This is a genomic window from Parendozoicomonas callyspongiae (genome assembly GCF_023502345.1).
In the GTDB taxonomy this organism is placed as follows: domain Bacteria; phylum Pseudomonadota; class Gammaproteobacteria; order Pseudomonadales; family Endozoicomonadaceae; genus Sansalvadorimonas; species Sansalvadorimonas callyspongiae.
On record NZ_JAMFLX010000018.1, the window covers coordinates 1 to 104,441 of the forward strand.

Consider the following 104,441-nt stretch of genomic DNA (forward strand, 5'->3'; position numbering starts at 1 on the left):
AGCAACGAAGCAATGCGGTGGGCAAACGATATTAGAAGCAACAGGTAAAGGCTGCTCATTAAAACATCGTATCCATAAACAAGAAGAAACAGGTCGTTGTTAACCTCAAGAGCCGTTTTTACGGCTGCACCATTAAGAAGAGAGCCTGTAAAAACACCAACAGCCATGCTGGCGATTTCAGGAAGATGAAGAATCAGACTGTTCATTACTTTTCAAAATATCAAGGAAAAGATCTTTAACATAGCTGTGTCATATAATAATTGAATGAATGTTGTTTTATTTTGTGCGGTCAATATAAGAAAATGAAGTTGAAATTATTAATTTCCCTTCTGTGCTTATCGTTTAGGATTAATTCCTCTGGAGGTGATTTTAATCTCTTTGGGTTGAATTCCCCGCTTTCGCGTAAGCGAGAAGGGCTTGTCCCGGGTTTTTTTATTAAGATAATGTTTAGGAGTTGAGGGTGAGTTTGTTTTTTGATTTGAGGGGGAAAATAAAATGCCGAATGACATATGTCATTCGGCTAAGCAGGGATTTACCTGAAAACATCCAAAGATGTTGGAGTGGGAGGCATCTTCAGATAGCCAGATCAGTCTATGTTTTGAACCCTGTTTAATACAGGGCATATCAAAAACAAAACGATGTTCTATTTTGCCTACTTATAATCTAAAGCGTTTAATAATTTTAATTATTAAACACTTGTTTTAGATGTCTGTTTCGGCTTCTTCATCATTAGACATTAACTCGAATAGCATTTCTGGTTTCCCCTTAAATGCACGTGATAATGCTTCTTTATTACGGGCCATTAATAAACCAATTTCTTCAGCAGCATTATCAGAAATTGTCATTTGGCTTTGAAGGAATGATGTCAGGTTGTCGGCCAGCTCCAGCATACGGTCATGTTCTTCAGCGGCTTTCTTATCTGCAAACATGCTTCCGTCCCGGTCACACTGCCACATGGGTATAACAGCCATTGGCGTTCCTCAGATTATTTGAATGTTGGTGCAATGAGCTCCATAGGAATATTATTCCATATATGCTGTATGAAAATACAGTATTTCTGTTTCTCTTGTTTTTTGACATAAGTCACGTGTTTATTGTTTTTTACCAAAAAATGATTTCTGCGTATTGTTACCACTTTCCGGCCTAGACTGGATTTTGTTGATTGGGGACAGTGAATTACCGAAGGGGAATCGTATGATGGCGCTGTTTTTTGAGGTGGTGTCAGTAAGCGATGTCTGATACGGATGAATCTGCCCAGAAGCAGAGTAAGTTTCCGATAAAACTGGAAGTTGTCCAAAGCGGTTTGCTCGGGCTTCGCCAGTCTCTGGGTAAAGTTAGGTTACTGCGAGCTCTCGGGTTTAATATCGATTTTTCCAGTTTTAAAGTTCTTGAAACCGGCCAGCGCCTGCGGTTTATCTTTCATGTTGGAACAAGCAGAATCAAGGAGTTCTGCGGTTATATTGTGTCCCGAAAATCTCGCGGCCATGAGCATGAATACTCCGTAGCTCTGGAAGTCGATGGTGAGGAGCTGGAAGAGGCGAAAACGCTTGCCGAGGCTGGAATTGAAGAGCAGCAGGAGACAGCTCTTCTTCAGAAAACGCCTCTTTAGAAGATGGTAGCCGGAACGTATGATAATCCTGAAGAATACTGAGATTCGGGTAAATCATGTCGTTACCGGAAATTATTGAGCTTACGCCGGGGCAGTTAAGTTATTGGCCTGAGTGGCTGGCGGAACATCAGGCAAACAGGCTTTTTGACCTGTTACTGGATAAGGTCAAATGGCGGCAGGATGTTATAACCATCTTTGGCAAAACCCACTCCATTCCCCGCCTGCAGGCCTGGTTTGGTGATCCCGGAACCCAATATCAATACAGTGGTATGGTGCTGGAGCCTTCCCCCTGGCCTGACATTCTGAAACCTCTACGTGACCGGGTTTCCAGTGAAGCTGGTGAGCCCTTCAACTCTGTTCTGGTAAATCTCTATCGAACCGGCAGCGACAGCAACGGCTGGCATGCCGACAATGAGCCTGAGCTGGGTAAGTCACCTGTTATCGCTTCTCTGAGTCTTGGAGCTGTGCGTAGGTTTCGTCTGCGCAATATCAGCGATAAAACACGAACAATGACGTTGGATCTGCCTTCTGGCTCACTCCTGGTTATGGGAAAGGGAGTACAGGAGAATTGGCATCACCAGCTGGCAAAGACCAGCAGAGATGTTGGCCCAAGGATTAATCTGACTTTTCGAAGAATTATTAAGCAACCCCCAGGAGCCTGACCGAGAATAGAGACCCTACTGCGAGCACGCTGAATTTTGCCATTTTGTGTGCTATTTATCGTTAAATAGCACTACTATTCGCCTCAAACAGCCATGAGCGGGAAATGCCCACCCCGAAAAATGAAAATGCAGTGGGCATTTTCATGGTAAGAAACTGGCAAACTGACCCAAATCAGCGTCCTCTCGCTACGGACGCTATTCTCGATTAGGCTTCTGGAAATCAGGCATCGTTAATGCGCGGGTATAGTAGATATGCAAGTCAACCAGAATGGCTGTTCGAACTAACCAGGATATGGGGCCATGAGAGTCCATCCATCTTGTTTTTTCTACCCCTTGTTTTTCCTCAGCATCCTGGCAACGTGGAGCGCGAGGGCTTCAGGATGGAAAGGTGAGCCACAACTAGAGATGACATATGAAGAGCACGAGTTTCTTGCGGCTTGCCGGGAGGGAAATGTGCCAGCTGTTGAGTACTATCTTGGCCAGGATGGATTTGATCCGAACGCAAACTTTAAAAGTGGTGCGTCAGGAAACATGATGTTTGGGCTCTTTCTTGCGGCTGAAAACGGCCACGACAAGGTGGTGCGAATTTTTGCCCAAACCGAAGGTATCGATCTCAACCAAACCAAGGATGGCGTAACGCCTCTATTCATGGCCTGCCAGGAAGGCCACGACAAGGTGGTGAAAATTCTTGCTCAAACAGATGGTATACATCTCAACCAAGCCTGGAATGGCGTAACGCCTCTATTCATGGCCAGTCAGCAAGGCCATGACAAGGTGGTGAAAATTCTTGCCCAGACCGAAGGTATCGATCTCAACCAAACTTGGAATGGTGCAACGTCTCTATACCAGGCCAGCAAGAATGGCCACGACAAGGTGGTGAAAATTCTTGCCCAGACCGACGGTATCGATCTTAACCAAACCAAGGACGGCGCAACACCTCTGTTTATTGCCAGCCAGGAAGGGCACGACAAGGTGGTGCAAATTCTTGCCCAAACCGAAGGTATCGATCTCAACCAAGCCTGGAATGGCGTAACGCCTCTGTATCGAACCAGCTACGACGGCCACGTCAAGGTGGTCGAGATTCTTGCTCAAACCGCAGGTATCGATCTCAACCAAACCTGTGATGGCGTAACAGCTCTGTTTATTGCCAGCGAGGAAGGCCATGAACAAGTGGTGAAGATTCTTTTGGAGGCTGGAGCTGACCCTGCTATTGAATGGCGATATAGCTTCGTCTTTTCAAAGAAGCCACGCACTCAAGCCCGCATTATGCGCCCTCTTTTTAGAAGAATGAACCCCGAAAAATATGATATCCAGACTCGTATAATTAACGATTTGAAGACGGCTGAAAATAATTGGGGGAGAAAACATATCTTGCCACTCAACTATCATAACCAGACACATTACGATTCGGTTTCTGAAAGGATTCCACTTTTAAACGAGATGCAGAGGCTTTACATTTCGGCTCCTTCCAAATTGTAAGTCAGGCGAAACGGTTGCAATACCAATAGCCACTTTAGACAAACGGTCGCCAGAAGGGGGTGCCAGGGAATAGGGTCTTACGCTGGCAGTTTTTCATCATATGAGTGAAGAACAAGGCAATGAGCTGACTTTCTCTCGACTAACCACGAACACATGCCCCATAACAACACAAGGTCTGGCGACGCTGGTTGAGCAATTGGAAAAATCTGTTTACTGGCTGTAAGAACATCCCTACTGCATTATGTTATTTCCTTGGTTGGGTCTTCTCCATAATAAGCACGACGAAGAATTTCCTTGATTTCGGTGATCAGCGGATAGCGTGGGTTGGCTGGTGTGCACTGATCATCGAAAGCCGATGTTGAGAGTTCATCAAGCTTGGCCAGGAAAGGCTCTTCAGGAACACCTGCTTCCTGAATGGAGCCTGGAATACCGATATCTTTTTTCAGTTTCTCGATAGCCTTGATCAGGTTAACCACCTTCGCTTCATTATCCCTTCCTCCCAGTCCTAGATGGTTGGCAACCTGGGCATAGCGACATTTTGCCACCGGCCGGTCGTACTGCGGGAAGGCTGTCATCTTGGTAGGTACATCCGTCGCGTTATACCGGATGACATAACTGATCAACAGCGCATTGGCGAGACCGTGGGCGATCTTGAACTCACTGCCGATCTTGTGGGCAATGGAGTGGCAGACACCAAGAAAAGCATTGGCAAATGCCATCCCTGCGATAGTGGCAGCGTTGTGCATCTGCTCGCGAGCTTTGGGATTACTGGCACCTTCATCATAAGCCGGGCGCAGCCATTCGAAGATTATACTGATGGCCTGCAGACAGTGCCCGTCGGTATAGGAGGTCGCCAGTACTGAGACATACGCCTCAAGGGCATGGGTCAGTGCATCAATGCCACCCCAGGCTGTCAGTGATGCAGGCATATGCAACACCAGGTCAGCATCAATAATGGCGATATCTGGTGTCAGCTCATAATCAGCAAGCGGATACTTAATGCCGGATTTCTCATCAGTCACCACGGCAAAGGGGGTCACTTCTGAACCGGTGCCGGAGGTTGTCGGGATGGCGACAAATTTGGCTTTTTCTCCCAGCTTGGGGAAGCGGTAGATACGTTTACGGATATCCATAAATCGCAGAGCCACTTCTTCGAACTTGGCATCAGGGTGCTCATACATGACCCACATGATTTTGGCCGCATCCATGGGAGAACCGCCACCAAAGGCAACAATGGCATCCGGTTTGAACTCATGCATCATTTCTGCGCCTTTGCGAACAATGGCCAGAGTTGGGTCGGCTTCCACTTCCGGAAATACTCTGACTGCCACGCCATGCTGGCGCAGACATGATGTTACCTGGCTGGCCATACCGCTGCTGGCAAGGAAGGCATCGGTAATGATGGCTGCCCGTTTACATCCAGACAGGTCTTCAAGGGCAACCGGAAGACAGCCTCGATTGAAGTAGATGGACTCCGGCAGTTTATGCCACAGCATGTTTTCTCGTTTCATGGCCACGGTCTTGACATTGATCAGGTGCTTGACGCCGACGTTTTCACTGATGGAGTTGCCTCCCCAGGAACCGCAGCCAAGGGTAAGAGAGGGAGCCAGTTTGAAATTATACAGGTCACCAATAGCTCCCTGAGACGCAGGCATATTGACCAGTATGCGTGCAGTTTTCAGGACTTTGCCATAATCTTCAATACGCTGATGCTGGCTGTCCTGATTGGTATAAAGCACTGATGTATGACCGATGCCACCGAGGGCAACAAGCTCTGTTGCAATGGTTACGGCCTTATCAAAGTTTCTGGCTTTGTACAGTGCCAGAGTCGGGGACAGCTTTTCATGGGCGAAGGGTTCTGCTTCTGAGGTGTCGGAGACCTCGGCAATAAGGATCTTGGTATCGGCAGGAACCTTGACCCCTGCCAGCTCAGCAATTTTAACAGCAGGCTGGCCAACAATTTCCGGGTTGAGATTGCCATTCTTCAGAAGGATTTGGCCCACTTTCTGGGCATCGGCTTTCTTCATCACCAGGCCACCGTGGCTCAGGAAACGATCTTTTACCTTCTTGTAGGCGCTATCAACGACGATGACAGACTGTTCTGACGCACAGACAACACCATTATCAAAAGTTTTACTCATTAGGATGGAGTTGACGGCCTGCTTGATATCGGCAGTTTCATCAATTACCACCGGCGTGTTGCCTGCGCCAACACCAATAGCGGGCTTTCCAGAAGAGTAGGCCGCGCGCACCATACCTGGGCCGCCGGTTGCGAGAATTAGGTTGATATCCGGATGCTGCATTAACTGGCTGGACAAATTGACGGAAGGATTTTCAATACAGCCGATTATATTCTTCGGGGCCCCTGCGGCAATCGCAGCATCCAGTACAAGCTGTGAGGCAGTAGTCGTGCATTTTTTAGCCCGGGGATGAGGTGAGAATATAATGCCGTTGCGTGTCTTTAGTGCCAACAGGGCTTTGAATATGGCGGTACTGGTCGGGTTTGTCGTTGGAATAACCCCGGCAATCAATCCTATGGGTTCGGCCACTTTTATAATGCCAAAAGTGGGGTCTTCCTCAAGAATTCCGCAAGTTCGGTCGTCACGATATTTGTTATAAATATACTCTGAAGAAAAGTGATTCTTGATCACTTTATCTTCAATGATACCCATCCCTGTCTCTTCAACAGCTTGCCTGGCAAGGCTGACCCTGGCGTCTGCGGCCGCAAGGGCGGCTTTGCGAAAAATTCTGTCGACCTGTTCCTGAGTAAAGTGGGCATATTGTCGCTGGGCATCACGGACACGCTCAATCATTAAATCAAGCTGCCGGTTGTCGTCTGGTCTCATTGTGTGTTCTCCCTGTGGCAGGCAGAAAAACCGGTAGTAGCGGGAAGAATAGACAGTTCTGGAGTGGAACATGTATATCTGAAGTGAACCGGCAGGTTTTTCATTCCCTTCTATACTGAGCAGCTGTCTTGATCTGCCAGGAAGGAATAAAAATGCGCTCACCGCTTGTGATATTGCTCATTTTTTTCTGTCCGCAAACTCTGGCTGTCTGGCTGGTGGGAGTGGGAAAAAGCGATATCACCGGGCCAGCAGCAGATGTAGGTATGATTGGCTATGCCGACAGCAATCAGATTTCTGCAGGCATCCATGACCGCCTCTGGGCGCGGGCATTTATTGTGGCCGATCAGGGTGAAGGCAAAAAAGTTATCATTGTCAGCATCAGCGCCGGGATGACATTTGGCAATGTCAAACGGGAGGTTCTGGCGCGCCTGCAAGAAAAGTACGGTGAGAGTTTTGAGGCCGGTAACCTGCTGATTGTGGCTGATCACACGCACAGCTCTCCTGGTGGCCAGAGCTTTCACTTTCTTTTTGTCATGGGATCACATGGCTTTGAGCGGGATGCCTGGGAAGCTCAGGTTGAGGGTATTGTTGAAGCGATCTCCATTGCCTATGACAGCTTGAAGCCTGGGCGGGTTCTGATTAACCGGGGGGAGCTTTTTAATGCCAATGCCAACCGTTCTATCAAGGCATGGCTGAGAAATCCGGAAGCGGCCCATATGCCATCCATTGACCCTGAAATGGTGGTTATGCGCTTTGAACAGGGTGACAAACCGGTAGGAATGCTCGGATGGTTTGCCACTCACGGTGTCTCTTTTCCCATGACCAATCGCCTGGTCAGTGGAGATAATAAAAGTTATGCCGCATGGTTGATGGAGGGTGAGCAGGGAGAAGGATTTGTTGCCGCTTTTCCCCAGACCAACTCGGGTGATATGACGCCAAATCTGTACGCTGATGGTACCGGGCCAGGTAAAAATCCTGAGGAAAATGCCCGAATCATCGGTGGGCGGCAATACAGAAAGGGTAGCCAGCTGTTTCACTCAGCGACGGAAGAGTTATCAGGTTCTTTGGACTGGCAGCATGAGTATGTAGATTTTGGACAGATCAGTATTTCGCGACAGTGGACCGGACTGGCTGAATCTATATCAACATGCCCGCCTGCGACAGGTTATGCCTTTGCAGCGGGGTGCCCGGATGGTCGGCCGCGCCCCTATAACTGGTTTTTCAAAGAAGGGCAGAAAAGCACCTATTGGCCAATAAGTTCAGTCAGCCGTTATTTGACCGGGGTGACGCCAGAGGTTGAGTACTGTCATGCTCCCAAGCCCTTAGTTATGTTGCTGGAGGGGCGGCAGAAGTTTGATTACATCAATCACATGCTCAGTGGACTGCTTGGCGGCAGTATCCCTTCACAGGTTATGAATCATGAATGGATTCCCCAAATACTGCCGGTGGCGATCGTTAAAATCGGATCTCTGGGTCTTCTGGGGGTACCCGCTGAGTTTACCTATATTGCCGGTCATCGCCTGAAGAGTGCTGTAAAAGAAGTAGAAGGAACAGGGCTTGAGAAGCTTGTTGTGGCAGGTTATGCCAATGATTACAGTCTTTATGTCACAACACCCGATGAGTACCTTGAACAGTTATATGAAGGTGGAGCGACACTGTTTGGCCGTTGGACTCTTGGTGCCTATCAGCAGACCTTTGAAAAAATGGCTCTTAACCTGGCTTATCCCGGAACGACACCTCCTTCCGAATTTGAACCTGAAGATCTCAGTATGTATTACCGGGATATTCAGGCACCTGATATCCAGTGCCGTGGAGAGCAGAGAAACCATGGAAAGCTGCTGTCCTATATTCCTGATATGTTATGGAATGGCCAGGTTGTGAAAGCCTGTTTTACCGCTTCCAATCCACGCCTTGCTGTTCGTAAGCTTGATACCTTTCTGACTGTTGAAAGATATGACCATGAGCGCAAGCACTGGTATGTGGTGGCAAATGACGACAGCTGGGATACACGGTTTTTCTGGCATCCCCAGTGGTATGGAAAAACACAGGGATATGTCTGTGTTGAATGGACACCTCCAGCCCGGCTGGAAGCCGGTACCTACCGTCTGGGTCACCATGGGTTATGGCGGGAGAACAGTCAGTCCGACCTGGTTCCCTACCATGGTTATACCCGCCGTTTTGCTGTTGTCAGGGAGGCGAAAGTCTCGGTGATGCTGATGAAGGCGAAGCAGAGTCTTGCCCATATGAATGCTCATGTGGGTGCTCATATGGAAAGACAGGCAGAAGCAGCTCAGGAATTTGTTGAGCAAAGAGCCAGCCCCTGAAAGTACAATTTCTCCGGAAAAGGTATACTGCACTTTTTGAAGATATCTCTTATCCATGGCTCGGGAAGTTTGTGGGCGCTGTGAGCGCCCAATATCTGTCTGTATCTGTAATGGACTGCGCTCGTATTCAGCACCTGTTCAGATTGTGATTCTGCAGACAGCCCGCGAAAGAAAGCACGCTGTTAACACCGGTCGTATTGTGAATTTAGGGATCAGCAACTCTCTTATATTGACAGATGAGGACTTCTCCGAGCAGGCAGAGCTGGCAGCTCTTCTCGATAAGTGGAAGGGAAAAACATGGCTTTTATATCCTGGAGATGATGCTGTTACCCCGAAAGAGATGGTCAGGCATTCGGGAAACTATGGTGAAGGCTTGCTGGTTGTGCTCGATGCAACCTGGCGGAAATCCAAGCGGATGCTGTATCTCTCTCCCCGACTTACTGAGCTTCCAAGGGTTGCGCTTCCTGAGTCATCACTGTCCTCATACCGTATTCGTAAAGCCCCCGGGCCAGGATACCTTTCGACTGTTGAGGCTGTGGCAGCATGTCTGGGACAGGCCGGGCACCCCGCTGAGGGGTGCCGTCAAATGATTCAGTCCTTTGAACGGATGATTGAGTTTCAGGTCAAAGCTATGGGCGAAGAGACCTACCAAAGAAACTACACCTCTTAATCAAACCTCCCTAGCCCTTGGGGTTAGCAAAATCAGGAAGGCTGCTAAGGAAAGTTTCATCTGTCTGTCTCTGTGTCCAGCTGTCTTTATCCAGGCATATGAAATCGGTCTTGTAGTGGGCGCAGACTTTCAGTTCATTACCCTCCAGGCGCAGTCTGACCCTCGGTTCCCATCCTCTCTCCGGGTCCAGGCCATTACCGTACCAGCCATTTTTCTTGGGGTTCCACTGCAGGTCTGTAATGACTTTCATGGTAAGAATGGGCTGGTTGTGGCGCTCACCACTGCAGGCGGTGCAGATGGCTCCCTGGTCCTGGGGGCGGTGCAGTTTCACAACCCGACCTTCCAGTACCCCGACAAAACCTGATTCATAGATTTCAATGGTGGTATCCAGGTTGCCACTCTTATCCAGAATATCCCAGTAACCAGTAATGTTCTGGGCTGAGTCAGCACAGGCGCTACTGACTCCAGCAGCAAGAAAACAGCTAAGCACGATATTGCGCAGGGAAGCAGCTGACATAATTATCTCCAGGTTTTTTATCTCTTCTTTGGTTTTTCTGTGCTTTTACGCGTACAGAGGAACCCGTGAATATTTATTGTTATAGGCGCTGCATGATCAAATCTGTATCGACAGTGCCTGGCTAGAAATCAATGCTGGTCAGCCAGTGTAGTACAGCTCCGGGAAATCCAGCCGTACAGGGCATCGACTTGAGAAACTCTCTCACCCTGCCTATACCCATTGCCGAATTAAAAAACATCAATGGTCAGGAAGGGGGACTTCATGCAGTTGAAGCATTTGCTGTCGGTCGTGACGGGTGTGGTTTGTGGTTTGCTGTCAGGCATTGTTTTCGCTGCAGGCATTTCTGTTGATGAGATGTCTGTTCGTCGCCTTGGAGATGCTTTTTCCGGAGGGACTGCTGATGCCACCGATGCCAGTGTTGTCTGGTATAACCCGGCTGGTTTAACTCAGCTGGAGAAACAGCAACTGACAGGCGGGTTGATTGCCATTCCTCACTCTTTGAAATTTGCAGGTACTGTTCATCTGGAAAGTGGTCCGGAAGTGAATGGACATAACAAAACCTGGAAAGGCGTTGAATATATTCCTGATCTTTATTATTCCCGGCCTTTAACAGATCAGCTCTGGTTTGGCGCTGGTGTTAATTCTCCCTGGGGAACGGGTACAGATTTTGATAGAACCTGGCTGGGACGTTATCAATCAGTTAAAAGTAATTTACTAACTGTCAATTTTATTACTGCACTTGCCTGGAAATTTGATTCACATGTTTCTGCAGGATTTGGTCTGGTAACTGAATATGCCGATGGAATTATCGAAAAGGCCGTTGTATTCAGTGATGAGATTGAAGATGACGGTTTCTTCAGGGGAACTGGTGATAATATTTCATTTGGAATAATTGCAGGTTTATATTATCGGCTCTCTGAGCTGTGGCAATTTGGTTTTGAGTACCGGAGTCCAATTAAGCATGAGCTTGAAGGGAAAATGAAACTGAATCTTTCAAGTGATATGGCATCTGCACTTAACTCCCCCCACCATGACAATGTGAAAGCCAAACTTAAGCTCAAGATTCCTGAAACCTGGTCATTCAGCACTATCTACCAGTTAAGTCCTCACTGGTCAGTGAAAGCCGACGCAACCAGAACCAACTGGAGTAGTTTTGATAAACTGGTGTTTGACCCCAGGGTCAAGGGAACGATCATTGATATGCCTGAAGTGCAGATTATGGACTGGCATGACTCATGGCGTTTTGCTTTGGGAGCAGAGTACCAGTTATCAAAGCAGTGGAGTTTGAGGGCAGGTGTCGCCTTTGATGACTCTCCGGTACCTAACCATACGGCAACAATTGACTTTGCTGTTGATGACTACCGCGCTCTTTCTGTTGGGGCAACTTACAGATACAGCCCCAGTCTGGAAGTTGATATAGCAGCACAGCACACCTGGACCAGCCACCGTAATATCCACGAAACTGTACTGTTTAACGGGGTTCCGGTTGTGCAGGGTGTTGGGGAAGTTACGAATCGTATTAATAGTCTGGGTATTGGTATCCTTTGGAGGTTTTAAAGGGAGAAAGTGTTAGCATTGTCTCCAGAGAGTTTGACTGTTGAGGTCTGTCCCAGAGTGGAAATGCAAAACAGGATTGAGGAAAAACTTCACAGCGCTTTTGATCTGGAATATCTGAAGCTTGAGAATGAAAGCTATCGGCATAATGTTCCACCGGGCTCGGAGTCCCATTTCAAGGCGGTCCTGGTCAGCCTGGCATTTACCGGGCTGATGCCGGTGAAGCGTCACCAGATGGTGTATGGAGTCCTGTCGGAAGAGCTGCAGGCGGGTGTTCATGCTCTGGCTCTTCACACTTATACACCAGCTGAGTGGGAAGAAGTTCAGAGGCGTTACCCTAACAGTCCTGATTGCCTTGGCGGGAATGGTAAATAGGTTAATTAATAACCTGATTCAATAAAGGGTCAGGTTTTTTAACAATGAATGGGAATCAATTTCATTAGGGTTTTATATTTAATTTATTAGTTTGTTTGTTTTGTTTGGTAACTGCTCTTTTCCTTAGTTTGTTCATATTTAAATAATCCTTTTGCGCATTTTTATTATGAAAATGGAGAAATTATTCGAATTTCTGCTCTTTTGATGTGCGTCAGCAAATTGTCAATTTTGTTCCTCTCTTTTATTGCGTGCCCTTATTCGTTTTGACCTTACGTGGTAGTTTTATGCTGACGTATGGGTAACTGCTTCATTTAATGGATTATTTGGGATAGCTGCCTTTATTTCTCATTGACGACATCAAGCTTGTTATGAGGGGGGGAATTTATGGCTTCGGATAGTGCACTGGAAAGATATTTCCAGCTGAAAGCCCACCGGACCGATGTTAAAACCGAAGTGATAGCCGGTGTCACGACATTCATGACCATGGCCTACATCCTGATAGTTAACCCGTTAATCCTTAAGGATGCGGGAATGGATATGGGGGCCGTCTTCACCGCAACAACCATCTCTGCAATTATTGGTACCCTGGTAATGGCGCTCTGGGCAAAACTGCCTTTTGCACTTGCTCCTGGTATGGGTCTCAATGCGTTCTTTGCTTACGGCGTAGTTCTCGGCATGGGCTACTCCTGGCAGATGGCTCTCACCGCGATTCTGCTGGAAGGTGTGATCTTCCTTCTTCTGACCGCATTCAATATCCGTGAAGCGATTGTTAACAGTATTCCACTCAGCCTGAAGAAGGCAGTCTCCTGTGGTATAGGTCTTTTCATCGCATTTATCGGCCTGCAGAACGCTGGCATTGTTGTAGATAATCCTGCAACTCTGGTAGGCGTAGGTTCTCTGACTGATCCCATGCCTGTTCTGGCTATGTTCGGCGTGCTGTTCTCCGGCTTCCTGCTGGCCAAGGGTATGCGCGGAGCTCTGCTGGTTGGTATCGTGGTCACCACTCTGGCAGGTATCCCTTTAGGTGTAACACCCATGCCTGATTTCAGCCAGGGTTTCATGCCCCCTGATATCTCTCCCATCATGTTCCAGTTCGAGTGGGATAAGGTATTCAGTGCAGACATGGCGATCATCCTGTTCACCTTCCTGTTCGTGGATATGTTCGATACTGTTGGCACTCTGGTTGGTGTATCCACCAAGGCTGATATGCTGGATGAGAACGGTGAAGTGCCTAACTGTAAGCAGGCTCTGTTTGCCGATGCGATTGCTACAACCACCGGTGCCTGCCTGGGTACCAGTACTGTAACAACTTACGTTGAAAGTGCTGCAGGTGTATCTGCTGGTGGACGTACCGGTCTGACTGCACTGACAGTTGCTGGCCTGTTCTTTGTTGCCCTGTTCCTGTCACCACTGTTCCTGATGGTTCCCGGTGCTGCAACGGCTCCTGCCCTGATCCTGGTAGGTCTGTTCATGCTGTCGCCGATTCAGCAGATTGATCTGGAAGATTACACCGAATCCATTCCGGCCTTCTTGACCATTCTGTTCATGCCTCTGACCTACAGTATTGCTGAAGGTATTATCATTGGTATGTTGTCTTACATTATCCTGAAGGTGCTCACTGGTAACACCAAGCAGGTTTCCGTTGTCTCTTACATCGTTGGCGCGCTCTGCCTTGCCAAGATTGTGATGTAAAAGACCAGACAGATACTCTGTCTGAACAAAAAAAGCCCTGACTGGTCATCAGGGCTTTTTTCGTTGGTAACGACATTACAGGCTGTTTTTATCTATGGGCATTACCCACTTTGAATCTGTTTCACCATCCCCGGTTGTTGCGATTAGCTTGACAGGCTCACTTAGTTTCAATTGGGTAAAATTAGCATAGCCATATTTGGATGTAACAGACTCGCTTTTGAGCTTTCCTTCACGTGTAAATAGTTGCACGCGCGCGCCTTCAGCTATTTTGCCATCCAAGAATACTTGTGTTTTCACTGACGCATGCCCTGGATGTGCATAAAGAACAGTATCAGCGATGGTGTCGACAGAAAATATGCCGGAAGTGGCGATTAGAGTGGTCAACGCGATGGTTTTAATTTTAACAGTTTTCATTTCTGCATCCTCTTTTGTTTTTTTCGTGTTTCCATGGGCGTGCAGTTTATGCAGCATTAGTATGACAGAAATGCCAACAATTTATAAGTTGGTATGAAACTGTCGCAGGGTGTATCAAAGGGAAGAGCGTGTTGCATTTAACGCTGTATCACGCTCTCTTAATTATTAATCAGGAAGAAATTAACGTGTGGTGTGAAGACCACATTCGCGGTGGCCAATAACCTTTGTGGGGTCGAAGTAATCCTCTTCAATCGGCAGATCGTTATTAACCAGGTACTCTTCAAGATCCAGTTCTGTCCAGTGGAAGAGTGGGGCGACCCTGAGCAAACCGTCCTGTGTCTGGGTAAGGATATCCAGATTTTGCCGAAATGCTGTTTGTTCTTTGCGAATGGCAGTCAGCCATATATCAGGAAAATGTACCTGCATGGCCCGGTTGAAGGGCTCCAGCTTCACTTCTTCGGTAAAGGTATCATGTTCAGGTGTATCAACTTCGGGGATTCCACCTTTAACCGCATCACGAAATGCACGGCTGAACTTTGGGTGGTAGATATGGATATTGAGATTCAGTTCCCGAATCAGCTTGTCGGCAAACTGATAGGTGGCCTGGGTTCCATAGCCGGAATCAATCCAGATAACCGGAATATCCGGGCAACATCTGGTAGCCATATGAATGATTGCGGCTTCATGGGGGCCAAAGTTAGTGGTTAATACAGGCTGGGTGGCCGTGGACAACACGTCGTTAATTATTTGCTGCGGCGGCTGTTGTTTTAACTGCCGGTTGCGCTCTTGTAGATCCTGATACATATCATTTTTATCTGGAATGCAGGAGAGCAAACTATAAGGGCTTCGCGAATCCGGTATCAATAGCTGACGGGTGACGGAGTTAGAATTGATAGATATGATGAAATAAGCAGAAAGAATAATAACGACAAAGGATATTGAATTGAGCGACAGTTCCCCTCCAGTTCAGGTGTTCAGCTGGAGACGTATTCGTCACACTATCCTTGGATTTCGCAAGGAACTGGTAACAGCCAATATTGTTGCAGTTCTGGCAACACTGACCAGTGTGCCCACGCCTCTTCTTCTTCCCCTGCTGGTTGATGAGGTATTGCTCGGGCAGCCTGGCGTGATCGTCAATACTCTTTCATCGTTTTTGCCTGAGAACCTGCACATGCCACAGATGTATGTTGGCGTTGTTCTGGTTGTTACGCTGTTGCTCAGGGCTTTGACTTTGTTTTTCAACATCTGGCAAACACGCCAGTTCACCATTATTTCCAAAAATATCGTTTATAAAATTCGCCAGAGCTTGCTGAAAAAGCTCGGTCGTGTCTCCATGACAGAGTATGAAATTCTGGGTTCAGGCTCTGTTGCTTCCCGGTTTGTGACCGATCTCAATACCATTGATGTTTTTATTGCCTCTACGGTCAGTCGTCTTTTGGTCGCTTCTCTGACACTGATAGGCACGGCTGTTGTTTTGCTCTGGCTGCACTGGCAGCTGGCCCTGCTGATTCTGATATTGAACCCGGTGGTGATCTATCTGACATCCAACCTGGGTAAACGCATCAAAGAGCTGAAAAAATATGAAAACAGAGCTTTTGATATTTTTCAGGAAGCACTGACGGAAACTCTGGATGGCATTCTGCAGATAAGAGCGGCAAATCGTGAAAAACACTATCTGGCCCGCCTTCTGGACAAAGCCCGAAATGTGAGGGATGCCGGCAGTGACTTTGCCTGGCGTAATGATGCTGCCACCCGATCCAGTTTTATGTTGTTTGTTGTCTGCGTTGATCTCTTCCGGGCAGCTGCCATGTTAACTGTTGTGTTCTCCGACCTGACCATTGGCCAGATGTTCGCGGTATTCGGTTATCTCTGGTTTATGATGACACCGGTGAATGAACTGGTGTCCATGCAGTACGGTCTTTATGCAGCCAATGCTGCCCTGGGTAGAATTAACGGTCTGCTGCAGCTTGGAGAGGAAGCTCAATATTCCCTGAAGCAGGATCCGTTTTACCGGCATGGGACTGTCGGGCTGGATATTAACGATGTGCACTTTTCTTATGGGGACAAATCAGTTCTTAACGGTGTCAGTCTATCTATCGCCCCGGGTGAAAAGGTGGCTCTTGTTGGTGCCAGCGGTGGAGGTAAATCAACCCTGGTCAAGGTTCTTCTTGGACTGTACCCACTGTTACAGGGGCGGATTTCTATTGGCGGCGTGGAATTGTCTGGTGCGGGGATAGACAATATTAGGGAACATATCGCTATAGTGCTTCAGCACCCTGCATTGTTTAATACAACTGTTCGTGAAAACCTGACACTTGGCAGAGAGGTCGGCGATGATGAGTTATGGCAGGCCCTGAAAGTCGCGCAGTTAAAAGAACGGATTCAAGAGCTGGAACTCGGCCTGGACTCTCTGGTAGGCAATCAGGGAATCCGTCTCTCGGGAGGCCAGCGACAGCGGCTGGCTATTGCCCGGATGATAGTCAGTAACCCCAAGGTCGTAATTCTGGATGAGGCGACATCTGCCCTTGATGCAGAAACAGAACTACGCCTGCATCAGGCTCTGGCAGACTTTCTAAGCAGACGTACCACCCTGATCATTGCCCACCGTTTGAGTGCAATTAAACAAGCTGACAGGGTTTACGTCTTTGAGAATGGCGTTGTCTGTGAAGAAGGCGGGCATCAGCAACTGTTGCAGCAGAATGGGCTTTACGCCCGCCTTTATGGAAATATTCAGGAGCAAAGGCATACAGCCTAGTTTGTTAGTTTATTAACGGAACGGTAAAAGCATAGCTCCTGCTGAACCCGAAGCGGAGTCACTATCAAGGTAATAGTTATCACCCTTGGTTTCCGTTTCGTTGTAATCCGGGCGCTGTCGTCCGTGTTCCACTTTTGGATAGCTGTCCCGGGGCAGTCCTTTCTTATTCAGGAAGTTATTAACGTATCGTTTTTTCAACGTCTGGTGTGTTTGCACCCAGAGTGCCCGAAAAACATCCCTATCAGCGCCGTACTCCTGGATTTCAGAAGTCTTGTCAGTCAGAACATCATCAAAATCAACCAGAGCCTGGGGTAACAGTCCGATGGTATCGGCATTTTTCAGCAGGCTGTTATTTATATTCTTAAGGTGTGTCAGCACCCTTGTTAACTGAAGAGAGTGCTGGTGCCAGTGAACGTTATAAAGAAGCAACTTGCTGACCTGATGCAGGATATAGAACATCTCTTCGGCATAGGCATAAACGGCAGTGGCTGAAACAGGCAGCACCATTGAGTTCTTGAGGGAGTAGTCCATACCTTCCATGTATGAAGCAAATGTTCTGGTGAGTTTGTTAAGAAAGATAAATGGCTGATCGGGGCCTATGGCTCCGGCCGCACGGATGAATGTCAGGTCATTATGGATCTGGTTGAGAGCCATGATTTTCGCTTCAATGACCTTGTGACCTTCCAGCTTCAATGCGGTTCTGATGGTTTGAACCTTGCCCATGCGCTGGTAAATGATTTCAGTAAGCTGCTGAACCGAATTTGCCAATGACACTGTGTCATAGTGGGTGCGCGCGTAGAAATCAGCGCTTTCATCCCGAAAAGGCTTTTCGGTGCCAAATCGAAGGGTATCATCCCCGAAGACCATGGGCTCAGCAAAAGTCGGAACGGATATGCCGGCTATAAGGAATCCGGTAATAATAAAAGCACTGAATTTTATTCCGCTGGACATGATTTTTCCCAACAAGACTGGACAGCATCATGGACTCTCAGGATAAGCCAGGGTTCCGCAATAAGTATCCAGATTACACAAAGACATAGAAGAGTTAAGATGGAGCTGCTGTTCGTAACTGTAAGTGGGGGAGAGTGTCTGTGATAGGAGAAGACACAGGGCGAGGTCCGGTAATATCAATAACCTACTGTACAGGGTGTAACTGGTTGTTACGGTCTGGCTGGATGGCTCAGGAACTGCTTCAGACTTTCACTACTGACTTGGGGGAGGTCAGGCTGGTTCCTGGTTCGGGAGGTGTTTTTCGGATCACCGTTAATGGGGATGAAATCTGGGAAAGAAAAGCCGATGGCGGTTTTCCGGATATTCGGGAGCTGAAGCGCAGGGTTCGTGACCGGATTGACCCTGAGCGCTCGTTAGGACATATAGATCGGGACTCATAAATAGAAATGCCGCTCATTGAAGCGGCATTTTTGTGGGTGCTTCGATTTTTACTCAATATCCTGCTCGGCCCTGAGGACAACCTGGGGTTCGGTCTTGCCAATGATTTCCATGTTTCGGCCTTCATATTTCAACTGGCTTAAAACGTGGCGCATGGCATTCAGGCGGGCCCGTTTTTTGTCATCGGACCGAACGACCGTCCAGGGAGCATCACGGGTATCGGTGTAGTGGAACATCTGGATTTTAGCTTCGGTGTATTCGTCCCATTTGTTCATGGAGGCTTTATCAACAGGGGAAAGTTTCCACTGTTTCAGCGGGTCAGTGCGACGTTTTTCAAAACGGCGATGCTGCTCGTCACGGGTGACTGAGAACCAGAGTTTAACCAGATGAATGCCGCTGTGAACCAGCATGCGCTCATAGTCAGCGACTTCCCGGATAAAACTCATATATTGCTTACGGGAGCAGTAACCCATGACCAGTTCCACACCTGCACGGTTATACCAGGAGCGGTCAAACAGAACGATTTCACCTTTGCTGGGCAGGTGTTTGGTATAACGCTGGAAATACCATTGCCCCTGTTCGTGATCTGTCGGTTTTTCCAGTGCAACAACCCTGGCACCGCGGGGGTTCATATGTTCGGTCATGCGCTTGATGGTGCCGCCCTTGCCGGCTGCGTCACGCCCTTCAAACACAATCAGGATTTTTTCGCCAGTCTCCTTGACCCAGTTCTGCATCTTGACCAGTTCAATCTGCAGGAGGCGTTTTTCTTCTTCATACTCACGCCGTCCCATTTTGGGCAGACCTGTCGTCTGAATAATTTCCCCTTTGGATCGTTTATCTGGTGAGCTTTTTGAATCAGTGACATCGGCAACCTTGGTTGCTGTATCCATATAGCGCTTCCCCGCGTGTGTTGTAGTTATTATCGGCCTTACCGTCTCTCCGGCAGGACTTCTTTTTTCGACTGGAGTCAAATCCTGAGGGGATGTATATGATCGCTTTTTTCGGTTTGTACGTAAAGGGCAGGAGGGGGAATCAATATATCGAAAGAGGTATGTCTGGCTGAAATTTAAACGATGCTGCCAAAAGCAGCATCGTTAGTGATATTACGCCCAACCAGTGTTCTTTTTGCGTGGCTTTATCATTGGCAGGATAACACCAAGAAGCAGTCCGGCAATCAGGGTACCTGCACCGTAAAGGTACCAGCGTTGGTCAGTGCTGTCAGTCAGTTGCTGATTAGTGCTTTGCAGGGTCTGCAGTTCACTCATCAGTTGTTCGTTGGCAAGAACCAGCTCCTTGTTGCGGCGGTCAATCTCGAGGCTTTTGGCAGAGACTGTCTTGATACGCATCAGTTCTTCTTTCACGCTGGCCAGCTCGTTTTCCCGGTTTTGCAGAGTGCGGGAGGTGGAGTTGGAAGAGTTCTGGATATTGCCCAGCTGAGATTTCAGGCTGGTCACTTCCTGCTTCAGCTGATCCCTTTCCGCGTAAGCAGACTTCAGAAGGTTGGTCGCTGGTGGATTAAAGATCATATATTGGGAAGGAATATATCCTTCCTGGCCACTTTTGGATTTCACCTTGTAGTAGCCGTTGTTAATTTCTTTCTCCAGCAGGGTCAGTTCCGTACCGGTTTTCAGGGCACGGATAATAATCCTGTAGTCGCTTCCAGGGCCGGAGCGCATGGGAACATAAACAGTATCGCCGATGTAAACAGATTGAGCGGCGGCAAAAAGAGGCATGGTACACAGTGCCAGCAGCATGGCCAGGCGTTTCAAGGTCGGTGCTCCGTTAATTTCTTCACGAAATTCATATCATATCTTTGCATGTTCCACAAAGATACATAAAGAAAGGCGCCCGTTGGCGCCCTTCAAAAAAACTTTCCCTCAGGGCGATTTCTCGGCTTCATCTTCTTTGATGTAACGGCCAAGAAACAGCATTTGGATTATAACGAAAGCAAACGTCAGCCCAAGGTTTCCGAACACTTTAAAGTCGACCCAGAAGTCACCGGGAATCATAAATGCGGCAAACCAGTTGGCTCCACCCAGCAGGGCAAAGAAAATAACCCAGCTCATATTCAGCTTGGACCAGACCGGTGGCGGCAGAGTCATGGCGTGATCCATCATCCGCTCGATCAGAGTCTTTTGGCCGATAAACCGGCTGGCCAGAAATGCCGTTGCAAACAGCCAGTTAACAATCGGAGCTTTCCATTTCAGGAAGGTTTCGTCTTGGAAGAGAACTGTCATCCCCCCTAATAGAAGGACGGCAACCACAGTAATCATCTGGCTTTTCTCGAGGGATTTCTGCTTGTACCACAGAAGGCCGTAGACAATGATTGAAGTTGCGATAAGGACAGCCGTAGCTGAAATAATGCCACCCAGTTCAAAGGTCTGACCGAAGGCAGAAACCTCTCTGGGGTCCATTTTGGCCACGATAAAAAAGATAATCAGCGGCAGAAAGTCAATAAATTGCTTCATATTGTTTCCGGGTTTCGGCCACAATATTGCCAAAACCCTAAACCCTGCTTTGGTTAGATTCTGTTGAGTCTGGCTGTACAGTGTAATTCCAGTCGGGGTCAGGATAAAGGACAAGCATGCCACAGATCGTAGATTTTCATTGTCACAGCACCGCTTCTGATGGGGCACTCTCTCCCCGGGAGCTGCTTGAACGTGCTATTGAACAAGGTGTCGAGAGTCTGGCCCTGACCGACCATGACACCGTAGCCGGTGTTCGCTGGCTGCAAAATTACGGAATACCGGAGTCAATCCGCCTGATTCCCGGCTGTGAGTTCTCAACATTATGGGGAAACCAGGAAATTCATATTGTGGCTCTGAATATTGATCTGGAAAACCCTGATGCCCTGGCTTTTCTGGACAATCAGAAAAAAGCCCGCCGTCAGCGCAGTGAGCGCATTGCAGAAAAGCTGGCACAACGTTTAACGGATTTTACAGCAGAAGAGTGTTTTGAAGGAGCTCTTGGTCAGGCCAAAGAAGCTCAGAAGAAGGCCGGGGAAGAATTTGTTCTTGATGATGAAGATATCCAGGTTGGTAGTCCGCATTTTGCTGAATGGCTGATTACGAAGGGGATTGTGTCCAGCTTTGATATGGCATTTAAAAAGTACCTGGGAGCCAAACGTATTGGTAATGCCAAACAGTTCTGGCCTCATTTGAAAGAGGCTGTTCCTGCCATACTCTCCTGGGGAGCTGTTCCTGTTCTTGCTCATCCCGGGCGCTACAGAATGAGCGGAATGAAAATGAAAGCCCTTATCAAGGATTTTTCTGAAGCTGGTGGACTGGCTATGGAAGTCCTTGGCTGTCAGCAGCCCTGGGGGGAAAGAGAGAAGCTGGCAGCTCTGTGTAATGAGTATGGACTCTGTGCTTCTCAGGGAAGTGACTTCCATGGCCCCTGGTCGCCCTATGTCGAGCTGGGGCGTTTAGGAGAGTTGCCCGCCGGGTGTCGTTCAGTATTGGCGCTGCTGTAGTTCTTGTTTGACACAGGTTAAAGTGTTAAACAAGAACTATGCCTGAAAAAATAAATAGGCATTGATGCCACCCTGATATATTCAGCTAGATTGACTTCTTAACGGTCTGTAACTCTTTTATACTTCCGCCGCCTCCGGGGGCATCCCGGTGCTGAATAATCGGAACCACCAGTGAGCCAGTTTTTTCAGATTCATCCAGATAACCCACAGGTGCGCCTGATTCGCCAGGCTGTTGCCATTCTCGATAAAGGCGGAGTGATCGTTTATCCTACCGACTCCGCCTATGCACTGGGCTGCAGGCTGGGTGACAAAAAAGCGGTTAACCGTATTCGAAGGATTCGTCACCTTGATGAAAGGCACAATCTGACTCTGGTGTGCCGGGATCTTTCTGAGCTGGCAACCTACGCCAAGGTGGGCAACAGCACTTACCGTTCCCTCAAGGCCGCCACTCCTGGTGCTTACACCTTTATCCTGAATGCTACATCTCAGGTACCCCGTCTGGTCATGCATCCCAAGCGGCGCACGATTGGAATCAGAGTGCCTGATAATAAAATCGTCAGTGCTCTTCTGGAAGAACTCGGCGAACCCCTTCTCAGCTCGACCCTGCATATGCCGGGAGACGAGTTTCCCCTGACTGATCCCTACGATATTCGAGCAACCCTGGAAAATCAGCTGGATTTGATCATTGATGGTGGTTTCTGCGGAATGGAGCCGACTACTGTTGTCAGCCTGGTTGATGATTCTGCAGAAGTCTGGCGTGAAGGGAAGGGTGATCCAAATCTATTCCAATAATCAGTCAACGTCTGTTTGATTCTCCAGTTGCGTCAGCTGGTAAGAAATAATTTTGGATATATCTGCGTTGTCTCTGTGGCTGGTGTTGATCAGTAATTGACTCAACGCTCTCAGTTCATCAAACCCTTCAATGGACAGGATGCCCTGGCAAATCTGTAGTGGTTCCATATTTGACAGAGCTGTGAGGTTTGATTGATCTGTCAGACTCAGGCCCACCGGTGAAGTGATTGAACTGGCGTGGCGCTGATTGAGTGGCATGCTCTTTTGCCCTGCACCCAGAAGTCCTGTTGTTAGTTGAGAGGGATTGAGCTGGCTAACTTCTCTTCTTCCCATTTTGCCGATGGTGCCAACGACCGTGATTTCGGGGTTGCTTGCTTTATCGCTGGAAATTCCGGCAGTGATTGCTGATGTGGGACTGGTTGATGCGGGTGCAGGCATAAATCACTCAATCCAAAAGTATCTTTCTCAGTATAGAGTCATCAAATGACGTAAGAGTCCTGCTATTCAATAGAGCTGGAATCGGTATAATTTCCTGAACGATTTTTTTCTTATGGGAGACCATCATTGAACGCAGCAGACCCTGATTCGCGGGTTCTGTCCGGCATGCGTCCGACCGGGCGACTGCATCTGGGCCACTACCACGGTGTTTTGAAGAACTGGCTGACCCTCCAGCATGAGTATGAATGCTTCTTCTTTGTGGCTGACTGGCACGCACTCACCACCCATTATGACGAACCGGAGCTGGTTAATGAGTACGCTCTGGATATGGTGATTGACTGGCTGGCTGCGGGAATTAATCCCGGCCAATCAACCCTGTTTGTTCAGTCACGGGTGCCTGAGCATGCTGAGTTGCATCTGCTGTTGTCGATGATGACTCCATTATCCTGGCTGGAGCGTGTGCCCAGTTACAAGGATCAGCAGGAATCGCTGAAAGAACGCGATCTGGCTACTTATGGTTTTCTCGGGTATCCGCTGCTGCAGAGTGCCGATATTCTTGCCTACCGAGCCGGTCAGGTTCCTGTTGGGGCTGATCAGGAAGCCCATATCGAGATAACCCGGGAAGTGGCGCGGCGCTTCAATCACATCTATGGTCGTGAGCCGAATTTTGAAAAGAAGGCTGAGCAGGGTATCGCCAAGATGGGGCGCAAGCAGGGAAATCTCTATAAGAAACTGCGCAAGAGCTATCTCGAAACCGGAGATCTTGATGCGCTGGAAACAGCCAGGGCATTGCTCCAGGAGCAACAAAATATTACCTTGGGGGATCAGGAGCGTCTGCTGGGTTATCTGGAAGGAACCGGTCGGGTTATCCTGCCGGAGCCAAATGCCCTGCTGACACCGGTGGCAAAAATGCCCGGGCTCGATGGTCAGAAGATGTCCAAGTCCCTGAACAATACCATTGCCCTCAGGGATGAGACCGATGTGATTGCTGATAAGATCCGGCGCATGCCGACGGATCCGGCCCGTATTCGCCGAACCGACCCGGGTGAACCGGATCGCTGCCCGGTATGGAATTTCCATCAGGTCTACTCGGACAAGAGAACCCGGGAGTGGGTTTGCGAAGGCTGTACAACAGCCGGAATAGGGTGTCTGGAATGTAAGGCACCGGTGATTGATGCCGTGGAAGCCGAGGTGGCTCCCATCAGGCTGCGGGCCAATGAGCTGGCCGCCAACCCCGATGAAGTGAGCAATATTATTGCGGAAGGTTGTGAAAAGGCCGGTGATGAAGCCGCAGAAACTCTCAGGGATGTGAGAGACGCTATGGGGCTTGGATGGCGTTGACCAGTAGGTTCTGTTGACGTAAGTTTGTGCATTCAGCGCCAGTGAGGCTTTTCAGATCTAGACGCAGACGTGAAGGAATACTGGTTGTCTTTCGAACGGCTGCAACGACGAGCTGGAAAGCCTCACTGACGCCCTGCGGGTGGCCCAGAAAGCCGCCACTCGCTGCGTCAGACTTGCTCGATGTAGAGCCACTACACCTTCACAAGCCTTTCTTGCGATTAGCGGCTTTCTGAGCCACTGGATCGCACAAACTTACGTCAACAGAACCTAATAGAACGGATCGAAGCAAAATGGATACAGACAACCAGGATGATGTTGCTGTAGTACCAGAGCCACAGGAAGGTGAGGAACAGCTTCAGGTTGATACTGAATCTCAGGTGACAGAAACAGCGGCAGATAAAAAAGCATCTGCAGACCTGCCACCAGAGCAGCTTCCACTGGCCATGGTTCTTGGCGAACCACTGCAGAAGCTGCCGGATGACCTTTATATTCCACCGGATGCACTGGAAATCTTTCTGGAGGCGTTTGAAGGCCCGCTCGATCTACTGCTCTATCTGATCAAACGCAACAATATGAATATTCTCGATATTAAGGTTGCCGAGATCACCCGCCAGTATATGGATTATGTGGAGCTGATGGAGGCTTCCCAGTTTGAGCTGGCGGCTGAGTATCTGGTGATGGCGGCAACCCTTGCCGAAATCAAATCCCGAATGCTGCTGCCCCGCCAGACGGAAGCGGAAGATGAGGAAGAAGATCCTCGCGCCGAGCTGATTCGCCGTCTGCAGGAATATGAGCGTTTCAAAAAGGCTGCAGAAGACATTGATACCATGCCCCGAACAGGGCGTGAAATATTTCCGATCAAGGTTGAGCCGCCCGTGCTGGAACGGGGTGTGGTGCATCCTGATATTGATCTTCGGGAAGTGTTGGTGGCGCTGTCGGAAGTGATTAAACGCGCTGAAATGTTTGAAGAACACCATATTCAGGCAGAACAGCTGTCCACCCGTGAGCGAATGGCTCAGGTGCTGGGTAAGTTGAAGTCTGACACATTTGTGCCCTTCGTGACGCTGTTCACCCTGGAAGAGGGGCGGTTAGGTGTTGTGGTGACTTTTCTGGCAGTAATGGAGCTGATCAAAGAGTCCCTGGTTGAGCTGGTACAGACGGAATCCTATGGACCCATACATGTAAAGGCGCGTGCGGAATGAGTGCAGATACAGATAACATGGAGTTGGAAGATATGCCGGAATCCGCCAGCACTGAACTGGAAGAAGGCCTTGAATCCGTTGAAGAGAATGATTCCGACCTGGAAGCTGTGACAGAAGAGCAGGATGAAGAACTCAGTGTCGAGCCTTTAACAGAAGCTCCACTGATCCCGGTTATTGAAGCGGCCCTGATGGCAGCGGGAAAACCGTTGACTTTGGAGCATCTGGCCGGATTATTTGACGAGAATGCCCGTCCCAGCAAACCTGTGCTTAAACAGGCAATGGCCGATCTTGCGGAGATGTGTGCAGACCGTGGCTTTGAGCTGAAGGAAATAGCCAGTGGCTGGCGCTTCCAGGTTCGTCAGGAGCTGGCCCCCTGGGTTGGGCGTTTGTGGGATGAAAAGCCGCAGCGCTATACCAGGGCGTTATTGGAGACTCTGGCCTTGATTGCTTATCGCCAGCCAATTACTCGAGGTGAAATCGAAGATATTCGCGGAGTAAGCGTCAGTACTAATATCATGCGAACCTTACAGGAGCGAGAGTGGGTAAGAGTCGTTGGACATAGGGAAGTTCCCGGCAGACCTGCGATGTATGCGACTACACGACAGTTCCTGGACTATTTTAATCTTCGTAACCTTGATGAACTGCCTCCGCTTTCTGAACTGCGCGATCTTGATGAGATGGCCAAGAAACTGGAAAGCGGCTTGGAAGGTGGTACTGAACAACCGGAACTGGCGCTCGATGAAGATGGTAACCCAATCGTCCCTGCCGCTGGTGAAGAAGCCTCTCAGTTTGATAGTGAGGGCAGCAGTACCGAAGAAGGTGCTGAAGATAACGAATGGAATGCCAGTCGGCTGGTTTCTGTTGAAGAAGCCCAGGTATTCCAGGAAGAAGGTGATGAGAATATCGAAAAGCTGTTCTCTGAACTGGATGATATGGAAAGCGGCCTGACGCTGACCTACACCGACTACAACCCTCATACTGACGAGGGTAATCAGGACAGTTCATCTGATGGGTCTTCTGAAATTGTTGCGACAGTCAATGTGGAAATTGAAACAATGACTGATGCAGGGGAAGATGCAGATGAGCAGAATGACAATAGCCCGTCTGACGACGAGCTGGATTCTGATATCTGACCATTATTAAATGATTGAATGATCAGATGTCTTAACCGTGAGTTATTCGCGGGTTATCACCGTTTGGGAAAACCGTGAGCACTCCTCAAGTGAAGTATGAAGTATGACAGATAGCAGTATCACCACACCTGAAGCACCACAGGCACAGGCACAGGCAGGTGAACGTTTGCAGAAGGTTCTGGCCCGTCAGGGTTTGGGATCTCGCCGCCAGATTGAAGCCTGGATTACGGAAGGTCGTGTCCATGTTAATGGTGAAAAAGCGACCCTGGGGATGCGCATTGTGTCCACTGACCAGGTTGCCCTGGATGGACGTCCTGTTCACCTGAAAGAACAGGTAACCCGTCGTGTTATCGCGTATAACAAACCTGAAGGTGAAGTCTGCACCCGCACTGATCCGGAAGGCCGCCCTACCGTATTTCAGCGACTGCCTCGTATTCCAGGCGAGCGCTGGATTGCCGTTGGCCGTCTGGATATCAACACATCCGGACTGTTGCTGTTCACCACTGATGGTGAGCTGGCCAACCGTTTGATGCATCCTTCTCACCAGATTGAGCGTGAGTATGCTGTACGTGTCTTTGGTGACGTGACAGAAGAAAAGGTTAAGAACCTGTTTGATGGCGTAGAGCTGGAAGATGGTTTTGCCCGTTTTACCGATATCGTTGATACCGGTAATGAAGGCATTAACCGCTGGTTCCATGTCTGCATTATGGAAGGTCGTAACCGTGAAGTTCGCCGGTTGTGGGAATCCCAAGAGCTGGCTGTCAGCCGTTTGAAGCGTGTTCGTTATGGCAGCACTATTATTCCTGATCATCTACGCCAGGGACGCTGGGTGGAGCTGGAACAGGCTGAAGTGGATGCACTGGCAGACCTGGTAGATCTTCCCCGTGTTAAGGCTGGTCCGCAGACCAAGGAAGCCAAAATTAAAATGGATCGCCAGCAGCGTAAGCGTCCTGGTGTTAAGACTGGCAAGCGCCCGTTTGCACGTCGTAAGTCACGCTGATCTCATCAGACTGAATAAAACCCCATCTCCTGCATCCCTGGTCATAGTCTGACCAGGGATAGTTCTGTTCTTGATTATCTCGATTATTCAATTTTAGTGGCTGGGTAAATATTGCAAACCAGAAAAAACAACTACTGCCTTGTCGTGGTCTAACATTGGCCACTTATCTTGTAGCTGGGTTGTATCATGCCTTCTCGCAAGTGCTTTACAGGCTGGCAGTTCTTGCTGGCAATAGTCTGCTTTTTCGGGTTGATATATTTTCCTGTTAAATCTCACGCCTTGGGTTGGAAAAGGCAGTATTTTGTCAATGTGCCCGGTGGAAGGTTGGGGCAAAGTGAGGATCTGGATGTAAGGTTGAGCGTAAGGGTACTAAGGCAAGCACTTTCTCCAGCACTTCATGCACCTGAAAGTGAAAGCAATCCTGTTGTGCTTACATTGGAATACCAGGAAGGAACTGTTGAGAGTGAAACAAGCGATGATACATATGTTGGAGCCCTGACGGGATCATTACCTGAGAGATCATTTCTTGCTGAAGCAACTCAACAGGAAGATTTTAGGTTGGTAGCCTTAGTAAAATCTCTCTCAAATAGTGCTGTTTTTGAAGTATTTGCCAGGCATGCGGCTCAGTTGGCTAGGACAAAACCGCAGAATTTATTGGAAGCCACAGTTCTAAATGAATCTGACGTCAAAATCGAAAGAAAGGAAGCCTGTGTAGAAATCAGTCTTCCTGAGAGAGAAGCTGTTTCACTCAGAGAGAAGAGAGAAAATGAATTTGGGGTTCAATTGAAGCCTCTAAATGATCGAAGTGATCCAGCGCCGCCATCCGGAATAAATATTGTAGATACGAGCCGCTGGCCTGCTCCATTGGCAAATTATCCGTATGGCAAAGGAACATCTTTAGTCACTACAACTTTTACCTTTGTCTCAAAGGTAGATATTTCTGACACAGAAGAACAAGAATTAAGTGAGCTGTCTGTGGAGACGACGCTATGGATGCTGGTTGATTCAAGCAGTATTCCTCAGGTTATGATACTGACCACAGTTGAAAATGACTTTGAGTTCTTTTCTGCCATTTCATACGGAGCTTCAACGAATACAGACCCCGTAACAATCAGGCCACAAGCTGCAACTGGGTTGGCGACAGAAGCTCCGTCTCCTCAGCTAGTTCCTGTGTCTTATGGATCCAATAGTGGTATCGAGTAGCCTGAAATGGTTTTGGATAATGACATTACTACACCATCTGAAGATCTTTCCAGTCGTGTATCTGATCTAAATCTTGGTGCAACCAAAAACTAGTAATTAGTATTCATGGATTACTGCCTTCTCTATTGTGAAGGCAGTAATACAATTGACTTCATCTGAGTTTGGCAGCACGCATATCAAAAATCAGTTTCTCAGCCGCGCAGCTAAAAACAAAATTCATCTGCATAGCTTCACCCTGCTCATCAGTAACTGGTTGCTCTGAAATGTCACATGGCTCATTTTCAATGCTGCGAGCCAATTCAATAAGTTTTTGCTTCAGGCTATCTGTGCTGTCACCACGCAGATAAAAAATCGCAGTACAGTCATCTTCACGGATCACTGTGCCGATATCCATAACATTACAGGCGGTACAGGTAATGTCGTCGCTCATATTGAATACTCCAATTCGTTATTATCCTCAGGATTATAGGAACTGGTGTAGAGGTGAAAGAATAGGTAGATAGCGTTGATTGGAAGGTTGGAGCTGGTTTTATTACTGGTTTCGGGCAATAGCATCCGGCTCAATATAATCCACTTGTGGTAACTCACTTACCGTATCAATAAAACGATTATCTTCGGTTTCCACAACAAGGCCGAAGCGGCCAAATATTTTCAGCGGGTTGAAGTGGGTATTCGGCATGTATTCATAAAGAAACGCAGACAGATCTTCTCTGGAACAGTTCACCATTTCATCAGGATAGAATGCAACCAAAAGGCGCTGGCCGAAGCATTTGCTGAGCCAGCACACAATAGAATCAGTGGCACAGCAACTGCAAGTATGGTTTTCCGTCTTGTTGCAGGTTGTGTCAGTGAATTTTTCATTTAAAACTGATGCTCCACTGATTGAGAGTTCCGGCATCTCCCTGGTAATAGCTGACGATGGAGCTGGTAACGCCACGGGAGCGATTGTCCGGAATATCCATGGGTGTGCTGCTAAAGCTTTTTTGGCCAATGAGAACCGCCGTTTTCAGCTCATAGTCAGCTTCCAGAGTCAGACCTGTAAACGGTTTGTAGGCATCCAGCATAATGTACCAGGTACCGGCTGCTGGTGAAGAAACATCAACACTTTCCTCGTTACCGCTCTGGTAGGGGGCATAGTCATACTTTTCGATAGTTGGACGGCGGCTCCGGTGCACATACAGGTCGGCATCACCCGTTCCACCGGTGATTGAACGGTTCAGATCAGACGCACCGGGAGGAACTTCCAGTCTGAAGAACAGCTGCTGCCCTTCATCCGTGGTTGAGAGATCAGTGACAGCTACCCCTTTCTTGATAATGCCGTGGTCAACATCCGGAGCCGGTGTTGAAGAAACAGCCATGACTGCGGCCTTGGCATCCAGAATACCGGTGCCACAGATATCACTGTTGCACTGGCGGCGGGAAACTCTCGGGAAAGGTCGGGCGGTATCCATCAGGATGTTTTTTACTTCTGCAGGCTTCAGGGCCGGGTTAACGCTGTACATCAAACCGGCGACACCGGTCACATGTGAAGCCGCCATACTGGTGCCCTGGTACCAGTCATAATCATCACTTTCCGGTTCGCGGGCACCGGAGTCAATGGTTGAAAGAATACCATTGCCGGAGTGCATGGTTTCCCCTCCTGGAGCAGTTATATCAACAGCATTACCGTAGTTGGAGTAATAAGCACGTCCACCATCCCGCTTATTGGCTGCAACAGTAATCACACCATCACAACTGGCTGGTGAGAAGTTACGAGCATTGCGGTTATCGTTACCAGCAGCCACAACGATGGTTGCTCCGGCATCAAGAATATCGTTGATAGTGTCCTGATAAGTTCTTGAACAGTGCCCGGGGCCACCAAGGCTGAGGTTAAGAACTTTGGCTGGGTTAACGTTGTTAGGCACTCCTGGAACGGGCAGGCCCGCAGCCCAGCGCATGCCATCGGTGATATCCGAAGTATAACCGCCACAGCGGCCCAATACCCTGACAGGAAGTATCCTGGTACTTTTTCCTATACCGGAAACACCTCTGCCATTGTTATTGACTGCTGCGATGGTCCCGGCCACATGAGTACCATGCCAGCTGCTGGACTCTTCATGGAGAGGCACTGGCCGTCCACGCCCATTAGTACCACAGGAACCGACAGGGGAATAATCTCCCGGGTCATTGACATTTTTGTCCCGTCCGTTGTTGTCCTGTGCCGTATCAATATCGGCAATAAAGTCATAACCCGGCAGCATGTTCTCAACCAGATCAGCATGAGGCCGGACTCCGGTATCAATAACAGCCACAACAACAGGGTTGACTGTGGTCACCATATCCCAGGCTTCCGGCAGGTTGATTCCACCTGCCGGTTCAAAGTAATGCCACTGCTCGTTATAGCGATCATCATTCGGTACTTCCTGATGCACCATGATTAGGTCGGGTTCCGCATAAAGTACGCCTGGCTGCTTTTCTACTTCATCAGCAAGAGCGCGCATCTCATCAACTGATTTATGGAGCCCCAGATCAACGACATTGGCACCGCTCGAGGCAATACGGATGCTGAGAATTCTTCCACCAGCAGCTTGTGCTATCAGGGGGTCATTAACTGATTTGACGGGATCAACCGGAATGGCGTATTTCACTATCAGGCGGTTGGTCTTATCGGCGGGAGTCGTCTTCTCGGCGGCCTGCAGGCTCACAGCTGTTAAAGCTCCCAACAGGCAGGCACCGCATTGCAGTATGAAGGACTTCATGGCTAACCACAGAAATAGCTGCAAGGGAGCTTTGAGGCTAGATCAAAACCCTATGTCTACAAGTTAGGTTCTGTTGGCGCTATAAACGACACATGCTGTTATGGGATAAATAATTAAGGTAAAAGGCTTTAGTCGTTTGATTGAAATTGCTCATAAGATCTTCTCGTCACCATATCTATATCTGTTCCTTCGATACGAACAAGCTTTGTTCCTGGTGATCGGTGGGGGGAGTGAATATCCCCCACCTTATAAAGATAAACATCACCCCGCTTCAGGTGATAGGTACGGAGTTTTTTCAAAATGGGGATGTTGTACTAATTGCAGCCCGGAGGTTCAATATGAAGCCACTCGGACATTTCCGTTTCACCCGCAGCCTGACCATAGATGGCCCAGGTTGGCCCATGATCATGGGGGGGATGGTTCAGCTGCTCACAGTTTATATGTGCCCTGATGCAAAAACCCATCTCAGGATCCCTGTATATAATACGCTTTCCCGTCCAGTTACTATCTCCAAAAAACTCCCCAATAAAACTATCTTCCATCAGGGCATGCTGAAGGTGGGAGAGTATGTGAGTATGTCCTTCATATTCCTCACTGGTTGTTAGAGCTGACTGACAAACCTGTATCAGTTGCCTGAGAGTGTGTGGAGTGGGATTCATGGGTTGTTCTTTATTGACTAGAGATAATAAAAACAAAGCTCCACAGGATAGCCTTCACCCGCGATATACAAAGAAAACTCCTCATCGGGCTTTTCAACAAGCAAGGGGTGAAAAAATGGCGAACCTCTGTGGTTCGCTAACTATAGAACCTGGTCCGCCAGCTGCACTCAGGAGAAGCTGTGCAAGCAGATAATTAGTCACCGTGTTCTGGGGTTGGGTTCATAGCAGGGAAGTTAATGTCTGGATAACCCCGATGTCATGGGAAAACAGTCAACGCCGTCAGGAATATCCCTCGTCCTGAGGCGCTTTTTGTCAGTAATTTTGGGCTTCGGTGTATTTTTGGTAAAAAATGTCGTACTTTGCATCCCAGCACAATAGAAATGAGTTAAAGAAACAATTCTTGTAGCCGTTGGAGTGGTCGCGAAATTTCACGGCAAAAGAATGAAATGGGAGAAAAAAGGTATGACGGATGAACATGCAGCATTAAGGCATGATATCCATTTGATGGGGGAACTTCTCGGACAGGCGATGCAGGATCATCTGGGAGCACCTTTCCTTGAGAAAATTGAAAGGATCCGTCAGCTATCCAAATCCGCCAGAAATGGTAATACTAACGATCATAAAGAGCTGCTTGCCCTTCTGCATGGGCTGTCTGACCATGAACTGCTTCCTGTTACACGCGCTTTTACCCAGTTTCTGAATCTGGCCAATATTGCCGAGCAGTATCACACTGTTTCCCGCCATAGTGAGCAGGAAGGGCATTTTACTGACTCAGTCGATGAATTGTTCCGGCGTCTGGTCGATCAGGGCTTTGATGCGAATGAGCTTCACCGCCAGGTGGCCAACCTGGATATTGAACTGGTTTTGACAGCACACCCGACGGAAGTAACCCGCCGCACAGTTATTCAGAAATTCAACGGCATTACCCGTTGCCTGACCAAGCTAGACCACACCGATCTGATGCCCCGTGAACGGGAAGACATTATTGATCGTATGCATCAGCTGATCAGCCAGATCTGGCACACCAAGGAAATTCGTGATCACCGGCCAACGCCGGAAGATGAGGCTCGTTGGGGTTTTGCCACAGTTGAACATTCGCTGTGGGAAGCTTTGCCCCAGTTCCTGCGCCAGCTTGATCGGCATTTAGTGCAGCATACGGGTTCGGGTTTGCCAGTTTCTGTGATGCCGGTTCGTTTCTCCTCCTGGATGGGGGGAGACCGTGATGGTAATCCAAATGTGACGGCAAAAGTCACTGAGCGGGTATTGATGACCGCTCGCTGGATGGCAGCTGACCTGTTCCTGCGGGAACTGAAGAGTCTGGTTGGCGAACTGTCCATGCCGGAATGCTCCGAAGAACTGTTGCATCTGGCCGGGGGTAATGACAAAGAGCCATACCGTGTGGTGCTGAAAGAGCTGCGCAAAAAGCTCAACAAAACCCGCAAGTGGTGTGATGCCCAGCTGGCAGGTAAGCCATCGAACGAGAACAGTATTCTTCATCGAGATGAAGAGCTGATTAATCCGCTGCAGATATGCTATGACTCTCTGTGCGCCAACGGCATGTCCTTGATTGCCAACGGCAGGTTGCGCGACCTGCTGTGGCGGGCCCGTTGCTTCGGTCTGGGTCTGGTTCGAATGGATATTCGCCAGGAAGCAGATCGCCATACTGAAGTGCTGTCTGAGCTGACCTGTTACCTGGGGCTGCCAGATTATGGCAAGGTTTCTGAAGAAGAACGTCAGGAGTTTCTGCTGAATGAACTGGCTAACCTGCGGCCACTGATTCCTTCCTGCTGGAAGCCATCAGCGAATGTTCAGGAGGTTCTGGACACCTGCCGGGTGATTGCGGCACAGAAGCCGGAAAGACTTGGCCCTTATATTATTTCCATGGCCAGCACACCTTCTGATGTTCTGGCGGTTATCCTGATTCTGCGTGAGTGCGGCTGTCCGTTTGATATGCCGATTGCTCCGCTGTTTGAAACACTCTCTGACCTTGATATTGCCCGCAGCAGTATTGAAAAACTGCTGAGTGTTCCCTGGTACCGTGACTATGCAGCCGGCAAGCAGATGGTTATGGTGGGATATTCCGATTCCGCCAAGGATGCCGGGCAGATGGCTGCAGCCTGGGCTCAGTACCGGGCAATGGAAGGTTTGACTGAGCTGTGCCGGGAGAAGGGCGTCAGTCTAACTCTGTTCCACGGTCGCGGCGGAACCGTTGGCCGGGGCGGTGGCCCTGCTCACCAGGCCATTCTCTCCCAGCCTCCCGGTTCTGTGAATGGGCATCTGCGTGTGACCGAGCAGGGGGAGATGATTCGCTTCAAATACGGCTTCCCCCAGATTGCTGCCGAAAGTCTCTCTCTTTACGCCAGTGCAACTCTGGAAGCCACTCTGCTGCCTCCACCTCAGCCTGAGCCTGAATGGCGGGAGATGATGGATGTTCTGGCTCAGGATTCCCTGAAAGTTTACCGAGGCATGGTGCGGGAAGAGCCAGAGTTTGTTCCTTACTTCCGGGCCGCCACTCCAGAACAGGAGCTTGGCCTTTTGCCCTTGGGAAGCCGTCCCACCAAGCGTCGTCCTGATGGTGGTGTGGAAAGCCTGCGTGCAATTCCGTGGATTTTCGCATGGAGTCAGAACCGTTTGATGCTGCCAGCCTGGCTGGGCAGTGGTGCGGCTCTCAAACGTGTTGTTGAGCGGGGCAAGGAGCATCAGCTGCAGGAAATGCTGGCTTATTGGCCGTTCTTCCGGGCTCGTCTGGAGCTGCTTGAGATGGTTTATCTGAAGACTGATCACGGTATCTCCAGCTACTACGACCAGCGTCTGGTGCCGCAGGAATATCGTCACCTGGGTGACCGGCTGCGCCAGCTGCTGAAAGAGGCGATGGAGGTCACTCTCAAGCTGAAAGGTGGTACTCTGCTGAAAGGGCAGCCTTGGGTACGCCAGGCCATTGCCCTTCGCAATCCTTATTCTGATCCCTTGCACTTTCTGCAGGCAGAACTGCTGTACCGTTCCCGTAAGGTTCCGGAAAGCGTGTGTGAGGATTTGGCCAGAGCCATGATGGTGACAATTACCGGTATCGCCGCAGGTATGCGCAACACAGGTTAAAAGCTGTAGTTCCTGAATGTAAGGTACTGTGAGGTAAATCTCTTGCAGCATCTTCTGCCCTTGAGTTGCGAGGGCGGGGTGTGTATTGTTGCCTGTTTTGGTTCTGCCGGTCGCTATGCTGGTAGTCAGAAACAACATTCAGGAGTGTATGTCCATGCGCGTCATACTGCTGGGCGCCCCGGGCGCAGGTAAGGGAACTCAGGCCCGTTTTATCACCGAGAAATATGATATTCCCCAGATTTCCACTGGTGATATGCTGCGTGCTGCTATCAAGAATGAAACCCCTCTGGGCCTGAAGGTTAAGGCGGTTATGGATGCAGGCCAGCTGGTATCTGATGACATCATTATCGATCTGGTAAAAGAGCGTATTGCTCAGGATGACTGCGCCAAGGGCTTCCTGTTTGACGGTTTTCCCCGCACCATTCCTCAGGCTGAAGCCATGGTGGATGCTGGTGTTGATATTGACCACGTTCTGGAAATCGCTGTTGAAGACGAAGAGATCGTCAAGCGTATGAGCGGTCGTCGTGTACACATGGCTTCCGGCCGTACATACCATGTGATTTACAACCCTCCCAAGCAGGAAGGTATCGACGACGATTCCGGTGAACCTTTGGTTCAGCGTGATGACGATCAGGAAGAGACTGTTCGCAAGCGTCTGGCTGTTTATCACGAACAGACCAAGCCTCTGGTAGAGTTCTACACTGCTATGGCTGAAGCCAAGAGCAGTGTAAAATGCCACACCGTTGCCGGTGTTGGTTCCGTTGAAGATATCACCAAGGCGGTACTGGCTTCTCTGGAAGAGTAAGCTGGCATTCAAAATTCGCAGAAAACCGCCCAGTGGGCGGTTTTTTGTATCATTTCCCAATAGGCCCTGTAAGTCTTTCCTATGGCACTGATTCTTTCTATTGATACGGCCACTGAAGCCTGTTCCGCCGCCATTAATAACAATGGTGAGGTGCAGGAGATATTTGAAGTTATTCCCCGCCAGCACAGTAAACGACTGTTGCCGATGATTGATCAGTTGCTGGCTGAGCAGGGTGTTTCCCGCAGTCAGATCGATGCCGTTGCCTTTGGACGGGGTCCTGGCGCTTTTACGGGAGTACGTATCGCTACAGGAATCGCGCAGGGACTGGGCTGGGCACTGAACTGCCCTGTTGTGCCTGTTTCCACTCTGGCAGCACTGGCCCAGCAGGGTTTACGGGAATATGGCGCTGAGCAGGTTCTGGCCGCAATTGACGCTCGTATGGATGAAGTTTACTGGGGTATCTATTCCGCCAGCAATGGCATTATGGAAGCTGTAAGAGATGAACAGGTCTGTGCTCCGGAGCTGACCCGTGAATCAATCCCTGAAGGCTGGCTTGAGTCTGCCCTCGGTATAGGAACCGGCTGGGGTTACAGTGAACGAATGGGCTTTTCTCCGGCCCGGACTGTGATCGGGGCATTCCCTCATGCCGGTGATATTGCGACACTGGCCGCACCCATGCTGGAACAGGGGCAGGGTGTGGATGCCGACAAGGCTCTGCCGGTTTATCTGCGTGATAATGTTGCACTGAAAAAGAGTGAACGTTAATGGATTCGCTACAGCTCTTTATTCTGGCCCTGGTTCAGGGCCTTACTGAGTTTCTGCCAATATCAAGTTCTGCGCACTTGGTGCTCCCTTCCCAGATTCTTGGCTGGGCAGACCAGGGGCTGGCTTTTGATGTGGCGGTACACCTGGGGACGCTGTCTGCAGTACTGCTGTATTTCCGCAATGACCTGATGCAGATTATCCGAGACTGGACTCTGAATACTGTTGGGCGTGGTCCAAAAACGCTGCACAGTCGTCAGGGATGGTTCCTGATCTGGGCCACTATTCCGGCCGTTGTTTTTGGTGGCCTGGTTAGTGTGACTGGCTTTGATGAAATGATGCGTACTACGGCTGTGATCGCGGCTACCACGCTTATTTTCGGGACTCTGCTTGGTTTTGCAGATAAGCGCAAAAATCTCACGCAACCGCTTGAAGAACTGACACTGAAACAGGTCATTATTATTGGTCTGGCACAGGCTATTGCCATTATTCCCGGTACTTCTCGTTCCGGTATTACTATTACTGCGGGGTTATTCCTGGGGCTGACCCGGGAAGCGGCTGCCCGTTTCTCATTCCTAATGTCGATACCGGTTATCTGTGCTGCCTGCCTGCTGGTTCTGCTTAAACTGGTGACAGGAACTGACCCGGTACACTGGGGTGAGCTGGGTATGGGTATTGTTGTATCCGGTATCAGCGCCTATCTCTGCATTCACTACTTCCTGGCCTTTATCAACCGTATTGGCATGATGCCGTTTGTGATTTACCGCCTGCTGCTGGGGCTGGTTCTTGTAGGTATGTTGTGTCTGTAAATTCTGATCTTTCCCCTTTGGTTATTCTTGCGACTCCAGAGACAGACGGTGAACAGCTGGCACAACTGGTTGAAGTGACAGGGTTGCCGGTTATTGAAGGTGAAAGCCCCAAGGCCATTCGCGATCAGCGTCTGGTTTTGTGGTATAGCCCTGCAGGTCTGGCTCTTCAACAAACCGGCAAAGGTGCTCCCGGCCCTGTTGTGGTGGACTTTGTTGGCGGAGCTGTTGGCCACCGTCGTAAATTCGGTGGTGGCAAGAGCCAGTCAATCGTCAAGGCTGTTGGCGTTGCAGATACCAGCAGGCAGCTCTCCGTGCTTGATGCCACGGCCGGTCTTGGTCGTGATGCTTTTGTACTGGCGACAATGGGATGCCGGGTTACCATGATTGAGCGTTCCGTCGTTGTGCGGGCACTTCTGGCTGATGGGTTACGCAGAGCATCTGAAGATTCCGAGGCTGCCCCCATTATTGCGCGTATGACTCTGGCTGCAGGTAATGCGCCGGAGTTAATGGAACAGTTTCTGCAAAAAGATCAGTCTTTTGATGTCGTTTATCTGGACCCAATGTTCCCCCATCGCGACAAATCTGCAGCGGTAAAAAAGGAGATGAAGCTTTTTCAAACACTCCTTGGACCGGATATGGACGCCGATGCTTTACTGCAACCAGCCCTGTCTCTGGCTGAACATCGTGTTGTTGTAAAACGGCCAAAGAAAGCACCGGAGCTGGCAGAAACAGAACCCGGTTATCGCCTTGAAGGAAAATCAGGGCGTTTTGATATATACCCCTTAAAACGCCTCGCATAAACAGATCAAATTTCTGGAGAGTGCTGGCAGTTTGTCTAAGCTGTTGGCTCATCTCCAGATATGAGCCCGATATGGTCTGCCGTTGCTTCCAATATTTCTCTCAGAGAGTGAAAGTCCTTTCCTGCCTTATTCTGACAACATTCTTCTGTGGTTATTGCCAGGGAACCTATGTTAGCAAGAGAGGTGTTGTGATGGAGGGAATGCAGCACCCGCCAGAACTTTTCTCTGTGGTTACTGAGCTTGAGGAAATGGCTGTTGATCCAGCCTATTTATCAAAGAAACTGGCCATCGCATCTAAGCCTTTGGCTCTCTATACCCTCCACAAGGCTGTTCATGGTCGCCTGTCTCTTTTCCTTGAAACTCTCAAAAATATTCAGGTTGTGGAAAGAGGAGGGCAGTATGCTCCTTCACCATTTCAAAGAATTGTAGAGGCAAGACCCGCTCAAGAAAAAAAGCTGAAGGCTTCACATGGAAAAAGAAAACTCCACAAGGTTCAAACCAGAAAGTCGGAAGTAAAGCTGTTACCTGCAGCACAGTTTGAAGAAAAAGGCGTCTCAATCAGTAATGATGGACAGTGGATAGTGATTGCCTGGAAGAGCCATCGTATTGTCAGTATTCATAGTCTGGCTCGTCCTGGAGAATCCTATGGTGTTGATTACTCATCTGCTTTTGGAACTCCTGTTGACTATATCGCCCGAGTGGAAATGGCTCCGGATAATAAGGCTATGACGATGGTTCTTGGGCTTGATAAAGGCCACTGTCTGGCTGTCGTTGATTTTGAAAATGCGACGGTGCAGATACCACGATCGGTCAGGGGATTGAGTACTCACAGCGATTCAGGAAAATTCTCTCCAGATGGAAAGCTGATTACCGCTCATATTCCCAGAACGGGCGATCTTCAGGTAATAGACTGGAGAAATCACAAGGTTGTATTTCATACTCATACGACAGGCAGCCAATTTCACTCTGCTGTATTTGAGGATAATGACACCATTCTGTTTACCTCGGAAAACAATGTGCACAGGGTTGATCTTAAAAGCCACAAGCACAAGAGACATTATTTTCCCGAACAGAACAAAACACTTGGTGACAATCTCAGGCATGCAGAAGTTTCTTCCGGAGGGCGGTGGATTGTAGCCTCCAAGTACTTTGCTACCCGAGTCTATTCTCGTCAGACAGGGGGGCAGCAAATGGAGTTTGAATTTGGCGGACCTCCTGAGATAGTCACCAGTATGGATGATGAAATTATTTATATTGCTGAAGGGGGAGATGTTGTTGGCTATTCACTGGATACCGGTGAATTGATTGCTGAATATGTTTTTGATAATGACGGAATCAATGTCCTTAAAATTTCTCCTGATGGGCGAACCTTGATAGTTGGTTACAGGGATGGTGTTATTCGGCTTTGGGATATAAATACCGGTCAGGTCTCTTTACAGCTTGAGCGGAAGGATGGCAAAGCCATGGCTAATGTCTGGCTGACACCTGATCATAAGCACTTGGTCAGCTCAGCATATAGTGGTGGAGAAATAGAAGTCTGGCGTCTTCATGTTAATGAAAGCAAGCTATCTGCCATGGCCAGCAGTTTAAAATCCATGGCCATAAATTCCTGTATTGATGGAGACGCTGATGCAGAGGAAGAGGTGCTTGATAAGTTGCTGCATTTACATCTTGGTAGAGTTATTGAACTCTCAGTCGAAGCTGAAACTCTCTATTGATTCTTAAGCACGCATTAACACACTCAACCGCTTGCGGCAAAAGGGCCGAAGAGTAGGCAATCAGTGACCGTCAGATTTTTTATTTAGCTTTTTCTTTACGCTTTTCCGTCATCATTTTCCTTAAATCACGGTTTGATGTCGCTTTTGCAAGAATGCTGTTGTAGGCCTGTCTTATGCTTCCTTCTTTCTCTTTGTAGCTGGCGCTATTTAAAACAGGGGAGAGGAATGAAAATGCTGTTTCCGGATCACTTTCGACAAAGCAGTAAACCAGTGGAAGGCAGTGTTCTTCGGTGAAATCGCCTTTGCAAAAAGATTGATAGTGTCCTATCAGGTTATTATCACTCTGGAAAGTCTTTTCAATACACTTATTCTTAGCCTGCAGTGCGGCTGTATAATTTTGATTATCTTCTTGTGACCACTGATCAGAAGGTTTTGACCCATTTCTACTTTCAATATCCTCCATGATCTGGGCATAGTGATCTATTAACAAAAGACCCGCAGTAAAGAATCCCTGGTTAAGTGCTTCATCAAGAATCGGAGCCAGTTTTGCGCGCTGGCTTTCACCTACACCTTTCACAAGCTTTAATACTGCACTGTTATCACCGTCCAGAAAGTGCCGGTAATGAGTACCCAGTTTATGTTCCTGCTCTTCTCGCTGAAAAGCTTGAATGTAAAAAATTTTAGCGTCCTCAGGGCTACTGGTTTTAGCGGCTTTATCTAACCAGCTGGATAATGAACCCAGGGATGCCTCCCGTTGATACAGGCTTTTTTCAGGAGGCCGGGATGAAAGAGATGATTCTTGGTTAACTATTGGCAGAGGAGGCGTGGTTAGTTTTAAAACCAGCCATCCACGGAAGGGAACGACTTTGGCCAGCTTATTGTTCAGAAGGAAGTCTACAAACCGCTGCTTTACACTCGGTTTTTCTATAGGTCCTGATTGCATAATGAAGTTCCTTTTCAGGTTAATTTAAATAATTCGTTGTCCTTGGATAGCAGTACACACTGCACCACATAGGTTGATCTCCACTGACCAGCTGCTGATGTTTGTAATGGCCGGGCTTAAAATCCTTTGGCCAAATTCTGGCAGCTGCTTCATGGGCTAATGACTCCAGCTTGTTGTCACTGTCACCAAGAAAAATATTGAGTGCTTCCGCATCTTCAAAGGTGATTTTTCCTTCCCTGTTGAGATCCCCGGCACGCTCTCGCAAGCCAGCATTTAAAGATTGCAGGTTGGTTATTTTGACCAGCATGACATGATCCGGGTTATCGGAGTCATACTCAGTTACCTGAGAGGTTGAGTCATAGGTAATCCCAACTCCCTTCATGCTTGTGGTCATGGTATGGGTGTCATCAAATGTTGGTGAAAGCAAGGTTTCACGATTGAGCATGGCACTGTTTGTTGCCTGGTGATCAAAAACAGGTACCGGGCTTTTTGGTCTGGTTTTCAGAAACTCTTTAGGGAGCAGATCCTGATTCATACTCAGCCATGCTGTACTGATGGCCTTTGGAACGCCTTCACCTGCTGAGAATACCCCTCCCAGAAAGCGGCTGGCTTCGGGAATCGGGGATATCTGGGGAGGATAGATAGCCAGATCACTTCTCCAGCAGACCTTATCATCCTGGACCAAATGAATATTGCCGAGATATTTCTCGTTAAAGTAGTGAGGCCACTGCTGCTTCATTAAATGGGAACGAAAAGCTTTGAACTGCTCTAAAGCCGGCCCAATTTTGGCTTTCTGGGTTTTGTCCTGAGCCTGGATCGTTTCCAGAATATCTATGCACTGCTCTATCGAAAGCAGAGCCTGGTGGTTCATATTTTCTGGATCAAAAGGAATCGTCCCCGGAGTTTCTTCGTAAATAACTCCTTTGTCCTCAAGAAGTGCTTTTACATTTGGGTTTAAAGCGACTTTGGGATCTGTTCGAGCTTGCTGTCTGGCAATAACCGCTTCTCGAGTGGCCTTGTTGGTACCACTGAAGTCAAGGCTTTGCAGGTTATGAAGGAAACTGAGATGGCTGGACTCCATTCCAGCCAGCAGGGTCTCATCCTTCAAAATCGGCATCAAACAATCTTCTAGCTTCTCCTTTAAAACCTTGCTCTCACTTTCAAAGTATCCAACCTTTCTTTCTGAAAGAGGTTTGGCCGGTGCCTGACCGTAAGTGGAATCTTTCCGATAGTGACCGAGAAGGTAGCTCTTTAACTCCGGCTGGCTGCTTTTCTGGTGAGGTCCATAAGTTCCTGAAGGCTGTACAGGGTTGGTAGAGGGAGGCGGTGTGGTCCCTTCAAAACCTGGCATAACTAATCATCCATATTATGTTTAACCATCCATGGTTTTGAGTATAGAGACCTATGTCTGTGGAGCCTGTGCTATTTCAACAGGCTATGAAACAGAGAGAGGAAACTATCGACATCTTCAGGTTTGGTATCATGTGAGGTAATCAGGCGAACCAGATTGAGTTCCTCATCGAAGGTGTAAAAAGGAAATTTCTCCTGCAGAGGGGAAATCATCTCCTGGGGCAGAGTGATAAACATCTGGTTGCTCTCAACCGGGTAAGCGGCTGACACCCCATCACAGTCCTTAATGCCGTTCCAGAGACGTGTGGTCATCTCATTAGCATGACGGGCTAATTTCAGGCCAAGGTCTTCAGTAAACAATGCCTTGAACTGCGCTGAGACATAACGCATTTTGGACATTAACTGCAGGCCAAGTTTACGGCGGTGGCCAAAGTTTTCTGCCAGTTCCTGATTGATAAATACCATAGCCTCGCCAAACATCAGTCCTGCCTTGGTGCCACCCAGGCAGAGGATATCAGCATATCTGGCCATCTCTCCCAGTGAACAATCCAGGGTTGCAGCAGCGTTATATAGGCGGCAACCATCCATATGAATCAATAGGTTAAGTTCATCGCAGGTGGAGCGAATAGCGGCCAGTTCTTCCAGACTGTACACGGTTCCAAATTCTGTTGGCTGGGTAATGCTGACGACTTTGGGGCTGGTGGCATGAATACCCCATTTGCTCTCACCATGGTGTAGCCTGCGAATCTGGTCAGGAGTGATTTTCCCTGAATCACCGCCTGAACAGGTCAGAATCTTGGTTCCACAGATATGAAAAGGTGCACCGGTTTCATGGGTGACGATATGGGCATTGTCAGGAGCGATCACACTTTCAAAGTCTTTCAGCATCACCTTAAGAGCCAGCACATTGGCTGCTGTTCCGGTACCAACAAAAAAAACGGGGGCATCTGTTGAAAGGCTGTTCTGAATCAGGCTCACTGCCTGTTCTGTTACCGGGTCACTTCCATAAGCGGGCATATGGCCCTGATTGGCTTCCATAAGAGCCTGCATGACTTCCGGAGCGGCTGTTGCGTAGTTGTCACTGGCAAATGAGATCATACAGCGTCAATGCCTGATTATTGTTAAAACAACATTCTAACCAAAATCATAGGGTTATTTTTAACTGCTTTCGCCCAAAGAGAAGGTTAAATATCCAAAAAAACGGGTTTGGCTAAGGTGTGCAATGTTTTGAAAGAATTCCAGCAGCTGACTGGAATTTGAGAACTTCAGAAAATCAATCCTGTCTTCCTTTCTATCCTGCTGGTGCTGAAGTTGAGTTAATCCAAGGTAGTAATCTGACTCTCTGCGAATCAGGCGGTATTCATTTTCGGGCCTGTTTTCATCAGGCTTGTCAGCCAGAGTCAGAACCAGCATCTGGCGGTCATCCAGATCGACAAGTGTTTCGTCCAGTCGCTCTTGCAGCTTGGTGATATTAATGATGGTGTTATTTCTGGCGGAAAAGCGTTGAAGATCAAAGAACTGTTTATATGTTGCTGGATGAATGGAGTTTGCCGTTTCCAGGAAAGCTCCGCACTGAAAGCCGGTGTTTTGTAACACCATAAGTCGGCCCTGAGCCGTTTCCCGGTTAATAGTCTGCAGGCGCTGATATTGGTTCTGGAGCTGCTGGGTAGTATGAGCCATGGACTGCTGCAGATTATGCATCAACAGTCTGTCGCTTTCCCGTAGCTGGCTGTTAAAAATCCGGGCGAGAGTATAAATTCCTGCACCGGCTCCAAGGTAAGCAGTCATACGAAAAACATGAAAGGGAATGGATTGCCATACACCATACGCGACAGCTGCCAGAGCCAGATATAACCCGGCGGTCTCAACGGGCTGTACCGGGCTGAAATATCGCTCAGATGCCTGATCAAACTGTTCGACCAGGCTTGAAACCTCCTTCTGTAACTGATCGGGTGTAGTTTTCAGAAGGTTGTTATATCCCATCAGCTTCCTGAGTTGTTCACCGTTGCGTTGGAACCTGGCGTGGGAAACCTCATCAGTTACCGGATTTGTGCCAGAGAAGTCTTTTACCCACCTGGAAATAAAGCTGATATCCCGAAGGGTTGGCTCCATAAAGGTGTTGATAGTGTTTATTTGTTGCTCTGCCTCTGTGGCAGCACCATGCAAATCATTTGATGCATAAGAAAGCATTGAGCCCATACAGAGCGTAAGCGCGATAATGCAGCTGAATAAGTGGCTATACAGGTATCGCTTAGAACGAGTGATAAGCATGTAAACCTCTGGACTGGCAATCAAAATGGTAACTTGCTGCCATGGACAGTAACCATCAGGGCTAGTTCCGGAGTTTTTTGTTACAGGCTGAATAGTGGCTGATAAAAAAACGGCCTGTCACACTTAGGACAGACCGTTTTCGATAGGAGTGAAAACTAAAGCTGCTAAAGAGGCTTACGTCAACAGAAGCTAGTGCTCAACTTCCACTTCGCTTTTCTTTTCAGTGGCAGACTCAGATTGATCCTGCTTTTGAGCCGTTTCATTTTCGCTTTTCTCTGGTTTTGATGCGCTGCTGTTTGCAACCGGCTCCGGAGCCTGGTTGGTGGTCACCTGGCGAATACTGTGACGCATTTCGCTGGGTAGCAGACGGCGGGAATCGTTCGCCATCAGCACAATCTGATCACCAAAGGTCAGCTTGCCGTGCTCATCAATCTCAACCAGTTCACGGGCCTGCAGTTCCCCGATAAAGTGGCGGAACAGAGTCTTGTCAAAGAACTCCGGTGCATTGAGGCCATGCAGAATGGACAGGCGCTGGGCCATATCCTTGCTCTGCTTCTCCAGTTCTTCCGGATCAATATTGCCTGAGCCATTACGCAGCAACAGACTGACCACAACAAAGAAGCGCTCCAGAGGCTGCTGCATGGCTCGGGACAGAACCATCAGAGTAATAAACTCGGTGCTGCTGGAGTCAGGACGGATAAAGGTGTCACCATCACGGTTCAGCAGACCGGCTTCTTCCAGAGCAACCAGCCACTGGTTCACCACCCCTTCCAGCTCTTCGACAGACCAGCGGATAAACAGCTCAGCCTTCAGATAGGGATAGAAGTTATTGCAGTAAGACATAATCTCGCTGCGGGTGTACTTGTGGCTGTGGGCGAACAGACGGCAGATAAAGGCCGGAATCGCCAGCAGGTGCAGGATATTGTTGCGGTAGTAAGTCATCAGTACCGCATTGCGCTCGTTCAGACAGATCAGGTCACCCAGACTGTCGGACTTGCGCTCAACCATCTTCAGCTGCTCAACCTGCTGAAGCATGGCGCGGCCATCAAGGTCGGGATGGGTAATATTGTCACTGTAGGGAACCTTGGCGATCAGGGTGTTAATGCCGTTGATCAGCTGAACAAGCTCCTCTTCACCCAGGGCCTGACGCGGAGTGCTGAGCAGTACTGCGGACACAATGTTTACGGAGTTGATAGCGGCGGCATTGTTGATACGGCACGCAATCTCTTCACCCAGGCTGTTGGTAGCCTGTTTCAACCACTTCGGACGGTAATCCTGGTCGTACTCCTGTTCACGCCAGCCAGGCTGCTCCTGATCCATAAAATCATTCAGCAACAGAGGCTCGCCAAAGTTAACAAAGGCCTCGCCAAAGCTGTCTTTCAGGGCACCCAGGGTACGGACGATATCCAGAGGTGACTCTTTCTTCTTCTTTTTGCCCCGCAGTTCACTCATATAGGTGCCTGCTTCCAGAACCTTCTCATAACCGATATAAACCGGTATCAGCGCGAGGGGTTTCTGGTTGCTGCGAAGGTAGCTGCGCAGCATGATCGAAAGCATGCCGGTTTTCAGCTTCAGGGTTCGGCCGGTACGGGAGCGGCCACCTTCGGCAAAGAACTCTGTTGGAAAACCTCGGGTGAACAGAGTATGCAGGTACTCATGGAATACGTTGCTGTAAAGCTGGTTACCCTTGAACGTACGGCGGATAAAGAAGGCACCGCCACGGCGAAGCAGGGAGCCCACAACCGGCATATTCAGGTTGATACCTGCTGCGATATGAGGAATCTGCAGACCATGGTGATGCAGAACATAAGACAGCAGCAGGTAGTCAATATGACTGCGGTGACAGGGCAGGTAAACGATCTCATGGCTCTTGGCCAGCTCACGCACCGGCTCAACATGATTGACCTTTACGCCACTGTAGATCTTGTTCCAGAACCAGGTCAGCAGCATCTCCATAAAGCGCACGGCAGAATAGGAGTAGTCGGAAGCAATCTCATTGGCATACATGCGCGCCTTGAGAGTTGCCTGCTCTTCACTGATGCCTTTTTCCTTAACCTCAGTCTCAATAGCGCGCTGAATAACTTCAGACTGAACCAGGCTGTTTACCAGGGTTCGGCGGTGAGACAGATCCGGGCCGTTAACAGAGGTGTGCAGCTGACGGAAATGAACCCGCAGGATACGATTAATCTTGCGCAGGGTACGGGCTTCGTCCTGACCCTCATCAACAATCTCCCGTAAAGACATGGGGGCGTTGAAGTGAATCATGGTCTGGCGACCGTGGAACAGAATGGCCAGGAACTTCTTGAAACGGCTGCCGACGTTGTAGTTCCAGGCAAACAGCAGTTTCAGGGCTGACTCTTCTTTCTGTGGCGCGCGCCCCCAGAAGACCTGTACCGGTACCACCTGGACATCGGTGTTCGGGTTCTTGGTCACGGACTGAACCATACGGATCAGGCGGGGCGAGTTATACATCCGCTCCCGCTGCAGGATCAGACCTTCGGGTTTGGTCAGGAAGAAATAGCTGTGCTGTTCATTCAGATCTGTTCCCTTAAAAGTTTCATAGGGACGGGGCAGACCAGCTTTAATACACTCCTGCTCCAGTACCAACAGATCCGACTGTGAGCGGCTGCGAAGCACGTAAATAATCGGTTTTTTCGGATCTACAGCATCGCCGAACTGCAGAGGCATCTGTCCCTGGACTGTCGTTCTGACCCAGAGAAACATTAACCGGCGTAATAGATTGAATAGGTATCTACTGATACTGGGAGTATTGTCCATTATCTGTCTTTTCAGGTGTGACGCTAATCGGGGAATTCTATCACTCTGAGCTGCGTTCGGCTTGATGCAGAGCGCAGATCAGAGGAGATTTAGAGGGAAAAGTGTAAGAAAAGTGCAATAAAAATGTAAGAACTTCGTCGATTTCGGCCAGAAGGTAAAATTATGAGGGCCAGTCGATCAGTATTTCACTGCCGTCTTCACTGATCTCCATCCATTCATCCATATTGTCAGCCCCGTTCTTCCAGAAGGCCGCATTACAGCGAACTTTACACTTGAGCTGGCTGTTTATCTCTCTGCCACTTTCGACATCATTGCCCCACGGCGTAGCCGAGGAATCAAACCAGAGGCTGGTCCAGGCCTTGCCCGCAGCGTTTTCCACGATGGTCACAGGAATGACAGTGCTGTCCAGAGTGACCTCCAGGCTGTGGCTGCGGCCTTTTGTCTGAACTTCTGTGCTGCTGTCGAAGCGGTCATCCAACCAATCGATGATCAGGTCAACGGGCTGCTGCCGAATATACACTTCAATGTCGGGCTGAGTCATTGGTGCTGTTTCCATTTCGGGCCTCATTGACTGACGGTGTTGTTAGAAGGGTTGCTGGAAGATGCAGAATCGCAGGGCTGATACTTGACCACATACAGGCGCATATCAATGCGACAGGTCAACTGTTCCAGCTGTTGCAGCTGTTCTCGCTGAGCAGGCTTGATATGCCAGTAGTGTGGAGTCATGGCCAGCAGATCCTGAATCGTCTGTGACCCTTCCAGCTGAATGGTGTCGGATACCGGCTCCCGCCTGACCAGTTCAAACTCATCTGGCAGCTGGGTCAGCAGTTTATCTTCCTGGTAAGGGCGAACTTCGTCATAGATCTGCTGGCGGAGTTCCAGAAGATGGTCAGGACCCGGTCCGAGAATCAGGGCATGCCCTCCGGGGCTGAGAACCCGGCCGAACTCAGCCCAGTCGATACGGGAAAAGACACTGACAATAATATCTGCAGAATTATCCGCCAGAGGAATATCAGCAACACTGGCAACCAGCCATTGGATAGATTTGATTCTTCGGCAACAGGCCTGTACCGCAGATTTAGATATATCAAAGCCGGTCATATCCGCCAGGGGGAAAGCCTTGGCCAGTTGTTCCGTGTAATACCCTTCTCCGCACCCAGCATCTATGAAGACAGCCTTTTCGGACGGGTGAGCCAGTTCCCGTGCTGCCTGCTTTAATGCATTTGCAGGCTCTTGATAGCAGCCGGTATCCAGGAAACGGTTACGGGCCTGAACCATCTCCGGATTATCTCCTGGGTTGGCACTGCGTTTCTTCTGGACCGGCAGCAGGTTCAGGTATCCCTGGCGGGCACGGTCAAAACTGTGCCCACTTTCACAGCGGGCACCTTTGTCATGAGGTTGAAGAGGCCGCCGGCAGACCGGGCAGCGAAGAGGAGATGACATTTATGATTATTCAACAGCTTTCAGAAGAATCGGATTGTACCTTGTCTTCAGTTGAAAATCAGACGATGGGCTTGCAGTGTTTCATTTCATCACTCAGGGCCTTGAGGACATCCTGACGGTAGATAATGCCAACCAGTTTGCCTTCATCCAGAATGGGATAAATCTTCGGTTTTTTGTTGGCCATCATCTCGGCGACATTGATCAGAGAGGCATCGGGAGTCAGTGACAATGGTTCTCTCTGGATCAGATCTTTGACCAGTGTCCGGTCATCGCAGTGATAGGTACCCGAGATCATTGGCAGGATGCAGTCATGCTCAGAGACAAAACCTATAAGCTCTTTATTGTCGTTCACAACAGGAAGGCCGGGGAGATCTGCCTGGATGATCTTTTTCACGGCATCAGTCAGTAATAAATCCTCAGTGAGATAATCAATATTGGTACGGATAATATCCCTGATAGTGGTTTGCATGGTGGTTCTCCTGAGTAGTGCCTCATCTATTTATAGCATCGAGAGCCCGACTCAATGACTTTGCCAGTGAGAACAACAGGCTTGTTACGGTTATTTATTGGCCTGTTGACTCCAATAGTACTCTTTTTTATTTGAGATGGGAGTATTAGCGGTGAAGAGTCCAAAAGTCGGCAGAACCCGAGGTGATCAAATAAAATTTGGATCATATGTAAAGGGCGGCAAAAAAAGAGGGACGGGTAAAACAAATAAACCGAGTAAGACCAAAATGGCTGGCCATACTGTAGATCTGCAGCCTCCCGATCATAATCTTTGTATAAAACTTATGCTGGTAAGAAAGAAGCATTGAGCCCGGTATACAGGCTATTTTCAGCACAATTACATAGCTTTTGCTTTATATTCATTGCTTTTTCAGGCTGGGACCCGATACAGAGATAGTGCATCTTGGGTGGTGCAATTGTGGGCTGAATTTCTACATCTGAGGCTCATCTGGCCGCTCAAATAACAACATATAAGGTTGAAGATCCAGACTGGCCAGTATCTGAGCAACATCTTTGCCTGATGGTGATTCTTTGTCATAGTATTTCATATACTCTTCCAGCTCCAGAACCTTTAAGTCATCTTCTACCGTTATCGTTCTATCGTCGTTAAATTTCAGACTGATGTAATGGCCACTTTCAGCCGTCTTTCCCTGATGGCATACCAGATGTTTCAGCCGTCCCTCCACTATTTGTTGCTGACCCTGCTCATTGACCACTGGCAGGTGAATACCCTGCTGTATACTGTTGAATACTTCTGCCGCCTGTTTGCCTTTTTTCGTTACCCTCCCCAGATCATAATCCATTCCAAACATATTCAATCCCACAGAAAACTGGCGGCAGGTTTTCGTGTTCATTTGAATAGAGTTGGATCGCGTGCCCTTCAGTCTCAGAACAGGAGGCTTTGTCAAATGATTACGATGATACTCATACGATTGCTTTTTGGTCTGTCCTTTCACCAATACGGTTTTAGGGTTCACCCCCTGCTGTTTCAGGTAGTGCGGATACCAGTGTTCAATATCAAGCCCTGCTTCTTTCAACTCCTCCTCACTCCAGTCATATTCTCCTTCCACGTCTCCATAGGCTTCCTGGAGGCAGTCATTAAAGGTAACGGGGCACTGTGACTGATTCAGCTTTCCTTCATTAAGGTAGCGCTTGACCCTCATAACACCTGCTATATCCTGTGCAAACCCTTCAACATCTTGGGGAGAAAACGTTGGCTTTGATGTGACCTTGAGGTGTTCTATCCACAATGATGGCAACACCTTGCTCTCTCTGTCGACGTAGAGCCCTCCTGATTTATCCCTCTTTAAAAGACAGCCATTCTGGTTATAAACAGGCTTGCCTTTTGCCGACATTCCAGGCATTTTCTCTGAGGGGCGAGGTTTATAGTCTTCGTTACAGAGTAATGGTCTTGCCAGGCAACCATGGCTGTCCAGTACCGCTACGCCTTTTAGCTTCCGCCGTTTACCCGAGTCGGAATACTCAAGAACGATCCCACCATTGTCCAGCAACCTTAAATCAGCGCCTGAATTATATTTACCCAGATCTCCCAAATACTCTGTCTCTGCCTCCCCCTCACGGAGTAAGGGGAGGTAGTCACCCCGCCTCTTAGTGTTCCCTTCCATAAACGTGCAGTCACGTAACAGCTGCATATTTTCATCCACTACCAGAACATCCTCGTCGAGACACCGGTCTGCCATATCCTTTATATGCCCCAAAGCGGCTCCGGCACAGCGTTTCAACGCAACCTCACTGGGGTCAGCAGTATTTTCCAGATTATGATAATCAGCCAGTTTCTTCTGCAACACCTGTTGATCGGCCATGTAATAGTGGGAGGAGGCCATAGCCTGAAACCCTTCCGGTGTCAGTGCCTGCGTTAATGCCTGAATCGGTCCCGGCCTGTCAACCACAGGCACCTGCAGCATAGGTTCAAACAGCGTATTTTTGCTGTATCGGGTCAACTGTTTTCCACCGAGTTCACACGTTGTTTTATTGGGTGTGGCTATTTGTACTTCAGATTGCGCCTGCAATTCCAGCACATCCATAATGGCCAGCAGATACTGATTGGCGTCATGCTGCTCAATCGGTCGTGGACAATTAAAGAGCTGCTGAACCATTAAATGATCCTGCCGCCCGAGCGCATGCATTGCCTGCATTAATCGCAGCTGATGTCCGGCAACTGAGTGGGGCTCTACCTTACCTGAGCGAATCGCATCACAGGCCTCCCATAAATCGACAACAGCGTCCCGAACAGCGGATTGAGCCTCGGCATACTGCCCTTCATATGTCTTCTGCTTGAGTTTCTCCAGAACCCTCGGTTCCAGTATCGACATCAGCATATTGGTAGAGGCATTAAACCAGCAGTTATGGGCCCAGTTAGCCATGGCTGGTCCGGCAAGTCGGACATTAACCTTCTGGCGTTCATTAAAAAAGGATTTACAGGCAGGAAACACCCTCTCGCTATACTCCCTGTCCACGTCGTTATAGATCAGCGAAAGACTCTCTTTTTTATCACAGGCTGTTTTGATGTCCGGCAAGAACGCATCAAGCAGGCCCGATTTGTGAATGAGTGCGAGCTGTACATAACTGAAGGGGCGCTTATCTTTTTCAGCCTCTTCTTGAAGCAGCTTAAGGTATTGCAACTTTTCGGGGAAATCCGCTCTCTGCAACAGGGGACAGTCTTTGCCCCAGGCTTCTGAAAGAATAAGATATTCTTGTTCATCAGCAATCAGCTTCATACCAATCAACTGCTCTTTCAGGGATGTGTAGACCGGAGTAGAAGCTTGGGCAGCAACAAAATCTTTAACCGCAAGAGACCGCGGGGCGTCATCACCTTGATCAACCTCTCTTTTCTGAAACACCTCCCCGATGGTCAGTTTCATGTAGATATCGGTATTCGCCAATTTTGCTACCCTGCTACCATCTTTATCAAACCTCTGGATGTCAGTGTTTGCGTCTGTCTGGATTTCACACTCAACAGTCACACCCAATGCGCTGGCGATCACGGGAATAAAAACCTTGTCAATAGTCGGCCCATTATTACCCTGTACAAATGAACGAAGCTGCTCTGCGGTTGGCCATCCTTTTCTCGGCTGTAAAGGATAACCATCAGAAGCGGGAGTATCTCCTGTACGGTTCAATAAATTCTGGCAGTGGGTTTGCAATTGCTGCTCTATTACCGGCACTGGTTTATTGAGACAGTAACCAAGGTCAAGGTACAGCTCGCTCACCTTAGCCGAGGCCCGGGGAGAAACATATAAACTGCCGGCCTCATCAACAGGTATTTCAATATCATGCTGTGAAGAGGACCGCTCATTTGCGTCTTCTCTTGCTTTCCGGGCTTTTTCAATCATCTTCTGCATTCTTTGTATTATTGATTGCCCGCCAGGCATTACAGCAGGAGTCCCACCTTGCTCTTCAGCTTTTTTTTCTGGCAGCTGCTGCTTATATTCAGCCTTTTTTTGTGATATTGAGCACTGTATTGCTTTGACCGTGGCTGCCTCAAGCTCCGGCGCGTCAATCATCAAGCTCTCAAGCATTTGCAATTTGGTTTCAGTTGGCAGGGAAAGCTGGTCCAAATTCTGGATCAAACGCTTCATCTTATGCTTAGCCTGAACATTTTTAATTGTCGATTTGGATATAGTGTTGATACTTTCAAAGTTGCGACATTGTTCCGCCAGCCAGACCAGCGGCCTTACTGTCAGGTCATTTGGGGTCTCCACTTTGGTAACTTTTGCGTAGCCGGCTTTTCCTTCCAGACTCTGTACCGTCTCTGTAAGCTTTTGAAGATGCAACTCCGGATCAACACTGGTAACACCGTACCTATCAAATTCTCCTTTATTAGCGCTGCAGTCATAGGCCACATCCTTAAGAGAACTCAGTTCTTGCGCTGTCAGTTTTTTTAAAGAAAGCATCTGGCTACCTGCCTGAATATATGTCCATTGACAAAAAGGCTAGTACATCATTTCAATGAGAGTGGCAGTTGATAGCTCTGTTGACAGTATGACTCCCGAGAAAGTGCATGCTGTTGTGTTGGCCGCGCCGCAAGATCCTTAGTTTGGAGCCTAAATGAACGGGTGCTCTTCCAGATGTCTTCTTCTATCGTTTCTCGCACTGATCATTCTTTTACTCTGCAAATTGAAGCATCCGTGTCTCACGAAAACATGCTGGTCATTGAAGACAATTTGCAACAGGCTCTCAACGAAGGTAGCCGTCTGCTGAAAGAGCTGGATGCTGCAGAGTTGCCCCGTAAAACCACAGCTTTAATTGAAAAACGCCATAGAGCAGTCACATATCTGAAAAATAATCTGTCCTGATGCGATATTCCATGGCCGCGAAAAATGACTGGCCAATCGGTTCTGGTGTCACAGAAGCTGCATCAGTGTATTAATTATTCATAGAGCATCTCTGCAAGAAAGGTCCCGGTGGTGGAAGTTGTATTAAACGTGGTCCGGCGTCTGTTTGAACAACGACACAGGAAGCCGTTAGATTACTCATCATTTGGGACTGAAATCGGGCACTCGCAAGTGCAGGAGGATTAAAACAAACTGGTGCTGCAATATATTGGGGAGCAGGGGGCTGGGCTGTCATTAATTGAGTTAGTAGGGGCTGTGAGTTATGTGCTTGCTGTCTGCTGCCTCTGTGGTGGTGAGAGTGAGATGAAGATGGCGGTGTTACAAAGGCTGGAGGGTTTACGATTACACTGTTGGCACTTATTATTGGTGAAGGAGTTTCGGTGGGCTGATTTTTAGAAGGCTCTCTTATCGGTTTCTTAAGGTTTGTAACAGTCCGGGCAAGATTGGTAAGCTGTCTATTATACTCTTGTTTCCAATGTTCATTTGCAGCCTTTTCTTCATTTAAACTAGTTGATAGACTGGACACTTCAGTTTTTAAAGAGTCATGATTTTCTTTTAGTTCTCTATTTTCTTCTGTTTTGGAATGTAACTGACTTTTTAAATCATCATGAAGACGTTCGTGAGATTTTATTTTTTCTTCTAATTCTGCAATTCGGTCATTCTGATCACTAAGAGATTGAAATAGCTCCCTATTTTTGTCCCCAAGTTTTTGTACTACTGCACCTAATGTTGTTGTTTGGATAATATCATTAAGTGCTGGGGGGCTACTGTCAAAATTATATGCAGTTTCTTCAGAGTCATCGCTGTCAAGTAAAATATACTCCCTCCAGTCAATTGCTGGTGTACTGATGTAATCGATATTTCTATAGTTAAAAGATGACACGTCGAGCCAAAGTATTCGAAGAATTTGAAACCAAAGATCTAAAAACGCTTTTTTATTTTTAGTCGTCATTTTACTGATGCTGCTGATAATATCCTTGGCAAACACTTTTTTATATGTGTATTTTGTTTTGATTTTTTTTTCTACATCTTTTGGGGTTTGAAAAGGTGCGCCACCACGTAAAAACCAGTATGAGTGATCCATTATGGCTTTAAGTTTCCCGAATTTTCTTACTGCTGTCTTTCTTTGCTCATGGCCAGCTTCAACAACTTCTTGGGGAAAAATGTCTTCAAATGAGGTTGGTTGTAAACTGTGGTATTCGCCTGCTTGATCCCAGAAATAAGCTATGGCATTCCAGTCTGATGTTGGAACCCATGACGGTTGATCAGTGATTGTGTAGTACTTTTTCAGCTTTCTAAATCCCAATCTCTCCAGTGAGCGTACGCGTTTTTTTATGTCAGCTCTTGAGGCAGGTGTTTCCAAAAGAATGGCTATTGCTTGAGTCGAAAGTTCAGCGAGTAAAACTTCAGGGGACAATGGCGTGCTTTCTTGATCCGGTTTGTCAATATATTGCCAAATCCCACTGGGTGATTCGGTCGGATCGTCATCTCCCGATTTACTACCACTGGCAAGTAGTTGTTGAACCATAAGAGTAGAAAGAAGAAGAGGGAAGAAAAAAAAGGTTTTCCAGAAAGCTTTTGGCAAACGACATTCCCTCTAGGTGTGTGCGAGAGGAATTTTAGCACAGGGAAATGTTTTGACGGGGTTCATTGCTGGTGAGGACTGTACCAAATATTTGATGGGCTAGTAACCGTAGGATTTCTCTACCTTCGTGATTTCTACCGAATACGATTTATACCACTTCTCCTTACCAAGCCTCTGGGCCATTAGGTGGTCTGACTCTTTTTTCCACTTATGAATGCTTTCAAGATCAGGCCACCAAGAGAGTGCTACCTCTTGGTCCCCATCCATCATGGAAACAAAATCAAGGCAGCCAAAACGGTTAAGGGCCATTTCCCTTAACCATTCGGTCATTTGTGAATATTCATGGTCAATGGTATCAACCGTGGCCCTGAATATCACAACGTACATCAATCTGTTACCAGCAGATTAACCATGATCTGCTCATAAATATCAGACAGGGTGTTCAGGTCTTCTGCGGTGATCCGCTCGTTCACCTTGTGAATTGTTGCATTACAGGGGCCAAGCTCCAGAACCTGCGCACCGGTGGGGGCAATAAAGCGGCCGTCGGAAGTTCCACCCGCCGTTGACAGTTCTGTCTCATAACCACAAACGGTTCGAATAGCTTCAACAGAGGCATCAACCAGGTCCCCTTTAGCGTTCAGAAAAGGCTGGCCGCTTAAATGCCATTGCAAATCATATTTGAGGTTATGACGATCCAGCAGTTGCTCAAAGCGGGTGCGTAAACCGGTGTCAGTCTGTTCCGTTGAGAAGCGGAAGTTGCAGACAATATCGACACTTCCCGGAATCACATTGGTAGCGCTGGTACCAGCATTGAAATTTGAAATCTGGAAACTGGTAGGTGGGAAAAACTCATTGCCCTGATCCCATTCGGTGACAGCCAGTTCGGCAATTGCTGGGGCACAGGTATGTATTGGGTTCTCCGCCAGATGCGGGTAGGCCACATGACCCTGAATACCTTTAATTGTCAGTTTTGCACCGAGAGACCCCCTACGACCATTTTTGATCACATCGCCCACTTTCTCAGTGCTAGATGGCTCTCCCACGAGGCACCAGTCAATCTTCTCGTTGCGTGTTTCCAGTGTCTCAACCACCTTGACGGTACCATTGGTAGCGTCACCCTCTTCATCGCTGGTGATCAGCAGAGCGATGGAGCCTTTGTGGCTGGGGTGTTTGGCTATAAAGCGCTCAATAGCTGTGACGACAGAGGCAATACTGCCTTTCATATCCGCCGCACCACGTCCACACAACATGCCGTTATGAATGGTTGGCTCAAAAGGAGGAAACTCCCACTCTTCTTCCGGACCAGACGGGACAACATCGGTATGACCGGCAAAAGTAAAGAGTGGGCCGGAATCTCCACGGCGCAGCCACAGGTTGTCGGTATCATAAAAACGCAGATGTTCGGCTTTGAAGCCAAGCGGAGCGAGTCTGTCAGCCAGGAGCTGCTGGCAGCCTTTATCTTCCGGGGTAACGGAAGGTCTGGAAATCAGGTCAAAAGCCAGTTCGAGGGTAGGGGAAAGCTGAGTCATAACATATTTTTCTAGTTTCTATACGCCAATCATAACAGAAGGTGTTTGCGTCTTAACCAGCTTCTAATCCATACTGAGGAAATTGCCGTTACCAAAATCAACAAAAAGAGATCGTATAAAGGACATAATGATGAGCAGCTCTCAGGTACTGCTGGCACACTTTCCAGAGAAGTTTCACTCATTATCCTGTAGCCATGCCCGAATTTATGTCGGGGTGGTGGAGAAAGAGCAGGAAGGTATGTATCAAATTGGCTGGGCCATGTACTTCTACGAAGATGAAGAACATACAAAGCCTGGCGAGCCTGCTGTGGAAACCGATGAGGCTGACCTCTCCTTGAGCCCAGATGAGCTTAATGCAGTGCTTGATGCTTATCAGCAGCTGCCATCGATATATGGTGACGATGATATATCCTGCAACTACAAGCTGATTGTCGCTCACTGATCAGAATATCCTGATGTTTTCCATAGCCTGGCTTGGTGTGCTTTGATGTTAAGCACACCGTCTATCTAGGCTTTGCCAGTCCCCTGTAGTTAAAGGCTGCAAATCGCGGGGCGGCGGGGCAGGTAGCAGTTGTCTCTGGTTGCGAACCTGGGGCGAGCTGCAGGCCATATGAACCAGCTTTGGCAGAATAAAACGATCATAAAAACTCATTGGAAGTTCACTCCATATGCTTTTCCCAGAACATGGTTTTACCAATTTCAGGGTTCAGCCAGCTATTGCCTTTTCTCGGGACTGGCCGGTCAGTGGCTGCTTGGCCAGCTGGCTTATTCGACTTCCCGGAAATCACTTCATGAGTGAAGGCTTCTATTCCATATGACGAAGCTCTACATCCAGCGCAGCTGTTGATATGTGAATCTCAATGGCACAGATAAGAAGCGAAGCGAGAAGGAAGAACAGACAACCTCCAAATACCAGAAGCGCCTCATGTTCCATGCCCAGGTACAGGAGAAACATGTCCAGTACGCAGAAGATAAAGCTCAGAATACCCAACCCCTGCATATGTTTGATCAGCATCAGACGGCGGTGAATAATCCCAATCTGATCAGTCAGGCTGCGGCAGTTTGGGTTGGTTTCGAACTCCTGGTGCAGGCTGCGAACCAGTGCTGCCAAAGCCAGAAACTTGTTGGTATAAGATAGAAACAGCAGTGATATGGCAGGGAAAAACAAGGCTGGTGTAGTCAGTGTCAGTTGCATTGATAACACATGTTGATAAAAGGTGGGAGCTGGCGAGTTTATCCCTAGTTGAAGTCAGTTGTATAGATGAAACGCTCTTTATTTCCCACTCATGGTTGCTTGTTCATAAGCAGAGAGGCATCAATGGGGAAATAGCGGTTGGCTGCATGGATCAGTGAGGTCGCCGTTAGCTGGGGAACACCGTATACCTCAGTTGAAGTGCCGTGTTTGGATGAAGCACGGTCAAGAAGCATATCAAAGTCACCATCGCCGGAGGCCAGAACAATAACATCCACCTGGCTGGCATAGTCCATCACATCCAGAGTAATGCCGACATCCCAGTCACCTTTGGCAGACCCATCGCTTCTCTGAATAAAGGGCTTGAGTTTTACCTCAAACCCTATGCGTTTCAAAATATTCTGGAACTGGCGCTGTTTTTCATCACCACGGTCAATGGCATAGGCAAAGGCTCCAACAACTTCACGACCTTTGGTCGCTTCAGCCCAGAAGGCGCTGTAGTTGAAGTTGCAATTGTAGGTATTGCGAGTGGTGTAATAGATGTTCTGAACATCAACAAAAACAGCGACTTTTTCCATCCAGTATTATTCTGCTTTCTCGTAATTCTTTTTCATCTCTTCAGAAGCAATACCGTATTCATAGTTGGCCAGGTAGCCATCTTTGTATACGGTCATGCCATTTGGATCCCAGCTTACATGGATCACAGCGGTTTCACCATCGGTAGAACCCAGCAGACGCAGAACCTCATCATCGATCAGGAACGCTTTGAAAGTAGCTGTGCGCTTGTAGGATTGGAATTTATTGGTCAGTGGCTTGTTCTCATAGGTTTTCAGCCATTTCACCTTAGGCACCAGCCATTCATTGTAATAACCCTCGGCAATGGGTTCTGGCATACGGGCAATAACAACGCTATCGGTCACGGTATTAGTGGTTTCTTTAGTGACACCACCTTCGCCATCGGACACCCAGGTAATAAATTCCTGACCAATTTCACTGGCGTTGGGCAAACGGCCCAGAGTTGGGGAACTTTTGCGGTAATTATCAGCATTATCGAAACGCTGCATGATTTCCGGAATATCCTGCATAACGACAGGAGCCGCCTGAGCCAGACCAAACAATAGACTTAGGCCAAAAGTAAGAATAGCTTTTTTAAACATAACCGCTTCTCAGGGAGAACAGTGGGAGTGGAATGTTAGAGCCTGCGATAAGATTATGAACAGGCTCTAAGAAGCTGAATAGAATAACGCTTTACAGCGGTTCGTGAAAAGACAGTAGACGCTCGTCTTATAGAAATAAGCCTGCTCATATCGATTTATTAGCGATCATGTCAGTTGAATGTTATAAAACGTAAACAACGGGCATGGAGCCCACATTGAATAATAATGATAAAAACTGGCTGGTGTTGTTCAAGGGGGAACTTCGTGGCTAATGCACTCTTTTCTGGTATTGCCCGTTTTCTGGTTAAACTCAGTTCGCCTCATCCTGCGTGGCTGGCTATGGATCGCGATCTTCGCAAACTGATGACACTGTTTCAGAGTCTGCCTCCTCCTGAAAAGCAAGCTCCCCATAAACTTCGCAGGTCTTACAGGATGTCAACATCCCTGTGGGATGAACCCGCTGACCCCTCAGTCACCAGCCATGATGAAACCATTGAAGATAATCTGACCATTCGCTGGTACAGCTCCGCAGGAAGCAATGAACGGGGGCTGGTGTTTTTTCATGGTGGCGGAATGATGCTGGGTGATTTGCAGAGCCATGACCAGTTCTGCAGAAGACTGGCAGCCCGAAGAAGTATGGCGGTGGTTGCTGTTAATTACCGGCTGGCTCCTGAAAACCCATTTCCAGCAGGCGTTGAGGATGCGATTCGGGCCTGGAATCATATTGTTGAGATCTGGAAAAGCCGCAACAAGGATATGCGACAGCTGGGCATTGGTGGTGACAGTGCCGGTGGTTATCTGGCCACCCTGGTCTGCCAGCAGGCGATTAAGTCAGGCCTGTCAGTCAAACCTGTTGCTATGCCGGCCTGGCAATGGCTGCTTTACCCGGTTACAGACTTGACGGATAACATCAGTGAATCCTGGCGTGTCTACAGCCATGATCTGCCTCTGACCAATAGAATGATGCACCGGTTTATCGAGAGCTACGCTGAGCGTGAGCAGCTCGCATTACCTGAGGTTTCACCGGCTCTGGCCGATTCAGAGGTTCTGGCACAAATGCCTGCAACAGCTGTTATAACCGCTGAATTTGATCCGTTAAAGGATCAGGGGATTCGTTATGCAAGGTTGTTGAAGTCAGCCGGGGTTTCTGTGGTGCAACGCCATGAAGCCAAACTTCCCCATGCCTTTATTCATTTTTCACGGATATCATCGGGTGCAAAACTGGGTATTGAAAAAGCAATCAGTATTATTGATCAGATCTGCCTGCAGGCTCGAAGAACACTGCCTGGGCAGATAGAGAAGGTTGAAGAAGAAACGACTTAGGGCAGCTTTGTCAAAGCTGTCTAGCAGGATGTTTTCAGGTTTTTCATCAGTTCCAGCTTGAGAGCAGTAGGCGCTGCAAATGAAGAACCTTTTAACACTTTCCAGAAGGTTTTGGGGTAGTCGGTTGTTTTTCTAAAACCGCTTAGCTGGTTGAGTGGGATATCAATGCAACGATCACTGTTCAGGTCGTATCCCAGTGGTTTTCCATAAGCATCGTCAATCCGCACCAGCTGGTAGGCAGCCTGGGCATAGGTATCAACAAAGGCGTTGTTGGCGATATAGCTGTCGAGTTCTGACTCCACGGCACCAACAGTGACAACACCCTCTGCGAAGGAGAAGGTGTTTACCATATTTCGTCCACCGTTACCGGCAATGGTGTAAATCATTACGTTTTTACTGGTTAGCTTTTCCAGTTCCGTAATGATCAGGTAGGTGTCCCGCCATACTTCTGAAGATTTCCCCATCTCTTTGACTTTGTTCTTGTAAGCCTCAGCCTGAGTGGTCTCCAGTAATGAATCAAAGTTACTGATTAGGGTTGATGACTCCCAGGAGAGAACCAGTGCATCGATGGGCTGACTGGCAAAGCGGGCATTAATTTTCCTCAGGTTGTTAAGAATCTCTGAAATCGGAGAACGGTTATCCTGAATCGGGTAAGTAATAAAAGTGAATTGGTTATTGCTGGCCAGTAAGCGAACCAGGTCACCGTGATAGAGAGGTTCTTTCTGATCATCGTCATCAACATCAACCAGACCATAAAGGGCAAGATGCTGATCTCGCTGCTCTGCGGAAGAGAACCCCTCAACAGGAGGAAAAAAACGGTCAAGAATGGCAACCCGGTAATAGGGTTTTTGAGTATCAGCCAGCGAAAACTGTGAAAATAAGGCAAAGAAAAGGAAAGCTCTGGAAAACCAGTGCATACAAGCCCCCAGAGGAGAAGTTACGCGTTGGGTATTCCATGGCTATCGGCCTGGGTAACTTTTTTTTTACCATGGAAATACCTGTTTCATCCCCGGAGGTGACGAAACAGGTATTTCTCGCTCATGGCTGCTTGAGGGGGTATGCGTAAGGTTTTAAGGGTTATGGCTTTTGGTTTAAATTCCAGTCGTACCTGTAAGAAATGTCTCCGTTAAAGCCTTTCAGTTTCTTTGCCTGTTCTGGAGTTGAGAAACTGGCCAGATGATTCAGCAACTGCTGGCGGTTGCCAAAATCTACGCCATACCAGTTATAAATACTGGAGAGTTTCAGTTCATTGCCCGCAAACTCCACACCTTTGTTCTGGGCAATATAGCGTTTCGCTGCTGCATTGAGCATGTCTTCAACGTTTGCACCATTCCAGGCTTGGGGAAACAGGTCGGGGCAGCCGATACTGGCACAGTTCACTGCGTAATGAATACGGCTGTCTTTCCAGATAGGTCGCAGAATACGGTGCTCAATATCATTCAGGGTCAGCTTCTGACCTGCAACTGAGGCAATTTCATTGTCCCATGGCCCAAGGCCAAACCAGCTGCCGATACTTTTAATGGTATCCACTGGATAATTTTCCAGCACCAGATTTACGGTGAGGGCATTATAAAGATTGACCCAATAGGCGAACTGCTCGTTCTTGCTATAGTTTCGTGGATCAATGCTTTGGAGCGTGTTCAGGTAACTTTTCAGTTGCTGCTTGTCTGCGCTTGAGACACTCCGGTAATCCAGAACAAACATATTGAGATTATGATTTTCTGAAACATACTGCTCCAGAAAAGAGTTCCAGGCTGAATGATTAATTTTATTCTGGCTGGCAGGGTTACTTTTATCCCAGAAGGCCCAGTATTCAGCTTTGGGAGCAGCCTGTAAGCTGAAAGAGCACAATATCAACACAAACGCAGATAAAAATGAATATATTTTGGGGATGGCTGGATGTCTGTTTTTCTTGTTCATATCTGTGATTGACCGGCTGTTTGATTGTCATCTTCTTTCTTTTCATACTCTTTCGCCAGCTGTTTGGATTCACTTTTGTGTGATCCTGATAAACTCTGGTTGATAGAGCATATTCCGGCAGGATTTTTCTCAAAATCAGGCCTTTAACTCATATTACATTATTCCTGTACTATCGCCGCGCTTTTCGTATTTAGCGAAATATCTTTACCTCGTGTCGGGTGATATGTTCCCTCACGAGGGCTTTTATTCCTTTTATTGACCAGCTTTTCTTTTTCCGGATTGTGTCGATGAGACGTGCTGAACAGACCAGGCGCGAAAACCCCGTTCACGTAAAAAAACGTGTGGACTATCGCCGGAGACGTGATTTTATTATTGAGTTGGGCAAGGCCCTGCACAAGTTTGGGACTCCGGCTTTTCGACTGGAAGCCCATCTCTACAATGTCACCCGCTCTCTGGGGCTGGATGGCTATTTTATGGCGACACCTACGCTGATCACAATTGTGCTGTGGGAGCCGGATCGTCGTAACAAACGTAATTACCATATTCGTGTAAAGCCGGGTGATCTCGACCTGGGTTCTTTGGCCGTGGCTGACCAGCTGGTGGATGATGTTATCTCCGGCGAGTGCAGCATGACCGAAGCGCTGCAAAAAATTGAAGAGATTTATATACGCTCCTCATCCTACAGCACCTTGACCACGATGCTGTCGTTTGGAGTGACCAGTGGTGCCTTTGCCATGCTGGTGGGTGTCAGTATGGCGGATGTTATTATCTCCTCGGTCATAGGTCTGGTTGTTTTCGGAATCCTGCACCTGGTGGAAAGAACGGACAACTATGGCGAGGCTCTGGAGCCACTGGCTGCAGCGGTAGCCGCACTGATCGCCAGTGCCTTTTCGCATTTTGTTTCGGGAGTCAATGTTCCTCTGGTGGTCTTGTCTGGCATTATTGTTTTTATTCCCGGTCTTTCTATCACTATGGCCTTGAAAGATCTGGCTGCCAGGCAGTTGATGTCTGGAACGGCCAGGTTGATGGATAGCCTGATGTGCCTGTGCAAACTCTATTTTGGCTCAGTTCTGGGTAGCTCTTTGGTGGGTTTGTTATGGGCTGCACGGCCGATAGCAGATACAGCCGTTATTCCAGGCTGGTCACCGTTGATCGCTGTGCCACTGCTTTCCCTCTCTTTGGTAGCTGTATTCAAGAATCGGCTGCGAGATATTCCGTGGGCTGTTCTTGCAGCTATCGTGGCCTATGCAGGAAGTTTGTTTGGAGCGGCCTATCTTGGTGATTCTATCGGGCCGTTTGTTGGGGCTCTGGCAGTGGGGGTTTACAGCAATATCTTCTCAAGAGTGACCAACTCTCCATCTATGCTTGTGTTGCTTCATGGTACGGTTCTGCTGGTGCCGGGGAGCAAGGCCTATATAGGCCTGAACCAGATTGCCGATAGTGGTGCCTTTACCAACCTGCCGGAGGTGGGTGGCCAGGCATTTATGATCTTTATGTCCATTCTGGCAGGACTAACTTTCTCTAATGTTATCGTGCCTTCACGGAAAACATTGTAAATGTGGTACAAGATACTGCATTTACTCGACAAACAGGCCCTGGGCTGTGACATTAACGCCATCTACAAATAATTGGTCTCCAGCTCGCATCTCTGCCTGGCGGCATTCTTTGGGCAGGAAATCCTGGGGAATCTCTCCAGAAAAATGGGTTGCGCAGTACCAGGTCAGGCTGACACCGTTTAGAATCGGAAAATAGACCAGCCGGGCATTTGCGGGAAAATCATCAGGCATGACATCCAGGTCGAAGATAGCGGTAAAGCGAAAAGGTACAGAAGTGCTTGTTTTTGGAGAGCAATGAAGACTTGTTAAGTATTTGGTTTCTACGCTTAGGCTGCCGCTCTCTGAACCACCTGGGATAGTGCTACAGTAGCGGTTAATCTTTCCATCCGTGGCATAGAATTCGAATAAATTAATGGAGTGTTCTTTGAATAAAGGAATGATCTCATCAGCAACAATAGTCCGACTCGTTTGAAGAATTATGAGTTTTACAGCGAAAAATGACAAAACGCCTACAATAGCTACACCTATCAACAACTCAATAGTTGAAAATCCTTTTTTATTATTGGTGCATTTATTCATAGTGTGCCTGTTCCAGTATTTAACAACTTAGCCAGTGTGTTCTTTTTTTAAAGAGTAGCCATAATTTTTGCTGAAATTAAAAACCCGAACACAGAAAGTATGTGTTCGGGTTTTTGGGCTAAACGGAAAATTCAGGGCTGACAGATGTTAGCGCTTCAGGCCAACCATATCGTTAAACTGCTCGATCAGATCGTCCATCTGGTCAGCCATGGCGAAGGTATCCTGCCAGTAGGCTTCTTTATCAGTCCACTGGGCGTTCAGTTCCTTCACATCACGGCCCTGCTGCTCGATCCAGGTGTAGTACTTCAGGTTGTGAACCGCCTTGCGATCCCAGTAACCCATTTCCTTCACATGCAGCATATCCAGGTTGGCTAGCAGTTCAGCGTCGCGGTGTGCCTGGAACTCAGTGTACTCACCACGTTCGGCAGTCATTTCTGTCAGGCGGGAGCCGTACATTTCCAGGGAGTCGGTGGCGATGGTGACCAGAACATCATTCTCAGTCAGTTCCTGATGCTTGGCGTACTTGATAGAAGCGATCACGTTGGCAATACCGGAGATACCCAGCAGGTCCAGCTTCTCGATCAGCTCAGGATCGATACCCTGCTGCTTCAACAGTTCGCGGCCCTTAGGCTCGTTGAACAGACGGAGCAAACGTACAGGTTGCTCATCATCCACGGCAACACCGGAATCCATGTTGCGGCAGTCATGTACCCATGGGATATGCTTGTCGCCGATACCTTCGATACGGTGGTCACCAAAGCCGTTCATCAGAATGGTTGGGCACTGCAGAGCTTCAGAAACAATCAGCTTGGATTTAGGGAACTTGTCCTTCAGGTAGTAGCCACCACCCAGGGTACCGCCGGAACCAGAGCTGGAAACATAACCGGCCAGCTGCATGCCCTTGGCCAGCAGAGGCTGGATAGCGGCTTCAGCAGTAGGGCCAGTGACGTTGTAGTGCCAGGTTGGGTTACCCAGTTCGTCGAACTGGTTGAAAATCATCAGATCCTGACCGGAGTTACGCAGTTCCCAGCACTTGTCGAAGATTTCCTTAACGTTGGATTCGCAGCCTGGAGTTGCGATGGTTTCATCGGCAACCTTTTCCAGCCACTCGAAACGCTCACGGGACATATCTTCTGGCAGGATAGCGATAGAGTGGCAGGCCATCAGGTTGGAAATGTAAGCACCACCACGGCAGTAGTTACCGGTGGAAGGCCATACCGCCTTGGTATTTTCCGGGTTGAACTGACCAGTCACCAGGCGTGGAGCCAAACAGGCAAAACTTGCACCTACTTTGTGGGCACCGGTTGGGAAGAACTTGCCACACAGAGCCACGATGGTGGCTTTACAGCCGGTCAGCTCGGGCGGGAGAACAATGTGGTTTACATCACCGTACAGGCCACCCATCCGTTTCTGTTCGTTGCGCCAGGTGATTCGGTACAGGTTCAGTGGGTTCAGCTCGTCGCGATCAACATCTTTCAGCCCTGCCTTGATGCTGTCAGGAACATACTGCTCCGGATCACGCATCATTTTGAAGGTTGGCAGAGTGATACCACGTTCACGGCAGTGTTTCGCGGTTGCTTCCAGCTGTTCTTGCTGAATTGTCAGGTCGATGTAGGACATTGTTTCCCCTCCCAGGGCAAAGCTATTCGATTTATTACGTTCTCAATCGTCGAGGGTTGAGAACGCCTTTCGCTCATGGCTGTTATCGAGGCAGGGCTGTCGGTGGCGGACTTACACCTGCCTGGTTTTTGTAATACAGGAAGAGCTTCTGAGGCTGAGTTTAAGCTCAGGCAAGCTCGTCCAGCGAGGCTATTGGCGCTGGCAGATCCGGACAGCCTGTTGCGGCTGTTTTTGGATCTTTCAGGCCATGACCGGTGGTGAGCACAACAATCTGTTCATCACGGCCAATTTCATTCCGGGCAGCCAGCAGACCGGCAAAAGCAGTGGCGCCAGCGGGTTCGGAGAACAGACCAGCTTTTTCAGACATCTTCTTCTGAGCTTTCAGAATATCTTCGTCAGCAACCGTGATGCAGCGACCCCCAAACTCTTTCAGCTGACGCAGGGCGTGATAGCCACTGGCTGGCATATCAACTGAGATGGAATCAGCAATGGTGGTAGCAGGCTTGGCTTCAAATTTTCCTTCCGGATGGTTGAAGGCGCGGGTCAGGGTGTCACTGTTTTCGGACTGAACGGCCCAGATGGTGGGCACCTTGTCGATAAGACCGAACTGGTACAAATCTTTGAAACCTTTATAGACACCACTCAGGATGCAGCCATCGCCACAGGAGACAAAGACATGATCTGGGGCTTTGCCCATTTGCCTGGTCACTTCCAGAGAAACTGTCTTCTTACCTTCGATAGTCATGGGGTTGTAGGCGGTGTTGCGGTTCATGCCGCCAAAACGCTTGCAGTACTCCATGGCAAGGGCGAAAGCCTTGTCATAGTTGCCATCAACCAGAATCAGGTTGGCACCATACTGCTGGCCCTGAATCAGCTTGGCCACAGGAGCGGAAGCAGGCAGGAACAGGGTGATCTTTTGGCCTGCAGCGGCACCGATGCCAGCCATGGACGAACCGGCATTGCCAGTGGAAGCCAGCACAATATTTTCTACACCATGCTGCTTGGCAAACGCGGAAACCAGCCAGGAAGCACGATCCTTAAAGGAGGCTGTTGGGTTGGCACCGTCGTCTTTAATAAACAGGTTGGGAAGGTCAAGCTCTTCACGCAGGTTGCGAGGCTCCCAGAGAGGAGTGTTACCGACCGGCATTGGTGCAAAGAACTCTTCCGGCATCGGCAACATATCGAACAGCCATGAGCGTGTGGTAGATAGCCACCAGTGTTCTTTATCGATAGATGGATTCTCGTAGGAAACTTCGAGAACCCCTCTGAGAGGCTCTTCGCTGGTCTGCTGGCTGGCGCAATTGGGGCAGACCATAAGGTCGGGAGTGATAGGGTAGTGAGTTGCGCACTCACTGCAGATATAGCTGACAGTCACAGAGTGTAACCTCCTCATCAGGTTCTGCAGTTTTTGGCACACACGGGCTTCTACAGAACCCAAGAATTCATGTTTTTTTTCTTTGGATGTGATCAGTCTATTTCCTGCTCCACGGGTTTTATTGACATGTGTCGTGTCTGCTTGGAATTCAGGCATGCGCGAGAGGAAATAATGCGTTCAATGCCATGTTTTGGTGGAAAGGCAGGTTAATCGTGCAAATGGCTACAGAAAGAAAGCACAATGTATAGCAAACATGGTGCTTTCCACCCGAAGATTTATTCTGTCTTTTGTTTGAACTCACATAAATCTTCAATTCTGCAGGAGCCACATTGAGGCTTTCGCGCCTTGCATACATAACGTCCATGCAGAATAAGCCAGTGGTGGGCGTCCAGCAGGAACTCTTTGGGAACAAGTCTCAACAGTCTCTGCTCAACCTCAAGGACGTTTTTTCCTGGCGCAATTCCTGTGCGATTTGAAACCCGGAATATATGGGTATCAACAGCCATAGCCGGTTGACGAAACGCTGTATTCAGTACGACATTGGCTGTTTTTCTTCCAACGCCGGGAAGTTTTTCCAGGTCTTCCCGGTTGTTCGGAACCTCGCCGTCATGCTTCTCAATCAGCATGGCGCAGGTTTTCATGACATTTTCGGCTTTGGTATTAAACAGCCCAATGGTTTTGATGTAGAACTTCAGTTTGTCCAGACCCAGATCGAGAATAGCCTGAGGAGTATTGGCAACAGGATAAAGTTTACGGGTCGCCTTATTAACCCCGACATCAGTTGCCTGGGCTGATAAAAGAACTGCAATCAGCAGCTCAAAAGGAGAGCTGTATTCCAGTTCGGTTTGAGGATTGGGGTTGTCTTCTCTCAGACGCTCAAAAATCTGCTGGCGTTTGTCCCTGTTCATAAACGGTTTGATTACTCTTAAGTCTTAAGTCTCGCATTATCATTTTGCTGGCGAGTATACAGGAATCATGTTTCAGGGGCAGGTGATTTAAACAGCTGCGGGATAAGTGGGGAATGATAAAGGCGACTGATATAAATATGCCAGCAACAAGCGCTGGCATACTTCGAGGCAGTTGAGTGTGATCAAGTATAACTGATATCACTGAAGATCTTGCTATAGGCAAGGTCAACTGCATATTCTACGTCATTTAGAACACTTGCAGAGTGATGTGCCTTAGTATTGCTATTAGAAAGAACATTATTAATAAGTTGTTTATAATTGTCTGCGGTAATTTTTTCGCCATTGTCGGAAACATATTGAAAAGCTTCTTCGAGTAAAGCCAGAACTTTTTCGGGGTGTTCTTTTTCCATCTGTCGAATGACTTCTGTCATAACGTGATTGGTATTATAAGCGTCATGATTACCTTTAGGGAATTTTTTTATGGATGCCTTGGCCCAGTTTCGAGCTTGAGTCAGTTGCTCATCTTCGAGACTAAATTGCGGCTTAGCAGCGTCAGCTTCTTCTGTAGCATCGGCTTCAACTTTAATGCTCTGTTCAAATTCAGTATCAGTGTTTTCAAATTGCGTTGAATTTATTGTATGCGGGTGAACATTATTTGTTTCTGGAATGGCAATTGCTTTTCTATTGAAGATGTTAACGTCAGTAGGCTTACTATCATTTGTGCCTGTTGCATGAAAGTAGGTTTGCCTGGGGCTGAGTTTCTCAGCTACCCAGTTTAAAAAATGCCCTGGTTTGCTGGCCGCTTGGAAGTTTGCCCTTAAAAAGTGGGCTACTTTTTGGGCTGCTCCAATTGTATTGTTCATGATCCTTCCTTCCCTGGAGTCTGTATTCGGACTTTGACTGCCATAAACTCTAGATCAAACTCCGAAGAGAGCGTGTGCTCTGCTTGGGAAGTAGTCACATCCGTAGAAGCAGGCATATTAAGGAAGAAGGGCTGCCATTAGTTCGACACCCCTTAAGGGTGTCGATTGGCAATTTCTATCGGGAAAGAAACTTTGAACTGATGAAGCTTCTACTAACCGGTAACACGAACCCGCTTGCTGCCTGAAGTACTTTCCTGATGTGCTTTTCGAGCTTTCTCAAGGCGGTTGTCAGCAATATTTTTCAGGGCGATCAGAAGTCCCATAAAGACAAAGGCACCGGGCGGCAAAATGGCAAAAAGGAACTTTTTGTAATCTGCAATCACAGTGATCTGCCAGTTTTCCGCAACAGGCCCCAGCAGGAAGTGCATATTGGCAAACAGAGTTCCCTGTCCGATCAGCTCCCTCAATGCCCCCAGAAGCAGGAGAACAGCTGCAAACCCTGCACCCATCATCAATCCATCAAGCACAGCCGGGAGGGGGGCATTGCGGGAAGCAAAGGCATCTGCCCGCCCAAGGATGATGCAGTTGGTCACGATCAGGGGAATAAATATGCCGAGAATTTTGTAAAGCTCGTAGGTATAAGCCTGCATAATAAGCTCTACACAGCTGGTCAGGGCCGCGATGATCATCACAAACACCGGCAGGCGGATGGTATCCGGTACCTGATGGCGAAATAGAGATACCAGGAGGTTGGAACTGGTCAAAACCGCAATGGTGGCCAGACCCAGGCCCAGAGCATTAACAACACTGCTGGAGACACCAAGCAACGGGCACAGGCCCAGAAGCTGTACCAGAGCCGGGTTGTTTTTCCACAGACCCTGGAAGGCAATATCGCGGGTGCTGGTATTAGTCGTGCTGGCCATTAGCGTTCTCCTCGATATCGGCAGGCTCCAGTGTCAGTTTGCCGCGGGTAAACAGATCGGTTTTATACAGATCGTAATATTTCAAAACACGGTAAACAGCATTCACAACCGCCCGGGGAGTGATTGTTGCCCCGGTAAACTGGTCAAAATCGCCACCATCTTTCTTGACGGCCCAGCCGGTGGCATCTGGAATTGTCAGGGACTTGCCGGAAAAACCAAGAATCCAGCCCGAAACACGGGTTTCAATCCCATCTCCGAGACCTGGGGTTTCCTTGTGAACGATTGCCCGAACACCGGTCAGCTTGCCCTGATAATCAATACCAGCCAGTAACTGGATACGCCCATTGTAACCATCCGGGGCGACAACAGGCAGAATCACTGCAGAAGGCTGACCTTCCTTGAAAGCTATCCATCCCCGTGGATCTTCTATCGGGCCAAGCAGCGTGGTGTCCGGCAGATAGACGGTTGTATCAATAAGGGAGTTATCAAACATCTCCTGAGGAAGAACCTCATAGAGAGCCCGTTGCTCGCTGGCTCTGATCTGTTCCTGAATACGGTCTTTAGTGGCCAGCCAGGTCAGGGCAACCAGTCCTACTGTCAGGAAAGCAAAGATGCCCAGACGCAGGCTGTTGCTGGTGACGGCACGGGATGTGCTCGAAGAGTTAAGGGAATCTGAGTTGCTCATTTTGTTTTCGCCATCCCCCGTTTTGGCTTGCGGTGGCCATAGGTTCTTGGCTGAGTCCAGTAATCGATAGCCGGTGCGGCCATATTCATCAGCAGGGTGGCAAAGGCCACGCCATCGGGGTAACCGCCCCAGGCACGAATAACGTAGGTGAGAGTGCCGACTCCCAGTCCAAACAGCAGGCGGCCTTTATTAGATGTGGCACCGCTGACCGGGTCAGTCACAATAAAGAAGGCGCCCATCATAGTGGCCCCGGAGAACAGGTGGAATATCGGCGAGCCGTGTGATTCAGAGCCGGTACCATTCCAGAACAACAGAGACAGTACAGCAAGGGCAAGCAGCATACCTGCCGGGGCATGCCAACTGATGGCTTTCTCTTTCAGCAGGTAAAGGCCACCTGCCAGAAAGGCCAGGTTGGTCCAGAACCAGCCGAGGCCTGTCATACCGGAGAGCTGTGGGCTGTTTTGCCACAGTTCATTCATAGTCAGGCTTTTATTTTCCCGCAAAATATCCAGAGGTGTGGCCATGGTCCAGCCATCAACCGCAGAACCGGCAAAGATCATTGAGAAACTGTCGCCAATACCGGGCGCTGAAATACCGGAACCCAGAGGAGCTACCCAGCTGGTCATTTCCTGTGGGAAGGAAATCAGTAGCAGCACATATCCGACCATGGCCGGATTGAACGGGTTATTCCCCATTCCACCATAAAGCTGCTTGCCAAAGATAATGGCAAAGCCGACACCAATAAGGGACAACCACCAGGGAGCTGCAGCCGGTAGTGCCATAGCCAGCAGCCAGGCAGTAACCAAAGCACTGTTATCTCTTAGATAAAACGAAAGTGGTCGCTTACGCAGTGCCAGAATCCAGGCTTCTGCCCCCAGGGCAATAACCGAGCACCAGATCACATTGATGATAATGCCCCAGCCAAAGAACCAGGTCTGGGCTGCAAGGGCTGGAACCAGTGCAATCAGAACCAGACGCATAATATGGCTGGTTTTATTCTGACCCAAGGTATGGGGTGAAGTTTGTCGTATTAATGCCATTTTTTACACGGCCTCTTCGCATCGGGCCAGTTCACGACGCTTGTCTTCAAGTTGCTGTTGCAGGGTTTGCAGCTGGTCACTGTCGGATTCCTTGGCAGTGGTCACAGCCCGTTCTGCTTTCTTGACCGCAGCCCGCGCCATGGCCAATTCGATCTTGTGCTTTTTCTCATCGGCACTGAGTTCGGCTTTGGCTGGTTTGGCAGGAGCTTCAGTCGGAGCGGAAGCCGCTTCGAACTCGGCTTTAAGCTGAGTCTGTTGCTGTTTCAGTTTATCGATATCAGCTTGAAGCTTTTCAGCTTCAGGAGAGGAGTTCTCTCCAGCCTGGCTGGCAGCCCGTTCACATTTCTTGATCTGGGCATTAACAACTGACAACTGAATTTTCAGCTCTTTTTGTTTAGGAGAGAGCTGTGGCCGTGCCGGTTTGCCTGATGAAGCGGTAGCGACATCTGTGCCAGCTGCCCTGGTAGCTTTCTTGGCTTTGGCTCGTTCCATGGCAGCTTTGATCATATCTGCCTTGGCGTCAGCAGCGGATGTATCTGCACTATTTTGACCAGCACTTTGTCCGGCAGCCGCTTTAGCCTCTTTTGCTCGGCGGGCCTTTTCGGCATTGGCCTTGCGGCGGGCTTCTTTCTCGGCGGCAACGGCTTCCAGACGCTTCTGTCTCTGTTCAAAACGCTGGCGTGAACGTTCGGCCTTCTCGCTTTTGGCTTTCTGGAAACGAATTTCGTCTTTGCCTGCACGGAAGTATTGCACCAGCGGAATAGAGCTGGGGCAGACATAGGAACAGGCACCACACTCGATGCAATCAAACAGGTTGTGGTGATGCAGCTGCTCATGGTTTTGCGACTTGGCATGCCAGTACAGTTGTTGGGGCAGCAGTGACAGCGGGCAGGCATCTGCACACATACCACAGCGGATACAGGCTTGTTCAGGCGGAGGCGGTGGAAACTCTTCCCTTGAAGCGGCAATAAAACAGTTGCTGGTTTTGATCACAGGAACAGCGGTGGTATCAAGGGTATGCCCCATCATCGGGCCGCCCATAACCAGAGCATCAAACTGCTCATCCTGAATGCCTGCAAATTCCAGAAGATGTTCTGCCGGAGTACCTATCAATGCTTCAACATTTCCTGGCTGGTGCAAAGCGGCACCGGTCAAAGTGGTAACACGGGAGATCAGCGGTTTGCCTTCGGTAATGGCATCGTAAATCGCGACCAGTGTGCCGACGTTATAACAGAGCATACCGATATCAACGGAGCGGGCATCGCTGGGAACTTCCTTGCCAGTTAGAAGCCAGATCAGACGCTGGGCATCGCCGGAAGGGTATTTGGTTGGAACAGGAACAACTTCAATAGCATCTTTGCCTGCGCAGACTTTGCGCATGGCTTCAATCGCTTCCGGTTTGTTGTCTTCAATACCGATCAGCACTTCCTGCGGATTGAGCATATGCTGCAGAATTTCAATACCACCCAGAAGGCGGTCGGCCCGTTCCCGCATCAGCATATCGTCAGCGGTGATATAGGGTTCGCACTCGGCACCATTCACAATCAGGGTGTGAATCTTGCTGGCTTTGCGGGACGACATTTTTACTGCGGCAGGGAAACCGGCACCACCCAGGCCAACAATCCCTGCGTCGTGTATACACTGAACCAGTTCATCTTTTTCAACTGTTTTGTAATCAGCTACCGGATCCAGCTCACACCATTGATCTTTGCCATCAGCTTCAAGAACCAGGCAGGTTTCTTCCAGCCCTGACCAGTGCGGAACCGGATGCATACCAACAGAGGTAACCGTTCCTGATGTCGGCGCGTGCACGGGGGAGCTGACAAAACCATTGGCCCGGGCCAGCATTTGCCCTTTCAATACATAATCACCGACTTTAACCAGCAGTTCTGCTGGAGCACCGGAGTGCTGGTTCAGTGGCAGAATAAATGTATTTGGCAGCGGTGGCGTTGCAATCGGCGTGCGGGTCGACTGCTCTTTATTCTCTCCCGGGTGTACGCCACCGGGAAACTCATGGATAGTGCGCAGGGGAATGCCTTGGCTTGGATTGGAACTCATACAAGCTCTCCCTGCGTATCGGTGGCAATCAGGTTTGCAGTCTCAGTTTGTTTCTTGGGCAGATCCCATTTCCACGTACGGGTGGTTGTGGCGATAGGCACCATATCAATACAGTCAACAGGGCAGGGTTCAACACACAGATCACAGCCAGTACATTCGTCGGCAATAACTGTATGCATCTGCTTGGCTGCCCCCAGGATGGCATCGACCGGACAGGCCTGAATGCACTTGGTGCAGCCAATACATTCATCTTCCCGGATAAAGGCGACCATGGGTGGCTTTTCCACACCATGTTCGTCATCCAGCTCCATTGGTTCCTGATCAAGCAGGTCAGCTAAAGCATTGATTGTGGCCTGGCCACCAGGAGGACACTTGTTGATCTCTTCGCCATTGGCAATCGCTTCAGCGTAAGGGCGACAGCCGGGGTGACCACACTGGCCGCATTGAGTCTGGGGCAGCAGGTCATTGATCTGATCAACAATCGGATTGCCTTCAACCTTGAATTTCTCCGAGGCGAAGCCCAGCAGAGCACCGAAGGCAAGAGCCAGAGCCAGCAGGGCAAGAAGGGCATAAATAGCGGTATCCATAATTCCTGTTCCCGCCCTCCTACAACTTGATCAGGCCAGTAAAGCCCATAAAGGCCAGCGACATCAGTCCTGCGGTAATCATACCGATGGCAGAACCCCGGAAAGGCGTGGGCACATCGGCAGCCGCGACCCGTTCACGCATGGCGGCAAACAGCACCAGCACCAGCGAGAAACCAGCCGCAGCACCAAAGCCGTATACAGCAGAATCAATAAATGAGGTGTTCAAGCGGTTACTGTTCAGCAGGGCAACACCAAGTACGGCACAGTTACTGGTAATAAGAGGAAGAAAAACACCCAGAACCCGATAGAGTAGCGGACTGGTTTTATGGACCACCATCTCGGTGAACTGCACCACCACAGCAATCACCAGAATAAAGGCCAGAGTTTTGAGAAACTCCAATCCCAGGGGAACCAGAATATACCGATAGGTCAGGTAACTGCAGATCGAAGCCAGCGTCAGGACAAAGGTTGTTGCCAGCGACATTCCTACCGCTGTTTCCAGCCGGTTGGAGACACCCATAAACGGGCACAATCCAAGGAACTGTACCAGAACAAAATTGTTGACCAGTATGGCGCTGACCAGAATAAGGGACAGCTCGGTCATGGATTCCATAAACTATTTACCATGTTTATTCACCCCGCACAGGCTCTTGGGTGCTCGAATTAGCATAACCCGCAATGCCCATATTATTCAGCACAGTAGTTGGCCATTCCATAAATTAATGACTGGATTAACTTAAGCCCAGGCAGAAAAACCGGGGCGCAGGGCATTGTAAAAATACGGCGGCGAATTATAAGGGGTTTGTGTAGAAAAAGCAGTCTTTGTTGCCGCATGGGGGGGCAAAACAGGGCGATGAAAGAGAGCCAGAATAGAGAAAACGGGAGGAATGGAGGTTTAACAAGGTTGTTATTATAACTTACGACGCAAAACTAATTCAGAGAACATTTATCAAAACAGGAGAATGTGAATTTTTGTGAAGAACCATGGAGGGTTATGGATTGGAAGCATGCACTGTAGGTAAGCTAGTCGAAGATCTTCAAGGTCTGGGGTTTTCCTCTCCAGAAACTGGAGATGTAAAGGGGCACGATCCGGCTAAAGAAGTCACTCTTTTTGATTCTCATTGGAAGGTTCGTGGTGCCGGTTCAATACACATCGGAGAGTGTCCTGTCTGTCTGATGAAATCTTCAACGCATCTCTTCTGTAAGGATGAGAGGCACTCTTTGTGTGAGTTTTGTATATCTAAACTTGAAAAAAAACTTGCCCTTTATGTCGGGGGGAAAAAGAAAAAGATGATGTTTGTAAAACATACAACGAAAAAGTTAAAAAAGAGTTGCTTTCAATACAATTCATTTGCCAAGAATCCGGGTGCGACTGGGAAGGTGATTATCATCGAATAAGAGGGCATCTATTAGAACACAAAAGGGATAGTGCTCCCAGTCATCCTCCTGAAGGCACTCCAGAACCATGCTTCGCTAAGGAGTATGCGCTGTATTGTAATGGCCGTTTCTTTGGTTCTCTGTTTTATAGCTTTGACCAATCGTCACGATTTCCTACTGACTTTAATCGCGAGGGCATGTTGCCGGTTGAAATACAGAGCTGGAGAATTCAACTTGAATCATCACCGACCGATGAAGTTATTAAACTCGCAGAAAAATTTGAAGATAATAAGGATAAAGTTGATATGGTGTCGCATTTGAATATTATGTATTCAAGAGGAATAATAATTGATCGATTTATTCATGGGGTTGACTATTCCATTTCAGGAGAAGGAGCTATTGGGGCGGAGAAAAATCTTGGTGTATATTCATTTGTTGGAGAAGATATTGGAAAAGATAAAGATCTAATCAATTTTGATATGGGTAAACCAGAGGGGGGAGTAAGTTTCCTATGGAGCAGGCAAGAGGGCGGTGGCCAGACGCTGACAGCCGAAGAAAGAATACCTGATTCTGATTCAAATGTAACATTATCAGCTGTATCTCAAGATTCTATAGCTTCATATTATGCCAGTTTGTCAGAGGTGTATGCACAGAAATCTCGATTTAGTAAGTTGCTACTTGATATGGTTCGTAAAGGGCATCACCGGCCAAACATGAAAATGTTATTTATGTTTGGTTCGAATCAGGCGAGTTTGCTGAATAATGTTTGTCAAACTAAACAAGCTACGGATACATTCTGTTTTTTAAATCCAATCATGCGTGATGTGCTTTGTTCTTCAAAAGGTATGTGTCAGTTCGTTACCGCTCAAGGGCAACAATTAAAACCGGTGATAAATGAACACGGTGAAGTCTATCAGGTTATACAATCAGATCCGCCAGGTGATGCTAATGCCTGTGGTGTGGAGCACTGCTTTACATTGAGCCGCGATCGAAAAACCTGGTCCAGAATTGAATACAAGTATCCGGGCAGACCATCCATTATTGGCTATGCGCAAGCTTAAAAAAGCTTAAGGGGGAAGCGTCTGCTGGTTAATGTTACGCAATAAAATTGATTAACAGTCAGGTTAAAATATCTACTTATGAAGTGAATTTCGTTAACAAACATGGAGGACAATTCAATGGCAACACCGTTATCAAAAACACAGTCTGCTCAATCATCTCTTGAATCAATCACAGTTCACGAGAAAATAAATCCTAAGAGGGAACTTGAAAGTGATATCATAATTGGTGAATCAACTTGGAGAATTTTTGAGGAAACAGAATGTATCAAACAGTGTAGTGTTTGTATGAATGGTCTTACATCACATAGCTACTGCACAGAGATAGAACACGCATTGTGTGAGCGTTGTGTGGAAAAATTAGAGTCAACTGGTGCAAAAGGCTCTGTTTCAGATGAAAGTGGAAAAAGGCAAAAAACTCGAAAAAGGTCACATTCAGACAGTTTTAATGATGTGTTTCCACCAGAAAAAGTAACAAAAAGTAAGTTTTCCACTTTTAATGAAAGCAGAGCCGGAAATTCTTATAAAAATTCCGAGTTTGCGTCATCCCCCACAAACAAATGGATACGGAACTCCTCTGGACGCCTCGAAAGGGTAGATACAACAGTTAACGCAAGCAGAGCCGGTGCAAAATGTCCATTATGCGGAAATGACCCGGCTTCAGAAGATGAGAGAATAGAAATGAATAAATTCTTACAAGCAAACTTGGATTATTATCGCCTCGTCTGCACTGTACCATACTGTGGAAGAAAAGTGAATTACCGCTGTTTGGAGGAACACTTGGCTGAACATTCAGAGATGGATGTGATTATGGCCACAAAGTACGGGCTATATTGCGGAGGCCGCTACTTTGGTTCACTTTCTTATGAGCGATTATGGAAGTCGACAATTCCTCTTAGTAGTACAGCGCAAATAGCTGGGACTGAATGTCAAACATGGAAGCTTAAACTGATCTCGCCACCAACAGATGAACCGTTATGTTACAGAAAAGATGGTAAAGCCGATGTGGATAAGTTGAATATGGTATCTCACTATAATAATTTATATGGACATAAAATGGAAAATTTATTTATGGGGTGGATTATTTATTAGATCATCGTTTGTTGCCAAAATTAAAAGATGCTGATGAGGTTCCTGGCGTGACAGGAATATACGCATTTGCATGTCTGGATATTGATAGAAAAAAACTGTCTGATTTGGATGTTATAGATGATGTCAAGACTCATATTTTTTGGGTACAAAAAAAGGAGTATGACAGTGAGGATTCTCAAAGTAGGGCGGGGCTTTATATAAAGCCATCCCCTTTTAAATTACTACCTAAATATAAACAAGATGAATCAATACTGACATTTGATGTGCCGCCAGGGTATGATGAATTTAACAGGTATTCTAGGGAAGTCTTGCATCTTGCACGCAATGGGCACAACAAACATGATATGAAGCAACTGTTTATGTTTGGCACTAATTATGCCAGGCTGCTAGATGATGTCATTAAAAAGAAACAGCATTCAGAGACTTTCTGTTTTGTAAATCCGCTCATGTTTAATATACAGATTACTGCAGCAGGCAGAGCATGTTACATCATAGGCCATGGGCAGCGACTGTACCCGGAAGTAGATTCGAGTGGAAAAGTATGTAAAGTTATCCAGAGGGATCCTGAATACGATGCACATCCCTGCGGTATCGAATACCACATCACACCCAGTTATGATGACAAAATATACTCCAGGATTGAATTTAAGTCCAAAGACAGGCCTGATATTGTAGCCTGTGCGCAACGGAATAACTGAAGTAACTGCTCATTTTTACCATGGAAATGTCCACTGCATTCTCATTTTTCGTGGTGGGCATTTCCCGCTCATGGCTGTTTGCAGGCAAAAGTAGACTTTCGATAGGTCGTATCTTGGTATTACTGGGCTGCAGCCAATCGACTGAAAAGTTTGCCTACGAATTCTGAGCAGTTACTCACTGAAGCAAACTACAAAAACACATTTTCAAGAAGGCGTGGGAACTTCCGAAACAGTTTTCTTGCAGATTTCTTTAAAACAGTTGATATCTTCCTGTAGACGGTTTATTTCTTCAATAATCAATTTGTGTTGTGTCTTCAAAATATCAACTTCAAATTTAAGTTCTTCCTCAAGCTTTTTTTCTTCACTCCTTCTCTTGTTCTCATTTATTCTATTTTTAACTTTCCGGCGAAGATTTTTGGTGACTCGTATTTCACAATCAGATAATTTTTTCGTTTTATACAGTGCTTTTAGTTCATTATTGGGGATTTTCGCAACTGAATCTTCTGTAATACCAAGTTTTGCAAGTAGATACTTGTGATCGATTGCATTGGATGGCCGTGGATTTTTTTGGACAGTTCTCTTTACCATGGAAATGCCCGCTGCATTCTCATTTTTCGGGGTGGATATTTCCCGCTCTTGGCTGTTTGATAACTGAGGGGTTGATGTGGTGTTATTTACTACAGAACCTTGTTCTGTGTTTACAACGTTTGAAGCGAGACTGGCTTTGCAAGATCCTTCTACTTCTGGTGAGTTTTGCGTTGTGCAAGAATAAGCAGCAGAAGAGCTGGATGGGATTCCCGAATAACTGTTTGTTGTGTCCATAATGCTGGAACCTTATATAAAATTTGCCTGATGAACTATTAGTCAAAGATTATTAATCATCGTTCATAGCAAGCCGGTTAGCGCTGCTTGTATTCCATTGATTCTGGTCGTCTTTCTATTACAATTGATGAGCGTTATAGTTGGCAGTATTGATACGGGATCAAAACCATGGAGGCCCGACTGGCCGAGGGGTGGAAGCAGGAACTGATGTCCATGTCGAGTCATTTATAGGGTCTCTAACTTCCGTTAATAGTCGACGCCATCTCTCACTGAGGCTGCCTTCCGGCAAGCGTTAAACGCTGGATTCAAACACTCATTAAATCGGTGTAATGGATTCATTTATGATCCCGCCTCAAAAGGTTCTATTGTTTTGATAAGGGTTTTTGTCGATCTATAATACGATGTCGCATCTCTTTAATTAAATGTTCCTGACCCATATCCTTAAAAACCTGAATTAGCCCCATGGCAAAACCTTTATTTCCCGGAGCGTGGGTTTTAGGGTATCTATGCTTGTTCTCTATTGCCCGCATTAAAGCTATATATTGGTCAGATGGAGTTTGTATCATTAACCATTGTGTTAACGCTTGTGTGCAGTCGAACTCACTTGCAACCTCGTTTACGAGGTGAGAGCATTTTTGGGACAGGAAACTTAGAAAAAGTCGCGTTTCAATATTCCCGGTTGAGTGAAAACCCTGTAGATCCCCGTCTGCCTGGCTTGTGGCTGCTGCTGGCGTGCCTTTACTGATTTCCTCGGTCTTTTCTCTCCCCGCACTAACTTGACCTTGCAACCTATCTATTTGTGCTTTGAGATGAAGGCTTTCCGAACGCCGTTCCACTCTTTCTTGCTGTAATTGATCTTTTAGTTGGCTGCATTGGCTGTATAGTTGAGTTAATTCTTGTTTTAGTACTGCTATCTCTCTATCTTTTTCCTCCGGGCTTGCAGCCGATATGGGAGTTTGACTGGCACTTGTACCAGTAAGCTGAGCAGTAGGTTGGGTATGACTTGGTGATGGCTGTAAAATATCCTTAAACTTCTTGTCCAGTATTGCTGCATATTTTCCTAAACCATAATTATTATACACTTCTATCAGTGTATTTATTTTTTCCGGTAAGGTCTTTTGGCTGGCTTTGTCATATCGATCTATTATCATCATCAATACCCTTTGGCTCTGACCAGTGTTCCCCATAGCGCTTAAGTCTAACCATTCAACTTCTAAAGCAGTTGCAATTTGTACAAAATGGGCCGAACTTTCTTTAATACAAGGGCCGACCTTGCTGGCCAAAGTATATTCAAGCGTTGGAGGCTGCGCGGGTGGATAAATTGGCGTTGCACCTGATATTCCAGTATTGCCATACATAATAAAATTCTCCTGTAGTTTTTTAAGCCTTTGAAAAGCATCTTGCTTAATAAGAGTCACTTTTCTCTGTTTCACAAATGCTGTTCTAAGCGATTTTGCATCTGCTTAGCTGTTAGTCTTTATCACACAGGATATGTTCATAACGATTATGTCAGGCTGGTTCAGCGCGCTTGCAGTAGGAGGGTATTTATACACGGAACACAATATTGTCGTCTCCCTCTGTAGCTGGGCAGCATATATCTCTACTGCTATCATGCTGCCATTTTGCATAATCGTGGCACTGATATGAATGAGATGACCGGGGATTCCGAGCAGTACCTCAAGAAAAAGACGTTTTTCGACAGCCTGCTGACCATATATGGCCGCAAGCCTGTGCTGGAAGCTCTGCAGGATAAAAACCTGGATATCTACCGACTGCATCTGGCGGATAGCAATAGACCAGCCGGTATTATCAGCGATATCATCCGGGAAGCAGAAGCTCGTGGTGTAGAGATTCTTTATCACGATAAAAAGGTACTTTCCCGAATTTCCCGCAACGGTAAGCAGGACCAGGGCGTTGCGGCTGACCTCAGGCTTGCCCGCCAGCAGACGCTGGAGGAGTTTCTGGAGCAGAAGGGCGGTAAATCTTTCAAACTGGTAGCACTGGATCGTATTACTAACCCCCAGAACCTTGGCATGATTATTCGCTCGGTCTGTGCCGGTAATGCGGATGGTCTGTTATTGCCCAGAGCCGGGTGTGCAGCTTTGTCGCCTCTGGTTATCAAGGCCAGCACCGGTACTCTGTTTAAAGCACCGCTGATTTATTGCGATACTCTGGAATCTGGCCTGAAGGCACTGGAGCAGGCGGGAGTCACCTGCTGTGCTTTATCGTCTCATGCGAATGATTCACTGTTTGCCTTCTCACCCAAAGGTTCAGTGGCTTATGTGCTGGGGAATGAAACCGAGGGGGTCAGTGATAAAGTCTTTTCCCTTTGTGATCAGAAACTGAGTATTCCTATGAATAATGGGGTTGAGTCTCTGAATGTTGCCATCACCGCTGCCTTGATTGCTTTTCATGGAGCATCCTGAAAGACAGGGTCAATATTTGAAGACAAGGCTGGTTAAACCGGCCTTATCTCATTGCGACACTGCCTCGAATAATCAACTCATGAGGGAGCAGCCTGTCTCTGGCAGGTAGTCCTTTCATACTATCCATAAGGGACTGCATGGTGACTCTGCCCAGTTCAACCCGTGGTTGCAAAATGGTGGTCAGGGTAGGGAAGCAGTAACTGCCGATGGGAAGACCATCAAACCCCATAACCGACAGTTGTTCCGGAACGGAAATACCCAAACTCCGTGCCTGGTGAAGAACACCTATCGCCTGCGTATCTGCATGGCAGAAGATGGCCGTTGGCGGCTCTGCAAGAGAGTGAAAGTAACGCATGGCATTACTGCCACCGTCCGGGTTATACGCTTCGGCAACAATCAGCTGTTCATCGAATGGAATATTAGTGGCCGCCAAGGCTTCTTTATATCCCTGTAATCGACAGACTGTCAGGGGGTTATCTCCCATTCCGGTGACACAACCGATCCGGTGATGACCAAGTTTAATCAGGTACTCAGTGGCTTCCTTGGCAGCAGCCCTGTTATCAATGCCAACAGTAGGCAGCTTACGGTCTGGTTCATACTCACAGGCCATAACCAGTGGAGGCAGTGAGCTGTTAAGTTTGGCTTTCAACGGCTTTGGTAGTGGAACCCCCAGAAGAATCAGCCCATCCGCCTGGCGTGTGTAGACCAGTTCGCTGTAAATCCTATCCCGTTCCTGCTGGCTGGCATCCCCAAGAACAACCAGATAATCGTTGGCGACAGCTTCCTGTTCTATCCCTTTTATGATTTCTGAATAGAACGGGTTATCAATATCTGACACAACTACGACAACGGTTCGGGTCTCATTGCGCCTTAAACTTCTTGCCTGGGAATTGATCTTATAACCGGTCTCGATAACTGCCTGTTCCACACGCAGGCGGGTTGTCTCGCTGACACTTTCCGGTTTAACCAGCGTGCGCGAGACAGTCGCGGTAGATACGTTCGCCAGTAGAGCAACATCCTTCATCGTTGCCATACATATTTCCCTGAAATATCGCTATAAACGTTCTTGGTTCTTAGAGCCAAGTAATAATGACAGCTGCTGTTTGCTGACTCCCGAGTCTGCGAAATCATCAAAGCTTCGCTCGGTAACCGGGATGATATGCTCCTGAATAAAGCGGGCTCCCTCTTTGGCTCCCACTATGCTGTCTTTCAGGCAACATTCCCATTCAAGAACGGCCCAGCCATCAAAATCATACTGCGCCAGTTTGCTGAAGATTCCGTTGAAATCAATCTGCCCGTCTCCGAGTGAACGGAAGCGACCGGGACGATCAATCCAGTCCTGATATCCACCATAAACACCGGAACGCTCATTGCAATTCAGTTCAGCATCTTTTACGTGGAAAGCCTTGATCCGTTGATGGTAACGGTCAATAAATCCGAGGTAGTCGAGCTGTTGCAGAACAAAGTGGCTAGGGTCGTATAAAATATGACAACGTGGGTGATTATCAACAAGATCGAGAAAATATTCAAAGCTGGCACCATCATGGAGGTCTTCTCCGGGATGCAGTTCAAAGCAGATATCGGTATCTGCCTGGTCGAAAGCATTGAGTATCGGTTTCCACCTTTCTGCCAGCTGGGCAAACGCTTCCTCAACTAACCCCTTGGGTCTTTGGGGCCATGGGTAGATAAATGGCCAGGCCAGTGACCCTGAGAATGATGCACAGGCTTTAAGACCAAGGTTGGCTGAAGCCTCAGCTGTCATCAGCATCTGTTCATGGGCCCAGTCATGCAGGCTTTGAGCGTTTTTTCGATACGCTTCCGGTGCAAACTGACTGTAGAGTGGCAGGTAAGCTGGATGCACAGCCATTAACTGGCCCTGCAGATGGGTGGACAGCTCAGTGATTTGAATGTTTTTATCAGCAAGCTTTTCTTTCAGTTCTCTACACCATGTAGGATCAGATGCGGCTTTATCCAGTGGAAATATTGATGCATCAATTGTGGGAACCTGAATCCCTTTAAAACCACAGGACGAAGCCCACTCTGCCAGAGTGTCCAGATGGTTAAAGGGTGCATCCGGCCTGATAAATTGCGCAAGAAATATTGCCGGTCCTTTTAGCGTTTTCAAAGTCTGACTCCTTATTCATTATGTTGTATGACTGAACCAGGAAGAATTGATCAGTCACTTTTCTTATTCTGGAAAAGCACTGCAAGCAGAATGATGATCCCTTTGACCAGGCCGTTTAAGAAAGGTGGAATAGCTGCGGCAATAAGAATGCCTTCAATCATCTGCAGCATAATGGCGCCAAGGAATGTTCCGGCAATACGACCACGGCCACCACTCATGGCCGCTCCTCCGATAGCAACAGCGGCTATGGCATCCAACTCAAAAAATATACCGGCATTAACGGCTGTTATTGATGTCAGGCGGCCGATTAACAGAAATGCAGAGATACCAGATAAAGCACCGATAATACAGAAGGTGATAATCTTCACCCGGTGTACATTAATACCGGTCAGTCGTGCTGCCTCTTCATTGGAACCAACGGCATAGACATACCGGCCAAATTTGGTCTGGGACATCAGCAGGTGCATGGCAACGGCCAGGAAGACAAATATCAAAGCCAGGTGAGGTACACCGAGGGTACGGCCATTAACAACTGTGGTAATAGCCGACAGAACATTCATATCAACATTAAATGGGCCACCCTGGCCAATCTGAACAATGATCGAGCGGTAGGCAGACATAGTTGCCAAAGTAACTATAAAGGCAGCTATTCGCCCCTTAGTGATAAACATGCCGTTTATCCACCCGAGAATGCTACCGAACAGACTGCAGAACAGCAGGGTGACAACAATACTCTCAGTGGTGTTGAAAACGACAACTCCCAGGCCGGAGACCAGAGCAACGATTGCACCTACAGAGAGATCAATATTTCCAGAGATAATCACCAGTGTCATACCGAGGGCAATCACACCTTTGATAGCTGACTGTTTAAGCAGTGTTGATAAGCTGGTGTAGGTCAGGTAGTCCGGATTAATTATGGTGGCGATCACTGCCAGTACAGCAAATGAGATCAGGTAAGGGTGGTTCGAGAAGAAACGCTTCAAGGCTTCACCTTTGGCTTTCTGCTGAACCATTATGGCATCACTGGTTAATCGCATTCTTAACCTCCAGGTTGGACCCTGTTGCGTAATACATAACATTCATTTCGGTAAGTTCTTCGCGGGAGAGGATTGTGTTGACCTGTCCCATGTACATAACAAGGCATCTATCCGCGACCTGGTAGATTTCCGGAAATTCTGAGCTGAACAGAATGCAGCTTTTACTCTGTTCTGAGAGTTGATTGATTAAGTGGTAAATCTGAAATTTGGCACCCACATCGATTCCCTGTGTGGGGTTATCAAGAATCAGGATGTCTGAATCAAGCTCAAGCCAACGGGAAAAAATTACTTTCTGTTGATTACCGCCACTTAAGGATGTGATCAGGTTATCCGGATGCCCAGACTTAATATTCATGTTTTTCTGGCAGCGGGAAAATCGTTCACGTTCCTGTGGTTTTCGAACAAACAAGCTGTTGCCATTATTCGAGAAGCTCGCCATGGACAGATTATCCTGAATACTCATATCAGGAATGATTGATCGTTCCTTCCTGTTGCGGGGGATCATTGCGATGCTGGCATCAATGGCATCTTTTATCCGGCGATGCTTTGAGACTTTTCCATTAATTAGAATTTCGCCATCAGTGGTATGGCGTGCGCCGAAGAGACATTCGGCCAGCTCCCCCCGGCCATCACCAAACAGACCGGTAATAGCCAGTACTTCACCTTTCTTGAGGCTAAAGGAGACATCTCTAAAATACGGTTTACAGGAAAGGGCATTGATATCCATGACCGAACTATTGGTATTGGCAGGCTTAACAACTTCATCGCTGTCTATTTTTCTGCCAACCAGCAGTTCTGTAGCTATATGTTCATCGATATCCTTGATTGCGCCAGACTGAATAAAGCAACCATCACGAAATACGGTATAAGAATCACAAATCTCAAATAGTTCAGGCATCTTATGCGATATATAAATCACGCTAACGCCTTCGTTTTTTAATGAGCGGATAATATCAAAAAGGTTGCTGATTTCTTTGTTTGTCAGTGCCGTCGTGGGCTCATCCATAATAATAAGCTTGCAGTCAAACAGCAGTGCTCTGGCTATTTCAACCAGCTGTTTTTGGGAGGTATCGAGATCCCGAACTTCTGTCAGCGGGTCAATATCCACATTCATTCTCTTGAAAACAGCAGTGGATGCTTGAATCATTGCTAGCTTATCAAGTCTGCCATATTGGGAGGTTTTCTCCCTTCCCAGAAACAGGTTTTCATAAGCCATAAGATCATTCACCAGATTCAGCTCCTGGTGGATAAAGCGAATCCCGAGGCTAAATGATGTATTGGTATCCAGTGTTGAGCAGTCTTTCCCATCAATAATGATGTCACCGGAATTCTGATTATAGGTACCACCAAGAATATTCATCAAAGTCGACTTGCCGGCACCATTTTCTCCCAGCAGTCCATGGACTTCTGCATCGGTCACTGTGAAATCAACACCTTTCAATGCCCGGGTAGCACCAAATGATTTCACGATGTTGCGCATTATTAAATTCATGGGGTGACCATCGTTGATAAATACCGGGAAGCTCATTCTTCCCGGTATTGGTGATATGAAACCAGCTCAATTACAGGGAGTAGCGGATCTTGAATGTATTCCCGTCGCGATAAGCATTAACATTGCTGTTATCAACTTCTTCGGTTTCAATCAGGTATTGACCGGAGACCTCCTTGCCATCAAGAACGTCGATACCTTTCTGAATGGCATCACGTACCATGGCGGGGGAGAAGCTGTATCCAACTTGATCGATACCAGTATCAGACTGGTATGGCTCAAAGTTTTCAAGCAGTTCTTTGGGCAGGCTGACTGAAGTGACCAGCTTGATATTGAGTTTCTTTGGCCCATCGTAGGATTTGATAGCCATAAGCACGCCAGCTGCAACTTCTGCATCGTGGGTGAAAACAGCCTTGATGGAAGATACGGTGTCAGCATCGCGGGAGTTAATAAAGTTCTCCATTTGATCCTGAGCGGTAGCGCGCTGCCAGCCGGTATCAAACTGCTGTACGACGTGGATTTTCTTTTTGGCAGTGGAATAGAAACCGTCAGAACGCTGCTGGGGAACTGTAGAGTTGTCACCCTTGAACTCAAGGATGTTGACTGGGTCTTTGGTGTCGGCAAAGTATTTGTTCAGGTATTTGCCAGCCATCTCACCAATTTTGATATTGTCACCCAAAACTTCAGCAGTGGGTTCCATACCAGTGATCAGTCGATCATAAACAATCAGAGGAATATTTTCGTTCAGAACGGACTGGGCTCCGGATCTCAGCTCATCACCGTTATGGGGCCAGAGCACGATGGCATCGACTTTTTCATTAATCAGGGTATCCAGCTGATTATTCTGTTCAGAGGCTTCTGCAGATGTCAGGAATTTATAGTTATAGCCTTTGGCTTCTGCGAACTCCTTAGTCGCTGCCTCGGCATGTTTGATACTTTCTCCCAGGAAACCATGGGTAGCGTTGGGCATGACCACTGCCAGTGTTTTGGTAGTAGTTTCGGTTTCGCTCGAACACCCAGTTACCAGGGCAAATGACATAAGACAGAGACTGAGTAGTTTTTTCATTTTGTCGTCCCTCAATGGCTGATTTCTGTAGCTGTTTCTGTTCTCGATATGTTTTAAGTCAGTGATTGGTTGGCCTGCCTTTTTCTCTGGTGGTTAACCAGGTTTTAAAAGAGTCATCTTTATAAAATCTCCATCTAATGGTTTATGTGTGTCGTGTAAACGATTACATTTAATGAGAAATTTTTATTCTATATGCACCCATTTTTTCTGGTTTGCGGAAAGCTCCACAGCATCTAACACTTTCTGCGAGGCAAGCCCGTCTTTGAAGGAAGGCTGAAACTCTGAACTGGACTGAACCGCTTTGAGAAACTCATACAGAAGGTGAGCATGGGAATGTTGCCAGCCGAGGATATGTCCTGATGGCCACCAGTGTTGTACCCAGGGGTGGTCGTTCTCTGTTGCCAGTATTCTCCGGAAACCGGCTTCGGGTTCTGATGCGTCATAAAACTCAAGCTCATTGAGTCTTTCCAGATCGAACTTAATGGCTCCTTTTTCGCCATATATCTCCAGGCAGTTGGCATTTTTTCTTCCTGTTGCCATCCGGCTGGATTCAAAAGTGCCGATTGCGCCATTATTGAAATGAGCAAGGAAGGCGCAGGCGTCGTCAACCGTGACATCATCAATCCGGTTTTCGGTTTCATGGGGGCGCTGGTTGATAAAGGTTTTCATTAAACCGGAAACCTCGGCTATTTCACCAACCAGGTGGCGGGCCAGATCAACAATATGAGCATTGAGATCACCGTGCACTCCGCTGCCCGCTGTTTCTTTCCTCAGGCGCCATGTCATTGGGAATTCGGGGTTAACCAACCAGTCCTGCAGGTAGCAGGCCCGGAAGTGGCGAATTGATCCCAGTTTGCCTTTTGCGATAAGCCCTTTAGCCAGCTTGATTGCCGGAAGAAAACGGTAGTTAAAGCTGACGCCGTGGATCGTCTGGCTGGATAAAGCTGTCACAGCCATTTCCTCTGCTTGAGCAGTTGTCATAGCCAGAGGTTTTTCACAGATAACATGTTTGCCGTGACGAAGGGCTTCTATTGTGACGGAATAATGAAGGAAACCGGGTACGCAGATATCAATCACATCGATTTCAGGATTTGATACAACCTTTTTCCAGTCATTTTCAACAGTCTGCCAACCCCAATGCTCGGTGAACTCTTTATGATTTTCGGTTTGTTTGGTGGCAATAGAATGACATTGAATCCCCTCAATATCGGGCATCATGACTTTGATGGCATTGTAAGCACAACTGTGTGCCTTCCCCATAAAGCCGCTGCCGATCATGCCAATGTTTATTATTCTGTTGTTCACTGTATTTGGCTCCGAATTTTATGTAATCGATTACATAAGAGTTCGAAAAAGGTGTCAATAATTATTAGAGAGGATTTTTTAAACGAGAAATGCCTATTATCGACGAGCAGCTTTCAATGAGTGATACCAAAGGAATAATCTGGAAATAGGATTTGCAGACAGTTTGATATTTTTTCTCGCTGCCCTGAAACCGATGGGTCAGTTACAGGGCAGTATGTATATGATTGTTTTTATAGATCTGTCTTAGGGCTTAGATCACGATCATAATCGTACCAACCAAAGTCAAAAACACATTGGCAAACGTATAAGTACCCGCATATCCCAAAGAAGGAACATTGCTGTCTGCCTCCTCAGTAATAATATTCAGGGCTGGTGTTGAGGTCATCGCGCCGGTAATTGCACCCATTAACAAAGCTTTATTCAATCCCAAAACAAAGCGACCAAAGAAGTAAGCCAGTACTATCAGCATCAGCTCAATTATGACGCCGCTCATAATAATCTGGCCACCGGCAGCAAACAGGGCATCAATAATCCCGCCACCGGCACTCAGGCCGATATTGGCCATAAAGAACATCAGGCCCAGTTCTGAAAGAACATAGATCGCGGCTGGAGGAACCTGTCCGAAGGTTGGCTGGTTGGCCCGGATATGACCGATCATAATACCCGACAGCAGCAGTCCACCGGCATTACCCAGAGTGACATCAATGTGGCCGACTTTGACGATAACCTGGCCAATCAAAAGACCAACAACAATACCCAGAGTGAAGGTAATAAGGTCGGTTGTATGTGAGTGTTTCTCCTCATAACCCAGCAGCTGTGCCAGGCGTTCGAGTCTTACACGTTCACCGGAGATCAGCAATTGGTCACCCTTTGAAAGTTTCAGACCTTTGTTGATAGGCATCTCAATCTGGGAGCGTTTCACCTTGTGAACAAAGCAGTGGTGGAACTCATCAATGGCAAGGTCTTCGAGCGTTTTACCGGTCAACTGCTGGTTAGTGAGTACAATTTTCTGGTACTCAACCTGATAATCAAGCAGCTCGGTGTCGAGAACTTCTTTGCCCAGATCATAAGGGAGACGGATAAAGTCTCTCGGTTTGCCAACGATGGTAATGGAGTCACCTTCCAGTAGAGGTGTATCACCGTCGGGTTCAAAAACACTTCCGTTGCGGCGGATCTTATCGACCAGACAGCCTGTTCTTTCGTGCAGATTCAGCTGGCGCAGGGTTTTGCCATCAAACTGTGTCGCCTGTTCCTGGCTGAGGCGAAATACCCGAACGATTGGCAGGTCGCCTTTGCTGACAGTATCGGTATCAGCAGTAAGTCCACGCTCACGGGCCAGCCATTCGGATTCCTGTTTGAGGTTAATACCAATCAGCTTTGGGAAGTAACGGACAGCAATAATCAAGACCATGGTGCCCAGAATATATGTCATGGCATAACCGACACTGAGCATTTCAATCATGCTTTTAGCATTGGCTGGAGCAAGCTGCCCGATGGCATCCTGAGCGCCGACCAGTGTGGGCGTACTGGTAATAATGCCAGCCAGCATACCAGCGGCCAGAGCGTTATCCATTCCAGTGATGTAGACCGCCACTTTGGTCATAATAAGACCGCAGGTCGCAACAAAAGCCGCCAGAAGAATATATTTGGAACCGGATTCAAGAAATACGCTGAAGAACCGTGGTCCGGCCTGAAGTCCTACACAAAAAATAAAAAGGATAAAACCAATGGATGCCAGACCATCGGGCATGGTTAATCCGAAATAACCAAAAACAAGTCCAACAAGAAGAACACCCGAAGTAGCTCCTAATTCAAGGGATCCAAATCGTAGTTTACCCAGGCTGTAACCAAGAAAGAGGACAACAAAAACCAGAAGCGGCGCACTCTTGTGTAAGAGCGCCATAAGATCAATTTCCACGGTCGTATCCGAAAGGAAGGAGGCTAAAAAATTTGCGCAAATGATATGCCCATCGGTGCGATTAATATTGATTTATATCACTGTTTTAAGCAGCTGGATGCAGATGAAAAAGAGTTCAAACATTTTCAGGATTTTTATGCTGTTTTCTGGTGCATTTCAGTGATTTTTGTAAGAGAAAACATTCTCTTTTATCCAGAATAATGATCGGCGAAGTGAAGTTAATCGAAGAGGTTGATATGGTTACCAGGAAGCGTAGCTGTGAGCCCGCTATTGAAACAGGAATTTTATGCTGAGCTGGATCTGGTCTTACCTGCGTCCCTATCGCTGGCAGGTGTTAGGGGCTTTTGTTGCACTGGTGTTTACCGCCGTGATGACACTGGCTCTTGGTCAGGGAGTACGTCTGCTGGTGGATATGGTGTTTTCAGAGGGTTCTCTGGAAGGGCTGGAAGAAGCACTGACGGTATTTCTGTGGCTGGCTGCCGCCCTGAGCCTTGGCGCTTACTGCCGGATGTATCTGGTGTTCTGGCTTGGGGAGCGGGCTATTGCCGACATTCGCCGTGATTTGTACAAACATCTGGTGACACTGCAGCCATCTTTTTTTGAGGAGAATCTGTCGGGGGAAATCCAGAGTCGAGTCACAACGGATACTACCCTGCTGCAATCCGTTATTGGATCATCGGTTTCCTTTGCCCTGCGTAATGTTCTGATATTTGTGGGTGGCCTGGGTTTGATGGTTGCCAGCAACCTGAAACTCAGTCTGATAGTCTTATCTGTCGTTCCCCTGGTGATTTTTCCGCTTCTGTTCTTTGGCAGAAAAGTACGTCAACTGTCCCGTGACAGTCAGGGCAAGGTTGCCGATGTGGGTGCCTGGGCCGGTGAAACACTCCAACATATTAAAGTGGTGCAGGCTTTTAACGGTGAGCAGAGGGTGATTGACCGTTTTAATCATACGGTTGAGGATGCTTTTACCGTAGCCCTTCGCCGTGTCCGGCAGAGAGCGCTGCTGGTTGCCCTGGTTATGGTGATGGTGCTTGGCTCAGTGGCGGGAATGCTTTATATCGGAGGGCGCGATGTTCTGCAGGGAGCACTGACGGCAGGGGATCTGGCGGCATTTATCTTCTACGCCATTATGGTGGCAGGATCTCTGGCCGCTGTGACGGAAGTTTGGGGAGAGTTACAGCGTGCAGCAGGAGCCGCAGACCGTCTGCGGGAGTTAATGGCGACTAAACCTGATATATGTTCTCCCAAAGAGCCGGTTTCCCTGCCTGCGGTGGCAGGGCGAATCCGTTTTGATCAGGTCAGTTTCAGTTACCCTTCACGGCCGGATCAGAATGCCCTGGATAATATTTCCCTGGTGATTGAGCCGGGGGAGAGAGTGGCGCTGGTCGGGCCTTCCGGAGCTGGAAAATCGACCCTGTTTGAATTGTTGCTGCGTTTTCATGATCCCAAGTCAGGCCAGGTACTTCTTGATAATTACCCATTACCCGATCTGGCACTGGAACAGGTGCGCCAACGGTATGCGCTGGTTCCCCAGCAGCCGATTCTGTTCAGTACATCCGTTTATGAAAACCTTCGCTATGGTTCTCCTGAAGCCAGTGATCAGGATATCAAGCGAGCAGCCATAGCCGCCCATGCGGATGATTTTATTCAGCAGATGCCTGATGGTTATCACAGCTTTCTGGGTGAGCAGGGGATTAAGGTTTCAGGCGGTCAACGACAGAGGCTGGCTATCGCCCGGGCAATATTGCGTGATCCGCGAATTCTTCTTCTGGATGAAGCCACCAGTGCCCTGGATGCCCAGAGTGAGCATTATGTTCAGCAGGCGTTGGATCAGTTAATGGAAGGACGAACCACGCTGATTATTGCTCACCGGCTGGCAACGATTGCCCATGTTGATCGGATAGTGGTGATGGATAAGGGAAGGGTTATCGCTACAGGTCCCCATGATGAGTTGTTATCCAGCTCTCCCCTTTACCGGCGATTGGCAGAGCTTCAGTTTCGATCCTTCTGATCACCACTGTTTGTTATACATTGAGCTGGTTGCTGGCATCTGGCAGAAAGGTATCAGCTGTCTGATGTATGGGAAGTTCTCTACAGTTCCTTTGCAATAATTACATAGTCCACTGTCGCAGGTGCGACAATAATGGATTAAATCGTAATCTCTCATATTTTCTAATGTTGTTCTACAGGGTTCATTGCGATAACCCTGTAGGCGCCCTGGGCATTGCCAGGATATATGTCGACCGCTTTGCTGGCACCATTGTTGAAAAAGAGTTTTATTGGTTGTGATAAGTTCGTGGGAGTGAATTCGAGGCCGTTGTTGGGTACGTTGATGAGAGGACAGTGAATGATCTGACTGACCTGTTGGCTCATATGTAGTGCTAAGTCCAGGTTGTCTCTGTGAGCAGTGTGACTCTTTAGGGCAAGAAGGTGTGTAACTGTCTCCAGTTGATAGGCTGGATAGAGATATTGATGGCCCGTAATTGAGTGAATTTGCTGCATATGAGGAAGCAGTAAGGAAGTTGGCAGGTGGATGAGGCTGATAGGTTAAGTGGCTTGAATGGTTGCTTGAACTCAAAGAGCCAAGAGGGGAAGAATAGGTGTCTTTGATTCTCTGTTGGTCATCAAAGAGCGGCGATGTGAAATTTTTGTAACATCCCTCGCACATATCCCATCCAGAACGGTCAGTGAAGCATTCCATGCATGTAAACACATCCTGTGTCTGAAGTTCGGCGTCATCGGTATAATTCTTTTTGCAAATATCACAGCGCCAGCCTTCTCCAAAGTATCGAAGGGTGCTCAGATAAGCATCTGACAATGAGTGTGAGCTTATGCGCTTGAGAACATGTTTTCTTTGGGCAGTAGTGCCAGGTTTTTCGGTGAAGACACAGTCAACCGGCTTTGAAAACAGGTTGATAAAGTATTCAAAAAAGGTCTCCAGATCTTCAAAAGTAAGATAAGGCTTTGTTTGGCGTTGTAATGAGTTATCTGCCCAGTTTAATATATTCCCAACCACTCGAATCATTCGTTCTATATTGCTGGCAGGAATAGGAAGCTGACCCAGGTTTAACTTTTCGAACGATTCCAGGTCACGCAAAGGGCTTAACTTTTTGATGTGTTGTATTAGATCGAACCAATTACGCTGTCGGACTATTTCGTCTTTATTGCCGCTAAGCAACAGGTAAGTGATGATTAATGGAAGCTTGGCGTCATCGTGGCAAACTCCACTCATGTTTTGAACTGGCACGGGTGAGCGGAGGTGGATAATGGCTTCTCCACTTTCCAGGAAACGAATTCCGGTATTTAATATTCCGCCGACGTTTATTCCTGAATCCTTAAATACCCGGAGAGCCTTCAGGACTTCTTTCCCACCCTTAAGTGCCGCCAGAATCCTGTCGTTCTCACTAAGATGCATTTTTTGAATCTGGTCATAGTAACGATCATTCCCCCATAAACCAAAGTCATGACCCTGGAATAAGATAAACCATCGCGTGCGACCCTGACTGTCTCGCAGCCAGCCGCTGGCAATTCTTTTGTTGATAGGTAGTTGATCGAATTTTTGCAACAAATCATAGGATGTCATCATGTTGGCAACATCTGACTCTGAATTCAGATAAAGTAAAAAACGCTTGTCTCGGCAGATCATTTTTAATGCTGAAAAAGACTCGCCGGTCACTCTGTTGCCACTCGTGCTGCTGTCAGAGTAATGAAAATCCTGAAAGGGAATGCCGCTGTTGTCGTGTATAAAATGATAGATATTATCAAGAAGCGGCCCATGAACTGAGTGTGGAACTGTTCGCGGTGCAGTCCAGCTGATACCGCCGAAATGCTGCGAGGGTAACGGAGGTATTGATAGTGATGGTTGAGTTTCTGTTGGAGAAACTGTGGGACTGGAGCCGTGTTGTTGGTCTATGTGTTTCAGAATTCTTGTGAGATTTCCCTGTTCACTACAATTCAGGCAGCGGGCCTCGGTGGCACTGTATAGCGATTGTTGCTCGGCTCTGTCTTGCGTAAATGTATCAGAGTCAGAAAAGACAGCAGACTCATCTTCAGAGAGAAATGGTACAGGTACGGTTAATCCCATGCTCATAAGCTGCTTTACCCAGGCAATATATTTCCCGCAAAGGCGGGTGTTACATTGAGGATGCTGGAAAAGTGTCCAGCCGGGCATGGAGCAGACACTGCATAAGTATCCTTTATTAGCATCCTCTTTTGGTGGTATAACAGCCACAGGCTTGCCGTCAATTTCCACAAACTGGAATCTCGTGTGAACAGATTGATTTATCGCCCCCAGCTGTTGCACGGCGAGCTTTTCCATTTGTTTGATAGTTTCAAGCTGTTCAATAAGACAGCTGACGGAGAGAGTGGGTTTTCTCTCAACCAGACTACTGGCCAGATGTTGAAGGTGATTTAAGCTGAGGGCGTGTTGAACATGAAACTTATGGTGGTATTGCTCAACTAATGCCGAAAAGGTCTTGCCCAGTTTGTACATGTCTGCGTGGATGCCGTAACGAGTCTGATCTTCAAAGTTTTCATACAGAGGGGAATCAGTACATCCCGTCCAGGCTGCTACCGTTGCTTTGGCTCTGTTTTCAGGCAGGCAGTAAGCAAAATCTGACAGAAGTAACCTGAGAGTTGAATCGACCCTTTTGACCAGAAAATTCTTGAGGCTGATATCTCCATGGGAAAAGTGCATTTCGTGAGTATGTAGAGTTTCAATGGGCTGAAGGCCGCTGATGAGCAGGTCAATAATCAGCTCCAATGGTATAGATGACTGCAAATTAAGCCATTCTTCAAAACTGCCGTCATCAATATATTCATACACAAGGTATCGTGAAGCGGATTCACCGGTAGCAGACGTTGTTCCATGGGCTACAGGAAAAAGCATGCCTTCCACTTTTTCACCAAAAATTGTCTGGACTGTGGCCGCGCTGGAAACTTCCCTGTTACCTTCCTGGTTCGTTATGGAGTTTAACTCTTCACTTAACTGCCCTGAGCCATGGGTAAACTTGACGGCATAAGTCTTACCGTCAGAACCCTTTGCCTGGTAAAGACAGCCTGTTGCTCCCCGTGCCTTTTCTGTCGTTTCTTCAAATGTCAGAGTCAGTGTATCGCCGGTACTGTCTAGAACTACAATAAGTGACTCACTGAGTGAAGAGGGTGGAGAGCTGCTCTCGGATGTATAGGTAGAATCAGCTGGTGCCATGTGTTCCAAAACTTCATAAATACGCCCTTCAGCACTGATATACTGATCCTCCATCAATAGTCGGCCGGCCAGGTTCAGTAGAGATGAGACATCTTCTCCACCGCTAGTAGATGTGTTCTCAGGAGGCTGCCAGCCCGCCATAACAACTCCGCTGTCTTGCATGGCCAGCTGGAGCGTACTGAGTGAAACTGATCTGATCTTATGCATCAGTGTCAGGCGTTTGTTGAGGGATTTATCTGTGATTCGAGCCCGGAGTTTGGCATCAGTTTCGTCAGACAATTCTTGATAGCGAGGGTGGGTACGAAGAACTTCCTTGGCTGTATATTGGTCTGTATAGCGCAGGGCCAGCATGATCAGAGCAAGATCATCACTGGTTTCCTGCAAAGTGAGTTTGGACATGTCGTGATGTAATGGTTCTGAGTCGCCAAAATTAAGGCTCTCGATTGTTTCTTGCCAGGTATCAGCGCTGGCCACTCCACCCAATAGCCAGGAGAGCCACCAACTCTGGTCTCGAGTGGCGGGGTTGTTTTCAAGGAGTTCAATGATCAGGCGTTCCGAGAATGCTGGTGGTGCTTCCTCCTTCTGTAAAAAAACGGTGATTTGATCAGTGTTCAGGACTTTCTGGTGCAGGGCAATAAGTATCTGAAACCCCAATGAGAATTTAAAAAATGCTGAATCTACTACCTCAGAGGGCAAGTTGACGGCCTTCAAACGTTCATGGAATTTTGGACTTGCCTGCTCGGCCAGAGGATTAATTCTGATGACCAGTTTCAGGAATTCTAAACGCTGTGACAGTTTTGTTCTCTCTTCCGGGCTGGGAAGAACATCAGAGAGCATACTCACCGCCAACCCCGTTTCCCTGATGAGTCTTCGTTTGCTGAAATGCTTTGACTGGAACCTTTCCGGTAAAAGGATATCCAGCCGCAAAATGGCACCTATCAGTGCTTTCTCTTCCTCCGAAACCAATTTGTTCGGCAATAACTCTCTGTAGTCTTTGTGACTATCTTCTGCAATGCGTTCTGCAATGCGTTCTGCAAGCTGATCCAGGTCAGCTCCCAGCCCATAGGCAGCGAAAGGCTGCAGCTCGGGAGGTAGTTTTTGAATCCATAGATGAGCCCAAGGTGTTCTGGGCTTGGGCTTGGGGGGCTGGTTATGCTGGGGTGGTTGCTCTCTTGCTGGCGCTCGTATCATGGCCATATCAAATTCGGCATACAGAGAGAGAACGACTGTTATAAGTATTGCGGCCAGCCATTTATATCTGTATCCGCGCATAGGGCAAGACTTCCTATTTCCACAACCAGGGAGTGAAAGTCTAGACAGGAATCAAGCGCACGATCGAGGAAATGATTCCGGGATTTCCCCAGAATCATTGCAGAAGCAAGATGTCAATCAGTTTTCATTTCCAAGTGAAAGCAAAGTAGCATTACCACCAACTGCAGTTGTATTCACTGTCAGGGTTTTCTCAGTCGCAAATCGATAGAGGTAGTGAGGTCCACCGGCTTTTGGTCCTGTGCCTGACAGGCCCTGCCCTCCAAAAGGCTGTACTCCAACAACTGCACCAATCTGGTTGCGGTTGATATAGGCATTACCGGCATGGACGCTTTGCTGAATCCGGGTTGAAGTCACTTCATTCCGGCTGTGTACGCCCAGAGTCAGGCCAAAGCCGGTACTGTTGATCTCCTCAATCACTTTATCCAGCTCTTTGGCCTTGTAGCGGATAATATGCAGGATCGGGCCAAAATGTTCTTTTTCCAGCTGTCCGATAGTACGAATCTCAAAGGCCGTTGGCGGCACAAAGTGCCCCATATCGGTCTGACTGGTTAGTGAGCACTCTGCGACCAGTGTGGCATCCTTTTTCATTCGCCTGATATGAGCCATTAACCCTTTACGGGCCCGCTCATCAATCACTGGGCCAATATCTGTTGAATGCTGGCTTGGATCTCCCAATACCAGTTCTTTCATGGCTCCCTGAAGCAGTTCGATAATGCGGTCAGCAATATCTTCCTGCACGTAAAGCACCCTCAGAGCAGAGCAACGCTGACCAGCACTGCCAAAGGCTGATTTCACCACATCGTTAACCACCTGTTCCGGCAGGGCAGTAGAATCGACGATCATGGCATTCTGTCCGCCGGTTTCAGCGATAAGCGGAATGATCGGCCCACTTCGGTTTGCCAGGGTTTGGTTAATCAGGCGGGCTGTTTCCGTGGAACCTGTAAAGGCGACCCCTGCAATATCAGGGTGTGAGACGAGTGCGCTGCCAGCTTTAGAACCCTCACAGGGAAGTAATTGAATAGCTTGGCCGGGAACACCGGCTTCCAGCATCAGTTCGATAGCTCGGGCAGCGATCAGACTGGTTTGCTCGGCTGGTTTGGCAATAGCGGTATTTCCGGCTGCCAGTGCTGCTGTCACCTGGCCAAGGAAAATCGCCAGCGGGAAGTTCCACGGGCTGATACAGAGAAAGACTCCACGGCCACATAACCTCAGTTCATTTGATTCACCGGTCGGGCCAGGCATAACCATCACATCAGAGAACTTCTCCCTGGCCTGGATAGCGTAATAGCGGCAGAAATCGACAGCTTCCCGGATTTCATCAATGGCATCATGGATGGTTTTGCCAGCCTCTTTATGACAAAGGGCAACCAGTTCTTCCCGGTTATCCTCAAGAAGGTCGGCAAGTTTCTCCAGAGCTCTGGCCCGGTTCCCGGCAGGGGTGTTGTTCCACTCGGGGAAGAAATCACGGGCGCTCGCTATAGCCTGTTGAATAATCTCATCATCGCTCCAGTGAATCTGGCCAATCACATCGCTGGTCTGGAAGGGATTGTTGATGTCAGAAATATCATCAGTTTCCAGCAGCTTGCCATCGACTATTGGCCCCTTTGTCCACTGTTTGCATAGGAAACTCTGTACCTTCTCTTCAAAAGGCTGGTTGATCGACTCAATATCAATGTTGATACCTGCAGAGTTTTTCCTGCTTTCTCCAAATAGATCTGGCGGTAAGGCAATATGACGGTTGGCCAGTGTTTTGCGTGAAAGTAACGTATCTGCAGGATGGTGAACCAGTGATTCAACCGGAGTGTTGTTATCGACCAGACGGTGCACAAAGGATGAGTTGGCACCGTTTTCCAGTAATCGTCTGACCAGATAGGGAAGCAGGTCTTTATGGCTGCCGACCGGGGCATAGATACGCACTGGCCGCTTTTCATTACTGATCACCAGGTTATAGAGTGCATCCCCCATACCATGCAGTCGCTGGAACTCGTAATGATCATGGTCTGCCATGCAAAGTACGCTGGCCACAGTATGAGCATTATGGGTAGCAAACTGGGGGTAGATATTCTTTTGAGCCTCTTCACCCAGAAGGAACCTGGCGCAGACAAGATAGGCTACGTCTGTCGCCTCTTTGCGGGTATAAACCGGGTAACCGGGGTAGCCGTTCTGCTGGCTCAGCTTTATCTCGCTGTCCCAGTAAGCACCTTTCACCAGGCGGACAGGGATAGTGTCACCCTGCTCCCGGGCAAGAGCGTTCAACCAGCAAAGGGTGGGGAGTGCCCGTTTGCCGTAGGCCTGAACCACAAGACCAAAGTTTCCCCAGCCCTTGCAGTCAGGATGCTGATAGACACGTTCAAAGATCTGCAGGAACAGCTCGTGGCGATCCTGTTCTTCCGCATCAAGGTTAATGGCGACATTCAGCTGTTTGGCGGTCCGAACCAGTAACAGAACATCACTGACCAGCTCATTCAATACCCGTTCTTTCTGGGCCACTTCAAAGCGGGGATGCAGTGCGGAAAGTTTGATGGATACACCTGGCCGGGGAGAGCCTTCAACTTCTGGTGCCGCCCCCACAGCCTTGATGGCGGCCAGGTAATCTTCCAGATATTTTTCGGCATCCCCGGCTGTCAGGGCCGCTTCACCCAGCATATCGAAAGAGTAGGTATAGCCTTTTTCTCTGTGTGAAAGACCGTTTTTTAAAGCTTCTTCAATAGTACGACCCAGGACAAAGTGCTTGCCCATAATCTTCATGGCCTGGTTTATGGCCTGGCGGATCACCGGCTCGCCCATCTTGTTAACCAGACGGTTGATGATATTGGATGGCGAGCCATCTTCTCTGGAATCGAGAGAGGCAACTTTACCGGTCAGCATCAGCCCCCAAGTGGAAGCGTTAACCAGCATTGAATCACTTTGACTCAGGTGTTTTTTCCAGTCGGCAACGCTGAGTTTATCCCTTATCAGGGCATCGGCTGTTGCCGGATCAGGAATACGCATCAGGGCTTCTGCCAGACACATCAGGAGAATGCCTTCCTGAGTATCGAGACTGTACTGAAGTAACAGCGCATCAATCATATGGATGGCATTATCACTGGCGCGAACCTGTTCGATCAGGGATGTGGCTTTACTGGCGATGACGCTGCGTTCGTTGCCTTCAGGCTCCAGCTGTTGCAGTAATTCCTGCAGCCACGATGATTCATCAATGGCATAGTGGGGAGAAATCAGCTGTCGGATCGTATCCGGATGCTGTTCAAAAAAGGCGGGTGTGAAGGCATCAATAGCCTTGAACATAAGCGCTTCCCCTTTTTATAGAGGCCTTTAGAGGCGTTAGTGGAAATACCCTGCATTGTTATCGCTGGGATGGGTATTGCCGGCCCGTGGCTGTTTTGGGTTATCCGGTAGAGCACCGTTTTTTATTTATAAGACGGTGCCCATGCATATGTTTTATGGGTTTCTCCAACGTCGACAGGCTATAACGGTTGGTTGATATCCACAACTGTTTTATAAATGATAAATATTTTCCAGAAGTCCGTGTTCCATGTTTGACCAGAATGACCTGCTAAAGCTCGCCCGTACGGAAATGCCATTTGGCAAATACAAGGGACGGGTTTTAATTGATATACCTGAAGAGTACCTGCTTTGGTTTCAGCGCAAAGGGTTGCCAGAAGGTCAGCTGGGACGGCTTCTGGCGCTGGCATTGGAGCTACACGTCAATGGTCTTGCAGATGTGGTCAAACCTTTGAAGCAATCTTGAATCAATCAACCTAAGCGTCAGATTTCTCTGTCTGTCCAGAGCTATCTGTCTCAGAGCTGCTGTCGGGTTGCGTAATAACTTCTGGAGGATATTCCTTTTCATCCTCCGGTGATTCGTCAATCGGCGTATCAGGCTTATAGCTGTTGATCTGGTCACTGCCTTCCGGTTCCTGGTTTTGCTCTGGGCTCTGTGATCTGGTTGGTGTTGGGTGTGCGCGGTTCATTTCTGCCAGACAGAAATCGTAGATTCTGTGCTGATCTGCATAATCCATGCTGACAATGTTGATGCTGTTTCCCTGGGAGCGCAGGGCATTGGAGGTATATCTGGCTATTCCATCAGGCCAGCGAAGGGTCTTATTCAACTTTTCCAGTGTGCTGATATTGAGTGGGTTGAGAGTGAAATCCTGGACATTCGGTGTCAGGTAAAGCGGTACCAGAACCAGACCTTTTCTCTGCTCCCTGGCAGCTTCTGCAGCCAGCTCCTTACGCAACAGGTCTGATCGATTATGTTCTGCATTCAGGTGAGAGAGTGTATCGGGGTTCCACATCCATTCCTTTCTCTCAGATGTCTGCGGACCCAGTGCCATGATCCGGCCTTTGGATTTCAGCTGCTCAGCAAGTACAAAACTGGTACCAATCTCTGGCGGGAGTAGAAGCCCCTGGGCCCCCAGCTTGGCCTCAACCGCGTTGTAAATCAGATCAACAAATGCAGAGGGCATTTTGGGACGTGGCTGCATATCCAGGATAATGAACTCGTTGGGATTGGCTTCCAGGAATGCTTGAATATCGTCAAGGATACTGCTGAGCTTGGCCCCCCTCAGACCATGAGCAGTGACGACTTCGAAGTGGCTGTCTTCATCATCACTGCCGACCACCATCAGGTTTAAATCCAGATAACGGATTCCAAGATTTAACAGATCACCAGCGGGACGGGCCTGGGTCTTGGTCCATGATGAGAAGTAGTACTTGGCCAGTTTTGGGGTGAAACCGGGAAGCTGGCGAAGGTATCCGTAGTAATTGATCCGCTCCCCGGTTGCCGGAAGAGCCAATTGGCTGCGACTGTTCTGGGCATGGGTGCCTGTGATATGGGCACCTGGAATACAAAGCTGATCAAAGCGTATATCTGGCTGAGCCCTGGCGACAGCTTCCATCCAGCTGTCTGCATCCGGAGTCGGGCTCTGTTTGGGGGGGGCATGTTTAAGGTTGATACCGAATCTTTCATCCCAGCGACCTGATCTGTGAAACTCAATATCGATACCATCAAGCCAGCTGATATTGTAGCTGCGGAGCAAAGACCACTGGTTATTGCCGATCTCTCTGGAGTAAATTTCCAGCTCTCCCCCAGTTTTGCTGGGCAAGCAGATATCCTTGGACTGCCATTTCAGGTGGTAGGGAGAGCCGTAAGCTCCTGAAGTCACAATGCTCCCATCTGCATCCCGGATTTTGATGCCAATAGCTGTGTTGTGGAACAGAGCATCGGTTACCCGGGCAAGCCTGTTGCTGAGGCAGTACTGCCCATCCGGGGCCGCATAGGCGTTGGGCAGTTGCAGAAAAAGCAGCGAAATAAAGGCTGAAAAGGCTGGCAGGAACCTGGTCACTGTCTGTCTCCCGTTGACAGTTACTGTTCCTCTTATGTCGGCCTGTATGTCTCTATCTACAGAATGCGAACAGACTGCTAGAGCTGCAGATAGATACGCCCGGACTTCATAACGAAACCAATCTGCTCAAGAAGAGATATGTCTTCAAGGGGATTTCCTAGTGTGGCGACGATATCTGCCTCATATCCGGGAAGAAGCTGCCCTCTTGTTGGCAGATCCAGCAAGTCCGAGGCATTGATTGTAGCACTTTGCAGCGCCTGAAGAGGTGTCATGCCCAGCTCATTCACCAGTCGGCCAAATTCCTCAGCATTTCTGCCGTGAGGGAGAACAGCTGCATCTGTTCCAAACGCGAATTTAACTCCAGAGCTGACAGCCTGCCGTAACCGCTTCGTCACTTCATTCGCCAGTCGGGTCGCGTTCGTCACGCCTGCTGGTGATAATTCAATATCCCGCAGCATATGGCTGATGGAATAGGTGGGAACCAGCCATGTGCCATGAGCCAGCATCATATCGATAGCTTCCTGATCAATCAAAAAACCGTGTTCAATGGAATCAACTCCTGCTTTGACAGCTGACTTTATTGAAGAGCTACTGTGTGCATGGGCGGCAACCCTGAGTCCAAAGCGATGGGCTTCCTGAACCAGGGCATTGAGTTCATCCTGGGAGATATTGCCTTCAAGAGTGCCATCTGACATGGCCCCACCACTGGCGGTGACCTTGATCACACGTGCCCCCATTCTGATCTGGTAGCGCACGGCCTTTAAAATCTCAGCCACACCATCGGCATGACCATATTCGGGGCGTGGTACCAGTGTGCCGTGGACATACCCGGAGAAATCACAGTGTCCTCCGGTTGCGCAGATTGCATGGCCGCAGGAGATCATATGCGGTCCATCGACCCAGCCCCGGTCTATTGCCCGCATAAGCGACAGATCTGCAAAACGGTAGGAGCCCAGATCCCTTACCGTGGTAAAGCCTGCCAGAAGAGTTCGCTGGGCGTTGGCGACTCCCCGTAAGGCCCAGTCGGCTTCACTTTCCCTGACAGCCTGTTCGCGCCAGCCAGGGACGATATTTCGGGTCAAATGAGTGTGGCAGTCAATAAGGCCAGGCAGCAGAGTATGTCCGGGCAGATGAACAGTGACGCCTTCAGGAAGTGTATCGGGGTTTATGGCTGAAATACGGGAACCGCACAGGACAATATTTCCCGGGTAGTTCAGCTGGCCGGACTTCACATCCAGCCAGGCATCAGCCATCAGAATGGTGTGACTGTTGGCCTGCACCAGTGAAATGGCTCCAGCCAGAAAAAGAAGAGCAAAGAATCTGAGCTTCATAGTGATAACCTGACGGCATAAACGCCGGGCAAGATAGTCTGGTTGAAACTCAGCAGTTTGCCCTGTTTTTTTT

Annotated in this window: 91 protein-coding genes; 35 read left to right on the plus strand and 56 right to left on the minus strand. The window is 48.3% G+C overall.

What is annotated here, in order from left to right; translation table 11 throughout:
- Positions 1–206 (minus strand): hypothetical protein (locus M3P05_RS13350; RefSeq protein WP_249700218.1); only part of this gene is annotated, 206 nt, incomplete at its 3' end.
- Between the two features lie 495 nt (positions 207–701).
- Positions 702–971, minus strand: a complete 270-nt coding sequence (locus M3P05_RS13355; RefSeq protein WP_283777806.1) for a YebG family protein — start codon at positions 969–971, stop codon at positions 702–704.
- 260 nt (positions 972–1,231) lie between these two features.
- On the opposite strand from M3P05_RS13355, the gene M3P05_RS13360 reads away from it, so the two are divergent.
- The 3 genes from M3P05_RS13360 to M3P05_RS13370 all read left to right on the plus strand — a co-directional run bounded on the left by M3P05_RS13360 (position 1,232) and on the right by M3P05_RS13370 (position 3,750).
- Positions 1,232–1,609: a hypothetical protein gene (locus M3P05_RS13360; RefSeq protein WP_249700220.1), complete on the plus strand. Its 378-nt coding sequence runs from the start codon at positions 1,232–1,234 to the stop codon at positions 1,607–1,609.
- A gap of 56 nt (positions 1,610–1,665) precedes the next feature.
- Complete coding sequence (locus M3P05_RS13365; RefSeq protein WP_249700221.1) at positions 1,666–2,271, plus strand: alpha-ketoglutarate-dependent dioxygenase AlkB family protein; 606 nt, start codon at positions 1,666–1,668, stop codon at positions 2,269–2,271.
- A 300-nt stretch (positions 2,272–2,571) separates the two neighbouring features.
- Entirely contained in the window at positions 2,572–3,750 is a 1,179-nt protein-coding gene (locus tag M3P05_RS13370) for an ankyrin repeat domain-containing protein (RefSeq protein ID WP_249700222.1), read from the plus strand.
- Between the two features lie 239 nt (positions 3,751–3,989).
- Here M3P05_RS13370 and adhE read toward each other — a convergent pair whose 3' ends face one another.
- Positions 3,990–6,596 (minus strand): bifunctional acetaldehyde-CoA/alcohol dehydrogenase, encoded by a 2,607-nt coding sequence (gene adhE, locus M3P05_RS13375; RefSeq protein WP_249700223.1) that lies wholly within the window; start codon positions 6,594–6,596, stop codon positions 3,990–3,992.
- A 152-nt stretch (positions 6,597–6,748) separates the two neighbouring features.
- On the opposite strand from adhE, the gene M3P05_RS13380 reads away from it, so the two are divergent.
- Positions 6,749–8,920: a neutral/alkaline non-lysosomal ceramidase N-terminal domain-containing protein gene (locus M3P05_RS13380; RefSeq protein ID WP_249700224.1), complete on the plus strand. Its 2,172-nt coding sequence runs from the start codon at positions 6,749–6,751 to the stop codon at positions 8,918–8,920.
- Between the two features lie 55 nt (positions 8,921–8,975).
- Complete coding sequence (locus tag M3P05_RS13385) at positions 8,976–9,590, plus strand: tRNA-uridine aminocarboxypropyltransferase (RefSeq protein ID WP_249700226.1); 615 nt, start codon at positions 8,976–8,978, stop codon at positions 9,588–9,590.
- 10 nt (positions 9,591–9,600) lie between these two features.
- Here the strand turns inward: M3P05_RS13385 and M3P05_RS13390 are convergent, their stop codons facing one another.
- Positions 9,601–10,107: a DUF2147 domain-containing protein gene (locus tag M3P05_RS13390; protein WP_249700227.1), complete on the minus strand. Its 507-nt coding sequence runs from the start codon at positions 10,105–10,107 to the stop codon at positions 9,601–9,603.
- Between the two features lie 261 nt (positions 10,108–10,368).
- Here M3P05_RS13390 and M3P05_RS13395 point away from each other — a divergent pair, with 261 nt between their 5' ends.
- The 3 genes from M3P05_RS13395 to M3P05_RS13405 all read left to right on the plus strand — a co-directional run bounded on the left by M3P05_RS13395 (position 10,369) and on the right by M3P05_RS13405 (position 13,728).
- Positions 10,369–11,664 carry an OmpP1/FadL family transporter gene (locus M3P05_RS13395; protein ID WP_249700228.1) on the plus strand — a complete coding sequence of 432 codons (1,296 nt, stop codon included), beginning with the start codon at positions 10,369–10,371 and terminating at the stop codon, positions 11,662–11,664.
- Between the two features lie 63 nt (positions 11,665–11,727).
- Positions 11,728–12,036 (plus strand): BolA/IbaG family iron-sulfur metabolism protein, encoded by a 309-nt coding sequence (locus tag M3P05_RS13400; protein WP_249700229.1) that lies wholly within the window; start codon positions 11,728–11,730, stop codon positions 12,034–12,036.
- Between the two features lie 384 nt (positions 12,037–12,420).
- Positions 12,421–13,728, plus strand: coding sequence for an NCS2 family permease (locus tag M3P05_RS13405; protein WP_249700230.1), 1,308 nt, complete (start codon positions 12,421–12,423; stop codon positions 13,726–13,728).
- Positions 13,729–13,803: 75 nt separating this feature from the next.
- Here M3P05_RS13405 and M3P05_RS13410 read toward each other — a convergent pair whose 3' ends face one another.
- Positions 13,804–14,142 carry a hypothetical protein gene (locus M3P05_RS13410; RefSeq protein WP_249700231.1) on the minus strand — a complete coding sequence of 113 codons (339 nt, stop codon included), beginning with the start codon at positions 14,140–14,142 and terminating at the stop codon, positions 13,804–13,806.
- A gap of 180 nt (positions 14,143–14,322) precedes the next feature.
- Complete coding sequence (locus M3P05_RS13415) at positions 14,323–14,946, minus strand: phosphoadenosine phosphosulfate reductase domain-containing protein (protein ID WP_249700232.1); 624 nt, start codon at positions 14,944–14,946, stop codon at positions 14,323–14,325.
- Between the two features lie 139 nt (positions 14,947–15,085).
- Between M3P05_RS13415 and M3P05_RS13420 the strand changes: the two genes are divergently transcribed.
- Positions 15,086–16,897, plus strand: a complete 1,812-nt coding sequence (locus M3P05_RS13420; protein WP_249700233.1) for an ABC transporter ATP-binding protein — start codon at positions 15,086–15,088, stop codon at positions 16,895–16,897.
- A 12-nt stretch (positions 16,898–16,909) separates the two neighbouring features.
- Here M3P05_RS13420 and M3P05_RS13425 read toward each other — a convergent pair whose 3' ends face one another.
- Positions 16,910–17,848 (minus strand): hypothetical protein, encoded by a 939-nt coding sequence (locus M3P05_RS13425; protein ID WP_249700235.1) that lies wholly within the window; start codon positions 17,846–17,848, stop codon positions 16,910–16,912.
- A 140-nt stretch (positions 17,849–17,988) separates the two neighbouring features.
- On the opposite strand from M3P05_RS13425, the gene M3P05_RS13430 reads away from it, so the two are divergent.
- Entirely contained in the window at positions 17,989–18,288 is a 300-nt protein-coding gene (locus tag M3P05_RS13430; RefSeq protein WP_408635915.1) for a SelT/SelW/SelH family protein, read from the plus strand.
- A 48-nt stretch (positions 18,289–18,336) separates the two neighbouring features.
- Here the strand turns inward: M3P05_RS13430 and ppk2 are convergent, their stop codons facing one another.
- From ppk2 to ispZ, 3 genes are all read right to left on the minus strand, one after another.
- Complete coding sequence (ppk2, locus tag M3P05_RS13435) at positions 18,337–19,176, minus strand: polyphosphate kinase 2 (RefSeq protein WP_249700237.1); 840 nt, start codon at positions 19,174–19,176, stop codon at positions 18,337–18,339.
- Between the two features lie 213 nt (positions 19,177–19,389).
- Positions 19,390–20,055, minus strand: coding sequence for a TIGR04211 family SH3 domain-containing protein (locus tag M3P05_RS13440; RefSeq protein WP_249700238.1), 666 nt, complete (start codon positions 20,053–20,055; stop codon positions 19,390–19,392).
- Positions 20,056–20,163: 108 nt separating this feature from the next.
- Complete coding sequence (ispZ, locus tag M3P05_RS13445; protein WP_249700239.1) at positions 20,164–20,754, minus strand: septation protein IspZ; 591 nt, start codon at positions 20,752–20,754, stop codon at positions 20,164–20,166.
- Positions 20,755–20,870: 116 nt separating this feature from the next.
- On the opposite strand from ispZ, the gene M3P05_RS13450 reads away from it, so the two are divergent.
- Both M3P05_RS13450 and M3P05_RS13455 read left to right on the plus strand, forming a co-directional pair.
- Positions 20,871–21,758, plus strand: a complete 888-nt coding sequence (locus M3P05_RS13450; protein ID WP_249700240.1) for a PHP domain-containing protein — start codon at positions 20,871–20,873, stop codon at positions 21,756–21,758.
- A gap of 171 nt (positions 21,759–21,929) precedes the next feature.
- The gene (locus M3P05_RS13455; RefSeq protein ID WP_249700241.1) at positions 21,930–22,550 is read left to right on the plus strand and encodes an L-threonylcarbamoyladenylate synthase; all 621 of its coding nucleotides are present in this window, start codon (positions 21,930–21,932) and stop codon (positions 22,548–22,550) included.
- On the opposite strand, the gene M3P05_RS13460 is transcribed toward M3P05_RS13455, so the two are convergent.
- On the minus strand, positions 22,551–22,988 hold the full coding sequence (locus tag M3P05_RS13460; RefSeq protein ID WP_249700242.1) for a hypothetical protein: 438 nt from the start codon (positions 22,986–22,988) through the stop codon (positions 22,551–22,553). It abuts the gene before it with no gap.
- A 126-nt stretch (positions 22,989–23,114) separates the two neighbouring features.
- On the opposite strand from M3P05_RS13460, the gene M3P05_RS13465 reads away from it, so the two are divergent.
- The 5 genes from M3P05_RS13465 (at position 23,115) to M3P05_RS13485 (ending at position 28,867) form a co-directional block, all read left to right on the plus strand.
- Positions 23,115–24,329: a tryptophan--tRNA ligase gene (locus M3P05_RS13465; RefSeq protein ID WP_283777807.1), complete on the plus strand. Its 1,215-nt coding sequence runs from the start codon at positions 23,115–23,117 to the stop codon at positions 24,327–24,329.
- 290 nt (positions 24,330–24,619) lie between these two features.
- Entirely contained in the window at positions 24,620–25,531 is a 912-nt protein-coding gene (locus tag M3P05_RS13470) for a segregation and condensation protein A (protein WP_332842017.1), read from the plus strand.
- Positions 25,528–26,664 carry an SMC-Scp complex subunit ScpB gene (gene scpB, locus M3P05_RS13475; protein ID WP_283777808.1) on the plus strand — a complete coding sequence of 379 codons (1,137 nt, stop codon included), beginning with the start codon at positions 25,528–25,530 and terminating at the stop codon, positions 26,662–26,664. The genes M3P05_RS13470 and scpB overlap by 4 nt, the downstream gene beginning before the upstream one ends.
- A gap of 103 nt (positions 26,665–26,767) precedes the next feature.
- The gene (gene rluB, locus M3P05_RS13480; protein ID WP_249700243.1) at positions 26,768–27,664 is read left to right on the plus strand and encodes a 23S rRNA pseudouridine(2605) synthase RluB; all 897 of its coding nucleotides are present in this window, start codon (positions 26,768–26,770) and stop codon (positions 27,662–27,664) included.
- Between the two features lie 186 nt (positions 27,665–27,850).
- Positions 27,851–28,867: a hypothetical protein gene (locus tag M3P05_RS13485; RefSeq protein WP_249700244.1), complete on the plus strand. Its 1,017-nt coding sequence runs from the start codon at positions 27,851–27,853 to the stop codon at positions 28,865–28,867.
- Positions 28,868–29,018: 151 nt separating this feature from the next.
- On the opposite strand, the gene M3P05_RS13490 is transcribed toward M3P05_RS13485, so the two are convergent.
- The 4 genes from M3P05_RS13490 to M3P05_RS13505 form a co-directional block, all read right to left on the minus strand.
- On the minus strand, positions 29,019–29,297 hold the full coding sequence (locus tag M3P05_RS13490; protein ID WP_249700245.1) for a DUF406 family protein: 279 nt from the start codon (positions 29,295–29,297) through the stop codon (positions 29,019–29,021).
- Between the two features lie 102 nt (positions 29,298–29,399).
- Complete coding sequence (locus M3P05_RS13495; protein WP_249700247.1) at positions 29,400–29,654, minus strand: hypothetical protein; 255 nt, start codon at positions 29,652–29,654, stop codon at positions 29,400–29,402.
- A gap of 70 nt (positions 29,655–29,724) precedes the next feature.
- Complete coding sequence (locus M3P05_RS13500; RefSeq protein WP_249700248.1) at positions 29,725–31,605, minus strand: S8 family peptidase; 1,881 nt, start codon at positions 31,603–31,605, stop codon at positions 29,725–29,727.
- 314 nt (positions 31,606–31,919) lie between these two features.
- Positions 31,920–32,264: a hypothetical protein gene (locus M3P05_RS13505; RefSeq protein ID WP_249700249.1), complete on the minus strand. Its 345-nt coding sequence runs from the start codon at positions 32,262–32,264 to the stop codon at positions 31,920–31,922.
- A 462-nt stretch (positions 32,265–32,726) separates the two neighbouring features.
- Between M3P05_RS13505 and ppc the strand changes: the two genes are divergently transcribed.
- The 6 genes from ppc to M3P05_RS13535 all read left to right on the plus strand — a co-directional run bounded on the left by ppc (position 32,727) and on the right by M3P05_RS13535 (position 40,254).
- Positions 32,727–35,360 (plus strand): phosphoenolpyruvate carboxylase, encoded by a 2,634-nt coding sequence (gene ppc, locus M3P05_RS13510; protein WP_249700250.1) that lies wholly within the window; start codon positions 32,727–32,729, stop codon positions 35,358–35,360.
- Positions 35,361–35,514: 154 nt separating this feature from the next.
- The gene (gene adk, locus M3P05_RS13515; RefSeq protein WP_249700251.1) at positions 35,515–36,165 is read left to right on the plus strand and encodes an adenylate kinase; all 651 of its coding nucleotides are present in this window, start codon (positions 35,515–35,517) and stop codon (positions 36,163–36,165) included.
- An 81-nt stretch (positions 36,166–36,246) separates the two neighbouring features.
- On the plus strand, positions 36,247–36,930 hold the full coding sequence (tsaB, locus tag M3P05_RS13520) for a tRNA (adenosine(37)-N6)-threonylcarbamoyltransferase complex dimerization subunit type 1 TsaB (RefSeq protein ID WP_249700252.1): 684 nt from the start codon (positions 36,247–36,249) through the stop codon (positions 36,928–36,930).
- On the plus strand, positions 36,930–37,736 hold the full coding sequence (locus tag M3P05_RS13525; RefSeq protein ID WP_249700253.1) for an undecaprenyl-diphosphate phosphatase: 807 nt from the start codon (positions 36,930–36,932) through the stop codon (positions 37,734–37,736). Before tsaB ends, M3P05_RS13525 begins: the two co-directional genes overlap by 1 nt.
- Positions 37,727–38,536, plus strand: a complete 810-nt coding sequence (locus M3P05_RS13530) for a class I SAM-dependent methyltransferase (protein ID WP_249700254.1) — start codon at positions 37,727–37,729, stop codon at positions 38,534–38,536. The genes M3P05_RS13525 and M3P05_RS13530 overlap by 10 nt, the downstream gene beginning before the upstream one ends.
- A gap of 71 nt (positions 38,537–38,607) precedes the next feature.
- Positions 38,608–40,254 (plus strand): WD40 repeat domain-containing protein, encoded by a 1,647-nt coding sequence (locus tag M3P05_RS13535; protein WP_249700255.1) that lies wholly within the window; start codon positions 38,608–38,610, stop codon positions 40,252–40,254.
- A 79-nt stretch (positions 40,255–40,333) separates the two neighbouring features.
- Here M3P05_RS13535 and M3P05_RS13540 read toward each other — a convergent pair whose 3' ends face one another.
- The 9 genes from M3P05_RS13540 to M3P05_RS13580 all read right to left on the minus strand — a co-directional run bounded on the left by M3P05_RS13540 (position 40,334) and on the right by M3P05_RS13580 (position 53,460).
- Positions 40,334–41,197: a hypothetical protein gene (locus M3P05_RS13540; RefSeq protein ID WP_249700256.1), complete on the minus strand. Its 864-nt coding sequence runs from the start codon at positions 41,195–41,197 to the stop codon at positions 40,334–40,336.
- A 19-nt stretch (positions 41,198–41,216) separates the two neighbouring features.
- A complete protein-coding gene (locus tag M3P05_RS13545) occupies positions 41,217–42,548 on the minus strand; it encodes a hypothetical protein (RefSeq protein ID WP_249700258.1) in 1,332 nt (443 codons plus the stop codon).
- Positions 42,549–42,619: 71 nt separating this feature from the next.
- Positions 42,620–43,645: a threonine aldolase family protein gene (locus M3P05_RS13550; RefSeq protein WP_249700259.1), complete on the minus strand. Its 1,026-nt coding sequence runs from the start codon at positions 43,643–43,645 to the stop codon at positions 42,620–42,622.
- Between the two features lie 60 nt (positions 43,646–43,705).
- A complete protein-coding gene (locus M3P05_RS13555; protein ID WP_249700260.1) occupies positions 43,706–44,818 on the minus strand; it encodes a hypothetical protein in 1,113 nt (370 codons plus the stop codon).
- Positions 44,819–45,007: 189 nt separating this feature from the next.
- Positions 45,008–47,596: a glycerol-3-phosphate 1-O-acyltransferase PlsB gene (gene plsB / locus M3P05_RS13560; protein ID WP_283777809.1), complete on the minus strand. Its 2,589-nt coding sequence runs from the start codon at positions 47,594–47,596 to the stop codon at positions 45,008–45,010.
- A 160-nt stretch (positions 47,597–47,756) separates the two neighbouring features.
- On the minus strand, positions 47,757–48,152 hold the full coding sequence (locus M3P05_RS13565; RefSeq protein ID WP_249700261.1) for a hypothetical protein: 396 nt from the start codon (positions 48,150–48,152) through the stop codon (positions 47,757–47,759).
- An 8-nt stretch (positions 48,153–48,160) separates the two neighbouring features.
- A complete protein-coding gene (locus M3P05_RS13570) occupies positions 48,161–49,039 on the minus strand; it encodes a putative RNA methyltransferase (RefSeq protein WP_249700262.1) in 879 nt (292 codons plus the stop codon).
- A gap of 58 nt (positions 49,040–49,097) precedes the next feature.
- Positions 49,098–49,508 carry a CBS domain-containing protein gene (locus M3P05_RS13575; RefSeq protein ID WP_249700263.1) on the minus strand — a complete coding sequence of 137 codons (411 nt, stop codon included), beginning with the start codon at positions 49,506–49,508 and terminating at the stop codon, positions 49,098–49,100.
- A 469-nt stretch (positions 49,509–49,977) separates the two neighbouring features.
- Entirely contained in the window at positions 49,978–53,460 is a 3,483-nt protein-coding gene (locus tag M3P05_RS13580) for a ubiquitin carboxyl-terminal hydrolase (RefSeq protein WP_249700264.1), read from the minus strand.
- Between the two features lie 174 nt (positions 53,461–53,634).
- Between M3P05_RS13580 and M3P05_RS13585 the strand changes: the two genes are divergently transcribed.
- Complete coding sequence (locus M3P05_RS13585) at positions 53,635–53,862, plus strand: hypothetical protein (RefSeq protein WP_249700265.1); 228 nt, start codon at positions 53,635–53,637, stop codon at positions 53,860–53,862.
- A gap of 70 nt (positions 53,863–53,932) precedes the next feature.
- On the opposite strand, the gene M3P05_RS13590 is transcribed toward M3P05_RS13585, so the two are convergent.
- From M3P05_RS13590 to dapE, 3 genes are all read right to left on the minus strand, one after another.
- A complete protein-coding gene (locus M3P05_RS13590; RefSeq protein WP_249700266.1) occupies positions 53,933–55,486 on the minus strand; it encodes a hypothetical protein in 1,554 nt (517 codons plus the stop codon).
- Positions 55,487–55,585: 99 nt separating this feature from the next.
- Positions 55,586–55,873, minus strand: a complete 288-nt coding sequence (locus M3P05_RS13595) for an antibiotic biosynthesis monooxygenase family protein (RefSeq protein WP_249700268.1) — start codon at positions 55,871–55,873, stop codon at positions 55,586–55,588.
- Positions 55,873–57,015: a succinyl-diaminopimelate desuccinylase gene (gene dapE, locus M3P05_RS13600; protein WP_249700269.1), complete on the minus strand. Its 1,143-nt coding sequence runs from the start codon at positions 57,013–57,015 to the stop codon at positions 55,873–55,875. Before dapE ends, M3P05_RS13595 begins: the two co-directional genes overlap by 1 nt.
- 130 nt (positions 57,016–57,145) lie before the next feature.
- On the opposite strand from dapE, the gene M3P05_RS13605 reads away from it, so the two are divergent.
- Positions 57,146–57,457, plus strand: a complete 312-nt coding sequence (locus M3P05_RS13605) for a hypothetical protein (protein ID WP_249700270.1) — start codon at positions 57,146–57,148, stop codon at positions 57,455–57,457.
- Positions 57,458–57,820: 363 nt separating this feature from the next.
- Here the strand turns inward: M3P05_RS13605 and M3P05_RS13610 are convergent, their stop codons facing one another.
- The 3 genes from M3P05_RS13610 to M3P05_RS13620 form a co-directional block, all read right to left on the minus strand.
- A complete protein-coding gene (locus tag M3P05_RS13610) occupies positions 57,821–58,210 on the minus strand; it encodes a DUF2721 domain-containing protein (RefSeq protein ID WP_249700271.1) in 390 nt (129 codons plus the stop codon).
- Between the two features lie 89 nt (positions 58,211–58,299).
- Entirely contained in the window at positions 58,300–58,785 is a 486-nt protein-coding gene (locus M3P05_RS13615; RefSeq protein ID WP_249700272.1) for a LabA-like NYN domain-containing protein, read from the minus strand.
- A gap of 6 nt (positions 58,786–58,791) precedes the next feature.
- Positions 58,792–59,364, minus strand: coding sequence for a hypothetical protein (locus tag M3P05_RS13620; protein WP_249700273.1), 573 nt, complete (start codon positions 59,362–59,364; stop codon positions 58,792–58,794).
- Between the two features lie 264 nt (positions 59,365–59,628).
- Between M3P05_RS13620 and M3P05_RS13625 the strand changes: the two genes are divergently transcribed.
- Positions 59,629–60,687: an alpha/beta hydrolase gene (locus M3P05_RS13625; protein ID WP_249700274.1), complete on the plus strand. Its 1,059-nt coding sequence runs from the start codon at positions 59,629–59,631 to the stop codon at positions 60,685–60,687.
- A gap of 20 nt (positions 60,688–60,707) precedes the next feature.
- On the opposite strand, the gene M3P05_RS13630 is transcribed toward M3P05_RS13625, so the two are convergent.
- Entirely contained in the window at positions 60,708–61,604 is an 897-nt protein-coding gene (locus M3P05_RS13630; protein ID WP_249700275.1) for a hypothetical protein, read from the minus strand.
- A gap of 160 nt (positions 61,605–61,764) precedes the next feature.
- Complete coding sequence (locus M3P05_RS13635) at positions 61,765–62,547, minus strand: DUF547 domain-containing protein (protein ID WP_408635916.1); 783 nt, start codon at positions 62,545–62,547, stop codon at positions 61,765–61,767.
- Positions 62,548–62,894: 347 nt separating this feature from the next.
- On the opposite strand from M3P05_RS13635, the gene M3P05_RS13640 reads away from it, so the two are divergent.
- The gene (locus M3P05_RS13640; RefSeq protein WP_249700278.1) at positions 62,895–64,163 is read left to right on the plus strand and encodes a threonine/serine exporter family protein; all 1,269 of its coding nucleotides are present in this window, start codon (positions 62,895–62,897) and stop codon (positions 64,161–64,163) included.
- 21 nt (positions 64,164–64,184) lie between these two features.
- Here M3P05_RS13640 and M3P05_RS13645 read toward each other — a convergent pair whose 3' ends face one another.
- From M3P05_RS13645 to rsxA, 11 genes are all read right to left on the minus strand, one after another.
- The gene (locus tag M3P05_RS13645; protein ID WP_249700279.1) at positions 64,185–64,742 is read right to left on the minus strand and encodes a prepilin-type N-terminal cleavage/methylation domain-containing protein; all 558 of its coding nucleotides are present in this window, start codon (positions 64,740–64,742) and stop codon (positions 64,185–64,187) included.
- Positions 64,743–64,889: 147 nt separating this feature from the next.
- Positions 64,890–66,362: a pyridoxal-phosphate dependent enzyme gene (locus M3P05_RS13650; protein WP_249700280.1), complete on the minus strand. Its 1,473-nt coding sequence runs from the start codon at positions 66,360–66,362 to the stop codon at positions 64,890–64,892.
- Between the two features lie 166 nt (positions 66,363–66,528).
- Positions 66,529–67,737 (minus strand): threonine synthase, encoded by a 1,209-nt coding sequence (gene thrC, locus M3P05_RS13655; protein ID WP_249700281.1) that lies wholly within the window; start codon positions 67,735–67,737, stop codon positions 66,529–66,531.
- Positions 67,738–68,012: 275 nt separating this feature from the next.
- Positions 68,013–68,645 carry an endonuclease III gene (gene nth / locus M3P05_RS13660; protein ID WP_249700282.1) on the minus strand — a complete coding sequence of 211 codons (633 nt, stop codon included), beginning with the start codon at positions 68,643–68,645 and terminating at the stop codon, positions 68,013–68,015.
- A 182-nt stretch (positions 68,646–68,827) separates the two neighbouring features.
- Positions 68,828–69,508 carry a hypothetical protein gene (locus M3P05_RS13665; RefSeq protein WP_249700283.1) on the minus strand — a complete coding sequence of 227 codons (681 nt, stop codon included), beginning with the start codon at positions 69,506–69,508 and terminating at the stop codon, positions 68,828–68,830.
- Between the two features lie 212 nt (positions 69,509–69,720).
- Positions 69,721–70,431: an electron transport complex subunit E gene (locus M3P05_RS13670; protein WP_249700284.1), complete on the minus strand. Its 711-nt coding sequence runs from the start codon at positions 70,429–70,431 to the stop codon at positions 69,721–69,723.
- A complete protein-coding gene (gene rsxG, locus M3P05_RS13675) occupies positions 70,415–71,116 on the minus strand; it encodes an electron transport complex subunit RsxG (protein WP_249700285.1) in 702 nt (233 codons plus the stop codon). The genes M3P05_RS13670 and rsxG overlap by 17 nt, the downstream gene beginning before the upstream one ends.
- Positions 71,113–72,156, minus strand: a complete 1,044-nt coding sequence (rsxD, locus tag M3P05_RS13680) for an electron transport complex subunit RsxD (RefSeq protein ID WP_249700286.1) — start codon at positions 72,154–72,156, stop codon at positions 71,113–71,115. Before rsxD ends, rsxG begins: the two co-directional genes overlap by 4 nt.
- A 3-nt stretch (positions 72,157–72,159) precedes the next feature.
- Positions 72,160–74,214: an electron transport complex subunit RsxC gene (rsxC, locus tag M3P05_RS13685; protein WP_249700287.1), complete on the minus strand. Its 2,055-nt coding sequence runs from the start codon at positions 74,212–74,214 to the stop codon at positions 72,160–72,162.
- A complete protein-coding gene (gene rsxB, locus M3P05_RS13690) occupies positions 74,211–74,801 on the minus strand; it encodes an electron transport complex subunit RsxB (RefSeq protein ID WP_249700288.1) in 591 nt (196 codons plus the stop codon). The genes rsxC and rsxB overlap by 4 nt, the downstream gene beginning before the upstream one ends.
- 19 nt (positions 74,802–74,820) lie before the next feature.
- Positions 74,821–75,405 carry an electron transport complex subunit RsxA gene (gene rsxA, locus M3P05_RS13695; RefSeq protein WP_249700323.1) on the minus strand — a complete coding sequence of 195 codons (585 nt, stop codon included), beginning with the start codon at positions 75,403–75,405 and terminating at the stop codon, positions 74,821–74,823.
- A gap of 395 nt (positions 75,406–75,800) precedes the next feature.
- Between rsxA and M3P05_RS13700 the strand changes: the two genes are divergently transcribed.
- The 4 genes from M3P05_RS13700 to M3P05_RS13715 all read left to right on the plus strand — a co-directional run bounded on the left by M3P05_RS13700 (position 75,801) and on the right by M3P05_RS13715 (position 79,026).
- A complete protein-coding gene (locus tag M3P05_RS13700) occupies positions 75,801–76,199 on the plus strand; it encodes a helix-hairpin-helix domain-containing protein (protein ID WP_249700289.1) in 399 nt (132 codons plus the stop codon).
- Between the two features lie 176 nt (positions 76,200–76,375).
- The gene (locus tag M3P05_RS13705; protein WP_249700291.1) at positions 76,376–77,239 is read left to right on the plus strand and encodes a hypothetical protein; all 864 of its coding nucleotides are present in this window, start codon (positions 76,376–76,378) and stop codon (positions 77,237–77,239) included.
- Between the two features lie 117 nt (positions 77,240–77,356).
- Entirely contained in the window at positions 77,357–78,328 is a 972-nt protein-coding gene (locus M3P05_RS13710; protein WP_249700292.1) for a hypothetical protein, read from the plus strand.
- Positions 78,313–79,026: a hypothetical protein gene (locus tag M3P05_RS13715; RefSeq protein ID WP_249700294.1), complete on the plus strand. Its 714-nt coding sequence runs from the start codon at positions 78,313–78,315 to the stop codon at positions 79,024–79,026. Before M3P05_RS13710 ends, M3P05_RS13715 begins: the two co-directional genes overlap by 16 nt.
- Before the next feature lie 204 nt (positions 79,027–79,230).
- Here M3P05_RS13715 and M3P05_RS13720 read toward each other — a convergent pair whose 3' ends face one another.
- Together M3P05_RS13720 and M3P05_RS13725 are read right to left on the minus strand one after the other, a co-directional pair.
- Positions 79,231–79,848, minus strand: a complete 618-nt coding sequence (locus M3P05_RS13720; RefSeq protein WP_249700295.1) for a hypothetical protein — start codon at positions 79,846–79,848, stop codon at positions 79,231–79,233.
- Positions 79,849–80,210: 362 nt separating this feature from the next.
- Positions 80,211–81,281 carry a hypothetical protein gene (locus tag M3P05_RS13725; protein WP_249700296.1) on the minus strand — a complete coding sequence of 357 codons (1,071 nt, stop codon included), beginning with the start codon at positions 81,279–81,281 and terminating at the stop codon, positions 80,211–80,213.
- A 210-nt stretch (positions 81,282–81,491) separates the two neighbouring features.
- Here M3P05_RS13725 and M3P05_RS13730 point away from each other — a divergent pair, with 210 nt between their 5' ends.
- Positions 81,492–82,274 (plus strand): TrmH family RNA methyltransferase, encoded by a 783-nt coding sequence (locus M3P05_RS13730; RefSeq protein ID WP_249700297.1) that lies wholly within the window; start codon positions 81,492–81,494, stop codon positions 82,272–82,274.
- A gap of 43 nt (positions 82,275–82,317) precedes the next feature.
- On the opposite strand, the gene M3P05_RS13735 is transcribed toward M3P05_RS13730, so the two are convergent.
- From M3P05_RS13735 to M3P05_RS13765, 7 genes are all read right to left on the minus strand, one after another.
- Complete coding sequence (locus M3P05_RS13735) at positions 82,318–83,307, minus strand: substrate-binding domain-containing protein (protein WP_249700298.1); 990 nt, start codon at positions 83,305–83,307, stop codon at positions 82,318–82,320.
- 21 nt (positions 83,308–83,328) lie between these two features.
- On the minus strand, positions 83,329–84,399 hold the full coding sequence (locus M3P05_RS13740) for a sugar phosphate isomerase/epimerase family protein (protein WP_249700299.1): 1,071 nt from the start codon (positions 84,397–84,399) through the stop codon (positions 83,329–83,331).
- Positions 84,400–84,449: 50 nt separating this feature from the next.
- Positions 84,450–85,436: an ABC transporter permease gene (locus M3P05_RS13745; protein ID WP_249700300.1), complete on the minus strand. Its 987-nt coding sequence runs from the start codon at positions 85,434–85,436 to the stop codon at positions 84,450–84,452.
- Complete coding sequence (locus tag M3P05_RS13750; protein WP_249700301.1) at positions 85,420–86,916, minus strand: sugar ABC transporter ATP-binding protein; 1,497 nt, start codon at positions 86,914–86,916, stop codon at positions 85,420–85,422. Before M3P05_RS13750 ends, M3P05_RS13745 begins: the two co-directional genes overlap by 17 nt.
- A gap of 82 nt (positions 86,917–86,998) precedes the next feature.
- On the minus strand, positions 86,999–87,991 hold the full coding sequence (locus M3P05_RS13755) for a sugar ABC transporter substrate-binding protein (protein ID WP_249700303.1): 993 nt from the start codon (positions 87,989–87,991) through the stop codon (positions 86,999–87,001).
- Positions 87,992–88,174: 183 nt separating this feature from the next.
- Positions 88,175–89,296 (minus strand): Gfo/Idh/MocA family protein, encoded by a 1,122-nt coding sequence (locus tag M3P05_RS13760; protein ID WP_249700304.1) that lies wholly within the window; start codon positions 89,294–89,296, stop codon positions 88,175–88,177.
- Between the two features lie 250 nt (positions 89,297–89,546).
- On the minus strand, positions 89,547–91,214 hold the full coding sequence (locus tag M3P05_RS13765; protein ID WP_249700306.1) for an aspartate-alanine antiporter-like transporter: 1,668 nt from the start codon (positions 91,212–91,214) through the stop codon (positions 89,547–89,549).
- 45 nt (positions 91,215–91,259) lie between these two features.
- On the opposite strand from M3P05_RS13765, the gene M3P05_RS13770 reads away from it, so the two are divergent.
- Both M3P05_RS13770 and M3P05_RS13775 read left to right on the plus strand, forming a co-directional pair.
- A complete protein-coding gene (locus M3P05_RS13770) occupies positions 91,260–91,415 on the plus strand; it encodes a hypothetical protein (protein WP_249700308.1) in 156 nt (51 codons plus the stop codon).
- Positions 91,416–91,500: 85 nt separating this feature from the next.
- The gene (locus tag M3P05_RS13775; RefSeq protein ID WP_249700309.1) at positions 91,501–93,225 is read left to right on the plus strand and encodes an ABC transporter transmembrane domain-containing protein; all 1,725 of its coding nucleotides are present in this window, start codon (positions 91,501–91,503) and stop codon (positions 93,223–93,225) included.
- Here the strand turns inward: M3P05_RS13775 and M3P05_RS13780 are convergent, their stop codons facing one another.
- Together M3P05_RS13780 and putA are read right to left on the minus strand one after the other, a co-directional pair.
- On the minus strand, positions 93,226–97,692 hold the full coding sequence (locus M3P05_RS13780) for a protein kinase domain-containing protein (protein ID WP_249700310.1): 4,467 nt from the start codon (positions 97,690–97,692) through the stop codon (positions 93,226–93,228). It abuts the gene before it with no gap.
- A 117-nt stretch (positions 97,693–97,809) separates the two neighbouring features.
- Positions 97,810–100,977, minus strand: coding sequence for a bifunctional proline dehydrogenase/L-glutamate gamma-semialdehyde dehydrogenase PutA (putA, locus tag M3P05_RS13785; RefSeq protein WP_249700311.1), 3,168 nt, complete (start codon positions 100,975–100,977; stop codon positions 97,810–97,812).
- Between the two features lie 247 nt (positions 100,978–101,224).
- Here putA and M3P05_RS13790 point away from each other — a divergent pair, with 247 nt between their 5' ends.
- Positions 101,225–101,440, plus strand: coding sequence for a DUF3820 family protein (locus M3P05_RS13790; RefSeq protein WP_249700312.1), 216 nt, complete (start codon positions 101,225–101,227; stop codon positions 101,438–101,440).
- Positions 101,441–101,450: 10 nt separating this feature from the next.
- On the opposite strand, the gene M3P05_RS13795 is transcribed toward M3P05_RS13790, so the two are convergent.
- A complete protein-coding gene (locus M3P05_RS13795; protein WP_249700316.1) occupies positions 101,451–103,037 on the minus strand; it encodes a PI-PLC domain-containing protein in 1,587 nt (528 codons plus the stop codon).
- A gap of 77 nt (positions 103,038–103,114) precedes the next feature.
- Positions 103,115–104,441: metal-dependent hydrolase family protein (locus M3P05_RS13800; protein WP_249700317.1), on the minus strand; the 1,327-nt coding region annotated here is incomplete at its 5' end.

Bases quoted from the DNA above. Each gene is read 5' to 3' on its own strand.
- M3P05_RS13355 (WP_283777806.1), bottom strand. From the start codon at position 971: ATGGCTGTTATACCCATGTGGCAGTGTGACCGGGACGGAAGCATGTTT.
- M3P05_RS13360 (WP_249700220.1), top strand. From the start codon at position 1,232: ATGTCTGATACGGATGAATCTGCCCAGAAGCAGAGTAAGTTTCCGATA.
- M3P05_RS13365 (WP_249700221.1), top strand. From the start codon at position 1,666: ATGTCGTTACCGGAAATTATTGAGCTTACGCCGGGGCAGTTAAGTTAT.
- M3P05_RS13370 (WP_249700222.1), top strand. From the start codon at position 2,572: ATGAGAGTCCATCCATCTTGTTTTTTCTACCCCTTGTTTTTCCTCAGC.
- adhE (WP_249700223.1), bottom strand. From the start codon at position 6,596: ATGAGACCAGACGACAACCGGCAGCTTGATTTAATGATTGAGCGTGTC.
- M3P05_RS13380 (WP_249700224.1), top strand. From the start codon at position 6,749: ATGCGCTCACCGCTTGTGATATTGCTCATTTTTTTCTGTCCGCAAACT.
- M3P05_RS13385 (WP_249700226.1), top strand. From the start codon at position 8,976: ATGGCTCGGGAAGTTTGTGGGCGCTGTGAGCGCCCAATATCTGTCTGT.
- M3P05_RS13390 (WP_249700227.1), bottom strand. From the start codon at position 10,107: ATGTCAGCTGCTTCCCTGCGCAATATCGTGCTTAGCTGTTTTCTTGCT.
- M3P05_RS13395 (WP_249700228.1), top strand. From the start codon at position 10,369: ATGCAGTTGAAGCATTTGCTGTCGGTCGTGACGGGTGTGGTTTGTGGT.
- M3P05_RS13400 (WP_249700229.1), top strand. From the start codon at position 11,728: ATGCAAAACAGGATTGAGGAAAAACTTCACAGCGCTTTTGATCTGGAA.
- M3P05_RS13405 (WP_249700230.1), top strand. From the start codon at position 12,421: ATGGCTTCGGATAGTGCACTGGAAAGATATTTCCAGCTGAAAGCCCAC.
- M3P05_RS13410 (WP_249700231.1), bottom strand. From the start codon at position 14,142: ATGAAAACTGTTAAAATTAAAACCATCGCGTTGACCACTCTAATCGCC.
- M3P05_RS13415 (WP_249700232.1), bottom strand. From the start codon at position 14,946: ATGTATCAGGATCTACAAGAGCGCAACCGGCAGTTAAAACAACAGCCG.
- M3P05_RS13425 (WP_249700235.1), bottom strand. From the start codon at position 17,848: ATGTCCAGCGGAATAAAATTCAGTGCTTTTATTATTACCGGATTCCTT.
- ppk2 (WP_249700237.1), bottom strand. From the start codon at position 19,176: ATGGATACAGCAACCAAGGTTGCCGATGTCACTGATTCAAAAAGCTCA.
- ispZ (WP_249700239.1), bottom strand. From the start codon at position 20,754: ATGAAGCAATTTATTGACTTTCTGCCGCTGATTATCTTTTTTATCGTG.
- M3P05_RS13450 (WP_249700240.1), top strand. From the start codon at position 20,871: ATGCCACAGATCGTAGATTTTCATTGTCACAGCACCGCTTCTGATGGG.
- M3P05_RS13460 (WP_249700242.1), bottom strand. From the start codon at position 22,988: ATGCCTGCACCCGCATCAACCAGTCCCACATCAGCAATCACTGCCGGA.
- M3P05_RS13470 (WP_332842017.1), top strand. From the start codon at position 24,620: ATGGATACAGACAACCAGGATGATGTTGCTGTAGTACCAGAGCCACAG.
- scpB (WP_283777808.1), top strand. From the start codon at position 25,528: ATGAGTGCAGATACAGATAACATGGAGTTGGAAGATATGCCGGAATCC.
- rluB (WP_249700243.1), top strand. From the start codon at position 26,768: ATGACAGATAGCAGTATCACCACACCTGAAGCACCACAGGCACAGGCA.
- M3P05_RS13485 (WP_249700244.1), top strand. From the start codon at position 27,851: ATGCCTTCTCGCAAGTGCTTTACAGGCTGGCAGTTCTTGCTGGCAATA.
- M3P05_RS13490 (WP_249700245.1), bottom strand. From the start codon at position 29,297: ATGAGCGACGACATTACCTGTACCGCCTGTAATGTTATGGATATCGGC.
- M3P05_RS13500 (WP_249700248.1), bottom strand. From the start codon at position 31,605: ATGAAGTCCTTCATACTGCAATGCGGTGCCTGCCTGTTGGGAGCTTTA.
- M3P05_RS13505 (WP_249700249.1), bottom strand. From the start codon at position 32,264: ATGAATCCCACTCCACACACTCTCAGGCAACTGATACAGGTTTGTCAG.
- ppc (WP_249700250.1), top strand. From the start codon at position 32,727: ATGACGGATGAACATGCAGCATTAAGGCATGATATCCATTTGATGGGG.
- adk (WP_249700251.1), top strand. From the start codon at position 35,515: ATGCGCGTCATACTGCTGGGCGCCCCGGGCGCAGGTAAGGGAACTCAG.
- tsaB (WP_249700252.1), top strand. From the start codon at position 36,247: ATGGCACTGATTCTTTCTATTGATACGGCCACTGAAGCCTGTTCCGCC.
- M3P05_RS13525 (WP_249700253.1), top strand. From the start codon at position 36,930: ATGGATTCGCTACAGCTCTTTATTCTGGCCCTGGTTCAGGGCCTTACT.
- M3P05_RS13535 (WP_249700255.1), top strand. From the start codon at position 38,608: ATGGTCTGCCGTTGCTTCCAATATTTCTCTCAGAGAGTGAAAGTCCTT.
- M3P05_RS13540 (WP_249700256.1), bottom strand. From the start codon at position 41,197: ATGCAATCAGGACCTATAGAAAAACCGAGTGTAAAGCAGCGGTTTGTA.
- M3P05_RS13545 (WP_249700258.1), bottom strand. From the start codon at position 42,548: ATGCCAGGTTTTGAAGGGACCACACCGCCTCCCTCTACCAACCCTGTA.
- M3P05_RS13550 (WP_249700259.1), bottom strand. From the start codon at position 43,645: ATGATCTCATTTGCCAGTGACAACTACGCAACAGCCGCTCCGGAAGTC.
- M3P05_RS13555 (WP_249700260.1), bottom strand. From the start codon at position 44,818: ATGCTTATCACTCGTTCTAAGCGATACCTGTATAGCCACTTATTCAGC.
- plsB (WP_283777809.1), bottom strand. From the start codon at position 47,596: ATGGACAATACTCCCAGTATCAGTAGATACCTATTCAATCTATTACGC.
- M3P05_RS13565 (WP_249700261.1), bottom strand. From the start codon at position 48,152: ATGGAAACAGCACCAATGACTCAGCCCGACATTGAAGTGTATATTCGG.
- M3P05_RS13570 (WP_249700262.1), bottom strand. From the start codon at position 49,039: ATGTCATCTCCTCTTCGCTGCCCGGTCTGCCGGCGGCCTCTTCAACCT.
- M3P05_RS13575 (WP_249700263.1), bottom strand. From the start codon at position 49,508: ATGCAAACCACTATCAGGGATATTATCCGTACCAATATTGATTATCTC.
- M3P05_RS13580 (WP_249700264.1), bottom strand. From the start codon at position 53,460: ATGCTTTCTTTAAAAAAACTGACAGCGCAAGAACTGAGTTCTCTTAAG.
- M3P05_RS13585 (WP_249700265.1), top strand. From the start codon at position 53,635: ATGTCTTCTTCTATCGTTTCTCGCACTGATCATTCTTTTACTCTGCAA.
- M3P05_RS13595 (WP_249700268.1), bottom strand. From the start codon at position 55,873: ATGTACGTTGTGATATTCAGGGCCACGGTTGATACCATTGACCATGAA.
- dapE (WP_249700269.1), bottom strand. From the start codon at position 57,015: ATGACTCAGCTTTCCCCTACCCTCGAACTGGCTTTTGACCTGATTTCC.
- M3P05_RS13605 (WP_249700270.1), top strand. From the start codon at position 57,146: ATGAGCAGCTCTCAGGTACTGCTGGCACACTTTCCAGAGAAGTTTCAC.
- M3P05_RS13610 (WP_249700271.1), bottom strand. From the start codon at position 58,210: ATGCAACTGACACTGACTACACCAGCCTTGTTTTTCCCTGCCATATCA.
- M3P05_RS13615 (WP_249700272.1), bottom strand. From the start codon at position 58,785: ATGGAAAAAGTCGCTGTTTTTGTTGATGTTCAGAACATCTATTACACC.
- M3P05_RS13620 (WP_249700273.1), bottom strand. From the start codon at position 59,364: ATGTTTAAAAAAGCTATTCTTACTTTTGGCCTAAGTCTATTGTTTGGT.
- M3P05_RS13630 (WP_249700275.1), bottom strand. From the start codon at position 61,604: ATGCACTGGTTTTCCAGAGCTTTCCTTTTCTTTGCCTTATTTTCACAG.
- M3P05_RS13640 (WP_249700278.1), top strand. From the start codon at position 62,895: ATGAGACGTGCTGAACAGACCAGGCGCGAAAACCCCGTTCACGTAAAA.
- M3P05_RS13645 (WP_249700279.1), bottom strand. From the start codon at position 64,742: ATGAATAAATGCACCAATAATAAAAAAGGATTTTCAACTATTGAGTTG.
- M3P05_RS13650 (WP_249700280.1), bottom strand. From the start codon at position 66,362: ATGTCCTACATCGACCTGACAATTCAGCAAGAACAGCTGGAAGCAACC.
- nth (WP_249700282.1), bottom strand. From the start codon at position 68,645: ATGAACAGGGACAAACGCCAGCAGATTTTTGAGCGTCTGAGAGAAGAC.
- M3P05_RS13665 (WP_249700283.1), bottom strand. From the start codon at position 69,508: ATGAACAATACAATTGGAGCAGCCCAAAAAGTAGCCCACTTTTTAAGG.
- M3P05_RS13670 (WP_249700284.1), bottom strand. From the start codon at position 70,431: ATGGCCAGCACGACTAATACCAGCACCCGCGATATTGCCTTCCAGGGT.
- rsxG (WP_249700285.1), bottom strand. From the start codon at position 71,116: ATGAGCAACTCAGATTCCCTTAACTCTTCGAGCACATCCCGTGCCGTC.
- rsxD (WP_249700286.1), bottom strand. From the start codon at position 72,156: ATGGCATTAATACGACAAACTTCACCCCATACCTTGGGTCAGAATAAA.
- rsxC (WP_249700287.1), bottom strand. From the start codon at position 74,214: ATGAGTTCCAATCCAAGCCAAGGCATTCCCCTGCGCACTATCCATGAG.
- rsxB (WP_249700288.1), bottom strand. From the start codon at position 74,801: ATGGATACCGCTATTTATGCCCTTCTTGCCCTGCTGGCTCTGGCTCTT.
- rsxA (WP_249700323.1), bottom strand. From the start codon at position 75,405: ATGACCGAGCTGTCCCTTATTCTGGTCAGCGCCATACTGGTCAACAAT.
- M3P05_RS13705 (WP_249700291.1), top strand. From the start codon at position 76,376: ATGTTGCCGGTTGAAATACAGAGCTGGAGAATTCAACTTGAATCATCA.
- M3P05_RS13710 (WP_249700292.1), top strand. From the start codon at position 77,357: ATGGCAACACCGTTATCAAAAACACAGTCTGCTCAATCATCTCTTGAA.
- M3P05_RS13720 (WP_249700295.1), bottom strand. From the start codon at position 79,848: ATGGACACAACAAACAGTTATTCGGGAATCCCATCCAGCTCTTCTGCT.
- M3P05_RS13730 (WP_249700297.1), top strand. From the start codon at position 81,492: ATGAATGAGATGACCGGGGATTCCGAGCAGTACCTCAAGAAAAAGACG.
- M3P05_RS13735 (WP_249700298.1), bottom strand. From the start codon at position 83,307: ATGGCAACGATGAAGGATGTTGCTCTACTGGCGAACGTATCTACCGCG.
- M3P05_RS13745 (WP_249700300.1), bottom strand. From the start codon at position 85,436: ATGCGATTAACCAGTGATGCCATAATGGTTCAGCAGAAAGCCAAAGGT.
- M3P05_RS13750 (WP_249700301.1), bottom strand. From the start codon at position 86,916: ATGCGCAACATCGTGAAATCATTTGGTGCTACCCGGGCATTGAAAGGT.
- M3P05_RS13755 (WP_249700303.1), bottom strand. From the start codon at position 87,991: ATGAAAAAACTACTCAGTCTCTGTCTTATGTCATTTGCCCTGGTAACT.
- M3P05_RS13770 (WP_249700308.1), top strand. From the start codon at position 91,260: ATGCCCATCGGTGCGATTAATATTGATTTATATCACTGTTTTAAGCAG.
- M3P05_RS13775 (WP_249700309.1), top strand. From the start codon at position 91,501: ATGCTGAGCTGGATCTGGTCTTACCTGCGTCCCTATCGCTGGCAGGTG.
- M3P05_RS13780 (WP_249700310.1), bottom strand. From the start codon at position 97,692: ATGCGCGGATACAGATATAAATGGCTGGCCGCAATACTTATAACAGTC.
- putA (WP_249700311.1), bottom strand. From the start codon at position 100,977: ATGTTCAAGGCTATTGATGCCTTCACACCCGCCTTTTTTGAACAGCAT.
- M3P05_RS13790 (WP_249700312.1), top strand. From the start codon at position 101,225: ATGTTTGACCAGAATGACCTGCTAAAGCTCGCCCGTACGGAAATGCCA.